Here is a 115,343-nt window from a genome sequence, read left to right on the forward strand (position 1 = left end):
AAAAGAAGGCACAGTCGCGGTCATCTCCGCAACTGTGCCTCCAGTTTTCTGGTTGGCAAAACTCAATAATTCACACTTGATTAGTCGGTATTGTGCGCAATCGTATCATCGGCTTCCAGCGGCTGTCAATAGGGTCAACAAAAAATTTGCTCCGCTATTCCGGCTATTCTTACTATATTGCATATTGGGATTGACTCTTCTCCCATTTGTTGCTATCATCCATTTCATACTTTGCAACTCGGAATTATCCTTTTACCGACCAGACCACTGGAGGTCTCCTTCCAACAGCGAACGATTGCTGTTTGGGACGAGGCCTTTTGTGCGTCCTGCACTCCCAATTTTTCTATGAGGTGATACACATGGGTAACCAAAAACGCACGCTCCACCTGAACTTGTTTTTGTCGAGCTTGGGTCATCATGAGGCGGCATGGCGCCATCCTTCCTCCCGCGTGGAGGATATCATCGACTTTTCCCACTTTCAGCGGCTGGCGCAAAAAGCGGAGCAAGCCAAGCTGGATTCCCTCTTTTTGGCCGACCGCTACGCCACCTCGCGCAAAGCTGTCAAGTACGGGGCGATCAGCGGACTGGAACCGCTCACCCTCCTGTCCGCTCTCGCCGTCGTGACCAGCCGGATCGGGTTGATCGCTACGGTCTCCACGAGCTTCAACGAACCGTTCAACCTCGCCCGCCGCTTTGCTTCCCTCGACCATCTCAGCAAAGGCCGGGCGGGCTGGAACATCATCACGTCCGGAACAGATGGCGAGGCGCAAAATTTCAACTGCGAGCGAATCCCCGAGCATCACCTTCGCTACGAACGGGCGGCAGAATTTCTCGATGTCACTCTCAAGCTGTGGGACAGCTGGGAGGCCGACGCGCTAATCCAGGACAAAGCCTCGGGCATTTACGCAGACAACAGCAAGGTGCACGAGTTCAACCACAAAGGCAAGCATTTTGCCGTGCGCGGCCCGCTGAACTTGCCGCGCTCTCCCCAGGGACGGCCACTGCTCGTCCAGGCCGGATCTTCCGAGGACGGAAAAGATTTCGCCGCCCGGTATGCCGAAGCCATTTTCACCGCACAGCAATCGCTGGCGGACGCCCAGGCGTTTTACGCGGACGTCAAATCGCGCGTCGCCCGCTACGGACGCTCCCCAGAACAAGTCGTCATCCTGCCTGGCATTTGCCCGATCATCGGCGAGAGCGAGGCAGAGGCAAAAGAAAAAGAGGCGCAGTTGCACGAGCTGACGCATCCCGCCTACAGCCTGCTGCAACTATCCAATCGCATCGGCTACGATCTGTCCTCCTACCCATTGGACGGCCCGCTGCCCGAGCTTCCCGCAACGGAACAAATCGCCGGGCATCAGAGCCGCGCCCAGCTGATCCGCGATTTGGCCGAGCGGGAAAGCTTGACGCTTCGCCAACTGCTGCTTCGTCTCGCCGGAGGTCGCGGCCATCGGACGATCGCAGGCACTGCCGAGCAAGTGGCGGACGAGTTGGAGGCGTGGTTTACCCAAGGCGCGGCAGACGGCTTCAACATCATGCCGCAGTTGACGAACGGAGGGCTGGAGGACTTCATCGACCAGGTCGTGCCGAAGCTGCAACAGAGGGGGCTGTTCCGCACAGAGTACACCGGGCACACCTTGCGCGAGCATTACGGGCTGGATGTTCCAGCCAATCAGTTTGCCAGTGCGCCACAAGTCCATTAGGACACCCATAGACCCACAGAAAAGAAAGGATGAACAAACATATGCAGTCTTCCCCGAAAACAATCGGCTGGCTCCGCCTGATCGTCGTCCTGTCCCTGCTGTTGCTGAGCGCTTGCGGCAAAACAGCAGCACCCGAGCAACAGCAGACCGTTGCCGCCAGTGCAGAGGCAAAAGAAAAAGTCGTCGTAAACATCGGCATTCAAGGCAGCACCGGGATTTTCTCCTACGCCAGGGACAAGGGCATTTTTGAAAAAGCTTTTGCCCAAGCCGGAGCCGAAGTAAAGTGGCATGAATTTGCCAGCGGTCCTCCCCATTTCGAAGCGATTGCCTCCGGGCGGCTCGACTTCGGCGCGACAGGCGGCACTCCGGTCGTCTCTGCACAAACCGGAGGTGTCGATTTCAAAGCGATCGCCGTAACGAGCGACGGCAAGCGCAACAACGCGATCGTCATTCCGAAAGGCAGCCCGATCGCCGACATTAAACAGCTCAAGGGCAAGAAGATCGCCGTCGCCAAAGGCAGCAGCGCCTACAACTTCCTGTACATGGTGCTGAATCGGGCCGGGCTGAACGACAAGGACGTGGAAATCATTCACCTTCAGCCGGATGAAGCGCGGCCCGCCCTTGACACCGGAGCTATCGATGCGTGGTCGACTTGGGAGCCTTACGTGACGACCGCTGTCGTGCAGACGCAGGCCAAGACGCTCGTGACAGGCGACGATCTGAACATTTTCGCTCCCGGATTTTTGATCGCGCGCACTGGCTTTACCGCAGACCACCCCGAGCTGACGGTCCTGTTTCTCAAAACGTACGAAGAAGTGCGCCGCTACTACGTCAGCCACCTCGACGAAGTAACGGACGAATTTGTCAAAACCAAGAAGCTGGAGCGGGAGATCATCAGCAAGGTTTTGCAAAATTCAAGTCCCATCCTCTCCCCGATCACGCCGGAATTTGCCAAAGCGCATCAGGAGCAGGCCGATTTTCTCTTCTCCGTGGGCGCGATCAAAAAGAAGCTCGACACTTCCCAAGTATTGGAGAGCAAATTCGTCGAGCAGGCGTTGAAGGAAGTCGGGAACTAACTCTGCTGCCGTGCAATGCTAGGCGAGATTGGAGTTCCAAACACGTTACGATGCAAAATGACTTTAGGGATTTTCAGCGGGAAGGGAGATGAGACGGAGGCACTTCGTCATCGAGCGTGGTGATGCGCATAAGATGAATCTCTCGCAATTTGTTCGTTCAAAAATGCGCAAAAAAGACAGGGAAGCTCCCTGTCTTTTTGCTCTAGTGTCAACCTCGTAAAAAAAAGGACGGGATGTCCCGTCCTTTTTCTGTTATCACAAGGCTTAGTAGCCACGTTTTGCGTTCTTTTTGTTGATAGTCGCAAGGTTCTCTTCGCTGTGCTTCAACCATTTTTTCAATTTGTCCTCGAAGGAAGCTGCGTTGTCGCGTTTTGCATTTCCTCCGCGATCGCCTCCACGATATCCACCACCACGGCGCTCTTCACGCTCCGGACGCTCAGGCGCTGGGAGTGCGGCGCGAACCGAAAGCGAGATTTTACCTGCATCATCAATGGAGAGAACTTTTACCTTTACTTGTGCCCCCACGGTAAAGTGATCATTGATATCTTTTACAAAACCGTTTGCTACTTGGGAAATGTGGACCAGCCCCTGCTCGGTTTCGCTGACTGCTACGAACATCCCAAACGGTTTAATCGCTGTCACTTTTCCTTCGATGATGCTTCCCACTTGTACTGCCATCCAGTTTGCACTCCTTTTATTATTTCAGAAAAATGGTGAGAACCTCAAACCAGAAGCCTCATTCTCCTAGTATAGCAGAGAAATTCCAATACTGAAAAGCCTATTCTTTCTAGATGACGCACTTCATGCTAGTGAAAAGACAGCTGGTACGCGTCTGTAGCCATTACAAGCTCTTCGTTGGTAGGAATTACCATGACTTTGACCGGAGAATATTCCGTACTGATAAATGCTTCACCTTTGCTGCTGCGATTGGCTTCGCGATCCAGATTGACCCCGGCAAATTCCAGTCCGGTGCAAACCATTTCGCGTACGGTAGAACTATTTTCTCCAACACCTGCTGTAAAAATAATCCCGTCTACGCCATTCAGTCGCGCCAAATACAGCCCAATATGTTTATGCAAAATCGTTGTGAACAATTCCAGGGCAAGCTGGCTGCGATAATGTCCCGCTTCTGCCTTTTCCATAACGTCGCGCAAATCGTTGGACACACCGGATACGCCCATCAGTCCGCTCTTGTTGTTCAAAATCGTAATCGCCCCGGCTGTATCCGTTTTTTCGATTTCTTCAATATACGGAATGATCCCCGGATCGATGTTGCCGCTGCGGGTTCCCATGGACAGTCCCGCCAAAGGCGTCATTCCCATCGACGTATCAAACGATTCTCCGTAGCGAATCGCGGTAATGCTGACCCCGCTGCCGATGTGGCAACTGATCAGCCGCAGCTGTTCTTTCGGACGGTTCAACATCTCTTCGGCGCGGCTCATGACATAGCGGTGAGACGTGCCGTGGAAGCCGTACTTGCGGATTCCGTAATGCTCGTAATACTCGTATGGCAGCGCGTATAGATAGGAGGATGGAGGCATGGTCTGGTGGAACGCTGTATCGAAAACAGCTACGTGTTTCACGTCGGGATAGATGCTTTGGGCGACTTCGATCCCGAGCAGGTTGATCGGATTGTGCAACGGTGCAAAGCGGGACAGGCTGCGAATCTCCGCTTTCACGCGATCGTCCACGACGACAGACTGTTTAAATGCTTCTCCGCCGTGCACGACCCGGTGGGAGATAATATCAATTTGATGTTGCTTTAATGTTTCAAACACGCTGCGAATCGCATCCTCGTATTCGTCGCGTTGGATTTGCTGCAAGTAATCCTGGGCAATCAGTTCTTTGCCCGGCATGGAGTAAAGCTTGTACTTAACCGAGGAGCTGCCGCAGTTCAGTACGAGCACGTTCTTTTTGTCTGACACGAATCTCATCCACTCCCTAATCGTTCAATAAGCAGCTGCCCCGGTCAGGATGGCTGCCGCTCACTTCATTTTATAATGATATGTTCTTCGTGAATACATGTAATTGAGAAGAATTATCAACAACATCGTGACAGATCCGGCTAAATCCAGCAAGACGTCATTCACCATACCTGTCCGATCCGGGGTAAAAGTCTGATGCCACTCGTCCAGAACAGCCACAAGCAGGCTGCAAAAGGCGCTCCATGGCAGGGCGACCGCAAACGAAAGACGGTGGGAAAAAACGCGATAGAAGCTGAAAGCCAACAGCGCGAACACGGTAAAATGCGTTCCCTTGCGAATAAAAAACTCGATAAAGCCCGCCGCTCCCTTGTTCTCGGCGCTGATTTCCTTGCCGGCATACGGAACGGATACCCCTTCCATCCGCTCATTCCAGCTTTGTTCATCGACTACCTTGGATATCGTACCCCGCAAATCTTGTTTGTAGTATGGCTGGGAGGACGACAGGAACAGTCCCACCAAAATCGCAGCCAACAGCAGATAATCCAAAAGCTTTTTCAATCGGCGCAAGCCAGGTTTCCCTCCTACACTCGGTTCTCTTCTCATCTTACCCGAGATTTCCCGAAAAGTCCTTGCCGAGCCTGTGAACAAAACCGTCGCGGCGGTTTTTCCTCTTTTCAGGAGCAAAAGCGTTGGGCGCAGTCGGTCGCGGCGGCTTTCCCTCTCTTCGGTAACAAAAGCGTTGACCGCAAGCAGACGCGGCGGCTTTCCCTCTCTTCGGTAGCAAAAGCGTTGACCGCAAGCAGACGCAGCTGCTTTACGAATGCCGCTGAGCTGTTTTCACAGCAAAAAAAAGACGCCAGCCGTTACGGCTTGACGTCGTCTGTTCCCGTTGGCAACGGCAAGAAGTCCTCTTTTGCCAACTCTCTTTTCTTGTTTGCGGAACCATCCTGCGCTTCCTTGCGCATTTCTTGCGCCAGTTGCTGCTGTCTCTTTTTCCTGGCTCGTGCGTCACTGCGGCGAATCCGCTCATTTTCCTGCCAGTCCCGAATGCGGCGCACCAGGACGGGAATCGACACATCCGACTGGGCGGCCTCTCGCCATTCAGCCGCATGCTGCATGCTAGGCACAAGCACAAGAGTGGCAAACAGCGCGAACACTGTCCCGAACAACAAGGCACTGGCGAACGATACGAATGTTTGCCCATCCGCGAGCGAGCCTGCGGCAATCGGCAAGCTTGCCAGCACGATGGCGATCGCTATCGCTGCGGATGTGGCCCACGAGCGCTGCATGCCGCTGCGCACTCCGTTCCAAATACTCGACTGCTCGCTGCTTGCTGCAAACATGTCATCGAGCTGAACCAAGGCCAGCGAGAGAAGCACAGCGCAAGCCGCAGCCACTCCGTAAAAGCCCATCAAATTCATCGGATGATCCAGCAAAAGCAGTCCCAGCGTGACGCCGCCCGACAACACAGGCAGCAAGAGGAGAGCAAACCAGCCATCCCGCGCCCGTCGTTGCACCAGAAGGCTGGTCAAGAGCACAAGCGCGACCATGGCGAGCATGACGATCAGACGTCCGCTCCAGTCTTTGTCATCGGACTGCTCTTCACGCAGTTTCTTCAGCTCATCCTCGTTCAGTATGGTGTAGCCTTTTGGAACCGTGATTTTTTCTTGCATGGCCAGCGGCAGATTGTACGCCATGCTGTCAATCCATCTTGCATCTGCGATGGCGCTGCTGACCTTGAACACGTACATGCCATCCTCCCGCTGATAAACCTGCGGCTGCTCCCCGCTCGACCAGTCGACCAGATCAGACAGACGAACCGCCCCTTGCTGCGTGCGAATCAAAATATGTCTGACTTGTTCGGAATGGTCCATCCACTTGTCGGGAAAGCGGGCAACGACTGAAATATTGCGGTCGTTGACGAAAATGCTGCCCGCCTGTTTTTCTCCGAGATAGCTTTGCAGCTGGCGTTTGATTTCTTCCTCACTCACACGATAGCGCGCCAGCATGTCCGATTTCGGGCGAATATCGATAAACGCGGTATTTTGCGCCGGACCGATCCGCTCATCTGTGACGATTTCCCGATTGTCTCTGTCCCGCCAGCTCATTTTTTGCAAGTAAACGAGAATTTCCTTGGCAATATGCTGCGTCGTCTCCATGGAAGGTCCCTTGACCGTGAACTCCAGGCGTGTCTTTTGCTCGCTGTTGACGACGAGCGCGAACGGGTCTGTCTGCGGAATGTCGCGGAGCTGCTTGTCCAGCTCCTTTTCCAGATCGTATACAGAGCGAGTCCACTTGGATTTGTCTGTCAGCTTGACATGCATGGTCAAGCGCTCGCGGGAGGCATCCGTATACAGATCAGCTACTTCCGGCAGTTGGCGCAGCCGTTCCTCCGCACTTTTCGCCGCTTTGATGGCATCGTCGATGTTGCTTTCCTGAACCATCGGCAGCGACAGTGTCTTCTCTTTTGGCGCTACTTGGGCAAAAGGATCGACTAGCACAAACGATTGCAAAAGCAAAACAAAAACAACCGATGCGACGAGTGTGAGTCCAAACGGCAAGTAGCCTTGCTGCACCATTTTCTCCCAACGGACCGTCAGAGCACGCGTCACTTTTCCCGGCGTTCGAGGGATGTTCTCTCCTGCGTCAGCTGGCTCCGGTTCCGCCAGCCATGTCGCTGTCAGTACCGGGATGATCCAGCCATACACCAGGGCAAAGCTCGCTGCGCCGAGAACGATGACGGGCCAGGCGTCAAACAGGACGGCTTTATCCTCCGCTTTGAGCATGTCTGTCATGACGATGGTGAACCAGGCCGCTGCCATCACCACGAGCGCGAGCAGCAGCGGCTTCACGACCGTCCAGGCTGTTTTCAGGCTTCCCGGGAGCGAATAGGCGCCAAGCCTGTCCAGGCGGGAAAAGAAAGTCGCGCCTGCGACGAGGTAAACAAGCACAAACACAAGCAGCGGCCCCAACGCGGAAAAGGTAAACTTCATTCCAAAGAGCCACAGCGCCCCCAAAACGGTTCCGCTTGCCATGAATACAGCCAAAAGCGACAAGGCGGCAGGGCCGATCCTTTTCAAGGAAGCGAGCAGATAAAGCGCGATGAGAACAGCCGCCACGCCAACAAGCAATGTCAGCTGAGCAATCGCCGCAGAGATCGGCTGCGCCCGATCGTCGAACAATGTCAGCTCGTATTTGCCGCCTGCATCGGTATTCAGCTCCGCCATCATCTTCGCAGTCTCTTGCCGGATGGCAGGAACTTGCCCCACTTCCGAAGCGTAAACCGATATGCCGACTGCCGGAGAACCTTGATAAACGCTTATCTCCTCGCCTTTGCTTCCTCTTGTGTCGCGAATATCAGCGAGCGTTTTCAGCGGCACATACCCTTTGCCTGTAGAAATCAGTTGCTTGCCCAGCCCCTGCGGCCCTTCTGTCTGACTCGTCCAGGTAAAAGCTGTGCGATCCGCCGTCTTGCCAACCGTCCCGATTTGTTCGCGAATCACATCCTGCGGAAGCTGGCCCAGCACATCCTCAGGAGTCAAACCGTACGCCAGCAGCATCGACGGGCGAAAAACGATCTCGATCTGCTCCCGGACGGCTTGACCGTCGATCTCGACGCGAGCAATGCCCTGCGCCTGGATCAACTTTTCATAGACGGTATACCGCGCCACATCGGAGAGCGTCTGAACATCGCTGCCGTGAAGCAAGTAAAACCCGACCAAATTGTCTCCGAGCTTCTCCTGGCTAATGCTGTATTCCTTGACAGGCAGTGTCTTCATGATCTCGGACACCTTCTGCTCCAGGCGGTCCTTGTAGTCAGAGCCGAGATTTTCTGTCGTTTTGACCGTAATCGTTCCCGATCCGGCACGAGAATCAGAGGAAATCTGCACAGCACTGCCCAGCGCGCGTACCGCCTCCTCTACCTTCCGCGTTACGGATGACTCTACCTGATCCGCTGTCAGTCCTGACGCAGTCAGGTGAATCGTATACTCCGGCAATCCCCTGTCGGGAAACGTCGCCACATCCAGCCTGAACAAGGCGCCAATCGCGAGCAGACAGAGAAGCACGGCCTTCCAGCGGGCCAGAGCAGGCGCAATGGCTAAAAACGTTTTGTTATTCATCCGCCACCTTCACCGCCTCGCCGTCCACCACATAGGAAAGACCCGCCCCTACAATTTGGTCGCCCGGCTCAAGTCCCTCCAGAACTTCATAAAACGTACCGTGCAGCGCCCCTACTTTTACAGGCGTCTTTTCCACTGTGTTTTCCTTGATTTTCATTACGTAATATTCTTCATCGGAGATGCCGATGCTTGCGACCGGAACGATCGGCGCATTTTTTCCGGCTACCGGGTAGTGGCAAGTCACGGTCATGCCGCCTTTCCAGTTCGCGGCGCTTCCGTCGACGGTCACTTCAACCGGATAAGCCCCCACATTTTGATCCATGACAGGTGAAACAAAAGTCACTTTCCCTTCCGCCTCGCTGCCATCTGCCGATTTGACCTGCACCGTTGCTCCGGTTTGCCACAAGCCGATCTGCTCGCTGTCTACCTGAAGCTTGACGATCCAACTGCTCGTATCGACGAGGCGAATAACCTCGCTGCCCGGTCCGGTTTGTTCGGACGAAAGCTGCGAGACGGCTGCGACGACACCGGAAAAAGGCGCTTTCAGTACAGCATCGGCAGCCTCTTGCTTCGCGCGGCTGAGCTGAACGTTGGCCTGGCTCACACCGACCTGTGCCTCTTCGACATCCAGTCGGTCTGCGCCCTTCATCAGTTTGTTGTACGCGATCTCCTCTTCCTCCAGGCTGAGCTTGGCTTGCTTCTGTGCCAGAGCCAGCCTGTCCAGCTCGTCTTTGGCGATCGCCCCGTTTGCAAACAGAACAGTCGCTTGCGCATACTCCCGCTCCGCCTTCGCCGCAAGCTCCTTCGCCTTTTCCACCTGGAGCTTTCTCGTCTGAATCTCGTGGCTCTCCGGGCCTGACAGTGCCTTGCTGCGCCGGATATTCGCACTGGCTACTTGCCCGGCTGCCGCCTGAATCCCCGCTTGCAAACTGGATTGATCCAAGGTCGCCAAAGTTTGGCCCGCTTTCACGCTCGCCCCTTTCTGGACGAGAATGCTCGCGATTTTCCCGGAGGTGCCAAACGAAAGCCCCAGCTCCTGCTTCGGCATGACCACGCCTGCTGTCTCCAGCATTCGCGCTTCCTGGTTCTCTACTACTGTGTAAGCACTTACCGTTTTCACCTTGATTACAGTCTCTTCTTCCATCCGTTTAAGTTCTCCGGTTCTTTGATCCAGCTTTTCGCAGCCTGTCAAAAGCAGGACAACGATCGAGAGGCTAATCCATTTTTTCATACTTTCACTCCTGCACCCTTGCGTAATGCGCCTCCTGGTGGCAGCGTAGCCCCTGCTGACCCTTCGGCAAAAATCAACGGTTCTGAGCAATCATTAAGAAAAATAATTGACAAAATATATTTTACAGAAAATAAAAACAGTTGTATCACTTTTCTGTCATTTTTTATATTTTTTTATTATCGGCCGAACTTTCGTCACTTGTTTGTAACTCGTATCCTGTATGATGAAAGGGCGGAAATATTCAAGCAACTGTCCACTTGCTTGTGAGCGCTTACAAACTCTTTTTCTCGCGTCAACGACATTTTTTCATGGTGGGAGTGATCGTCATGGCAAAAATTTATTCTTCTTATGCGGACATCGTGGCTGATATTCACGATGGAGCTACACTGCTGGTAGGCGGCTTCGGGCTGGTCGGCATTCCGGAAAATCTGATCATCGCGCTTCGCGACAAGGCCGTTAAAAATTTGACTGTCGTCTCCAACAACTGCGGCGTGGATGATTGGGGCCTCGGCCTGCTCCTGCGCGAAAAGCAAATCAAAAAAATGGTTTCCTCCTACGTCGGGGAAAACAAGGAATTTGAGCGTCAATTCCTCTCGGGAGAGCTTGAAGTAGAACTGACCCCGCAAGGTACGCTGGCAGAGCGCATCCGGGCTGGCGGCGCAGGCATCCCTGCTTTCTACACTCCGGCTGGCGTCGGCACCCCGATTGCCGAAGGACGGGAAACGCGTTCCTTCAACGGCAAGGAGTATTTGCTTGAGCATGGGATTACGGGCGATTTTGCGCTGATCAAAGCGTGGAAAGCTGACAAGATGGGGAATCTCGTCTTCCGCAAAACGGCGCAAAACTTCAATCCGATGATGGCTGCCGCCGGAAAAATCACGATTGTCGAAGTGGAAGAAATCGTGGAGACAGGCGAGCTGGACCCGGATCACATCCATACGCCAAGCGTGTACGTCCAGCGTCTGATTCTCGCTCCTTCGTTTGAAAAACGGATCGAGCGCCGCACGGTCCGCTCCTGACCTGACGATCGGATCACATACAAGCTCATTTTTAGGGAGGAAACCATTATGTCGCTTACTCGTGAGCAAATCGCCACTCGTGCTGCACAAGAAATCGAGGATGGCTTTTACGTAAACTTGGGAATCGGGATGCCTACACTGGTTGCCAACTACATCCCGGAAGGAAAAACTGTCGTCCTGCAATCGGAAAACGGGTTGCTCGGCATCGGGCCTTATCCGACCGAAGACGAACTTGATCCTGATCTGATCAATGCCGGAAAAGAAACCGTTACGGCGATACCGGGCGCTGCTTACTTTTCCAGCGCGGAATCTTTTGCGATGATCCGCGGCGGCCACATCGACCTCGCCATTTTGGGAGCGATGGAAGTTTCCGCCGAGGGTGACCTGGCAAACTGGATGATTCCGGGCAAAATGGTCAAGGGCATGGGCGGAGCCATGGATCTGGTGCATGGGGCGAAAAAAATCGTCGTCATCATGGACCATGTCAACAAGCATGGCGAGACGAAAATTTTGAACCAATGCGCGCTCCCGCTTACAGGCAAAAAAGTGATCAACCGCATCATCACGGACAGAGCCGTCCTCGATGTCACACCGGATGGACTCGTTCTGGTCGAAGTCGCGGAAGGCTACACCGCGGAAGACATCCAGGCATGCACCGAACCGAAGCTGATCATCTCGCCTGAGCTGAAAACGATCGGTCTGTAATCTTGTCTGCTCTCCTGCGCCGGAAAATGAAGCGCAGATGCATCATCGCCATACCCTCGGCCCCGGCTACCGCACAGGTGACGGGGTCTTTTCTTTGAGAGCTGCACCCGCGCAGTCGCTTCCTTCCCTCATTCGGTATATAATACGTACACAAAACCAAATTCCCAACATTTGAGAGGAAGAGATCAAGATGTCAGGAACAGTCGGTTGTCTTCTCATCCACGGATTCGCAGGAGACATCAACGACATTTTGCCGCTCGCCAAAGTGCTGCGCGAGGCTGGCTACCAGGTGGAATGCCCTACTCTGGAAGGACACGGGACGACTCGCCGCCAAATGGCACGGAGCACGCGCAACGACTGGCTTCGCTCTGCCGAAGAAGGCTACAAGCGCCTGTCCATGCGCGCCGAGACGATCGTCATCATCGGCTTTTCCATGGGCGGCCTGCTCGCTTTTCATCTGACGACCCGCTACCCTGTCGAGCTGTTAATCACCATCAACACACCATATAAATACTGGGATGTAAAAGAAGCCTTGCACTATTTGCGCGAAGACTTCCCCACCCATTCGCGCCGCTACATAAGAAGCATCGGCCGCATCCCGGTCAGCAGCATGCTCCAGTTTCGCCGACTGTTGTCCGAAACAAAGCCGCTTTTGCGCCAGGTGAAGACGCCGTATTACTTGTTGCAAGCGATGCGCGACGATACGGTCCACGCCGTCAGCGCGCAACTGCTCGCAACCAGCGTGGACCAATCCGCTTCGCCGCAAATCACCTGGTACGAGCATTCGAATCACATGCTTTTGCACGGCCCGGACAAGGAAGCGGCGATTCACGATGTGCTCGCGACGCTCAAGGAACGCTTCCCTGACTCCCCTGCCCTCGTCTGACGCTCCAAGACAGCGCGATCAGGAAGAGCGCAATCGAGAGTCCGAGGTACATGACGGGCAGGCCCGCGTGCTCATCCAGCCAAAACGCAATCAGCGGACCCAAAGCAGCTCCGAGATCGGTAATGACGGAGTAGCAGGTCATCACGGCCGTGCTGTTTGTCTGTCCGGCTGCTTCGTCGGCCGCCAGCGTATCCATTACGGTCGTGATGATCGTCGCCGTCAACTGGATGCCGAGCAAAACCGCGAGCCACGCCTCCAGAGGCAGACCGCCCTGAATGCAGGCAAACAGGAGCGAGCCTGTCAAAAGGGTCGCGACGAACATTTTTCTCCGGCCGTATCGGTCCGCCAGCCTGCCGACTACCGGGGCTGCCCACGGTTCCCAGCACCAGCGAACGCCTTGGGCCAGACTGGAAAGAACAGCGGCTCCCAGCACCAAGCCCCCAAGCACAAGCAGCGGTGTTCGCTGCTCGATGAGCCTGCTCAATGTCGAGGCAAACATCCCTTGATACACCATGGTGACCAAAAGCGCGGTCAGCATGGTCTTTTGTATGCTTGCCTGCCGCCACAAACTTCGTGACGGTGACGCCTCTGTCTCCTCCACATCTACCGCCGTCCGGTTGGTGAAGCTCGGGCGAATAAACAGGAAGACGAGCACAAGGGCAACAAGCGAACAGCAGGCGAGCACGAGCGCAGCAGGCAACAGGCCATACCAGGTGGCGAACAGCGCTCCGGCGAGCATCCCGCCAAGGCTGCCCAGACGATACAAGCCGTTGTACAACCCCATCAGTTGTCCGCGGTTATGTCTTTCCGCCACCGTCACAATCAACGAGTAAGCTCCCAGCCGCAAAAACGTCCAGGCGACACCCCACAAGGAACGCATCGCCAGCCACAGCCAAAAGCCTTGAAAGCCGTACGACAAAGTCGTCACAAAAGCCAAAATGACCGCCACCACCAGCCCGGCACGCCCGCCTGTCCGTTCGTACCATTTTCCGACCAGCGGGCCGAGCGGAACACGGATCAAGCGGTTGATCGACAACAGCACGCCTACTTCCCACAGCGAGTCCAGCCCGGCCTCCTTCCAATAGAGCGGCAAAACCACGTACAGCATGGAATCCCCCAGCATGCAAAGCGCTGTGATCAAAGCCACAGCGATGACTTGCGTTCTCCCGCTGATTTCTCTCATCTTTTGTTTGCTCCTTTACTCCTTGCCTTCTATCGCTTACCATACAAGGAATCATTCATCCGATCTAATACATATTCATACACGATTCATAAGTAATGATTATGAATGAAGGAGCGAGCAGCCAAATGAACCTGCATGCCTTGCGCATTTTTGTCGAAGTCGCCTCACGCCAAAGTGTCACTGCCGCGGCAGAAGCGCTCGCGATCAGCCAGCCTGCCGTAAGCGCCCAAATCCGCAAACTGGAGAACGAGTTGGGCTTATCGCTGCTCGCTCCCGACGGGCGGGGAATTTCGCTCACCGATGAAGGGCGGTTTCTGTTTGAAAAAGCGCGCCGCATCTACGACTGGGAACGGGAAATCGAATCCCAGCTGGCCGAGATCAGACAGGGCGAAAAAGGCAAGCTGCGCATCGCTTCCACCTACTTGCCCTCGAACTACCTCGTCCCGAAGTGGCTGGCTGAATTTAAACAGCACTACGAGCATGTCGACGTGGAAATCCGCACCCGCAATTCGCTGCAATCGATTGAGCTGCTGCTGAGCTGCCAGGTCGACCTCGCCATCGTCATCAAAGAAGCGTGGGAGGATGATCTGCCCATCGATCGCGTCCACATGACAGATGTGCTCTACTGGTTCATCCTCCCCGCAGCCCATCCGTTGGCAGGCAAAGAAATCAGCATCGAGCAGCTCGTCCAGGAACCTTTTTTGCTCCGCGAACAAGGCAGTTCCACGCGCGAATGGCTGTTCTCCCTCTGCCGCGAGTACGGCGTCAGACGCCCGCGGGTCGGGCTGCAATACCACGGACTGATCGAGTCGATCCAATCTGTACGTGCAGGGTACGGAACGATGCTGGCCCCGGCGCTTGCTGTCGAGGAAATGGTCGAGCGCAACGAAATCGGGCGCGTAACCGTGCCCGGCGTCGAGATCAAGCGCCCGGTCTACATCTGCACGCGTGCAGGGGAAAGCAGCCATCGTCCTGTGGTGGAGCGGTTTTTGGAGATGCTTGTTGGCAAAAACAATTCATTTGCAAAGCAAAAATAACCAGCAGAAAAGTGCCGTGGCAAGCAAAAAGCAGAAATTTTAAGAATGTGAATTGACTTTAATATTTTCAAATGTTAGTTTGAATAAACGGATTAAATTTACATTTTTTTGGAAGGGTGATATTATGCTTTCAAGAAAGCTTGCTGCTTTTTCAATTTTAGTTAGTAGTTTATTGGTTTCTGGTGGAGGCTCTGCTTTGGCAGAAGCGCCAACGATTACGTACGATAAAATCAGAAACCTGGAAATCAAAGAAATAACCTGGAATACTCCTGTTGAGTACGATTTTCAACCTCTTCCCCCAAAAGAAGACCGTATAAGCCCAAGGGCTATTCCTGATGAAACTGTATATGAAGTGGATCGAAACGAAACATACAGAGTGAAAGGAACGACGTTCGAGCTTATCAACAGAGGAACTTTGCCAGATAGCCTGAGTAGAAGTGTTTCAAGAAAAACTTTTCTGACCTTTAAGGGTAGCGCAACGTATGAAGCTAAAGTGAACTGGGGCTTGATAGAGGGAAAAGCCGGGGTCACTGCTGAGGTGTCATTTGGAACCGATACTACTGAAACAACCACTATGAATTGGAATATTGCGCCTAAATCGATCACTGTAATCGAATACGGTTCAAAGGCTGTTAGATCTGTCGGAAATCTTGTTACATATTCTGGAAAAAACGCGAAGAAAAAATCTTACGTAGATACCAAATATTCGTATATGGAGTACTCTGACAAGAGTCAAAGAGATCTCTAATGTTTGCACCCAAAATTACTTTTTCCATAATGGTATCCAGTTTATTTCTTGTAATTTCCCTTCTCATGAGTGGCTGTGAAATGTCCTCCTCTTCTGATTCTGCAGAAAAAATCAACGAAGCTTCGGTAGAGAAGAAACACTTCCGATCAGTCACGGATTACCATCAGGAAATAAATGGACAAAATCTAAAAAACTCTGTACTTGGCATTACTAAACAAGATGGAACGGCCACTTTAGAAATGACCATTCATATCTCTGATTATTTGATTGACAAAATGCTAAATACGGAAGAGCCTTACTATTTCACTTATGGAGATATGCCAGGAGAAAAAACAATCGCGAAATTGTTAGTGGAATCCCCTTCTGTATTAACTATAGAGTTAAATAGAACACAGAAGACATATACGATTTCACAACAAATCAAGTTAAAAGAATCCCTATCGGCGGAAGAGGAACAAGCACTTCTTTCTCCCCAAAACTACGTGTTACAAGTGTTAAATGAAGAAAAACTTGCTGTTTCCACTTTTATCGGTCTGGATATTGCAACTATTATCGAATAGCAGTGAAAGCAACCGCATCTATCCCCTTGTTTAATAGACTGCTCCCAAAGCAGGTCACTGCCTAGGAATCAGTCTTTTTCGTGATGAACTGGCATAAACCGCTGAGTGACGAACGATGATAGCCATCATGCTTTTCTCACCACCAATTGACTTCTCAACCGCCTTCCGCTAAAATGAATGATAATCAGTCATTTTCGATTGGAGAGTCGGACTCATGGATAAAAAGGAAAAGATCATTCAAGCGTCCATCGAAGCGTTCAAGGAAAAAGGCATCGAAAAAACCAAGATCGCCGACATTGCCCAAAAAGCGGGCATCGCGCATGGAACGTTTTATCTTTACTTCCCTTCCAAACTGTCTGTCATGCCTGCCATCGCCGAGCAGATGGTCGTGCAATTCATGAAAAAGATCGAGGCGGCGATTGCTCCCGAAGCTCCCTTGCAAGAGCAGCTGAGCCAACTCGTAGATGCCATTTTCCAGGTTACCGCTGAATACCGCGACGTTTCCGTCCTAATTTACGCGGGCCTGTCTACGACGGAACACATCAGCCAGTGGGAGACGATCTACACTCCCCTGTACGATCTGGTGGCTTCCATGCTGGAAGCGGACAAAAAGCGCAAGCTTGTCCGCGACACACTGAATCCGGCTCTTGCCGCGAAGCTGCTGATCGGACTGATCGAGTCTGCGGCCGAGCAAGTCTACCTGTACGCAGGATATGACGCTGATAACGAAGCCAAACAAAAAGCTGAATTGCTGACCCTCCTGGAACATGCTTTGCGTCCGTAAAGTATGTTTTCTTTTGAGGGGAAATGACTGAATATCATTCATTTTTCGAGGTGTATAAAAGATGAGAAAATACTGGATGTATGTGATGATGACGTGTTTGCTGGAAATGGTCTGGGTGTACGGCTTCAGTACCGCCCAGTTTTTGTGGCAGTGGGCACTGCTGGTGGCCGTGATTATTGTCGACTTCTACTTTTTGACCAAGTCGTGTGAAGGCTTGCCGACAGGTACCGTATACGCGATCTTTGCAGGCGCTGGCTCTGTCGGAACCGTGCTCATGGACTTCTTTTTGTTCGGCGGCAGCATGAACGTGCTGAAACTGCTCTTCATCGCGCTGCTCGTGCTGGGAGTCATCGGCTTGAAGCTGGCTGACAATCGAGGAGAAAAAGAGGTGCATCAATAATGGGTTGGCTGTTTGTCTTTCTCGCTGCTAGTTGTGAAATCGTCGGAGTGGTAGGCTTGAAGCTGTTCAGTCAAAAGAAGAACGCGCTCCATACCGCTTTGTTTGCAGGCGGGTTCGCCCTGTCCTTCGCTTTTCTGTACCAGGCGTTCAACTACCTGCAACTGAGCGTGGCCTATGCCGTCTGGATCGGGATCGGTACGGCGGGCGCTGTTTTGCTCAATATGATTTTCTTCGGCGAATCGCGAAGCGTGGCCCGTATCGCCAGTTTGCTCCTGATTATCGTCGGCGTGACTGGCTTGAAGCTTGTGTCCTGACCTAAGTCCTAAGCCTAAAAGAAACGGTCGTCGAAGCGAGACTTCTTCCCCCTTTGGACATCGCCTTTAACGCGCCAAACAAAAAAGCTTCCCTGCCTGGGGAAGCTTTTTCCTGTTGATCCTGCTGAACGCCTAATCGCTTCAACCTGTTACGGGAAAACGATCGTCTTGTTGCCGTAAACCAGTACGCGATCTTCCAGATGCCAGCGGACAGCCCGCGCCAATACGGTGCGCTCTACCTGGCGTCCGAGCTGCTTCAACGCTTCCACATCCTCCTGGTGCGATACGCGTTGCACGTCCTGCTCGATAATCGGCCCCGCATCCAGCTCCTCGGTGACGTAATGCGCCGTCGCCCCGATCAGCTTCACGCCGCGGCGGTACGCCTGCTCGTACGGCTTCGCTCCCACGAAGGCCGGGAGGAACGAATGATGGATGTTGATGATCCGCATCGCGTAGTCTGTGAGAAAACGCGGGGACAAGATCTGCATATAGCGGGCCAGAACGATCAGATCGACGCCCTCTGCCGCCTCCAGCTGTTCTTGCTCAGCCTGCGGCTTGTTGTCCTTCGTCACCGGGATGCAGCGGTACGGGATGCCAAAAGACTCCACCGTCTCCTGCATGTCCGGGTGATTGCTGACAACCACCGAAATGTCTGCGTGCAGCTCGCCGGACTTCCAGCGCCAGAGCAGTTCCAGCAAACAGTGATCTTCCTTGGAAACAAACAGGGCGACTTTTTTGCGCTTGTTCGCTTCCACCAGCGACCAGTCCATGCTGAAGCTTTCCGCTACCTGACTGAACTCGGCCTTGATCGCTTCAAAGCGCTCCTCCAGGTTGATCAGATCAAATTCGATCCGCATGAAAAAGCGGCCTGTTTCCGGGTCTGTCGTGTACTGGTCAGACTGAACGATATTCGCGCCTTGCTGAAACAAAAAGTTCGATACAGCCGCCACGATTCCCGCGCGGTCCGGGCAGGAAATGAGCATGCGCGCACGGTCTTTGTTTTTTTCCCGATACGCGAGCCAGTCTCTCTCTGATAACAAATGCATGGTTTCTCTCTCCTCCAAAAGCAAACAGCAAAAAGTTGTTTGCAATTATACCACTTTGCGGCCTTTCTGTTACAGCCAATTAGAGAGAAAACGTTCCCTTATCGATAAAATCTCATTTGCCAATTCCGTTCAACAAAATATCTACGGTCAAAGCGATCTGTTCTTCATCGCTATAATGGGCGTAATCTTCCTTGTCCAGCACCTGGCGGAACAGCACCATTCCGATCAAGGAAGACAGCACGACCCGAAACACAGCCTGGCTCGGCAGTGGACGCAGCTCGCCCGCGTCGATTTTGGCTTCGATCAGCTTTTGCACCATTGCTTTTGCGTCTTCAAATACGGTTGCGATCAGCGCTTCCCGAATCTCCGGATGGAAAAACGCCTCCTGCAGCAAGATGCGGATGTGCTTCTCGTTGGCACCGACCAGATTCAAGCGATTGCGGTACAGCTCCGCCACGATTTCTCCGAACGGCTTTTGCGCCTGCTCCCGGAAAATCTCGCGCAAGTCCTTCAAGATGAACGGTGCCGCGAACTTCACCAGAACAGGGGCGACAACCGCAAGCAAGATGTCTTTTTTCGATTTGTAATGACGGAAAATCGTTCCTTCGGCCACTCCTGCCTCTTTGGCGATCTCCGCGGTTGAGCTGGCGTGAAATCCTTTTTCCGCAAACAGCTTGACAGAGGCTCGCAAAATATTGCGCTGCTTCTCCGTCATCTCGCTCTCGTCCTTCAGCTCCTCCACATATTGCAACAGGCCCTCTTCAAACGATGGCGGCTTGTTCATACGTCACGTACGCTCCTCTATTCAATCTTCTTGCGGAACCTTCCGATGGCGACAGCCAAAATCAGCAGACTGAATGCTCCCATCCCGACGATGTCTTTCCAGAGCGCCTCGGCGCCCACGCCTTTCAAAAAGATTCCGCGCAGAATTTCCAGAAAATAAGTCAACGGGACCAGCCCGCCCAACCATTGTATCACGACAGGCATCGAATCGCGCGGGAACATGAAGCCGGACAAAAGCACGCTGGGCAGAATGAGTGCGAAAGCCATCTGCATCGCTTGCAGCTGTGTCTTCGCTACCGTAGAGATAAAAATCCCGAGGAGCAGCGTCGTCACGAGAAACAGGACTGACAAGGCGACCAACAGGCCGATGCTGCCTTTGACAGGCACTCCGAACCAGGCTGTTCCGACCAGGAGCACGAGGCAAAAGGAAAACAGGCCGACACCGACGTACGGCGTAATTTTGCCCAGCATCAGCTCCAACGGACGAATCGGCGTCACCACGAGCTGCTCCATCGTTCCCCGTTCTTTTTCGCGCACGAGTGAAAAGGCGGTCAAGATCATCGTGACATTTTGCATAATCAGCCCGATCAAGCCCGGGATGTTGAAGACGATGCTTTCCATATTCGGGTTGAACAGCACCCGTGTATCCAGCTCAAGCGGCAGTTGCAGCTCGCCCAGCCCTTGTTTTTGCAGATTTTTTTCCTGGAGCGCGATCGCCTGATGCTGCACGATCAGTTGGGCGTTGGACATGGCGGTGCGCGCGATATTCGGATCAGAGCCGTTAATGAGCAGCTGGATGTGGGCTGGCTCGCCCCGATCTTTTTTGCGCGTGTAGTCCGGCCCGATCACCAAGCCTACGTCCACCGTGCCTTCGTCGAGCATCGCTTCCAGCTCGCGGTACCCGCTGACACTGGCTGTTGCCTGAAAAATTTCCGTGTGGACAAACTGCTCGACCAACTCCCGGCTTGCCGCAGAAGGACTTTGGTTCCAAACTGCCATCTTGATGTCGCTCACGTCTGTATTGACGGCGTAGCCGAACAAAAACAGCAGCATTAGCGGCATGACCAGGGCAATCGCCAGACTGGGCCGATCGCGCTTGATCTGGATCACTTCTTTTTTGACGACGGACCAGTAGCGCTCCCAGACGAACCGCTTCATCGCGCTCCCCCCTCTGCTGCCTGCCTCGCTTCCTCCCGCCGTACCAGCTCGATAAACACGTCCTCCAGATTGTTCGCTTCCATGCGCTCAATCAATTCCCCGGGAGTTCCTTCGGCAAGCAAATTGCCAAAGAAAATGAAGCCGATCCAGTCGCACGTCTGGGCCTCATCCATGTAGTGCGTGGTCACGAGCACAGTAATTCCTTGCTTCGCCAGCTCGTGAATGACGTCCCAAAAAATGCGCCGGGACACCGGATCGACTCCCGCGGTCGGCTCATCCAAAATCAACAGCTCCGGCTTGTGCAGCAAAGCGCAGGACAAGGCAAGACGCTGCTTCCAGCCGCCGGACAACGAGCCTGCCAGCTGCTTCTCGCGTCCTGTCAAACCAGCCATCTCGATCAGCTCGGCTTTTCGCTGCTTGCGCTCTGCTGCGCCAAGCTGATACACGCCCGCGTAAAAATCGAGATTTTCTTCCACTGTCAAATCTTCATACAGGCTGAACTTTTGCGACATGTAGCCGATTCGCTGCTTGATCTCCTCGCTCTGTGTCATCACGTCGTAGCCAAGCACCGTGCCGCTGCCAGTCGTGGGCGTCATCAGCCCGCACAGCATGCGAATCGTCGTCGACTTGCCCGAGCCGTTCGGGCCGAGGAAGCCGTAGATCGAACCTTTTGGCACTGTCAAAGTCAGCTGGTTGACGGCGATGCGCTCTCCGAAACGCTTTGTCAGTTGCTGGCACTCAATGGCGACGTTCATTGGGCGTTCTCTCCTTCTGGCAACAGCACATCTGCTGGCATCCCCGGCTTGATTTTCTCCTGCCCTTTTGCCACGTCAATCGTCACCGCAAAAACGAGCTTCGTCCGCTCATCTTGCGTCTGCACATTTTTCGGGGTAAATTCCGCCTTTTCCGAAATCCGGCTGATCGTCCCTTTAAACGTTTCGTTCGGATACGCGTCCACCTGTATGCCGACTTCCTGCCCTTTTTGCACGCGATTCAACTGCGCTTCCGGGATGTAGACGACGAGTTTGAGCTGATCGGCCTTCATCATCGTAAACAGCGTAGCTCCGGTTTTCGCCACTTCGCCCTGCTCGACGGAGGACCGCAACAACACGCCGTCCTCTGCTGCGACTACCCGGGTCTTGTCCAGTTGCAGCATCGCCTGGTCGAGCCTGGCCTGAGCCTGCTCCTGCGCGGCAAGCAAAGCGCGGATCGTATAGACCGTGCTGCCTTCCCGGGCCAAATCAAGCTCTGCCTGCGCCCCTTGCTCCTGCGCCTTGGCTGTGCCGATCTGGGCTGCCGCCGCAGCTGCCTCCTCCTCTGCCGAGCTGTACGCCGCTTTGACTTGCGCCACCTGGGCCGTCCACTGGTTCAGCTGCGTCGTCGCCTGGTTCACCGCTTCTTTTTGCATGTCCAGGTCTTTTTGCGAGATCGCGCCTTTTTCGTACAGAGCCGTCACTTCCTGAAGCCGTTTTTGCTGAAAATGCAGTGTCTCCTCCGCTCCCTCGCGCTGCGCCTCGACCTGCGCCAACTGCTGTCTCGCTCTGGCAATCCCCGCTTCGGCCTGACTGCTTCTGGCCTGTGCCAAGCGGATGTTGGCGTTCGCTTGCTGGACGGCTGCCACTCCCTTCTGAATCGTCTGGTCGCGGGAGCCTGCCTTCGCTTCCTCCAGTTTGGCTTTCGCCTGTTCCAATGCTGCTTTCGCTTCTGCGACGCTGATCTGGTAGCTGCGCTGATCGATTTCCGCCAGCACTTCGCCTTTTTTCACCGTGCTTCCTTCCTCGGCGATCACCCTCGTCACCGTCCCGCCTACTTCTGCCACGACAGGCCATTCGTCTGCTTCAATCGTTCCGGACAAAGACGGCTGCTTTTCGCCGAACAGCCCGCAACCAGACAAGGCAAGAGCCAGACTGCCGATCCAAACCGTGCGCAAAATACGCTTCATGCAACATCTCCTCGTTTCGTATAATAGTGAGCGCTCACTTTTGCTGATGTGTAAAAAAAGAGCGCGTTTTCGCTTGCTTTTGCATGTTCATGGGGGATTCGTTTATCCATGATGGCTGGTTATCATTTTGCAAAACACAAAAGCGAGTGATTACTCACTTTTATACTCTGAGTATATGCCCCTTCCGCCCGACATGCAATCGCTTTTTTTCGCTACTCAAAGAAAAAACGCCCCGGTCCATGAATGCGACCTGGGCGTTTGCGAGTTGTGCTGCGATTACTCGAACTTGAATTTGGACAAAGCGTCTTTCAGCGCAGAGTTGATGCCATCGTCGTCGGTATGCTCCTGCTTTTTCAAGTAGTTGGCCACTTCCTTTTTGGACAGCTTGCTGCCCTTTTCCTTGTCCCGGCGATCCTTGAAAGTAGACAGCTTCTCTTTGTGCCCGCACGCGCATACAAACATTTGCCCTTCTCCCTCGCCGCGCATCTCCAGCCGCTTGTGGCATTTCGGGCATCTCGCGTTTGTCTGCTTGGAAATGTTTTTGCGATAGCCGCACTCCCTGTCCTGGCAGACGAGCATTTTGCCGCGCTTTCCGTTGACTTCCAGCAAAAGCTTGCTGCACTCCGGGCATTTGCTTCTCGTCAGGTTGTCGTGGCGGAAGGCTTTGTCGCTGTTTTTGATTTCCTGCACCACTTCTTTGGCGTACGTTCGCATTTCCTCGATAAACGCTCGCTTGTTCAAGCTGCCTTTGGCGATTGCGGCAAGCTTTTGCTCCCACTGGGCGGTCAAAGTAGGCGATTGCATCTCGTCGGGAACAAGCTCCAGTAGCTGCTTGGCTTTCGCCGTCACAAACACATGCTTGCCCCGCTTTTCCAACAGGAAGCTGTTAAACAGCTTTTCGATAATATCTGCGCGCGTGGCGACCGTACCAAGCCCGCCCGTTTCTCCGATCGTCTTGATCAGCTCTTTGCTCTCGTTTGCCATGTATTTGGCCGGATTTTCCATCGCGGACAGCAGGCTTGCCTCTGTGAACGGCTCCGGCGGCTTCGTCTCGCCTTTTGTTTGCGCCACATTTTGAATCTGAAAGCGATCGCCTTTTTCTATCTTGGGCAGCCATTGCTCTTTCAGTTCATCCTGACCTTCTTCGTCTGCCACATCGTGGTCGTACGCTTCTTTCCAGCCTTGGGCCAGCACCGTTTTGCCTTTGGCGACAAACCACTCTCCGCCGATTTTTGCCTGGATCGTGGTTTGTTCGTATTCAAACGGCGGCAAAAGCACGGCAAGGAAGCGCTTGACGACCAGGTCGAAAATTTTGCGCTCCTTGTCGCTCAAATCCCCGAGAAACACCGCTTGCTCTGTCGGGATGATCGCATGGTGGTCAGATACTTTGCTGTCATCGACAAACGACTTCGCCGCTTTGATCGGCGACCGCAAAATTCTGGCTGCGAGTGGCGCGTACGGCTTCATCTGCACCGCCTTGACTCTGTCTGGCAGCGTCTCTACGATATCTGCCGAGAGATAGCGGGAGTCGGTGCGCGGATAAGTGACGGCTTTATGATGCTCATAAAGGCTCTGCATGATGGACAGCGTCTCTTTTGGCGAATAGCCGAACATCCGGTTGGCGTCCCTTTGCAGTTCAGTCAAATCGTACAACTGTGGAGCGTACGTCTTTTTGTGTGCGCGGGTGACTTCGCTTACTTCCGCGCTTTTTTCCTGCTTCAAGGAGGCGAGCAGCTGGTCTGCCTTCTCTTTGGAAAACGTTTTGATGTCTTTCGTCTTCTGATCTTGCCATTGGAGCGAGATCGCCTGGTCTGTTACAGCTCTCAGGCCGTAAAAAGGCTTGGGCGTAAAGCGGCGAATTTCTTCCTCTCGGGAAGCCACGATCGCAAGCGTAGGCGTCTGAACGCGGCCGCACGACAGCTGGGCATTGTGCTTGGTTGTCAAGGCGCGGGTCGCATTGATGCCGACGAGCCAGTCCGCTTCTGCGCGAGCGGCTGCGGAGGCGTACAGATTTTCATACTGCTTGCCGTCCTTCAGATTGCGAAACCCATCGCGAATCGCCTTGTCGGTCACGGAAGAAATCCACAGACGCTTGATCGGCTTTTGCACATGGGCCATCTCGATGATCCAGCGGGCGACAAGCTCGCCTTCGCGCCCGGCATCGGTTGCAATGACGATTTGCGAGACGTCGCTGCGCCGCATTTGCTGCTTCACAGTCTGGAACTGCTTGTTGCTCTCTCTGATGACGACAAGCTTCAAAGGCGACGGCATGATCGGCAAATCCTCGATGCGCCAGGAGCTGAACTGCTGCCCGTAAACCTCCGGATCGGCCAGCGTCACCAGATGCCCCAACGCCCACGTCACAATATATTTATCACCTTCCAGAAAACCGTTCCCTTTTTTCTGGCATTGCAATACTTTCGCGATATCTCGCCCGACGGACGGCTTTTCCGCCAGCACAAGTGTTTTGCTCATCTGTGACACCCTTTCAATCAGTCGCTATCTTTCCATTCTAAACAAAAAACCGGCGCGGGAGGACTTTATCTGCTGGTTATTTTTCCTAAGGGGGTCATTTCCGGTGCTTTCTTCTTCATCTGATAGTTCGCTAAGCTCAATTTTCAGTGGTAAAAAGTGCTTTTCTCCACGTCATCACCTTCCATGCTTCCTGTTCATTCGCAAAACAAAAGAAACTGCCTCACTAAAAAAAGCCGCCCTTTTTTAAAAAGGAGCGGCCTTACTTCGTTTTGCCCTATATTGCCTATCACTTGTAAACGGCTCTGCCGTCTTTGCTGATAAACGTTCCGACCTGCTCTCCGCGACAGATTTGCGCCATCGCTCCAGGCTCGTTGAAATTGAAGACGTGCAGCGGCAAGCCGTAATCTCTCGCCAAAATCATCGCGGACTGGTCCATGACGCGCAGGTCTTCCCGGACTACCTCGTCAAACGATACTTCCACATATTGGCGTGCGGTCGCATCTTTGCGCGGATCGGCCGTGTACACGCCATCTACTCCATGCTTTGCCACCAGCAACGCATCTGCTTCCACCTCCAGGGCGCGTTGCACCGCTGGATAGTCTGTCGTTACGTACGGCTGACCGTTTCCGCCAGCAAAAATGATTACGTAGCCCTTTTCCAGATGATGCACGGCGCGCAGGCGGATATACGGTTCCGCGACCGCATTGATCGGCACAGCTGTCATGACCCGGACTTCCGTATTGACGCGAGCCTTTAACACCCCGCGAAGCATCAGGCTGTTGATCACGGTTGCCAACGTTCCGATGTTGTCTGCCTCGACCCGCTCGATCCCCCACTGGTCCGCCATGTTTCCCCGGAAAATGTTGCCGCCGCCAATGACGATTGCGACCTCGACGCCCATGTCCAGCAAAGAATAAATTTCCCCCGCGATATGCTCCAACTGAACCGGATCAAAACCAAACCCGTTCTCCTGCGCAACCGCTCCACCGCTCAATTTGACCAACACCCGCTTATACCTCATGGCGTCTCCTCCTCAATCCGCTTTTTCTTTTGCTTCCAAACAAGCGATAGCGATAGATGCCCTGCTCGCCTCCATCCCCTTTTACGGCTCAAAAAAAGAACGAAAGCAATGACAGCCTTCGTTCTTCACAAAATACAGGGGAATTGGACTTGCTTGCTTTGCATTGGCATTGTCATTCGGATTCCCCCTCCTTCATCTTCATCGTAAAATGGTCTGGAACTCATCCTCATTTTATGCACGTCTTGCCCATTATGCAAAGAAATTCGGAAAATCAAAAGCATCTCGCTTACCAGCCAAAATATCCCGCAGGAGCTGATCGGCAACCTCGGTAGCGAAGCTGTGCTCGTCGCTGTCAATCACACCTTTTTGCAGCGCTTCATCCAGTTCATCCTGGTCGAGCAAATACACTTCGCCCTGCGGCAGCACCACAATGTCGAGGTAAAGATCGTCATACCAGATATGACCGCTCTCATCCTTGCCATGCGCCTTGCAGATGTCGATGTACCACTGGACGGTATTTCCCAGCTCGTCCATCATCTTCGTGACGGCATAAGGCTTTTCATGTGGAAAGTATTGCAGGTACACATACCCTCTGTCGCCTACGCACAGCAGCTTTTCCCCAACAGGCATGTAGGCAGGCTCCGTTACTTCGTCCAGAGTCAAACGAACAGCATACCCGGAAAAAGACAAAGCCTCTACCCACTTTTCCTGATAGCCCATTCGCTTGACGCGTCTCCATCCAGGTCGGTCTGCTCGTTTTCGCTTCATGGCCAGTGCTCCTCGTCATTTTGGTTCCTTTTACTCTACCACGAATTGGATGGTTTTGTCAGATGCAAACAAAGACATGTTCCCGCAAGAACATGCCTCATCTGTCGCTATTTGCCATCCCGCAAATGGCTGTGCCTGCGTCCGTACAAAAAATAGACGATCGCGCCAGCAATCAGCCAGGCGATGAAGCCGATTTTGGTAATAGACGGCAAGCTATACACCAAATAGCCGCAGAACAGCACTGCCAAAATCGGAACGAGCGGAACAAGCGGCGTGCGAAACGAGCGCCGCAATTCCGGATTCGTCCTCCGCAGCACAACCACACCGATGGAAACGAGAATAAACGCGAACAGCGTTCCGATGTTCGTCAGTTCAGCCAGCTTGTTAAGCGGCAACAATCCGCTGAAAATGGCGACGAGAATGCCGACGATGATTGTGCTTTTTTGCGGCACTTGCGTCTCTGGGTTCACCCGTGAAAACACAGCGGGCAACAAGCCGTCACGGCTCATGGCAAAAAACAGCCGGGTCTGTCCGTACATCATCACCAGCAGTACCGTCGTAATGCCGACAATCGCCCCGAGTGAAATGAAGCCAGCCACCCAGTCCTGCTTGACGTAATTCAAAGCAAAAGCTACCGGATTTTTCACGTTCAGCATGTCATAAGGCACGATGCCTGTCAGCGTCAGGGAGACGGCGATATAGAGCAAGGTGCACACCAGAAGCGAAGTAATGATTCCGATCGGCATGTCGCGCTGCGGGTTGCGCACTTCCTCGGCAGCCGTAGAAACTGCGTCGAATCCGATAAAAGCAAAGAAGACAGTAGCAGCGCCCGTCGCTACCCCGGCAAAGCCAAACGGCATGAACGGACTCCAGTTTTCCGGCTTGACGTAGCCGATCCCGACAATGAGAAACAGGAGAATGACCGCCACCTTGATCAGCACCATGACCGTGTTGAACTTGGCCGACTCTCGCGTCCCCTTCATAAGCAAAAGCGTAATGACAAAAATAATGATGACCGCTGGCAAATCAATGATCGTGCCTTTGGAAGTGTCGAATGCATTGGTCAAGGCTACAGGCAAATGAATGCCAAAACCGGCAAGCAGTCCTTGCGCATATCCCGACCAGCCGCTCGCCACCGCAGCCGAAGCTACCCCGTACTCCAAGATCAGGTCCCAGCCGATCATCCAGGCTACCAGTTCGCCAAAAGCCGTATAGCTGTAAGTATAGGCGCTCCCCGATACAGGAACCGTCGAGGCGAACTCGGCGTAGCACAAAGCGGCAAACACGCAGGCAAGCCCGGACAAGACAAAGGACAAAACCAGTGCAGGGCCAGCGTGCTCAGCCGCCGCCACTCCTGTAAGCACAAAAATGCCTGTACCGACAATCGCCCCGATGCCAAGCATGGTCAAATCAAACGCGCCCAGCGATTTTTTCAGCGCTCCATGCTTGCTCTCTACCTGCGCGAGCAAGCTTTCAATCGACTTTTTCCTCAATAACTGTTCTTTTAACGCCATATTGTGCGTACCTCCCGCCCGGACATTCCAGCTGCAATCGAAACAGTTGGAGTATGAGCAGGCAGGAGGAAAATTATGCATGCTTTCCCAAGCGGGATTGCGCTCAGCGCTTAGCCGTTGCTCCGCATAAGCCCTCTGCCGATGAAATTGGCAGAGACGGGAGGACGTCCAAGCTCTCTTGCCCAAACAGACAGCTGCCCCATATGGTGAATTTCGTGAGCGATCACATGGCGCAAGATTTCACCTTTGACGTATTCCTCCGTGCTCCATTCCACACGCACAGGCTCCGTCTCGCTGGCTTGTGTCCAACTGTCCAGAAACTCGCGCAGCTCTTCTCGCCACTCGTCTGACAGCGCTTTGATTTGCCCAAGCGATTGATGCTCCTCGTAGGACAACTGGACATCGGGCTTCCCCTGTACACCGCGCAGCCAGCTATACTCCACATCAGCTACATGAAACAGCGTGTACAGGATGCTCCCCGCTCCGCCGACTCTTTTTTGCAGCAATTCTTCGTCCGGCAGCTTGGCACACCATGCAAACCATTCATCCCGCACCAGCCAGTTATAGGCAAACAGCTCTTTCATCCCCGATACCTCCCGCAAGAAAAGTTTCCCATTCCTTTTATATTAGCACATATGTTCGCATTCGTGCTATCGGTAACGGATAAGCCTGCAAAAAAGCACCGCTTTCGACTGAAAACGGTGCTTTTCCTTTGAACCTCTGAGCCTTTGAGCCTCTGGTCCTTCATCCTGCGGCTAAGTAAAACGGATCGAGTAGCCTCCTGACAGCAAATACAGATGGCTTTCCACTTCCCGGGAAGGGTTGATAATTTGTTTGATCGCCCGAATGTAGAGACTGATTTGCCCATTGTATCTTCGTTTCATTTCTTCCATCGCGTTCGCTGAAGCTTCCTTCGCCATCCAGTCTGTCTTGAAGTCGATCAAAACAAGACCGCCGTCCTCTTCCTCCAAAAGACAGTCTATCACCCCTTGGACGATGATTCTCTCGGCAGCAGCTTCGGCAAGCTGTGGCTCTACCTCATGGGCTGGAAGCGCCAAGGTAAATGGCAGCTCGCGGTGGACAGCCTTGGCCGCTTTCATGCGCTGTCCAAGCGGATCGGCAAAAAATCGGGCAATCTGGGCAACGTCTACCGCCTGTACCTGCTCCTCCGTCAAAAAGCGGCGCGCCGCCAGCTCCGCGACTTGCTCGCGAATATCCGCCTCATCCAGCGCTCGCTGCAAGTCAAGATGCTGGAAGACCAGGTGCGTGATCGTCCCTTTTTCAGCCGCCGTCAAACGATTCGACTTTTGTTCAGCCAAAAACTTCGGCTTTTCCGTAATGGAAGGCAAGGCGAACGGCTGACCATTTTTCGTGACCTTGGCCATTCGCGTAAGCTCGCTGACGCTCCACTTGGCTGCTACTCCGGGAGTGATCGGGTGCGGGTCAGACCAGCCGAGCCTGGACTCTACCAACTCTCGCAACGCTTCGTCGCGAGGCCGCTCCGCGATTGCTTCCCGTCTCGTCACTCGCTCCCACAAATTCATGTCGTCGCTGGCGGCTTCCTGTTGTGCCTTTAGCTCGTCTGCCTGGTAAAAATGAAAAGACCAGTCGGAGTCGTCGATAATCGTTCTGACCCGCACTGCTTCTCCTGCTCCTTGCGTCTGCGGATAAGCGCGCAAGTCTCCCGCTGACGGATGCCGCAGCAAGGCACGGCCGACCCAGTCAAAATATCCTTTGGCCTGGATCAAATCTTCATCGCTGAGCCGCTCCCCGTCGCCTTGCCTGCCCCAATCCGTCACGCTTTTGGCCAAGTCTTTCGCCGAGCCGACGAGAATCAGCTTTTCGCGGGCGCGCGTCAAAGCGACGTACAGCACGCGCATTTCTTCCGCGAGCATATCCCGGCGCAGTTGCTGGCGAATACCCAATGCCGCGATGCTCGGGTAGCGAAGCTGCATGGACGGCTCTACGGCCATCGGGCCAAAGCCCAAGTCCTTGTGCAGCAAAAAGGCGCTTTTCAAATCCATCGTGTTGAACTGCTTGCCCATGCCTGCCACGAACACGACAGGGAACTCCAGCCCTTTGCTCTTATGGATCGTCATGATCCGCACGACATCCTCGTTTTCTCCGATCGTGCGCGCCTCGCCCATGTCATTGCCTGCTTCCTGAAGCCTGTCCACGAAGCGCAAAAAGCGGAACAAGCCGCGATAAGAACCCGCTTCGTACTGGCGTGCCCGATCGTAAAGCGCACGCAAATTGGCCTGCCGCTGCTGCCCGTTTTCCAGCGCTGCCACATAGTCGAGGTAGCCTGTCTCGCGATACAAGACGGACAACAGCTCGGACAGCGCCCCTCTGCGGGCATGCGTCCGCCAGCCTTCCAGCTTGTAGAAAAAGTGGCGCAGCCGTTTTTCCCACGCTTCTTGCGCCGCCCGCTCCTCTGCATACTGAATGACAGCCAAGTGAAACGGCCCCGTTGGATACTCGATGCGGATGTGCGCAAGCTGTTCCTCGCGCAGACCGACAATCGGCGAACGCAAAACGGCCGCGAGCGGAATGTCCTGCAAAGGATTGTCAATCACGCGCAGAAGCGACAGCATCGTCTCTACTTCTGTCGCAGCGAAATACCCTGCCGTCTGTTCGGCGTAGACAGGAATCCCCGCAGCGTGCAGCTCGTCCTGCATCGTCTGCCCCCAGCCAGAGGTCGCACGCAGCAGGATGACGATATCCCGGTACGCAAGCGGACGCATCCCGCCTGCTTTTTTATCAAAGACAAGCAGGGGAGACTCTCCCTCTCCCGGTTCCATCCAGCGGCGAATGCGGCTGGCGATCAGCCGCGCCTCCAGTTGGGCGACGCTCGCTTCTTCCACCGTCTCACCCGCCGTGTCGGGAACGCCTGCCGTCTCGCCCTCATCGCTCGCCTCTGCCGACCACGTCTGTCCCTGCTCTGGCTCGGCCGCGCTGCGATTGATCAGATGCACTTCCGCCTGCAGCCTGCCTGGCTCCGCTTCGGGATACGATGCGCGGTTGATCAGCTCGGCTGACTGATCGTAGTCAATCTCCCCGACGCCCGGAGACATGATTTGCCGAAACAAAAAGTTGACCGCATCGACAACCTCGCGTCTGCTCCGGAAGTTGGCTGCCAGATCGATTCGTCGTCCCGGATCGGCTTCGCCTGCTTGACGGTAAGTCAAATACTTTTCCAGAAACAGCTTCGGCTCAGCCAAGCGAAAGCGGTAAATGCTCTGCTTGACATCACCTACCATAAAGCGATTTGCCACAGACTCGTTTGTTCCGTCGCGCGAAACCATGCGCAAGATCGTTTCCTGCACGAGATTGATATCCTGATATTCGTCGACGAGCACTTCCGCGAACTGATCGCGCAGCTGCTCGGATATGGAAGAAGCAACAAGCTCGCCAGCGTCATCGGTCGTCATTAAAATGCTCAAGGCAAGATGCTCCAGATCGCCGAAGTCCACCAAGCCGCGCGAGCGCTTTTCCATTTGGAAAGCGTCGGAAAACTCGGTAACGAGTCGCGCCAGCGTCTTCATGTGCGGAGCAATCCGCTGCAAATCGGCAGCATACTGCTCGGCTGTCATCGAAAAATACTGCTCGATCAGCTCGGACAGCTCCTTTTTCACGCCGTTGCGCAGCCCTTGAACCTGCTCCTTCGTATCCGGGTCCGTTCCCTTCACGGGTGGCAGCTTGGCAAACGTCACCCCGCAAACAGCCTGGCTCGCTGCTTCCCAGCCTTGCTTGCACGAAGCCGCAGCTTCTTTTAGCGCCTGAGCCTCCGCCTGCAAAAGCGGCAAGTACGCCACCGGACCTTCTGGAGACGCCGCCAGTTCCTGCGCCCTGCTCATTTTCCCCGCCATGCCGATGAGTTGCAGCTGCACAGATTGCAGCACGCTGTTGGCCCAGACTAGCCCGTCCAGCCCTTTTCCTGGCGGGATGTCAAACATAGCGGCTGCCTCGGCAAGCCATTGCTCCGGTGAGGGATGGCTGCGGGAAAACTCGTACAATCGCAACAGCAGCACAGCCAGTGACTGATCGTCCTGCCCGTCCAGTATGATATCTGCCAGCGCGTGAAAATCCGGGTCGGTTTCATACCAGCTCTCCAGCTGTTCCTCCAGAACGTCTTGCCGGAGCAGCTCGCCCTCCATCTGGTCGGCGATGCGAAAATCCGGGTCAAGCTCAAGCAAATAGTAATACTGCCGCAGAATGCCAAGGCAAAAGGAGTGCAGCGTCGTAATCGTGGCCCGCTGCAAGAGCGCCAGCTGTCTGCGCAAATGCGCGGAATGCGGCTGCTCCTTGAGCGCCTTTTGCAGCGCATCGCCAATCCGGTGACGCATCTCGGCCGCCGCGGCATTGGTAAAAGTCACAACCAAAAGCTGGTCGACGCCGACAGGGTCGTGCTCATCCATGATGCGCCGGATAATCCGCTCGACCAGCACGGACGTCTTCCCCGAGCCTGCCGCCGCCGCGACGAGCAGATTGCTCCCGCGCTGAATGATCGCTTGCCATTGTTCGTCCGTCCACTGCTCAGGCTTGGCCTGCATCGCTTGCTCCGCCATCCGTGGCATCCCCCTCTCCCGTCAGTTGCTGTTCGGCCAGCATGCTCCAGATTTGTTTGTTGTTCCATTTGGACAGCTGCCTGTGCTCATTGCCGCCCGTCTCCCCGTCAAACTGGCACACAGGCTTGTACGAACAGTAATCGCACGCCGTCATCGTCCCGTTGGAATAAGGCTGGATTTGTATTTCCCCGTCCGTCATCCGCGTGCTGATTTGCTTCACCGTATCGCGCACGTATGTCGTCAATGCCTGGAATTGCTCGGCTGTAGCCACAGAAGAACGCGAAGAAAGCGTCCCGTCTTTTTTCAGTTCAAAAGGAACCAACTCGGACGGGCCTTGCTCGACATATCCGTCCATCATCCTGGCCAGCTCCGGATCAGCCAGCATCAGCCCTTTCATGCGCAAACGCTTGGCCCGCTCCTTGGCTGCTTCGTCGGCTGTCAGCAACCGCTTGGCTGTCACAAACGGGTCCGCCACCTGGTAGTAGAAGACGCCGCCCATCTCCGCCTTTTTGCCCAGCCATGCCTCTGCATTTTCCACGACGACATCCAGGTAGACGAGCAGTTGCAAGTTCAGCCCGTTCCACACGTCTGAAAGCGATAGCTGCTTGGGACTTGATTTGTAGTCGATGACGCGCAAATACGGAACCTCACTGTCCAGCGACTGGTCCACACGGTCGATGCGTCCGATCAACTGCAACTCCACGCCGTTATCAAGCGTCAGCACCAAGCCTGGCAAATCCGAACCCGGCCCGAAGGAAACTTCCAGCCCTATCGGAGCAAAACGGCTGCGCTTCGCATGCTCCCCGAGCACGTAAATGGCGCGGCCGACCGCTCGCATCAGCTTGCCGGACAAATAGCGATAGCGAGCTGTCCGGGTGAGGATGCTGCTTCTCGTCTGCGGCACCAACTCAGACACGACTTCGCTGGCCAGCTGCATGCTGTGATCTTCCGTCAGCCTGCTCCACTCCAGATTTTCCTGATTCATTTTTTCCACGGCGCGTTTGAGCGAGGCGTGGAACAATTCCCCCACATCGAACCGCTCCAGCTTGTACATCGTCCGTTCGGACAGCCGCAAGCCGTGCGAGGAAAAGTGGGAAAACGGACACGCCTGAAAGCGTTCCAGACGCGACACGCTCATTTTCAACTGCTTTCCGTACAAAGTCGCGCTCGTCTGCCTGTCCAGCTCTTCCGGGAGATTGCGGTAGCGCAAGCCGCCCAGCAGCCATTTTTCCCGCAGCTCCTCTGTCGAGGAACGAAGGTACCAGTCGTACACTTCCCACCAGAAGACAGGCAGCTCGCCCGTCTTTTTCATCGAGCGCAAAAGGGTAAGCAGGTGGCGAAACACCCTTCTCGGCTGCCCAAGCAAAAAGGCGTCTGTATCCGCTTCGCCAGTCGGCTCATTGTAAAACACTTCGTGCGACAAACCCGGCAGCACTTCCCTGATGCGCGAGAACACCGCGGACGGCAATAGTGCCTTGCCCTCTTCATCGGCCAGGGCACAGCTCATCGTCAGCCGCTCGGACGGCCGCGTCATCGCCTGGTACAAAAGATACGGCTCTGCCATCAGCTTTTGCTTGGCACTTGGCGCAAGCGATTGTCCCATTTCTGCCAGCCGCTCGCGCTCAGCTTCATCCAAAATGCCTTCTTCTTTCGGGCGCAAAGGAATAATCCCTTCATTTACTCCGAGAATAAACAGCGCCTTGACGTCAGGCTGGCGGGAACGCTCCATGGCCCCGACCAGCACTTGATCCAGCGCGGGCGGTACAAGTCCAAGCTCAATCGACTCCAGTCCGCTGTCGAGGACACGCGCATAAGTAGCCAAATCCATGCTTTCGTCGCCCATGACCTCTACGACTTGATCCATCAGCTCGACAAGCCCGGTCCACACCTGACCATGCACCTGCGCCGCATCGAGATCGCCCTCTTTTTCAGCTTTTCGCTGCCAATATTCCAGCTTGTTTGGCACATCGAGAGCGATCAGCAAGTTGTACAGGGCGAGCGTCATGTCCCGAACGCTTTTGCCCGTGGCCTGCTTCAGCTCCCGTTCAAAGGCAAGCAGCGGAGCAGCGTACTTTCGCCTCAGCTCATCAGCCTGCGCATCTTCCGCAGCCCCGGCTTGTCCGCGAAAACGCCACGCAGACTCCTCCGCCCATTGGTAGCCGAATACGCCGTGTGCCAGCACATAATTTTCCAATCGGTCGATTTCCTTGCGAGCCGTGCGTTCGTCCGTAATGTCCATTACGAGCAAGTCTGTTTTCAAACAGCGAAAAACCGCGTCATACCGCCATTTCGTTGTGACGACCTCCAAAGCCGACCGCACAAGCTCCACCAACGGATGATTCATCACTGTACGCTTCTTGTCCAAAAAGTGCGGGATGCCGTAATCGGTAAATACAGCCGAGATTTCATCGGCATACGTGCCGATTTCCCGCAGCAAGATCGCCATGTCTCTCCAGCGGTATCCTTCTTCCCTGGCAAGCGCGACAATTTTCAGCGCGACGGCTTCCACTTCGGCCCGCCTGTTCACGGCAGAGAGCAGAGCTACCTCATCCGTGCGCCCAGCCTCACCGACAGGCGGCGGCGCTCCCCATTGGAAATAAGCCTGCTCAAGCTGGCGCAGCCACGGACTGGTCACAAAGCGCCTTGTCTCGTTCAAAAGCAGCGGTTTGGCGATGGAAACGCCCGCTTCTCGCGCCATAAGCGACAGCGCCTGATACGTGCGCAACGTCGGATGGAACAATCCAAGCTCATCGACAGAAGCATCCCGTTCGTCCGGGTCCAACGTCAGGGCAATCGTCACCTGTCTGGCATGCAGCATCAGCTGCTCGATGACTCTCAGCTCCTGGTTGGTAAAGCCGGTGAAGCCGTCGATAAAAATTTCTGCTTGTCGGATGTACGCGGAGTCAGGCACCATGACCGCTACCCGGTTCAAAATATCGTCCGCATCGCAGTAGCCCTCTGCCATGTATCCTTCATAGGCGTTCATGATCAGCCGCAAGTCGCTTATTTTTTGATTGAGGTTCGCTCCCCCCCAATCCACATTTTCCGATTGGGTAAAAGAAACGCCATACGACTTGCACTCGCTGATCAGACGGCCGAGCTGGGAGGCGAAGCCCGGCTGCATCGCAGACCGCCCGAATACTTGCAGCTCCTCTTTATGCCGCTCCAAAAGCATGCGCAGCACCATGTGCTTTCCGAGATCGTCAACCGCTACCGTCGTTAAATCCCCTAGTTCTTGTAGCAGCCGATGAGCCAGCCGTCCGAAGCTCAATACTTGCGAGCCAATCACGCCACTCAGCCCGGGCAAGGTGGCGAGGGCGTATTCTTCCTGAAAGCTGGCCTGTTCCGGCACAAGCAAAATCATCGGCGTACCCAGCGGCTGTTCACGCAGTCGCTGTTGCATCTGCTGACGAATCGCTTCTGTCTTGCCCGTTCCTGCCCGTCCCAGTATGAATTGGACTGCCATGTTGTTTCCCCTTCCCTACTCCATTTCCAGCATCAGCTTGCTGCCTTTGCCCATCGGCTCTGCCGGAGTCACTACCAGACGGCGCGGCATGCGCACACGTATTTCCGGAACGTGACTGATGACGCCAATCGTAAAATCGTCCATGCGCAGCCGCTCAAGCGCATCCATGACGACCTCCAGCAGCTCGGGATCGAGCGTTCCAAAGCCTTCGTCCAAAAAGAAAAATTCCAGTCTGCCGCCGCGCATCTGAATCTCCATCGACAAGGCTAACGCCAGCGACAGCGAGGTCAGGAACGTTTCTCCGCCGGACAAGGTGCTGACTGGACGGCGCATACCGCCTGCGCCCTCGTCGCGCAGGACAAACTCTCCCTCGTCGCCGATTTCCAATCCGTAGCGATTGGCCGTCATCCGCTTCAGATGGTAGGAAGCATCTCTCGCAATCGTCACCAGCTTTTCCTCGGCAATGAACTGGACAAACGCCTTGGCTTCAAACAGCTTTTTCAGTTCTTCCAGACGGCTTTGCTCATCTTGCTGCTCGACAATTTGCTGGTGCAGCTCCTGCCACTTGCTATGGTTTTTTTCCATGCGATCGACATGCTCTTTCGCTACGGCGACTTGCTTTTGCGCCTCGGCAAAAGACTGCTCCCATGTGCCCCACGCCTCTTTGGCAGCGAGCAGTTCTTCCGTGCTGACCGTGCGCCCTGCGATGGCTTGCAGCAGCCTGTCTTCCTCGTAACGCAGCTGTGTCAAAGCACGCGTATACGCTTCGACCTGCTCCCTTGCTTGGGGCAATTGCCCGCGCTCTGCGTACCTTTCTTGTACCCGTTCCACGTTGGCGAAGCCCGTCTCCTGCAACCCTTGATACAAAGCCTCGTGCGCCTCTGACCGCTGTCTCGTCAAGACAGCCAGCGCCTCGGAATGCTTGACCAAATCGTTTTGAACCAATTGTCTTGCCTCGGCAGCCGTTTTTCGTTTGTCTTCTGCCTGTGCCAACGCTTGACGCAAAAGCGACAGCGCCTGCTCCGTCCGAGCCAGCCCTTCGCTCGCGGGAGTGCCGCCTGTCCGCTCCAGCCACTGGGCGTGCTTTTGCTCCCACATGCGCTTCCTGTCTGCCAGGCGTTCTCCGAGAGCAGCTTCACGGTTTTTCCAGTCGGCTCTGCGCGTCTTGGCTGTCTCCACCTGTGTCAAAAGCTGGCTCTTCAGCGCTTCCTGCTCGGCACGCGTGCGCTGCAGCTGTGCCAGCAGCCGATCCAGACGGCCGATTTCCTCATACTGCTGGTCAATGTCCTCAACAGGAACGTCTTGGCGCACCTCATTCAGCGCTTGCCATGCCTGGTTGGCAGCTTGCTGCACCACAGCAAGGCGGGCTTGCATTTCCGCTGCTGACTGCTGCGCCTGTTCGAGCAACAGCGCGCTTTTTTCCATTTGCCGCTTCTTGTCGGCCTCTGCCTCGCGGAGCACTTCCAGCTGCTTTTGCTGCTGCTCCCGCTCGGCTTTTGCCTGTTCCCGTTCGGCATGCTTGGCTGCCAACGCTTTTTCCTCGCGCTGGTACACACTGATCAGCTCTTCAAAAGTGTCGACTGCCCAAGGCTGTCCATGCCCGTGACACTCCGCCTTGATGGCAGTTAGCCGCGCCGCCAGCTCTTTGTGCTCTGCCTGTATCGCGGCAAGCCGCTCCTCGACGGCTGCCAACGCCCCTTTGGCAACGACCCACGCTTCTTTGTCTCCGGCTGCTTTCTGTTCGGCAGCCTTCCCTGCTTCCTCTGCGGCTTTGATGCGTGTACGCAGCTCATCGCCAGCGACTTTGGCTTCCCCGTCCGCCAATTGGTCCTGATGATCCAGCGAATGGTGCACAGAGCCACACACTGGACATTCTTTGCCCTGTTCCAGACGCTCTCGCAAATAGCGCGCCATGTTTTCCTGCTGCCACTGCTCCCACGCCTGCCTAAGCTCCTCCCGCTCGGTCTGGCGCGCAAGAACAATCGCCTCGCTCGATTGAGCGGCCAGCGCCAACTCCTGGCAGCGCTTTTGCACCTGTATGTGCTCCTGCTCGATCTTTTGCCGCTTTTCCTGCCAGCCTTCCACAGCCTGCAAACCTTCCCGCCATTGGCGGCCGATCTGCTTCATTTCGCCCAGCACATTGCGGGACTGCTCCCACTCTGCATCGCTCATGACCGGCTTGTCCGCTGCTTTCGCCATCTGCTCCTTGTGCGCTGCCAGGTGGCTCTCTGCCTGCTCCCAGTCGCGCTTATCCGCAGCGGCCTTTTCGGTCAACACCTGCAAACGCTGCACAAGCGTCTTCTGCTCTGTTTCTTGCTCACGCAGCTTCGCTTGCTCCCGTTCCCACTGCTGTTTCGCTTCTCTCGCCTGCGTGATCCGATCTCGCCACTCCGGAGCAACCATGGCCTTTTGGCTCGCTTCCTCCAGCCTGTTCCACTCCTGCTGCCAGTTCTCCAAGGCTGCTTCGTCTTGCTGTAGCTGCTGTTCTGTTTGCAAAAGGCCACGCGAGACTTCCTGCCACTCCCGCTCCAAAGCGGTCTGTTCCTCGCGAATCGCTTTTAGCTCGGCTTCCCATTCCTGAGCTTGCACCAGTCTGCCTTTTTGCTCGATCAACTGCGGTTCCTGAGCAGCCAGCTCCGCCTGAGCCTGCGCATATTGAGCTTCTGCCTCTTCCAGAGCAAGCCGCGCCGCTTCCTGTTGTCCGCGGCTTTGTTCCAATGCCTGCCCGGTCCTGACCCACTCCTGGTCGAGCCGCTCGTATTGCTGCACCAGCGGCCACAAGCGGATGCTCGCCTCCCACTCGCCCATTCGCGAAGTCAAAGCAGCCATTTCCGCTTCCTTTGCCGTCTGCTGTTGCAACTGCTGCTGCACGCCCGCAAGCTCTGCCTGCCACTGGTGAAGCTGTTCCAGCTCCTTGAGCTTGCCCGTCAGCTCCTGCTTTTGCTCCGTAAATTCCCGCTCGATGCTGGCTGCCTCTGCGAAAGTTTGTCTCGCCTGCTCCAAAGCCTCTGGCCCCGCATCACCCAAAGCCGCTGTCGCAAGCTGTAACTGATGCATTTGCTCTTTTACCTGATCAAGGGCGTGCCGTACCCGTTCGCTCAGCTTTTCCCCGTAAATATGCAGCCGGAACATCCGTTGCAGCATTTCATTGCGCTCGCTGCCTTTCAATGTCAGGAATCGCGAAAATTGCCCCTGCGGCAACACAACGGCACGGGTAAAGTCTTGCAGCGTCAAGCCAATCAAGTCCTCCACCGCCGCAGTGGCAGCCGTCGCCTTCGACTCCAGCACAACGTCCGGCTCTCCGGTCAAAGCGCCTGACTGAATCAGCCGCACTTCCGGCTGTCGCTTGTTTCCCTTTTTATCCAGGCCAAATTCCCGCTCGATCGTATATCGCTTGCGCTCATCGCCTGTGCCCAGCTCGAAAGTAAAAGAAACGAAGACGCGCTGCTCCAACTGGTTCAGCACTTCTTTCGGATGATTGCCTCCGCCCAGACGAACGACCTGACCGTAAAGCGCCAGTGTAATCGCATCGAGGATTGTCGATTTTCCGCTTCCCGTCGGCCCGAAAATCCCAAACAATCCCGCCTGGCACAAAATTTCGAAGTCAACCTCCTGCATCTCTCGATAGCTGTGCATTCCCGCCAGCTTCAATCGTATCGGTCTCACGCTTCTTCCTCCTCTCCTCCGGTTTCTTGGAGCAAACGCTGAAACAAGGCAACAAGCCGATCGTCCGGGGCCGCTCCCCGCTTGCGCTCATAAAATCGCCGGAACAGCTGATCCGCTGTCAGCTCGGTCAACTCCACCCGTTGCGCCTCTTCTTCCTCGCGCTGCTCGCGTACGACGACCCGCTGGATTTTCAAAAAGTCATCCGATAGCTTGCGCACACGCTGGAACTCAGCAGGGTCGATGACATCCGAAACATGCAGCTCCAGATCAATCCAAGAGCCTGCATCCCGCCCTTCTGCCAGCCAGCGCTCGACCTGGGCGATTCCTTCCGTCGCCTTCCAGCGAGCCAACGGTCGACCGCTCGTCAAGTAAATGATCTCTTCTTGCACCGACTGCCCCGGCTGCACCTCGACCAGTACGACCGCCTTGCTCTGTCCCGCTTCGGAAAAGCTGTAGGAAAGCGGCGAGCCACTGTAGCGAACGAGCGGCTTGTCACTGAGCTTTTGCAGCCGATGCAGGTGACCGAGCGCCACGTAATCGGCGTTTTTCGGGAACGCCTGCGGCGACACCGTCAAGGCGCCGCCTATTTGAATCGGCCGTTCCGAATCTGTCTCCATGCCGCCCATGACAAACAAGTGACTGGTGACGAGATTCACCGTATCTTCGCGAAAATGCACGGACAAATCCGCAAACAGCTGGGCAATCCGCTCGGAAAAGGCGAGCTGCATCTGCTCCTGGGTAAAGCTCTCGCTGAGCAGCTCCTTCAAGCGCGACTCCGATGGATAAGGCAGCGCAAGCACTACGGCATGGTGCTCGCAGCCGGGCACCTTCAACTCCAGCCAGGAAGGCCCGCCCTGAACGATCTGCACGCGATCCGCCGACACTTCCTGGGCGATCAACGGCGCTTCCTTCGGCAAGCCGAGCAAGACAATCCCTTGCTTCGTAGCGAGCGGTGCTGCTGCCCTGACCCGTTCCGGCTGATCGTGATTGCCCGCAATCACAACGACACCTCTCCGCCCTTCCGCGGACAACCGTTCCAGCGCTTCGTAAAACAGCTCCTCTGCCCATGCCGGAGGGTTAACCGAATCGTACACATCGCCTGCCACCAGTACCAAATCGACTTCGCGTTCCTCCGCAATCCGGCAAAGCTCGTCCACAAACGCCGTCTGCTCCACGCGTCGGTCCCGGCCTTCGAGCTGGCGGCCGAAATGCCAGTCTGCCGTATGTAAAATGCGCATGACTTCCATCCTTTCCTCACGATCATGTGTTTGCTTTTCATTGTAACAAAAGACAGCGCTGTTCGTGATTGAAATTTACGGTACTTCCCGGTTACTTTTGCGCGTTCTCGACGTCTTTTTACTAGAATCACCTATTCCCTGGTACATGAAAGAAAGGAGCACGCTTATTTTGTGGACGCGCCGCCTGTTGTTTTTCGCCCTCGCCGGACTGGCCTTGCCCAGCTTTGTACACGCTGCCGCTCCCCAATCTGCCAAACCCGCCACTCCCAACCCGGAGCAGGTCATCGGCTGGATCAATGCGAGCGCAAAAAATCTTGTCGCCTTGCCAAATTTTGATTTTCAACTGTCGAATCTGGACGATGACGCGGATTGGGAGATCGTCGCCAAACAAAATTCTACGGTACACCTCGGAACGTTTTACATCCTTGATCAAAAAGCGGATCGCACCTATTCGCTCGTCGCGGAAAAACCGTGGAACGTCCCGCACCTGCAATTGGAACGATGGGACTTTTCCAGCGAACGCAACCACCCGCAGCTTGATCCGCATGCTTCAGACGACTCTGCGGAAGTGGCGGGAAAACGCTTGTTTGAAACGGTTGACCATACAGGCGGAACCGGAATATCTGCCTATGAAGCCCATCTCTGGTACATGGAAAAAGGCAAGCTGGTCGAGGCCTGGAGCGGTATTTTGAAGCAAACCTCATTCGTGCCAGGCGGTCAACTTTTCCAGACGCTTGGCAACTACCAGCTTCTTACTGACGACGAGCAGCACCCTGCACTCTACTATTGGACGACGGAACAGGAGCTTGACCCGGATACAGGCAGCCCGCTCTCTGGCAAATCGTCAACCAAGCTGCAAGTATACCGCTTTGAAAACGAGGCATTCACTCTCGCGCCCTGACGCTTTTCGCCACAGATGCACAAAGCCGCACTCCCGGTCGATCAAAGGGAATGCGGCTCTTTTTTTCATCTTACTGCTTATCGTTTCAGCTTGTCCGGCCGCGGTGATTTGAGCGACTGCAAGCACATGTAACAAATGACGCCAAACAAAATTGTGATGATCATCGAGTGAAGCAACGTCGCGTAGAGGTGGAGCTGGAACAAAACGACGAAGCCGCCGCTGAACACTTGAGCGATGACCAGCACAAAAGCGAGGATGCTCGCCCCGTACAGATCGCGACGCGTTTGTTTGAAATGACGGATAGCGTAGATCATCGTTGCCAACAGCACAATCGCCAGCACTAGCGCCCCCAGCCTGTGTGCGAATTGAATGCCGATCTGCCCGGACAGCTCGGGAATGATTTGCCCCTCGCACAGTGGCCAGTCACTACAAGCCATGCTGGAGCCGGTATGTCTGACGTACGCTCCCAGGTAGACCACTCCGTACGTGTAGGCTGCCACAGCCCAAATCCAGTTGCGGAATCCTCTCGGGGCTTTTGCCTGCACCATGCTCGCCATTTTGTCGCGCTGCAACACGAACCCGGTCAAAAGGAACACGCCCGTGAAGGCCAGAAGCGAAAATCCGAAGTGCAGAGCCAGGACGGACGACGACTGCGGCCAGATCACCGCGGAAGCGCCGAGAATGGACTCCAGCACGATAAAAAACAAACCGAACAGGGCGAGATTGCGCACTTCCTGATTGCCCCGGTAATGACGCCAGCAAAGTACGGAGAAAACGATTACCACAATGCCTGCCACGCCTGTAATCAGCCGATGCATGTATTCAATGATTGAAGCCAAGGTATACTCCGGAACCCATTTCCCATTACAGAGCGGCCAGTCGTTTCCACAGCCCAGGCCCGAATCCGTTTTGGTCACAAGCGACCCGGCGATCATGACGATAAACATGACGAGAGTAGCAAGAACGGCTAGAGGTTTCAGCCATTTTTCCATAGTGAATACACCCTATTTCTTGTGATGTTTGAGACTCTCGGTGAAGCAGCCTCTTAACTGTTGCCCTCTCTAACATTAATGAAACATCCCCTGCTAAGCAAGGGATGTTCCGTGAACATTTGGTGAGTGTTTCGTGTCAATAATGGTACACCATTGTGCTGATGACAATGACGGCGCAAAAGACTGTCAAATACAGAATCGAGTAGCCAAAAAGCTTGCGCGCCCACGCCAGATCATCCTTGGCTTTGAAGCCTTGGAACAGCAGCACCATGTACACGATTCCCATCAAGCCCATGACAGCCAGGTAAACATAACCAACGCTTCCATGGATAAAGAGCAGCAACGAAGCCGGGAACAGGACAGATCCCCACAAAACCATTTGCCGCTTCGTTTCTGCGAAGCCTTTGACAACTGGCAGCATAGGCAGATTGCCTGCGCGGTATTCCTCGGTTTTCAGCATCGCCAGCGCAAGGAAGTGCGGCGGCTGCCACAGGAACAAAATCAGGAAAAGCAGCCACGCTGCCGGGTCCATGCTGTTCGTTACAGCAACCCAGCCGATTACAGGCGGAGCCGCACCGGAAATCCCGCCAATGACCGTGTTCAATGTGGTCACGCGTTTGAGCGGAGTGTAAATCAACACGTAGAAAATATGACCGATCAATCCCCAAACAGCAGCCAGCGGATTGGCGAATACGGCGAGCACCGCAAGACCTGCGAGCAGCAAGCCGATCCCCAAGAGGATGGCCGTGCGTGGCGCGATGCGCCCTGCTGCAAGCGCACGCCCTTTGGTACGCTTCATTTTTTTGTCCAAATCACGGTCGTAGTAGTTGTTTAACGTCGCACCCGACATGATCACCAAAGCTGTACCAATCATGGTGAAAATCGCTAGTTTCCAGTCTGGAAAACCGTAAGATGCCATCCATAGGGCAGCAAAGGTAGTCATCAGGTTGGACATGGTAATCCCAGGCTTTGTCAGTTCTACGTAGTCCCGAAAAGTCGCCGGCTCTCCCGGTTGTGCGTGCAGGGGTGTCTCGCTGTTAAGCGATTCCTGCATTGTCACTTGCTGGTCCACGTTTTGTACCTCCTGTCTGAATCTATCTGAACATGCGAATATCCGAATGAAGAACTAACTTCCATTGTATCGAAAGCAAAAGAAGCTAGTCAACTTGAAAAGCGCCCAAGCTACTTTCCAAAAATAACATCCAGAACGCCAGCCGTTTCCCCGCCCGGATAGATGATATACAGCAGCGTGTACACCGTAGCTCCGGTAATGGCGGTCACAAACCAGACGATCGACGTCCACGGCCCGATTTTGCGGTGGGCGGCAATGTTGTTCTTGTAGGCGTGTCTGAGCGTGATCAGCCCCATGACTCCCCCTACGGTTGCCAGCACGATGTGAAAGACGAGAAACGTCTGATAGATTGGCTTCAAGCTGTCCGGCCCGCCGAAATGAGTATTCCCGACAAAAGCCGTTCTGGATACATACGTGATGAAGAAGATCGTCGCACAGATGGCGGCCCACTTCATGATCTTCATGTGCTTATCAATTTGTTTCTTCGCGACCGCATACCAGCCACAAGCGACAAGAATACCGCTGATGACGATAAACGACGTGCTTATCGTAGGCAGCAAGATGGACATTTCTACACCTCATTCAAATAATCTATCTATATTTTTATACCCGGCCTTCATCCATCGTCGGCGTTTTTCTCAGCAGGGCAACCGCGGGCTGCTCATCCATCGGCAGGTCTTCCTGCTTCTCCTGCTTATACCAGTGGTAGAAAACGTAGGCGAGCACGGAACCATACACAAGCTCCTGCACCAGTTTCATGATGATTCCACCAAGTCGCTGGTCACTGAACGTGTCGAGGCTCGGGAACAGTTGCGGAGCCGAGATGTACGTCGCATACAAAGGATCGGACGCGAAAATAATCAACGCACAGGCAGGGGTAATCAGCACCCCGTTGGCAAAAATGTACGTCAATTTTTTTAATCCCGCCAACTGTCTCTTGCTGTCGGACAATGGACTGACAATCGGCCACCACATAGCGAAAGCAGCGAAAATCAAGACGACATGGTAGACTGTCATCCACTCGTGATTAAGAGCCGCTGCATCAAATATAAACGGTATATGGTAGAACGAAAACAGCGTGTTGAACAATAATGCCGCTACCAGCGGGTGAGTAACCGCGCGAAGAATCGCTTTGAGCGGCCGCGGCTGAAAGATTTTTTCCAAAAGCCACTCCGGCATCGCCAAGAGCACAATCGGAGGCAGGGCAAAATACAAAATGGACTGCTGCAGCATGTGCAGGCTGAACAAGTAATGATGGCCATAATAGCTGATCGGGCTTCCTTGTGCCGCGTAAAACAGCAGCAAGCCAAAGACAAACAGCAGCTTTTGCTTTGCTGTCGCCGTGGTGGCATGTTCAAAACGCTTGTGCATGGGACCCGTTACCAGGAAATATACCGTGGCAATTAAAAGAGTGAAGAGCATCACGTCGGGACTCCACAAATCTGAAAAGGATGCCCCCGTGTTCATCGCTGACAGCTCGTGTTGATGCTGACCCATTCATATCCTCCCTTCGAGCTGAGCTTTATCTCGATTTGAATTTTTTTACATTCTAATCTACCTAATAAGGGTGCCCTCTATACAATCTCCATTATACCGTTGATTGCCTGCTTCTTTGATAAGAAAAATGAACAAAGTGTTGACAAATGCTTTGGCAAAAAAAAAGAAGACCAGATCTCCTCTGGTCCCCTTGTAAAACGCGGTCTGGACTACACTCCGAAAGAAACGAATTTCGTCTCCAAATACTCATCCATTCCGTAACGTCCACCTTCGCGTCCGATGCCGCTTTCCTTGAATCCGCCAAACGGAGCTTGCGTCTGGGTCGGCGATCCGTCGTTGATGCCGACGATGCCGTACTCCAGCTGCTCTGCCATCCGGAAGCAGCGCTGGTTGTCACGCGTGTACACGTAAGCAGCCAGACCGTAGCGCGTATCGTTTGCCTGGCGCACGACGTCTGCTTCGTCTGAGAAACGAACGAGCGGAACAACTGGTCCAAACGTTTCTTCGTTTGCGATTTTCATCTCTTCGGTCACACCGGAGATAACGGTAGGCTCGCAATAGAAGCCATTTGCGTAGTCGCCTTCTGTCAGACGGTTGCCGCCGTATACGACTTGGCCGCCTTTTCCTTTCGCGTCCTCAATGTGCTCCAGCACTTTGGAAAGCGCGCGCTCGTTCACCAATGGTCCGATTTCGGTTTCCTTCAGTCGTCCGTCTCCCACTTTGGCCCGCTTCAGACGCTCGACCAATTTCTCGGTAAAGGCGTCGGCTACATCTTCGTGAACATACAGGCGATTCGTGCAAATGCACATTTGGCCGGAGTTGCGGAACTTGCTCTCAAACAATCCTTTTACTGCCGCATCCAGATCGGCGTCAGGGAAGACGATGAATGGCGCGTGGCCGCCCAGCTCCATGCTGACGCGCTTCACTTGCTTCGCCGCTCCTTCCATCAGCAGCTTGCCGACGCGAGTGGAACCTGTGAAGCCGATTTTGCTCAGTTTGGGATTCTCGATAAACTCTTGGCCGATCGATTCCGGCTTGCCGATGACGAGGTTGACGACCCCTTTTGGAAAACCAGCCTTCTCGATCAGTTCAAACAAGCGGATGGCAGACAGCGGTGTCGCTTCCGCCGGCTTCAAGACTACTGTGCAACCAGCTGCCAGTGCAGGAGCGATTTTGCGCGCAACCATGTTCACGGGGAAGTTCCATGGTGTAATCGCGCCGACCACGCCTACAGGCTGACGGAGCACCATGATTCGCTTGTTCGGCACGGACGAAGGGATCGTCTCTCCGTATACGCGCTTCGCTTCTTCCGCATACCAGACGAAGTTGTCCGCTGCACCCAGCACTTCGCCTTTTGCCTCGCCAAGCGGTTTGCCCATCTCCGCAGAGATGATGCCTGCCAGCTCGTCACGGCTCTGCTTGACCAGTTCGGACAAGTTGTACAAATACTTGGAGCGCTCGCGAGCAGTCAAACGGGACCAGCTTCCAAAAGCCTCATGTGCAGCGTCAATCGCTTTTTGGGCATCGCGGGAATCTCCAAAAGCAGCGCTTCCCACGACTTCGCCCGTCGCCGGATTCACGATTTGAATCGATTCGCCGCTCTCGGCAGAAACCCACTCTCCATTGATATACATTTGCTTGTACTCTCCCATGACTATCGCTCCTCTCACTCTCTTCAATAAATTGGCTTTAGCGCCTCAAACGGATTTTTGCAATGCCGGCAATACAAAATGCTGCGGCATGCGGCAGGGCCAAACAAGTTGTCAATTTGCGTATAAGGGGAGTCACAGTAAGGACAGGACACTTCCCATGTATCTCCCGGTTTGAAATCGATTGGCGGAGGAGCAATGCCGAAGCTCTTTAGCTTCCCTCTCGCCTCTGGCACGATGCGATCGGACGTCCAGGCGGGATCGTAGACAAACTGAACTTCCACCTTGCTGATTCCGTCCGCCTCTACCAGCTTCGCTGCGATATTTTTTTTCATGATTTCCAGCGCAGGACATCCGACAAAAGTAGGGAGCACGTCGACATGCGCGACATCGTCCTCTACCCGCACCTTGTGGATCATCCCCATCTCTACCATGCTTATGACCGGAATCTCCGGATCAGTCACTTGCTGTAGCAGTTCCCAGCATGTCGCTTCCAGCCCGTCATGTACATGCATTCCTTCTTGCGCCATGCAGATCACCCTTTCTACCAGCCCGCGGCCGGATCGATGCGATATACTTCCGACAAGGTAGCCAAAGCTTGTGCAAGCTCCGGCGTATGCTGACCGTGACGACCGCGCTGCTCAGGCACTCCCGGCTCACCCGCCCACACGAGGCCCGCTTTTTCAAAAATGCCCTGGGTCAATGTGAGCCACTTCTGTTTCAACTCGCCTTCGCCGGCAATCAGCCCACAGCGGACGATCGCGTCGGCGTTCGCACCGAGCTGATAAAGCTCGCCTGCATCCTTCCATACTTTCTCAATCGCGGCTTCCAGTCTTTTCCGCGCTTCGTCTGTACTGTTGGCCAACTGCGTGAGCCAAACTTGCCAGTGCATCAGATGGTAGCGATGCTCCGTCATCATTTTGCGGCTGACCAGTGCCAGCGGTGTGTACGATGATTGGAGCAAAGACTCCAGGCGAACCTGTTTGTACAGTCCGTACACATAGCTGCGGACAATCGCATACGCCCAGTCATAGTGAGGGTCGGTGTTGTAGTCGCCTTCCCCGTTTTTTCGCTCGACCAAAATCGCATTGCGGAACGCATCTGCTTCCCGAAGCTGTGCGAGATCGTCCGCCTTGCCTACTCCGAGCTGTTCCAGCATCTCGTAAAACATCACGGCATGACCCATCATGTCCTGCGACATCGAAGAAAACGCGACGTCCTCCTCGATGTGCGGAGCCAGCCCGAGCCATTCCGAACCGCGATAGGCGAGAATGAAGTCGTCGTCAGCAAGCTGGAACAGCAAATCAGTCAAGGCTTGCGCGTATTCCGGGTTTTGTTTTGCCGCTTCTGTTGTTTCTACTTGTGAAAAGTCGCCCATGATTGTATCCCCTCCTGCTTAGCTGCCGCTTTCCGCATGCTTTTGTTTTTCTTCGTACTGTTCTCTGTGATGGCGCCATCTCGCCTGCAAGTCGCCATAGCCTCGCGTCTCCCGGTAGCTCTTGTTGTCGAGCCGCTCCAAAAACGGACGCTCTTCCGGCGACAAGCCGTAAATATCGTCGCGCTTCACCACCCAGATGTTAAAACAAGTCTCGCGGCGCAGGAAGTTTTCTCTCGCCATCGCGAGCGCAACTTCCTTGTTTGGAGCCAAGAGGCTGAACTGATGGACAAAAGATGAGCTGACACTTCTTTGACTGAATACTTCGTAAATGAAAAAGTCGTCTCTGACTTCTGTTTCCTTGTTCATATCCATTCACCTACCCTACGTGGCGGCCGTACGACATGATTGCGTCGCGCACCCATTTTGTTTCTTCGTACGATGTTTCCCTAAGATTCAGACGATGAGCAGAGCGCGGGCCGTTCCCCTTGACGATCTGCTTGAACTGTTCCCAATCCGGTTGCTGATACACCCATTGGTCTTTTTCTTCATCGAAGTGAATCGTCTCATCCGGCACAGTGAAGCCGAGGTGGAAAATGCGTGGCAAATACTTTTTCAAAAACACTTGCCGCAGTTCCTCATTCGTCTGCGTGCGAATCTTGTAACGCATGTTGGCGGATTGGTTGCTCGTAATCGTACCGTTCTCAGGCGGTCCGAAGAACATCAAAAGCGATGGCCACCAGCGCGTAATCGCTTCTTGCAGCATCTGGCGCTGTTCCTCCGTGCCCTCTGCCAGCTCCAGGACGATGCTCTCGCCGTGCTGCGCATGGAATTTCTCCTCGGCGCAAATCCGGTGCAGCGCCCGCGCATACGGCGCATAAGATGTATCGAGCGACATGGACTGGGTAATGATAGCCGCTCCGTCCACCAGCCAGCCGATTACCCCTGCATCTGCCCAGGTTGGCGCTTCCATGTGGAACACATTGTGAAATTTCAGTCTTTTCGCAAACAAGTCATTCATCAAGTCTTCGCGCGTCTTGCCAAGCGGCGCCAGCAAATCTTCCGCTACCCGCAGCAAAAGCTGCCCGTGTCCCATCTCATCCTGCACCTTCGCCATGATCGCCAGCTTGCGGCGCAACGTCGGTGCCTTGGGTACCCATTCCTTTTCCGGCAAAGCCCCCATGATTTCGCTGATGCCGTGCATCGAAATCAGCTTGATCAGCTGGTTGCGGTAGTCGTCTGGCATCCAGTCGTCCGCTTCGATTTTTCCTCCGCGGTCGATTTTCGCTAAAAACGCTTCCATTTTTTCGTTTTCGGTCAGATCAGAACGTTCCATCTGTGTTTGCATGGAGAATACCTCCTTATTAGCCGTTGTCCATTATGTTAAAATCATACTACGTTTTTATAACGTTATAATAACATAACGTCATACGTTTTAGCAATATCCTTCCGCCTGGAACCTTTGCTTATTCCATCCGCCCGGACAGGACGGCCGCCTTTTTCAGCTGTTCTGCCATATGCCGCAGCTCTTGCATGACAGCGTCCAGCTCCTGAATGCGCGTAGATTGTTGCAGGCTGTGATTCAGCGTCTTTTCCATCTCGCCTGACACGGTGCCGACAAGGGCGTTCATCTCGTCGAGAATGCGAAAAATGTCCTTTGCCGACGTCGAGGTCGTCTGCGACAACTGGCGAATCTCTTCGGCGACGACAGAAAAGCCCCGGCCTGCCGCTCCGGCTCGCGCTGCCTCCAGGACGGCATTCAACCCAAGCACATTGGAACGGGTGGAAATGTTGCGAATCAGCTCATTGATCTGCGTCGTCTCCGCGATTTTCACTTCCATTTGTCCTGCCGCATCGCTCAGCGTATGGCTGGCCTGCGCGAGATGATCGGCGTCTTTTGCCAGGCTTTCCGTATGTACCGCAATGTTTTCCAAGGCGTTCGTCAAATTTTCCGCCAAGCCGCGCAGCCTGTCCTCCTGATCGGTCGTGACCCCTGTAGCCAGACAGCCCACTACTTGCCCCTTTTCCACGATTGGATAACCGACGGCAATATACGGAATGCCGTAAAGCTCCTTGGAGATCTTCTTCACCACCCGCTTGTTTTCCGCAATCGCCGTGGCATTGATGCTCCCCTGGCGCAGCTGGTCCCCGACTTTGATGCCCAGATTGAGTCCATGCGCCGGATAGTAAGCGAGAAACTTCTCCCGGTCGGTCACCCCGACCATGCAATCGAACAAAAAAGCCTTTTGCAAAATGGGGGCAACCATCAGCACGCTGTTTAACAGTTGAGACATGTATTTACCTCCTGACCAAGGGACGAAAACGGCTATTCTCTTCGCATCCGTCACGTTTGCGAAAAGAACAGCCATCGTCTCCACCTGCATCATCGATTGAATTACTTCACAATCTGGAATTTGCCGCCCTTCACTTCGACCATGATCATGCTGTCTTCCGTCAGTCCGTTGTGATCGTCATTCGAGAAGGTAAATTCCCCGGTAACTCCCACGTACTTCACTTTTTCCAAAACTTCGCCCAGCTTGGAAGCGTCGCCGCCTGCTTGCTTCAACCCTTCCACGAGCAAGTTCAGACCGTCGTAGCCGTATCCGGCAAAACCGTCCGGCTGCGAGCTGTACGCTGCTTGATAGCCTTCTGCGAACTTTTTGATGACCGCTGCTTGCGGGTCGTTTGCATCTACCTGATCCGGCACCAGCAGTTTGCCTGCTACCATCAGGACGCCTTCACCCGCATCGCCCACCAGCTCCAAAAACTTGCTGTTGGCTGAACCGTGGCTGCTGATGATCGGAATCGTCATATTGAGCTGTTTCGCTTCCTTCACAATCGTAGCCGGGCCAGGGTTCGTTCCTGCGACGATCAGCGCCTGTGCATCCGTTCCTTTGATCTTGGTCAGCTGGGAGCTCATCGACGGGTCCTTCGTGCCGTACTTCTCTTCCGCTACGATCGTAATGCCGTATTCAGGCGCGTACTTTTGCAATTGCGTTGTCCAGCCGCTTCCGTACGGATTGCTGTCGTTGAGCGTCGCGATTTTGGTAATGCCTTTTTCTTTCAAGTATTTGAAAATGCGCTTCGTGCCGTGTACGTCGGTATGCGGTGTTTTGAAAATGCCTGCGCGCACCGGATTGGTAATCTGATCCGCTGCTGCCATCGAAATCAGCGGCAGCTTCTCTGTTGCGGCAAATTCGGCCATGCCGAGAGATGGTCCGCTGCCGGAGGAGCCGAGGACAGCGACTACTTTTTCTTTGGAAACCAGCTTCTTGATCGCTTTCACAGCTTCCGTGTTATCCGACTTGTCGTCCTCAAACACGACTTCGACCGGGCGGCCATTCACTCCGCCTGCTCCGTTGATTTCTTTGACGAGCAGCTCAACGGCTTGCTTCTCCGGTACCCCAAGCGGGCTGTTCGGGCCAGTCAGAGAGAAAATCGCCCCGACTTTGATCGGTTCCCCGCTGGCGCCACCTGTTGCCGCCGTCTGTCCGCCCCCTGCTTCTGCCGCTGGCTTCGCGCCGCCGCCACAGGCGCTGAGCAAGACGAGCGAAGCAATCGCTACCGGATACAGCCACTTGCGAAACGTTCCTTTTTTCATGGTTAAGCCCCCTTGAGTATCTATCTTTTTATCAATGTCAAACCGCTTCGTGGGAGTGTCCCAGATAAGCAGATTGCACACGCGGATCGTTGCTGATTTCCTCAGCACTGCCTTCCAGCATCACTTCGCCTGTACTCAACACATAAGCCCTGTCGGAAATCGCCAGCGCAGCGCGAGCGTTTTGCTCAACCAACAACACGGTTGTACCCCACTCGGAGCGAATCTCCTGAACGATCGTCAATATTTCCTTGGCAATCAGCGGTGCCAAGCCGAGCGAAGGCTCGTCCAGGAGCAACAGCTGCGGCCTGGATAAAAGCGCCCGTCCGATCGCCAGCATTTGCTGCTGTCCGCCAGATAGCGTTCCCCCCAGTTGCCATTTCCGCTCTGCCAAAATCGGAAAGCGCTCGTAAACGGTCTGCATTTCTTTGGCGATCTCTTTTTTGCTCGTTTTGGGCATGCGGTGGGAAGCGCCCAGCCACAAATTGTCCTCGACGGTGAGCGTGGAGAAAATTTGTCGGCGCTCCGGCACATGCGCCATCCCGCGCGGCACGACAAGCTCGGCCGGGATTCCGGTGATGTCGGCATCGCGAAACCAAATCTTCCCTTCTTTCGCTCCGTGCAGACCGCAGATGCAATTCAACAGCGTCGTTTTGCCAGCGCCGTTCGCCCCGAGCAGCGAGACGATCTCTCCTTCGTTCACTTGCATCGTAATTCCGTGCAGCACTTCTACAGGACCGTAGCGAGCCGTGACGCCGTCCACTTTCAAGATCGTTTTTCCCATCGTTTTCCCCCCTACTCCTCTTCCGTTCCCAGATAAGCCGCGATGACGCGAGGATTTTCCTGGATTTCACGCGGGGTTCCTTCCGCAATTTTCGTTCCCTGATCGAGAACCACGATGCGGTCGGCGATGGTCATAATCATGTCCATGTCGTGCTCCACCAGCAAAATCGCCGTTCCGCTGTCGCGAATCTCGCAAAACATCCGGCTCATTTCCGCTGTCTCCGTATGGTTCAAGCCAGCCGCAGGCTCATCGAGGAGCAACAGCCTTGGCCCTGCGACCATCGCCCGGGCAATTTCCATCAGCCTCAGCTTGCCGTAGGGCAAACTTCCCGCCAGCCGCTGGGATTCCGTCGCCAGCCCCACTTGTCCGAGCCAGGCATGTGCCTTTTGCTCCATCAGCTTCTCTTCTTTTTTGGCCTTGCCCAAATTCATGCCGCAGGAGAACAGGCTGGAGCTTGTCTTCGTATGCATCCCGACCATGACGTTCTCCAATACTGTCATGTCGTCAAACGTCTGGAGATTTTGAAAAGTTCGGGTAATGCCCAGCCCGGCGTATTCATAGCCCGGCACCTTCGTCATCGGCTTGCTCGCAAAGCGAATTTCGCCAGCGGACGGAGGAATGACGCCGGACACCATGTTGAGCACCGTGCTTTTGCCTGCTCCGTTCGGGCCGATCAGCGCCAAAATTTCGCCTTCGCGCACTTGAAAATCAACCTGATTGACTGCACGCACCCCGCCGAAATCGCGGGACAGCTCTTGTACTTCCAAAAGGGTCGTCATGTTGCCGCCTTCCTTTCCACTCGCTCACCAGACTGTGCTTTGACAGCAGCTTCCTTTGCCTTTTTGGCTTGCGCTTTTTCATAGACGGAACGAATACGCGGCACCAGACCTTCCGGCATAAACATGACAATCAAGACGAGTATGCCGCCGAAAACAATCGTATCGACATCGCCCTGCAAGCCCGGGATGACTTCGCTGAGCAAAATCAGTCCCTCGCTGATAAAGCCGATCAGTACCGTGCCAATCAACGCTCCCCATATGCTCGTCATCCCGCCGATGACGACCATCGTGAGAAATTTGATCGACTCGTGCAGTCCAAAAGGCTGCGGATCGAGTATCCCCATGTAGTGAGCGTACAGACCACCGGAAATTCCGGCGAACATGCCGCTGACGACGAAAGCGTTCAGCTTGAACTTGCTCACGTCAATTCCCATTGAGGTTGCGGCAATCTCACTCTTGTGAATCGCCCGAAACGCTCTGCCTACCCGCGAATGCAGCAGGTTGAGCGAGAACAGGAGCACACAAGTAACGACCGCCCAGATCAGATAGTACATGGACAGCTCGCTGCCTCCGAAGAACGGAACCTGCGGGATGCTGATCATCCCGCTCGCGCCCCCGGTGACTGGCTCCCATTCGGTAATCCCGATCTGGACGATATAGCCGAATGCCAGCGTCGCCATCGCGAGATAGTAGCCTTGCAACCCCGCTATCGCTCGTCCGAGAATGAAGGCAAACAAGCCAGGAACAATTGCCGAGGCGATGAGGCCGACGAATGGCGACAGCCCGTATTTGGTCGTCAACACCGCGGAAGTGTAAGCGCCGATCCCCCAAAAGGCTGCTTGTCCGAGCGAAATTTGTCCAGCCAGCCCCATCACCAGGCACAGCCCGATCGTCACGATGGCATGCAGCCCGATAATAATGCCGACGGAACGGTAATACTCATCTGGCATCACAAACGGGAAAACGATCATCAAAGCGATGTAAATTCCGAAGCCTTTTCCCCATTTTTGCAACAACTGCTTCATCTATAGCCCTCCTTTCCCCACGCTGCGCTCTCCGAAGAGTCCGGATGGCTTCACCAGGAGCATGCCGATCAAGACCAGAAACGCGATGGCGTCCTTCATCCCGGAGCTGACGTATCCGGCTCCGAGCGACTCGACAATCCCGAGCAAAAAGGCAGCCACAGCCGCGCCAAGCGGATTGCCCAACCCGCCGAGAATCGCGGCGGAAAAGCCTTTGATTCCAAGCAGCACACCGATGTCGTAGGAGGTCACGCTCAGCGGTGCGATGACGATTCCGGCAACAGCTCCGGTGGCTCCGCTGATGGCGAAGGCGAGCATGCTCATCTTCGTTGGAGAAATCCCCATCAGGCGGGCTGCCATCGGATTGACCGAACAGGCGTTGATTTTTTTCCCGAGAATCGTCTTTTCCATCAAATACCAGAGGAGAAACAAAATGATAAGGACAGCAGCCAAAATCCAAACGCTTTGCGTCGCGATCGTCACGCCCCCGAACGAGAGGGGTTCGTTGCTTGTAATCGGCTCCAGCGCAAAAGCATCCTTGCCCCAAATAAAGCTGGCGATCCCGCGGATTAAGGTGGAAATTCCTATTGTCAAAATTATCAAACTAATAGGACTAGCTTTTTTCACATAATCAATGACATATTTCTGCATGATGATTCCGATTGCCGTTACTGCCAGAATGGCAAGCAATGCTGCGAGTCCGTAAGGCAAATTCATCCCGATCAAAGCTACCGTAACCATTCCGCCGAGCATCAAAAACTCACCCTGTGCGAGATTGATGACCTTGCTCACGTTGTAAATCGTGATGAAGCCTACGGCAACAATCGCATAAATGCCGCCACTGACGAGGCCGTTTGCGACATACTGCAACAGTTCCGTCATATTCGTGCTGTACCCCCTCTTGTTTCGCGCCTTAACCGCTACCATCTAAAACGCTTACATTTTAATTAATGGAAATATTATTGAAGAAGAAATGCCCTAGCTTGTCACTAGGGCGCTTTCTTCGTAGCAACCGCTTAATGCACAGGTGCAACTTCATACACCGTCTCGAAGAATCGAACTGCCCCTGGATTTAATCGTTGATAATAGTTTTGGAACAATTGATCCGCCTCTTTGCCTAGCCACAGTTCCGGAAGCAGCTCCTGCGGCAAGTCCGGGTCGATAAACAAAAACTTGCGATATTCATGGACGAGCTTCGTCTTTTCCACAAAGCAGTGGCTGTCTGGCACTTCCTCGCCACTGTCTATTTTCGCGGATAGCTGCTCGAATTGTTCGCGGTAGTTGTCAATGAACTCTTTGTACTTCTCGTTGATTTCAGCGATGTTCCAGCACTTTTGCACCAATTGCTTCGGATCGCTCCAGCCCAGATGCTGCGCGCTGAAAATTTCTACATGGTCGGTGATTTCATGCGCCTCGGTCAACTCTTTCACCCGGTCTGCGAGATTGTTCGGGCTGATCCACGTGCTCGTCGTCAGCATCCCGAAGCCCATCCACCCCAGTTCCTTGCGCAGCTGATCCCGCAACGCGCGGCGTTCCTCCGGTATGTTGTAGCTGGCGATGCACCATTTTCCGTCCCAGACATCTGTCTCGACTTTATAAATGCGGGCTGCCGCTTCCTCCAGCCGTTTTTTCCCACGTTCGGATACCGAGTAGTAGCTCTTGTTTCCTACTTTCCTGGATTCCAGCCAGCCTTGGCGGAGCATCCTGGAAATGGCGGCGCGAACAGCCGGTTCGGACAGACCAAATTCTCCCATGAGCCGTGTCAGGCTGCCGATCCAGATCTCGCTCCCGTAATGGCGAACATATTCTCCATAAATCGTAAAAAGCATGGATTGTGGCTTCACGTTCTTCAACCCCCAAATCGATTCATACCTTTATGCTGTGAAATTGTACCATATTCTCTAGAAGGTGCGTGAATCGTTTGAGAGTATGACGATAAAATCGTATAACGTAATTTTAACGTTATTATATTAAAACATTTTAAAAGAGTCAATTTATTCTGTACAATTATTTTCCGCAGCGATTTCTGCCTGGAGCGCTTCAAAGCGCCGCCTGATTTCGTGCTTGTTGAAAATCGCCTGGGTAAACGAACCGACCCCGACGCGATTCCGGGCGGTGTCGGCTGTCACCTCGCACACCACCCGATTTTTCGTGACTTCCTGGCACACGGCTTTGAAGGTCACCACTTGACCCGCTACCGCCGGACCGACATGGCGGATATCCACAGCGAAGCCGGAGCCTTCCTCATCCGCTTCCAAATAAGGCAAAATCACCTGACGCCCTGCCCATTCCATGTAGTAGATCATGCTGACCGTCGACATGACCGGATGCACAACCTCCCCTGCAAACTTGGGCAGCATGTCCTCTGTGACGACCACCGTAAATTCGGCAGTCGTCCCTGGCTTCAGTCCTTCCTTCACGCACATGCACCTCTCGTCACGCGTGATTGCTTTCTACACGCGCTCAATAATCGTCGCGATTCCCTGGCCCACGCCGATACACATGGCAGCCAGACCATAGCGAGCTTCCCTGCGCTCCATCTCGTACAAAAGCGTGGTCAGGATACGTGCGCCACTAGCTCCGAGCGGATGCCCCAAAGCAATCGCGCCGCCATTGACATTGACCAGATCAGGATTGACTCCCAGCTCTTGCACGCAAGCTACCGCTTGTGCGGCAAAAGCTTCGTTAAATTCAAACAGGTCGATATCGGCAAGCGACAGTCCCGCCTGCTTCAACGCCTTGTGCGTAGCCGGAATCGGCCCAATCCCCATGACAGAAGGATCAACGCCTGCCACTGCGGAAGCGACGATGCGGGCGCGCGGTTTAAGCCCAGCAGCCAAAGCCGCCTTTTGCTCCATGATAAGCAGGGCGCTTGCCCCATCGTTCAAACCGCTGGAATTGCCCGCCGTAACGGTGCCGTTTGCCTGAAAAGCTGGCTTGAGCTTTTGCAGTTGCTCTATCGTCGTCTCCGGGCGAGCGTGTTCGTCGCGGTCAAACAGCGTGACATCCCCTTTGCGCCCTCTCAGCTCGACAGGCACAATCTCTGCTGCCCATTTTCCTTCCGCCAGTGCTCTCGCGTAGTTTTGCTGACTTCGCAGCGCAAACTCGTCCTGCGCTTCGCGGCTGATCCCGTATTGCTCGGCAACCTTTTCGGCTGTTTCGCCCAAGCTGATCGGCGGATACAGTTCGTTCATTTTATCGTTCACCAGCCGCCAGCCGAGCGTCGTGTCCACAAGCTGCTGATTTCCGCGCTGAAAAGCCGCTCCAGGCTTCATCATGACCAAAGGTGCGCGCGTCATGCTCTCCAGTCCGCCGGCAATGTACACTTCGCCAGCGCCTGCCTTGATCGCGTTCGCGCTTTGGTTCACGGCTTCCAGCCCAGAGCCGCACAAACGGTTGACAGTCACGCCAGGCACTTCGACAGGCAAGCCAGCCACAAGCAGCGACATCCGCGCCACGTTGCGGTTATCCTCGCCCGCCTGATTGGCGCACCCCATCATGACATCGTCAATCGTTCCTACATCAAGCGGATTTCGTTCCAGCAATTTTTGGATAACCAAAGCGCCCAGATCATCCGGGCGCACCTCTTTCAATGCTCCGCCAATCCGTCCGATCGGTGTGCGTATCGCATCGATAATGACAGGTGTATTCATCTTCCACTCCTCCAGTACAGTAGGACATCCCGATTCATCTACAACGCTTCGACCAGCGTAGCCAGTCCCTGTCCGCCCCCGATGCACAGCGAAACGATTCCGTATTTCTTTTTGCGGCGGCGCAGCTCGTACAGGAGCGTGCCTGCCAGACGAGCGCCGCTCATGCCGAGCGGGTGGCCCAAGGCGATGGCACCGCCGTTCACATTGGTCTTCTCTGGGTCAAGCCCCAGCTCGCGCATGCAGGCGAGCGACTGGGAGGCAAAAGCTTCATTCAGTTCAAACAGATCAATGTCTTCGACAGACAGCTTGACCTCGGCGAGCAGCTTGCGGATGGCTGCGACTGGTCCTATGCCCATAATGCGCGGGTCGACGCCAGCGCAAGCAAAATGCACGATGCGTCCCAAAGGCGCGGTACCCGAACGCTTCAACATTTCCTCATTCATGAGCAAAAGAGCCGCCGCGCCATCGTTGATCCCGGAGGAGTTGCCTGCGGTCACGCTGCCGTTTTTGCGAAAAGCAGGGCGCAGCTTGGCAAGCGACTCCACACTGGAATCGCGGCGCGGGAACTCATCTGTATCAAACAGCGTTTCTTCGCCTTTTTTTCCTCGCAAAACTACCGGGATGATCTCTTCCTTGAACAAGCCGGCATCGATCGCCGCGATAGCACGTCTCTGGCTTTCGGCAGCAAACAAATCTTGATCCTCGCGGCTGATGCCGAACTTTTCGGCAACGTTTTCCGCCGTATCGCCCATGGTCAAATCTCCGTAGAGCGACACAGGCGCAGAGCGCGGGCCGCCGAACGATTCCATCAGCGTCTGTGCCCCGCGCTGGTACGGCTGCTCGAATTTCTCCATGATGTACGGCGAGCGCGTCAAATTTTCTACTCCGCCCGCAAGCATCGCCTGGCTGTGTCCGGTCTGGATGGACTGTGCAGCCAGATTGAGCGCTTCCAATCCGGAGGCGCAGACCCGGTTCACTGTCAGTCCCGGCACGCTCTCCGGCAACCCTGCTTTCAACAGACCTACGCGCGCGATATTGATGAACGGCCCCGCGGAAATGACGTTCCCCATAATGACTCCGTCGATAGCATCGCCTGTTTGCCCTGCCTGCGCCAAGGCGCCATTCAGCACGAGCGCAGTCAAATCATCCATAGGCGTATGCTTCAGACTGCCCCCGAGCTTGCCGATCGGCGTGCGAACGGCGGCAGCTACGTATACGTCGTTTCTGTTCATCGTCATGCCTTCGCCTCCGCCTTGCTTTCGTATGCGTAAAAACCTTGCCCGCTGCGTACGCCGACTCGCCCCGCCAGCACGAGCTTGCGCAGCAGCGGAGCTGTACGGTAGCGCTCTTCCGCGAGATCGCGCTGCAAGCCTCTGGAAATCGCATAAATCTCGTCCAATCCGATGCGATCCGCCCATTCCAGCGGTCCATACGGATAGTTGGTGCCTTTTTTCATGGCAATATCAATATCGCGGGCAGTCGCCGCCTTTTCCATCAGCGTAAAAGCCGCTTCATTAATAATCAGGGAAAGAATGCGCGGGAAAACCAGCCCGACCTCGTCGTTGACGGCTTCCGTTTCTTTGCCAAGCGACTGGAAAAAAGCTTCCGCTGCTTGCAGCGTCTTCGCTTCTGTTTGCAGCGCCGGAGCAAGCTCAATCAGCTCCCGCTCCACCAGCGGAACCAGCGTGCCGAACCCGCACACCCGCTCGGGATGCGCTGTCCAGGCAGCGACCTCTGTCGCCGTGATCGCAAGCGAAGTCGTGAGAATCGGCACATCAGGGGCAAGCAAGCTGTCCAACTGGCGAATCTCCTCAGCCTTTTGCTCTAAATCGAGATTGCTGACCTCCACCGCGAGTGCCACCGCCGCAGAATTTGTGGCGGCTTGCGCCAGGGACAGCACTTGATATCCTTTTTCTGCAAAAAGTTGGTGCAGCTCTGCAAAAAGCGGGCTTGTGCCCGTCAGCACGACCGCCTTATTTGTCATAGTCATAGAAGCCTTCCCCCGTCTTTCTGCCCAAGCTGCCGGCCTGAACCATCCGCTGCTGAATCCGGCTGGGCTTAAATCGTCCTTCATGGAAGAAGTCGGTGTACACCGATTCCGTTGTGGCAAAATTGATGTCGATGCCGATCATGTCCTGCAACTCAAACGGACCCATTTTGAAGCCGCCTGCGCGTTTCATGATTCGGTCGATCTGCTCTACCTCTGCCACATGGTCGCCCAAAATGCGCAACGCCTCGTTATAGTACGGACGCGCGATGCGATTGACGATAAATCCGGGCGTGTCTGTCACCAGCACGGGCACCTTGCCCAGTTCTGTTGCGAAGCGATACGCCGCCTGCACGTTGTCTTCGCTCGATTTTTTGCCGCGGATTACTTCGACGAGCGGCATGACTGGCGCAGGATTGAAAAAATGAAACCCGAGAATGCGCTCGGGATGAGGAAGCCCTCCAGCAATTTGCGTAATGGAAATGGAGGAAGTATTGGTCAGCAAAAGCGCGTCCGGTCTGCAAATGCGGCTTAGCTCGCTGAAAATGCCCTTTTTCAAATCGAGCCGCTCCGGCACGGCTTCGATGACAATATCGCACGCCGCCAGTTGTTCCATCTCTGATACGAGCTTTGCCCTGTCCAGCATGTCCGCTTTTTCCTGCTCGCTGATTTTGCCTTTTTCCACATCTTTTCCCGTGATCGATTGCAAGTAGGTCAGCGCTTTGTCCAAAACCGCCTGATTGGCATCCAAAAGCACGACCTGATGTCCTTTGCGAATGCAGACGAGAGCGATCCCCGCTCCCATCGTGCCCGCACCGATAACGCCTACTGTTTTTGTATTCACTAGACTTGTGCCTCCCTTCGCCTAACGACCCGTAAAACGGGGAGCGCGTTTTTCCATGAAGGCCGCTACCCCTTCCTTGTGATCGGCTGTGCTGCCCGCAGCCTCTTGTGCGTAGGCTTCGTAGGCCAACGTCTCTTCCAGTCCCATTTCCAGCCCTTTGTACATCGCGCGCTTGATCAGCCCGATGGCTCTCGTCGGCAAGGCAGCCAGCTTGCGCGCATAGGCGAGGGCATCTTCCATAAAGCTCTCTGCCGGATACACCTGATTGACGAGTCCGATGCCGAGAGCCTCTTGTGCCGATACTTTTTCTCCGGTCATCGCCAGTTCCAGCGCCTTGCCGATTCCGACGATGCGCGGCAGGAAGTAGCAACCGCCCGAGTCTGGAACAAGTCCGATGCCCACGAACGCATTGACAAAAGATGCTTTTTCCGAAGCCAAGCGAATATCGCAAGCGAGCGCCACACTCATGCCCGCTCCTGCTGCCACGCCGTTAACTGCCGCAACAATCGGCTTCTCCGTTTTGTGCATCTGCAAAATCATCGGATTGTAACGCTCGCGTAAAAATCCGCCGAAATCCACGTCTCCGCCAGAAACTTCGCTCAGGTCCTGTCCGGCATTGAAAGCCCGGCCTGCGCCTGTGAGCAAAATGCAGCGAACAGCGTCATCCTTTTGCGCCTGTTTAAGCGCCGCAATGATTTCCTTGTGCATGACTTCTGTAAAAGCGTTGAATTTATCCGGTCGATTCAAGGTGACAATCGCTACGCCTTCTGACACTTCATACAGAATCGTTTCGTACATGGCCGCCTCCTAATTACCCGTAAACCGGGGTTTGCGCTTGTTCAGGAAAGCTTGCATTCCTTCCTTGCGATCCTCGCTGGCGAGCAGCAAATAAAAGCCGTTGCGTTCATAGTCCATGCCCTCGGCAAGCGGCAAATCCTCGGCTTTGTGCACTGCCTTTTTGATCACCTGTACAGCGAGCGGAGGCTGAACGGCAATTTGCTTTGCCAGCTTGAGCGCTTCCTGAAAATACGCCTCCACTGGCACGACGCGATTGACCAGCCCGTAGCGCAACGCTTCTTTGGCCGATATCGGTTCTCCCGTCAGCAGCATTTCCATTGCCTTGCGCATTCCCACCGCACGGGTCAGCCGCTGCGTTCCGCCCGCTCCCGGCATGACGCCAAGCTTGATTTCCGGCTGGCCGATGACGGCTGTCTCCGAAGCGATGACGATATCGCAGTTCATCATCAGTTCACAGCCGCCGCCCAGCACGAAGCCGCTAACAGCGCCGATGATCGGCTTGGAAATAAGCGACATGCGATCCCAGACGGCAAACTGGTCGCGCTTCATGATCTCGATTGCCGATGCCTCTGCCATTTCGTTGATGTCCGCTCCCGCTGCGAACGCTTTGTCATTGCCAGTGAGCACGATCACGCGAATGTCCGGGTCCCGATCCAGCCGTTCCAGCTCGGCGACCAGCTCATCAATCAACTGCAAATTCAGTGCGTTAAGAATCTTCGGTCGATTCAAGGTAATAATACCGATACCGTCTTCGCTGGCCGTTTTGATATATTCGTAAGCCATGCGCTGTTCACACCCTTTTTCGCAGGTAGTCGAGTCGTTAGGAAACTCGCCAGCTAGATCGCTGCCTGGGCTTTGCCCCGATTGTCCACAATGCGAATCGCCTTTCCTTCGCTGCGCGTCAAGGAATTTGGTTGTTGAATCCGCAGCACGACAGACACACCCAATGTATTTTTGATCATATGCCCGATCTCTTTTACAAGATGCGACAACGCAGCGCTTTCATTTCCGTTGATTTCACTGGCGTACTTCTCGGTCAGCTCGCAGTGCACCTCAAAGCGATCCAATGCACCATCGCGCTCGATCACTACCTGATAGTGCGGAGCCAACTGGTTGAAGGTCAGCAAAACAGACTCGATCTCGGTCGGGAACACATTGACGCCGCGAATGATGAGCATATCGTCTACACGGCCTTTGATGCGGGACATGCGCATGGTGGTGCGGCCACACTTACAGGGTTCCGGGTTGAGCGATGCGATATCTCCTGTGCGATAACGAATGACAGGGAATGCTTCTTTCGTCAGGGAAGTGAAGACAAGCTCACCTTCTTGTCCATGCGGCAGCACTTCACCTGTATTCGGGTCGATGATTTCTGCGTAGAAATGATCTTCCGCAATGTGCAAGCCATCCTGGGCCTCGTGGCATTCGATCGATACGCCCGGTCCCATGACCTCGCTCAATCCGTAAATGTCCACCGCCTTGATGTCGAGCGCTTCTTCGAGCTGAACGCGCATTTCCTCCGACCATGGCTCGGCCCCGAAAATGCCGTACTTCACGCTTGTCTCCCGCGGGTTTATGCCTTGCTTTTTCATTTCTTCGACGATGTTGAGCACGTAAGACGGAGTGGCTGCAATCCCGCGTGGCTGGAAGTCCTCAATTAGTGTAATTTGCCGGGAAGTATTGCCCCCGGATACAGGAACCGCTACCGCGCCCATGTGCTCGATTCCGTTATGCAGGCCAAGACCGCCCGTAAACAGACCATAGCCGTAAGCGTTGTGGAAAATATCCCCTGGCTGGCCGCCCGCACAGCAAATGGCGCGAGCGACGATTTCCGCCCAGTTTTCCAGGTCTTTCTTCGTGTAGCCTACAACAGTCGGCTTGCCCTTTGTGCCGGACGAACCGTGAATGCGCGCTACTTCCTTCATGTCCACAGCGAACAGCTTGAACGGATAATTTTCTCGCAGATCGGTTTTTTTCATGAACGGCAGCTTCTGAATGTCTTCGATGGACTGGATATCTTCCGGTTTTACGCCTGCTTCGTCAAAAGCTTTTTGATGAAAAGGCACTCGTTCGTAGACGCGCGCCACCGTTTCTTTCAAACGCTCCGCTTGAAGCTTTGTCAGCTCTTCTCTTGACAACGTTTCCATTTCTGTATTAAAGATCATGCCGTTTCCCTCATTCCGTCACGTTATGTCTTTGTAGCTATCGCCTATTCTCCCTTGAACACAGGCTTTCTTTTTTCGCGGAAAGCTTCCAGCGCTTCCAGGCGGTCTTTCGTTGGGATAATGACTTCATAGCACATCGTTTCCACGTCCAGCCCTGTTTGCAAATCGACGCTGCTTCCGCGGTCGATGGCCGCCTTTGCCTGATAGACGGCGAGCGGTGCGTTGCCGAGAATCTCTTGGGCCAGCCCCATTGCCAGCTCCAGCAATTGTTCCCCGTCTTGCGCAACTCCATTCAATATCCCCAAGCGGCAAGCTTCATTCGCCTGAATGCGCCGGGCTGTCAAAATCAGTTCCTTCGCCTTCGCCGGACTGATCAAACGCGACAGACGCTGCGTTCCGCCCGCTCCGGGAATGATGCCCAGACTGACCTCGGTCAGCCCCATTTTCGCTTCCTCCACGGCATAGCGGAAATCACAAGCGAGCGCTAGTTCAAATCCGCCACCGAAAGCGAAGCCGTTGATCAACGCGATCGTCGGCTGCGGCAATCGTTCCAGCGCAGTGAACACATCGCGAATTTTGCGGACGTTTCTGCGGACTTGCTGTTCGTTCAGCGTGCGCCGCTCTTTCAAATCAGCTCCTGCGCAAAACGCCCGGCCTTCGCCTTTTATCAGCAGCACCCGAATGTCTTTTGAATCAAGCCGCACTTGTTCAATCAGATCACCCAGCCGCTCCAATGTAGCGTAGTTCAGTGCATTCAGCTCATCCGGACGGTTGAGCGTGATGATCGCCACATGGCCGTCTCGTTCAAAGCGAACCGTTTCTTCCACTTCTATCCCCTCCTCGTGCAACCATACTCTTTAGCTTCGATTGGGATTGACCCGCGCATACGTTCCCGTGGCAAAAGCAACGAGCTTGCCGTCACAGGTGACGCGCGCCTCCATAATGATCAGGCTCTTGCCCTGCTTCAAAACGCGAGACTCAGCTTCCAGCCTCTCCCCACGGGCAGGGTACAAATATTGAATTTTGCTCTCTACCGTAACGCATTGCTGCACGCCGTCTACATGTGGCGCAGCTCCATGTCCCATCGCTACGTCAGCCAACGTCGCCGTCACGCCACCATGTACGACCCCATCTATGCTGTTGAACAGTTCAGGGCGAATTTTCAGTGCTACCTTGCAGCCCTGCTCATCTCGGTGTACGACTTCTATGCCCAGGTAGTGATTGAATCGATTGCGGATTTCCACTGTCATCCTCTCGCCCCCGTGTCTGGTATCCTCGTGAAACAGGGAAAGGAGCCTGTGCACGCGGCATTCGGCTTCCTTTCTCCGTTTTGTGTGTGCATTTGGTTATTCCTTGTCGTCCAGCGAAATGAAGTATTCATTTTTCCGATAAGCCAGTGCGTCCAATGTCGCTACCAGGCCGTGCTCGGATTCGACGCGGATGCGGTACCAGGCTGTCCGGTTGTTCTTCTTCTCTTCCGTAGCCGTTGCCACAAGCCGGTTTCCTTTCATTGCTGCGGCCAAAAATCCGATGTTCATCGAGAGCGCAACAGATGTTTTTCCGTAGGAGTTACAGGCTGCGGCAAAAACAAAATCAGCCAGGGAGAAAATGATGGCGCCGTGCGCTGTACCGTGCGCATTCAACATATGATCGGCCACCGTCACCTCTGCTGTCGCAGTCCCCTCGCCAAGCTCGATCAGCTTGACTCCCAAAAACTGGGCGAACTGGTCTTGTTTCAGCTTTTCGCAAATCTCGTCGTAATGTTTATGATGCAGCTCGCGCTCGTCAACAAACGATTTTGTTCCCATACGTTAAACCACTTCGGCAAAATGCATGGACACTACTTGGCCTGCAAATCCGCGCAAGTCTTTGCCTGCTGCACGCCCCTCTGGAGATGACAACGCTTCCAACAAGGCTTCCTTCGTTTCAAAGTACATTTCTGCGAGCAGATGCAGATCGGATTCGCCCATCGGCGTGCCGTATACTTTGCTTACCTCCATCTTGATCAAGCCAGGCATTTTCTCAGCGAGTGCAGCGTGCACTTCAAAATAGTGCTTGTCAAAAGCCTCGATATCTTCCGGCTTGCGATAAATTGCCACCAATTTCACCATTGCGATCCCTGCTTTCATTCATTTATTTTCACAAAATATGTGACGGCTTAATAATATAACGTTATTTTAACGCATGTTGATATTTTTATTATATAAAGCCTTGTAGATAGGTGCAAGTATTTTTCAAAAAGCGGGAAAACTCTGTCTGCTCCCTCCCTTCCCGAAAAGCCGCTCCTATCCCATGCTTATCTCAATTCCCGCTCGATAGTACAAAAAAATGGCTGCCAGAAATGACTTCTGACAGCCCGAAAAAAAGAGGACAGACTTTTGGTCTGCCCTCTTGCCCTTGCCAAGCGTTCTAGATCCACACCCAGTAAACGAAGACGATTACTGCAAGCAGGATCACGAACAGCCCGGCGAAAATGCTGATCCGTGCGAACTCGTGGCCTTTTTGATCCATGTGCATCCAAACAAACAGTTGGAAGAACGCCTGGATGAAAGCCAAGACGACGATGAACGGTACGGTAAAACCTACCGGAATCACTTCATACGCAACAGCAATAAATGCAAGTGCGGTCAATACGAGAGATCCGATGAAAGCTACAACGTGTCTTTTTGGACCGTCGTGTTTTACTTTCGGCTTGCGTACCTCTTCATTATGAGCGTGTGCTCCCATAGATTATCCCACCTTTCCACCGATCATACCCATGAGATATACCACGGTAAAGATGAATACCCATACTACGTCGATAAAGTGCCAGTACAAGCAGGCCAGGTAGAACTTAGGAGCCGTTACTACCGTCAAGCCTTTCTTCACTGCCGACAACTGCAACAAAGTGATCCAGAGAATCCCGAACGCTACGTGACCCCCGTGGAAGCCAACCAATGTGTAGAACGCAGAGCCGAATGCACTTGTCGAGATTTTATGTCCTTCATGCACATAATGCACAAACTCATAAATCTCCAGGGCAAGGAATCCGAGACCGAGCAATACAGTGATGGTCAGCCAAACTTGAATCATTTTCAAGTTTTTCTTGTGCAGAGCGAGTGTAGCCATAACACTTGTCATCGAACTGGTAAGCAAAAGAAGTGTTGCAGCTGCAACCAGCGGCATGTCAAACAGTTGCTGGGACGTCGGTCCGCCGTTTGCTTGATCACGCAGCGCGATAAAAGTTGCGAACAACGAACCGAAAAGAACAGTCTCTCCACCAAGGAAGAGCCAGAAGCCAAGAATCTTGTTCTTGCCTTCAAGGGTGGCTTTTTCCGGTTCATCAGGTAAAACTGCATTTGCGTGATGTGTAGCCATTAAGCCTTAACCCCTTTCTCTTCGATTTCATCCTCATGAATATGATAACCAGGATCGTCTTTTACAGAACGTGCGAACATACATCCGAAAGTCAAAATCAAGCCGACCGCTACTACAACGTAGTTGTGGTACATGAAGCCATAGCCTGCAATGAACAGACCGACGGACATCAGGAACGGCAGGAACGATGGCGATGGCATGTGGATGTCACCGAGCGGTTCAGCAGGTGTCATGCCTTTGTTGCCAGCCATTTTCTCGATCCAGAATGCATCCAGACCACGAACCAGAGGTGTTTGGGCAAAGTTGTACTCAGGCGGCGGCGACGGAATTGTCCACTCCAGCGAGCGTCCATCCCACGGGTCCGCAGGTGCGCGTTTGCCTTTTGCTGCAACGACAACGTTGATGAGGAACAGGATTGTACCGATCGTCATACCGAATACACCGATGGTACTGATAAAGTTCCCTACATCCAGGTCCTGACCTTTCAGGTATGTGAAGACGCGGCGCGGCATCCCCATCAGACCAAGGAAGTGTTGCGGGAAGAAGGTAAGATGGAAACCGATGAAGAACGTCCAGAAGTTCCATTTACCGATTGTTTCATTCAGCATTTTACCGAACATTTTCGGCCACCAGTAGTAAAGACCGGCGAACAGACCGAAGACGAGACCCCCTACGATAACGTAGTGGAAGTGAGCTACTACGAAGTAGCTGTCATGGTATTGGTAGTCAGCTGGCGGAACCGCGAGCATAACCCCTGTCATACCACCGATCGTAAATGTCGGAATGAAGCCTACTGCAAACAAGTTTGCGGTAGGGAAGCGAATTTGTCCGCCCCACATGGTCAATAGCCAGTTAAAGATTTTAATACCCGTAGGTACCGCAATCAGCATCGTAGCCAGACCGAACAGCGTGTTGGCAATGGCGCCCAAACCAGTTGTGAACATGTGGTGAGCCCACACCATGAAACCGAGGAAGCCGATCAGCGCAGTTGCGAATACCATGGAGCTGTAACCGAACAGGCGCTTTCTTGCAAAGGTGGAGATAATTTCAGAAATAACACCGAATGCCGGGAGAATCAGGATGTATACTTCGGGGTGACCGAAGATCCAGAACAAGTGCTCCCAAATGACAACGTTACCACCCGCATCCGGGTTGAAGAAGTTACCGCCAAACAAACGGTCGAACATCAAGAGAACCAGACCTACTGTAATCGCCGGGAAAGCGAACAGAATCAGACCGGATGTAATAAAAGACGCCCAGGTGAACATTGGCATGCGCATGAATGTCATCCCTGGAGCACGCATGTTGATGATGGTAACAAGGAAGTTGATACCACCGATCAGCGTACCGAGACCGGCAATTTGCAAACCGAGAACGTAGAAGTCTACTCCGCGGCCGCTATATTGGTTCAAAGCCAAAGTGGTATAAGATGTCCATCCGGCATCTGGTGCTCCGCCAAGGAACCAGCTGGTGTTCAGGAGCACTCCTCCGAAGAAGAACAACCAGAAGCCGAGAGCGTTAACAAAAGGGAATGCTACGTCGCGCGCTCCGATTTGAAGCGGAACGACTGCGTTCATCAGCGCGAAAATGACTGGCATGACCGCCAAGAAAATCATCGTCGTGCCGTGCATGGTAATCAATTCGTTAAACGTCTTGGCACCAACTACAGAAGCTTCTGGATACATCAACTGCAAACGGATCAACAGGGCCTCATAACCACCGGCGAGAAAGAAAATACCACCGGCAATCAAGTACAGGATCGCGATCTTCTTGTGATCCACTGTCGTGAGCCAGTCCCACAGCCCTGAACGTTTTGGTGCGGGTGCGTGAGAAGCATGTGCAGACACAGGTTTACCTCCTTTTTAAGCGTCACTGCCTATGACGAAATGTCATTTCATTACGGTAGTTACTTCACGCTGAGTGTAGACATGTACTCTACAAGCGCTTTCACTTGTGCATCGTCGAGGTTGAGGTTAGGCATGTTGTTGCCCGGTTTTACCTTTTGCGGATCTTTGAGCCACTCTGCCAGATTTTCAGGCGTGTGGGCAAGAATACCTGCTACGCGTTCGCGATCTGCGAAGTTGGTCAGGTTTGGACCCAGTTTTCCGCCTTTTCCAGCGATGGCGTGACAGCCGAGACAGCTTTTGTTGAAGATTTCTTGACCTTGTGCAGCACTTGGAGCTGTAGCGGCTACCGGCTCTTTGGACTGAACGCCCTTCATGCCGTTTGCCCAGCTGTCAAATGCAGTCTGGTCCATTACTTCTACCTTGAAGTCCATCAAGGCATGGGACGCTCCACAGAGCTCCGCGCATTTTCCGTAGAAAATACCTGTTTTGTCTGCTTGCAGCCAAATCTTGTTTTCTTGTCCCGGGTTGGTATCGATTTTACCGCCCAGAGCAGGAATCCAGAATGCGTGCATAACGTCAGCAGAGGTCACTTGGAACTGAACCTTTTTGCCAACTGGCAGAACCAGGTCTTGTGCGGTTGCTACTCCCAGATCCGGATACTCGAACTCCCACCAGAACTGGTGAGCGGTTACCTTCACTTGAAGCGCTTCCTCTTTTGGAAATTCCTTGTGCAGGGCGAAACCGGTTGTAACGGTTGGAATCGCCATCACAATCAGGAGCAGGAAAGGAATTACTGTCCAAAGAATCTCAAGTGCATGATTGCCTTCGACCTGCTTTGGAACGCCTTGCTGCCCTGGACGCTTACGGTATCGGATAAGGACGTACGTAAAGATCAGCATAACGACAATGAAGACGCCGATCATGATAGCGGAGGACAGCTTCATCAGGTCATACTGCATCGAAGCAACCGGGCCGGAAGGCTTGAGCGCTGAGAGCTCATCTTTGCCACACCCGGTTAACACCAGCGCCAGCAGACCAAACAGAGAAAGCTGACGCCAAAACTGTTGCCAACCCTTCATACCAATGAACCCCTCTTTCTTCGTGTTGGTAACGTTCTAGCCACGCATACAAACTAGAAGCTTTTTGCTCTTTCAATTTTGCACAAGGATGGCTATCTATTCCTTCCCCAACTATCATACCCAATCAGGAAAAGTATTAGCAGTCATCCCAAAAACAAACAGAAGGAGCAAAAGGGCCGAGATTGCAGACTCCTGCCAATGCGTGGTAACCATTTAAGTATACATAAATTTTCCTTAATCTAAAGGCTATTTGTTATCATTTTGTTAACAAATTTATGAACAAATTTGTGAACTTTTAAGATAAATGTAACCAGTTTAGGCAACTTAAAGGAGAAATATATGAAAAAAAGACCAATTGCACTAATCACTGGCTCCTCCAGCGGCTTCGGCATGCACGCTTCTGTGGCATTAGTCAAGGCTGGATTTTACGTAATTGCTTCCATGCGCGACCCGCAAAAAAGGGGCCCACTTGACAAACTCGCAAACTTGCATATAGCAACCGAACATATGGAAGTGATTTCCTTGGATGTCACCAGCCCTCCCCAGATCGAACAGGCGATCGCCGACATCGCGGATTGACACGGGCGAATCGACCTGTTGCTCAACAATGCCGGATGCGCATACGGAGGCTTCAGCGAATCGTTGCGCCTGGAGCTGGATCGAACGGATCGCACCCAAAAAGCTGGCTCCTTCGAAAAACAATTGACGCGCGCGCAGCAAAAAGGACAGCCCCGTCTTTTCGCAGATGGACGGGGCTGTCCCGGCAACAATGGCACCTCTATGTGTTTTCCGAGCGGATCGCACGAAGCAGCCATGTATGCTGCAAGTATTCGGCCACACCGTAAAAGATGGCGACAAATCCCGCTCCCATTGCCGAGATTTGGGCATCAGGCAAAAAGACGATGCTGCCGTATACAATCAGAAAACCGATGATAAAATCAATGGCGGTTGTAAGCCACAGACTGCCTGGAGCCAGAATGGCCCTGTCCAGAAAAAATCCGGCAAGAGCAAGGACAAAGCCGACACCGACAGACTGGTACAGGTTCGCAAAATTCACCTCGGGAAAGAGGGCATCAGCCAAAACAACCAAGATCGGGCTTACCAGAAGCTTCATCAAAAGACCGTCCACGTGTGTTTCCACTCCTTTGCTGAGGTCTTCTCAGTATGCCCCGCTTTCCAGCGGCAATCCTCGCGGCAACAAGCCTCCGTCCTCAATGCAGCCACTGCTTGATCCAGTCATCCATCGGCTTGTAGATGATTTCCATCGCATAGACAGGGTTGGGCACAAGACCAAATTGCGTAGCGGCATACATCCCGACACTGATCACGAGCATGACGATAAACACAATCGTTTCTTTTCGCTGTTTCTTGCGGATCAGCCTGGGCAGCTCGTACAGACTGACGACGATGGAGATGAAGACTACCGTCAATACCGACATGACTCCCCCTCCTGATCACTCATTTTTCCTTGAAAGCGTTGTTGATCGTTCCCAGTCGCCTGATTTTCACTTCTGCCTTGATGTGAACCGGGAGCTTGGCAAATTCCTTGTTCCAGTTTTTTTCGAGTTGTTTCCACACCTTCGGATACTGGCGGTGGATGACATCTCCGAATCCGAAAATGTCCACTTCATGCTGCTTCGCATAAGTGACCGCCCGCATTCCTGTAGCAACCATGCCTTTTTCGGCTTCTTTTTGGATTTCTTCGATCGTCTCCATTTTGGTCAGATCGATTTTGCACTGCACTTCGCCGATGTCATTTTCCAGGTGAATATCGACCATGATTTCCGGCTTGCCATTTTTCAGGATGGCTTTCACCTTGGAGTTCGACTTCATAATTTCCATCGTCAGGCGCCCTCCCCCTTTGCACGGAAGGCTGCCAGCCGTACTTTTGACATTTCCGGTTATGTAGTTGTACGCCTTGCTGTCCTTCTCGTTGAGCCAGCCAATCAGCTTGTCTCCCCGAAAGGCAGCGAGTGTCGTGTACTGCAAAAGCACGTTGGATTCAATCTGCTCCACATTTTCGCGCTGATCCCCTTCCTCCGGCGAGCCTGTCAGCTTTATGCCCGTCAGTACCGCCTGTTTGCCCTTATTCGTCAAGTCCGCAATCAGTTGATCAAGGGTAATCGCGGCGGTTGGCGCCCACGCTTTGGACGACGTCTCCAGGGAAGCGAACAGCTCATTGGCGGGAATCTGCTCCAACGGCGTAATGACCTTCAAGATGTTGTGCGCTGTCGTACCGCGAGCCACAGCAATGTAAAAATCCGTCCGAAACTCGTGATCGCGCGAAACAAAATCAAGCACAGGCGCAATTCCTTCCCGTGCCAGTTCCTCCCCCAAAATCAGCATCCTCGTGTGCGACATATAAATTTTCCGCGGCGATATCGTCGTCATTTTGCGGAGAGCTTCAAATACAGTGGCACCGCTCATCGTAAACAGCGTAACAGGAGCCCTCCCCGGTTTGCCTTTGTTGGCTGCCACTTCAGCCGGGTCCACGACCTGGACAGACACGCTATACCCGGTCTTTACCTTGTCAATTCCGATGCCGACGCAAATCGCCAGATCGTTCAGCTCCTTGCGATTCCAGCAACCGCCCAGCAGGAAGACAAGTGTCAAGCAGAGAAGCACTTTGATGACTTTCATAGAAGTTCACTCCTTGCCTTTTTACCTTAATGCTCTGGCGGCTTCGGCTTCAAATTCGGAGATTGACGGCGCATGTTTCGTTTGGTGATCGACTCTGGGCGTTTGTCCATCATCCAGCGCGGCGCGCGCAAGATCGCATCACGCTGTTCTTTGAAGGAAAACGGGGCGAATGTACTCATGTAGGGTACGCCAAACGAACGCAGGCTGCACAAATGCAGAACCAGCCCAAGCACTCCGACGATAATCCCGTAAATCCCAAAGGAAGCTGCCAAAATCATCAACGGAAACCGGAGAATCCGCACGGGAATCGACATGTTGATCGCGGGAAAAATAAAGCTGGAGATCGCCGTAATCGACACGACGATGACCATCGCTGCCGAGACGATTCCCGCCTCTACCGCCGCCTGTCCGATGACCAGCGTTCCGACAACGGAGATCGCTTGACCGACCGCACGCGGCATGCGGATGCCCGCCTCTCGCAAAATTTCGAACGCGATCTCCATCAACAGCGCCTCTACCAGCGCGGGAAAAGGCACGCCCTCACGCTGCGCGGCCAAGCTGATCAAAAGCTGTGTCGGCAACATCTCCTGATGGAAGGTCGTGATCGCAATATAGAGCGACGGCGCGAGCAAGGCGATAAAAAAACTGACAAAGCGCAACATCCGAATCAACGTACTGAAATCAGCCCGCTGGTAGTAGTCTTCAGCCGAATGAAAAAACTCGACAAACAAAGAAGGGACAGTCAAAACGAACGGAGTCCCATCGACTATGATGGCAACTCTCCCCTCCAGCAAATTCGCCGCGACCACATCGGGACGCTCGGAATTGGAAATCGTGGGAAAAGGAGTGTACGCCGCATCCTGTATCAGTTCCTCGATCATCCCGCTCTCCATCAGGCCGTCCACATCAATCCGATCCAGCCTGTTGCGAACCTCCTCGATTACGCCTTCCTCAACCAGACCTTTGATGTACACGACGGCGATCTCGGTCTTCGTCACTTCCCCGATTCGCCTAGTTTCCACCCACATCTTTTCGCTGGCGATCCTTCTGCGCAAAAGGGTGATGTTCGTCCGCAAACTTTCCGTAAAGCCTTCCCTCGGCCCGCGAATGACCGTTTGCGCTGTAGGCTCGGTCACTCCCCTGTCTTTCCACTCCTGCAAGCCGATGGCCATTGCTTTTTCATAGCCGTCTATGAGGATGATGACACAGCCGGAAAGCATGGCTGTAAACAGCTCGGGAAAATTGTTGACGTCTCCGATATCTCCAACGGTCAGAACCGCATCCTTTAAAAAAGGGACGAGATCTTCCTCTCGTTCCAGCTCTATTTCTTTGAACCGGGTCTTGTAGAGCATACTGTTAATCAAAACGCCCTGTACCATGTGCGAGTCGACCATCCCATCCGTGTAGAGGATCGCAGCACGTACAGGCTCCCGGCTATCCAGCACCAGTTCGCGAATTACAATATCATTGCTGTACCCAAGCGACTCTTTCACAAAATGAACATTCTCATCCAGGCGAGGGCCAATCTGAGCCATCTCATTGCTCCTTACATTGGCAATTATTTATCCAGTTTTTCCACCCGAGTCTGTTACTAAACGAAAACATCAAAAAGAAAAGGCGCCCTCCCCCGTTCAATCGGGAAGAGACGCCTTTTCAGTTGGTTTATCCGGCAGCGGGCTTGTTCGGCTCGTCAAAAGACGGATCGTACCATTCTACCTTGTGGTTTTTCTGGATGTCATTCAGCCAGTTGTTGTAGTTCTCGCTGCGGTTTTTATCGGCCAAAACAGATTTGATCTGATCCCGCACCTTTTCAAATTCCGGCGCTGGCGATCCCATCTGCTGTTTGTTTTCATCGTAATATTGTTTCACTTGCTCATCTGTGACCGGGAATGCCTTGTCGAGCAGCTTGTCGCGGGTCATCAGGACAGACATCTTTTCACGAAGCTTCTTTTCGTCTAGCCCCATTCCCTGAAGATAGCTTTGAAAAGCTTCCTCGGAGCCGACTTGCTGTTTCATCGAGGCGATTTCCTTGTCCATTTCCTCTTTGGTGACCTGGATCTTCTGTGCCTTGGCTTCCTGCGAAATCAAAGATTGAGCGACCATCTCATGTATCATTTGCTTGCCGTACGTGCTTTTCATTTCATCGTACAGCTGGTATTGCGTAATCGAGGTATCACCGGCCTTTACCAGAACCGGATCTTTCTTCGCTTCTCCTGCCTGATAGACACCGAGTACAGCCAGTCCGGTCAGTAAAATGGCAACTGAGAGTATGGAAACATCAAACTTCTTCACGTGGATATCCTCTCTTTCAATGTTCTGCCCATCAAGTATAGCCAGGAGATGCGGTAGAAAAATGGAAAAGCCTTTACACAACTTTTCCACATTTTATATCATCATGTGCCGATTTGGCGATCGTCATTCACGGAAAGTGTCACCTTACATGAAAAACCGTGCAAAAAGAGAGGTGAGAACGGAGGCAAGGACGGGACCTAAAACCGCCCATATTTGTAAAAAGCGCTCTTGCTTTCTGCTTCTGTCTCCTTCGATCATCTGTGCCAAATTTTCTTTGTCCCGATTGTCGTTGTTCAGTAGCTGCATGATGATATCTTTCTCTTTGTTTGCTTTTTCTTCTCTCAATTTCAGCTCCGTCTGTAGCTTCGCGATCGCTTGCAACAAATCTATGCGTACGTCTTCCATGCGTTCTAATCTGTGTTCTATGCGTTCCAACCACTTTGTTGCGACTGTCATTTGTCCCTCAAGCTGGTCGATCCTCTCTTCGAATTTGTCCAGTTTCTGGTAGATGCGCTGCATTTGCAAGTCCATGTCTCTTTGGTTGTCCTGTTGCCCCGGCGTCATAGGTTCCACCTCCTCCGTCCTTTGTAATAATGGTTTATGTTGCGCAGTCAGCCATTGCTTGTACGGTTATCCCTTTCCTCTTCACCCGCAAGCAAAAAAGGCTGTGCACAGCGTTTTTCCAAAAAGCTGGGTTTTCGGCTACAATAGGGGGATGACCGATTGCCATTTGCTTTGGCGAGAAGGAGGAACTTATGAAAGCCTTGCTGGAAGTCAACAACGTAACGGGCGGCTACTCCCCGAGCCGTGCCGTCATCCAAAATATTTCCTTTGATATTCATGCTCACGAAATCGTCGCCTTGATCGGACTGAACGGAGCAGGGAAAAGCACGACGATTAAGCATATTCTGGGTCTTTTGCAGCCGCTGGAAGGCTCTATCCACATTGCAGGCCAAACCTTTCAATCCGATCCCGACCACTATCGGCTCTCTTACGGCTACATCCCGGAATCTCCCATCTATTACGAGGAACTGACACTTTGGGAGCATATCGAGCTGATGGCGATGAGCCACGGTTTGACAAAAGAGCAGCTTGACCAGCGAGCTTCCGTCCTGCTCAAAGAATTTCGCATGGAGGAAATGAAAAACCGTTTTCCGCAGCAGTTCTCCAAAGGGATGCGGCAAAAATTGATGATCATGATGGCGCTTCTCGTCCAGCCGCCTCTGTATATCGTCGACGAACCGATCCTTGGTCTTGATCCGCTCGGGATACGCTCTTTGCTCACCTGGCTGGAGCGCTGCAAGGAGCAAGGGGCAGGCATCCTCATGTCTACACACATCTTGGCGACCGCAGAGAAGTATTGCGATCGTTTTATCCTGCTCCACAAAGGACAAATCAAGGCCCAGGGCACGCTTGCAGAGCTTCGCCAGTTCACAGGTCTGACCAACCATTCGTTGGATGACATCTACTTACATATCGTAGAGGATGAAAAACAGTGAAGATGGATATGGAGCAGCTGTTTCAAAAAAGATTGCACGCCTTTTCCACAGAGTTCATCAAATATGCGCAATACATGGCCAATGGCGGTGTCTTGTTTGTCGCCGTTTTCCTTGCCGGATTGATCTCCATGTACTACCGCAGCATAATCGAACTGATTCCGGCCTGGTTTCCACTCGTCCACGCGCTGGCACTGGTTATGGCCATCGTGGTGACGCGCAGTCCGCACCGCACCTTTTTGCTGGAAGCAGACCTGATTTTCCTCACTCCGCACGAGACGCGGCTCGCTGGCTATTTTCGCCGGGCGCAGGTCTATAACTTTTTCGTCCAAAGCGTGGGACTGTTTGTGCTGGTTCTCTTGCTCTTCCCTATGTACACAAATGCTGCGGGAGCGGACAAAATACAGCTCTGGCTGTACTGGCTGATTCCGTTTTTGCTGAAGGGCTGGAATGTTCACAGCAGCTGGATTTTTTTGCGCCTGCCTGCCGTCCAAGCACAGCGCCTGTTCTTTGCCGCCCGCTTTTTGCTGTCCTATCTGATTCTTGCCTGGATTTTCAGCGCGGGGCAATTTCTCACTTTTGGATATGTGCCTTGCGGAGCCGTCCTTAGCGCCCTTTTGCTTGTCTGGCTCCATCGGCAAATGCGCAAAGTGCAGGCCCAGCATCCGCTCAAATGGTATCGGCTGCTGGCGATGGAAAACGGGTTGCGTCAGCGGTTTTATCAGATCATGAACAACTTCCGGGACGTTCCTGCCTTGCAGCATCAGGTGAAGCCGCGCTTTTGGCTGACCCGCCTGGCGCAGCTTCTGCCTTACAGTCCGGCTCATACGACGCGTCATTTGTACGCCCGGACGTTCATTCGCTCCGGGGATTACGCCGGGATTTACGCCCGCCTCGTCTGCCTGGGCATCATCGTCATTCTCGTCCTGCCGAACCTGTACGCCAAAGCGATTGCTGCCGCTCTCTTGCTGCTGATGACAGCAAGTCAGCTGGGCGGCATCTGGCGACAACAAGGCAAGCGAGCCAGCCACCAGCTTTTCCCTGTTCCGCCTTCCGAGCAAAAGCGCGCATTTGTCTGGCTGCGCTCGACCTTGCTGCTGTTTCAGGGCGTCGTGCACATCGCCGTACTTTTGTGGTAACCAGCACCTTTTCGCTGCCAACAAAAACAGCCCTTCGCTTGGCAAGAAAGCCAGTGCGAAGGGCTGTTTTGTTTCGGGCAAAGCTTACAAGCGGAACGTATCCACTTTTCTGCGCAACTCCTGGATGCTTTCGGTAACGTCCTGAATTTCGACGACAAACTGGTCCACGTTGCCGCTGACGTCATGAATTGTAGCCGACACCTCTTCGGTCGCAGCGGCTGTCTGTTCGGAAATCGCCGTTACGGTCAATACGGATTCGTTCACCTTGTTTTGACCGTGCTTCATGGTTTCAACGCTTGCAATCACATTGGCCAGCGAAGTTTTGAGCGTGTTCGTCATCGTAGACAACTCGGTGATTCCTTTTGCCACCGAATCGAGGCGCTGCGTTCCGGCATTGTAACGGTTCAAAGTTCCGTTCGTTTTTTCGGCTGCCTGCTTCACCTGATCCTGGATGTCCTTGATGCTCTCCTGAATGACCAGCGTTGCCGCTCCTGTCTGCTCAGCCAGTTTGCGCACCTCGTCTGCAACCACGGCAAAGCCGCGACCTGCTTCCCCGGCCCGGGCGCTCTCGATGGCAGCGTTCAGCGCGAGCAAGTTCGTCTGTCCTGCAATTTGCTGGATCGTTTCAATCACGTCATTGATTCGGCGCGATTTTTCCTCCAAAATCATCATCGTGTTTTGGACATCGTGGAACTGGTTGTTCGTTTCCGTTCCGTCAGCCAAAAACTCCTGCAATACTGTGTAGCTGCTCTGTCCGATGTCAGCTACCTGGTTAGAGACAGCATCCATCGCTTCGATCGCGCTGTTCAGCTCGGACAGCTCGCTCAAAAATTCTTGAACCGTTTGCACGGTAGTTTCCATCGCCGTTGCCGTTTGTTCATTGCCAGATGCGATCTCCTGGCTCGTAACCACGATATTTTTATTTTGCTCGCGAACAGAGGAAGCGCCTTCCCGAATGGAAACAGCCATATTGTCGATGCGCTCTGTCGTCTCCTTGACGCCGCCGATAATTTGGCGAAGCTGTGTTGTCATCTCGCTGAAAGCGACAACGATCCGGCCGATTTCATCATTTCGCTTCGTGACGGCGATCTTCGCGTCTGTCAAATCGCCTCCAGCGATCCTCGCCGAAGCTTCCTGTACGATTCCCAGCGGACGCAGCATTCTTTTCACCACGAAGTAGACCGCAATCAAGGCGACTATCGTCACCGCCGCCATGGAAATAATGATGCGCGGCATCGTTTCACTCAGTACAAGCTCGTTGATCAGCTCGACCTTTTCCGCAGCGGTATCGACACCGAGAATAGCCATAACTTGCCCGGACTTGTCCTGGATCGGTGCAAACGCACTCAGATACGAACCGTAAACCGGATCATTGACGATGGGCGTATTGCTCGTTCCGCCTTGAAGCACGGGCGCGATGTCTGCAAAGGTGGTCGAAGTCGTAGGCTGTCCGATCGTGAAGCTATCCTCGACCATGCCGTCCGCCATGATTTTGACCTTCTCTCCATCTGCCTGGAGAATGTATACGTATAGCGCTCCCGTCTTGTCCATGTACTCTTTCAGCGTCTTTTGGATGGACATGTACTCGTCATTTTTCTCGGGCTTTGCCAAGAAACTGGCGAGCTTCTCTGTATCAATGCCTGCCGCTACATGCATCGCGGTTCCAATACTTGAGCGTGAAAGCGTCCGTTCGATCGTGGTTGCGCTGTTTTGATTGATCATGAAGACGTTGACTGCCATCGTCAAAACGACAATCACAGCCACGAGCGCGACCACTCGACTAGCCAAGCTCTTGTTCATCCTTTCTCACTTCCCCTTTTCTCTGTACGATAGATTAATAGATCGATAATTCCCCCACAGAAGTTTCTTCAAACAAAAAACGCCCCAAAGGGCGCTTTTGTACTGAACTCCCTATTTGTCTTATCGACAAAAAGGAGCCTATTTATTAACTGAATATGACCCTAATTTTGCCAAAATCATGAAACGATGGTTAGGAATATCCACATAGCCGATCGGCTCCATTTTCTTTTGCAAAGCAAGCAGCGCTTCCGCGTATTGCTCTACCGCGAAGTCGCGAATCTGCCATTCGATCGCCTTCAAATAGTAGACGATTGCCCCGACGTCGTAGAAACGGGTGAAGCTCATTTCCTCTTTTTGCTGCAAAATGACAAAGCCTGCGTCCTGTAGCTCGGCGGCTGCAAAAGCCAGATTCCAGTGCAAATAATCGGGAGGAATCGGCGCTCCGAGCAAACGGTTCAACTCCAGGTTGTCCTGCCCGCCGACCTGCTGGGTTACGAACGTCCCGGTCGGTTTCAGCAAGCGCGACAGCTCACTCGGCAAATACGATTCATGACGATTGATGATCAGATCAAAAGTGCGATCCGCGAATGGCAGCACATCTTCTCCGTCCGCCTCGACCACCTCGATGCCCAGTGGCGCAAGATTGGCCCGGGCTACTCCTACGTTGGGCTGGTATCCTTCTGTCGCAAACGTTCTCGCCGGATGCGGCTGCAAGGAAGCGAGCAGTTCTCCCCCGCCTGTTCCCATATCGAGCATCGAGTCAATCCCGTTCATCAGCGCTTTGACGATACTCGCATAATTCCAGGTCAGCGGAGCTTCCTGCATTCTCCCTGTCTGGGTGAGCCGCTGAAAATTCCATCCGGCAAATGGCGCTTCTGCCTCTCGCTTGAAAATCTCCCATGCTGTTCTTTGTTCCATGATTGATGTCTCCTCCTGTTTCTGTCGTTTGCCTCGAATTGGCTGGATGACGATGATCCAGGTGGAGAACGACAGCATTCCGAGCGTTGTTATGTCTCGAAAAAGTCAAAAGACATGCCTTCTGCACTCCTTTCACTCACATGTATCCGTCCCGAGACGGAGGGAAAATACTGCCCCAGTACGTTTGGCTGATCAGCGATGCTCTCTATCATGTAAGAATGGAACTGTTCACGGGAGGAATTATTTATGGCAGATTTTGCGGTGCTCGCCGGAACCCACCAAGGCTTGTTTCTCGTTCTGGTCCTCACGACACTCATCCCGGCCCTTATCGCCCATACGCTCGTCTATCAGCCAACCAAACGAGCGCTTGCAAGAAAGACCCGCTTGACTCTGCTGTTTGTCTGGATATCGCTGTCTGTATTCGCCGGACAACTGCTTTTGACCTGGGCGTATTTTCAATCATTCGGTTGGCTTTACATAAAGGACAAAACAATCGGCTTTCTCCCGCTGATCACTGTCCCTGTTATTTGCGTGCTTTTTTTCTCGCTTCCCCGCTTGCTGGACCTGGCTGCAAAGCTGAGCAGATGCAGCAACAAGCCATCTTATATTGTCGATAATCCCGACATGTCTCTGATTGCGCAAGAGGTTGCTTCAGCAGACATGAGTCTTTTGCGGCAAGCAGACCCTTTTTACACTACAGATCATGAGCGGGTGGATGAACATCTCCGAAAAATGATTTCGGCGCCTGAGCTGATCGTTCCCTTGCAGCTTGCCGTTCTGGGCAGTGTCACAGCCTGCTGCCTGCAGCTTACCTTCCCTGCTGTCACGCTGGAGCCATCCACGCTGCTCGTCGCCTGGGTGGTAATGGTGGCTGCCACCTCAGCGCTCTGGATCGTTCAATCATGGCAGCAGCAGCGTTGCTCCCACCCCGGAGAATGGAAGCGCCCTGCGCCGCTTTTTCGTTTTTTGCGGGCAACGGGTGTATTCATGGTCCTGTCCACCGGACTTGTCGCGTTTGGCAGTCAGGCCCTTCAAGCCAGCCTGCTTCCGGAACAGTTCAACATGACCAGTCATACGAACGTCGATACTGGACTAAGCACAAAGCAACTTGCCCACCATTCGCACGCTAGTCATGCGCCGGACAGCGGCACTGCGCCCTCGTCGAATGCCAAAACGGTCAGCGTAGCGGACTTGACCGGGCCGCGTGCGGGCACGGCAGATCGTAAATTCGCATTGACGGCGCAAAAAGCGACGATTCGGCTGCCTTCCGGAAATACGCTGGAAGCTTGGACCTTTAACGGGCAATACCCCGGGCCAGAGCTGCGGCTCAAGCAAGGCGAGCTGGTTGAGATCGTCCTGGAAAACAAAGATATCGCTGATGGCGTCACCATTCACTGGCACGGTCTGAACGTTCCCAACGCCGAAGATGGCGTAGCCGGAGCGACACAGGACGCTGTACTTCCTGGCGAAAAGCACGTCTACCGCTTTCGCGCCGAGCAAGCCGGAACCTTTTGGTACCACTCGCATCAGCAAGCCTCTGTCCAGGTGCGAAAAGGGCTTTTTGGCGCTATGGTGATTGAGCCTGCTGCCAATGCAAATGCATCTCGGTCAGAGCCCGCCATCCGCGATCTTGCCCTCATTCATCACAAACCAAAAGGAGAGGGACCGACGCTGAATGGCGCAGACATGCTTGCCAAGCAAACGGTTGCCCCTGGTACTCCTGTAAGACTTCGTTTCATCAACGCGGAAAACCTGCCCGTCACTTATCAGCTCCTCGGCACTTCTTTTCAAGTGAGCGCCATTGACGGAAACGAAGTCAACGAGCCGAATTTGCTTGCCAACCAAGCGCTGAAGCTTGCTGCCGGAGGGAGATATGACGTCTCCTTTACCATGCCGAATCGCCCCGTCTTGTTCACACAAGCGACCCAAGGCAAAAACCGCGGCAAAGGATTGCTGCTCAGCCCGGACGGAGGCGATGCCTTGCCGAACCTGCAAGCAGACTTGCCGCTGTTCGATCCTGCTCGCTACGGCGCTCCGCTGCCTTTGCCTTTTGATCTCGCCACATCGTACGATCGCGAATACGTTCTGCTGTTTGATGTCGCCTTCGGGATGTACGATGGCCGCATCGACGGTTTGTGGACGATAAACGGCGAGGTGTTTCCCGACACGCCGATGATGCTCGTCCAGGAGGGCGGCCTGGTGAAAATGACTTTCGTCAACCGCAGCTTCATGGATCACCCGATGCATCTTCACGGTCATCACATGCTCGTCCTCACACGCAACGGCAGACCGACTACAGGAAGTCCCTGGTGGACGGACACGCTGAATGTAGCGCCGGGCGAGACGTACGAAGTCGCCTTTCGCGCTGACAATCCCGGCCTTTGGATGGACCATTGCCACAATCAGGATCACGCCGCGCTTGGCATGAGCATGCATCTTTTGTACGAAGGAGTAACCACTCCCTACGAAGCAGGTCGCGCTACCCGCAATCATCCCGAATAATAGAAGAAAAAGCAGCCTGGTCATGTACCGGGCTGCTTTTTCGCTGCTCACGGTTTGCTTCGACGTTTCTTCGCCGCGAGCAGCCTGTTGAGCGTATCATCCGAATCTTGCTGTTCCTCGCGGGACGACGGCTGTTGTCCCGATACCGCTGCTGGTCTGTTTTTCAACGGTTCCTGCACGGTCTTGGCCGTGCCTTTTGCTTGGAAAGCAGTCAAATCACTGTCTTTGCGAATGTGCGCCGGGGCGTCTGAACGCGAACGCTGGGTCGCGGAACGTCTGTCTGACAGCTGCGTCCATACCGTTTGCTGCGGCTGCGACCCGGCTGTTGCAGCCGATGCTGATCGGCGCCACAGGCCCGCGAGTCTTGTCCACCATTGATCGGGCAGTTGCAAGCGGCGCGCCGCAATATCTACTGGCAAAAGCAATGCCGCAAGCATCAACAGCCACTCCCCGATGGATTGCGTGTCCCACTTGGCGGGAAACGGACCGCCGTAGACTTCCTGCGGTTCGCTGATCTGTTTGCCGCCACCTGCGAGCAGCCAGGTGCGCAGCTCTGTTTCTCCATCCCGCGACATTCCGTATTCGGGAGAGTAAGATACGGTCAGTCCTGTCGTTTGACTCGCGAGTACGCGTCCCTGACTCTTTTCGGATATCTGGATCATGTACGTACCGGGGTCTGCCGTCTCGAACTTGCCTTCCATAACCCCTGGGGCAATCGGTTTGAGCTTGATGATCTCCCGCTGCATTTTCTCGTTGAGGACAACCGCCTCCAGCTCTTGCGGCAAGCTTGCCCCGGCAGGCATCGTCACTTTTACACTGCCCGCAGCTCCGTCCAGGCTTGTCCGCGCTTTCCACTTTCCTTCCGCGATTTGCGGGAATGTCCAGGCGACTACCTCATTCCACAGACGGCCAGTGCCACCCCAACTCACCCAGTCAGGCGCCCATTTGCCTTCGAGATCGCTCGTCCAGACAACGGCGCGTCCCAGCCCGTACTGCCAGCGGGTCAAAATCGGGTCGTCATCCATGCTCATCAGTGACGTCTCCGCTGTCTGTTTGGCTGTTGTCGCCACATACGCCCTTAGCGGCGGCAATGCCTGCTGCAAGGTCGGCCACATGCCGGCTCCTGTCACTTCGGGAATTTGCGGCTTTTCGACGATGAATGTCCGGCTGGCCAGTGCCGTCTCCTTGCTGAAAATTTTCGGAATCGATTCGGCGTCATTGGCAAAGTAATAGCGGCCATTGCCCGTTTTCGCGATCATTTCCAAAAGCGTATGATCCGCATCATCTCCCACCGCGACTGTCGACACCGTAATATTTTCGGAGGTCATTTGCTGCAATAGCCCCTGGTAGTCATCCTGCATGCCTGACTGTCCATCCGTCAGCAAGATCACGTGCTTGCGCTGCGTATTCATCTGTTTCACCCGATCGTACGCCAGCTGCAGCGCGGGGTAAATATCTGTTCCGCCATCGGCGCGAATGCGGCCGATTTGCTGGTGAATCTCTTCTTTGTTGGCGACGGTCTGCGGGGCAACCACTTCCCACGGATCACCGTCAAACGCGATGACTCCGATGGAATCTTGCTGATTCATCATGGTCGTAGCCCGAATCGCGGCTTCCTTCGCCAGCTCCATTTTATCGACACCTCTGGCATCTGAGCTCATGCTGCCGGATTTGTCGATCACCAGTTCCAGCCCGAGAGAAGGAAGCTGTTGTTTTCCGCGCAAATCCATATGCACCGGAAGCGCTTCTTCGATCGGCGTCTGGAACCAGCCGCCCATTCCGAAGCTCTCGCTTCCTCCGGTCATAATCAGCCCCAGCCCCAGGTCGCGCACCGCTGTCCTCATGCGCTCCATGTCAGCGTCACTCATTTGGGTAGCGGACACATCGGACAACACGATCGTCGCGTATTGCTTGTAGCCCGCAAGCTCCTTGGGCAAAAGCGCAAGCTCGCGCTGTTCGACCTGCATCCCGCCTGCCCGGAGCGCCTGCACGAGATTTTTCGCCGCGCCCGGATGTCCTTCCAGCACGAGGACGACAGGCGCTCCGGCTACTTGGGTATAAGCCGTTGCCTGATTGTTCGCCTGAACGGTATCCTGGCGAGGCTCGATTTCCACCCGATAGCGGTGAAAGCCTTGCTCCATCGCTTTTTGCGAAAAGACAAAGCGGTTTTTTCCTTTATCGATTTGCACCGTTTGCTGACCAGCTGCTCGGTTGCCTTCGTACAACCGCAGCGTCGCTTCTGTGGCAAGCGAACTCTCCACATCGACTGTGATCGCATACTCTTCTCCGGCGTACAACCTTTGCGGAACTTGCACAGACGAGAGAACGACTTCGTCTCCTTGCGGCTGCTGCAAGGACACAGCCTCTACACTGATGCCGCGTTCTTGCGCCAGCTTCGTTTGCCGGGAAGCATCGCCGTTCGTCGCGATCCCATCGGTGAGCAGCACGACTTTGCCTCTCGTGTTGCTCCCAATCATCGCCGCCGCAAGCCGTATTCCTTCTTCCAGATTCGTCGCGTTGCGGTTCACTTCGACTCCCAGCGGCGCAAGCTCTTCGCGCGATGTCAACGGCTGGTCGACAGCGGCGTCAGCTCCGACGGCAACGACTGCATACTTGTCTTCCGCACGCTTTTGCCCGATAGCGTCTCGCAAAAACGAGAGCACCCGCGGATCGTCCTTCATCGAGGCTGAACGGTCCACGACAAAAACAACCGTCTTGGCTTGAACAGGCGTGAGCAGCTGCGTCCCTGCCAACGCGAAAATGAGCAGCGCGAACAAAACGAAACGAAGGGTGGCAATAACGGTTTTTCTGCTTGCGGGCATCTGCTTTTGCTTTTGCCACCACTGGATCACGAGGTAGGCAGCAGGCAACAAAAGCAGCAAAAGCCACGGCTGTGTAAAGTTAATACCCACGTTGGTACACCCTCCATTCCACAAGCAAAACCAAGAGCACAAGCGCTGCCAGCCAGTACGTCAACTCCCGCGTGCCTGTGCCCGCCCTTTGCTGCTCTGCTTCGCCTTGTCCAGCCTGCGAACTGGCAACACTGAGCGTTTTCGGCGTAATATCCGACTCACTCTCACTCAGGCGCACGGAAAAATACTTGCTCACAGCTCCCGCGTCCAATGTCTCGTCCAGTTTGTACAAGCCGATCTGCTCCGGCACCTGTATCGTCAAGACCGTTCCGTTTGCCTTGATCGCTTGCTGCTGACCATCGGGATACGTCAAGCTTCTCTCCGCTGCCCCCGGCGTGAGCGGAATGCTCAGGCTCTCTCCCGGATGACTGGTGGCGATGGGTGCCGTTTGCGCTGGCGACAGCCAGTTCACAACATTTTGCATGAAAATGGGAAAAGCCGGGCGCAACGGAAAATCAGAATCGTGCAAGTCAAAAGCGAACACGACGATGCGCCTGCCGTCGATCACGCCAGCCTTGACCAAATCCGCGTCACCGGCTCGCACGAGTGTCTTCATCCCGGGCATTTCGCCTAAAACCGCCGCTTTGGCAATATGCACCTCGCGCCAATCCACGTATTTGAGCATCGGATCATCTGCGGAGACGGCTTGCGGTCCCTGCTCCAGCTCCTGCTCGCCTGCAAGCGGCAGCCAATCCGTTTTCCTGTCTGGCGCGATCAGCAAAATATTGCCCTGCGGCAGCTTGTCCGGCACTTCGCCGTCGAACACCCACAAATCGCGCGCCTCGGCATTCGGCCCGGGAGCGTTCTGGACGGTTTCCACCTCCAGGCTGCCAACGGTCTGCATGACCTGATGCAAAAAGCGATTGCCCGCCGGAGTGTACAGCACGGCTTTTCCTTTGCTCGCCGCAAATGGCACGCTCCAGATTTCATTGTCTTGCGGCAAGCCGTCCTGCTCCGGCGCAATGACAGCGCGATAGGCAGTCGAGACAGGCAGCTCTGTGAACGAAAACGTCCCGGAACGTGCTGTCTCGATGGCAAACTGGTTCGTGTCCAGCAGCTTGCCTTTGTCATCAAAAATCGTGACGGTTCCTCGCGACTGGGCGCTGCCATGGTTATCGATGCGCAAAAGGGCTTCGACACCGTTTGGCCCGGCCTGTGTCACAAAGGCGGCAATCGCCGCATTTTCACGCGTTCTCCCCATCTGCATGAAGCGAAAGCTTGCGGACGAGGCGGACAATGACTGGGTCGCCAGCTTTCGCTCCACATTGCCATCCCCGATCCAGATGACGCCGCTTCCCGGTTCATTCGCCGCGATCGCTCCCGCCAGCGACAGCGCAGACAGCGGGTCAGACGTTCCCATGTTGGCTGTCAGCTTTTGCAGCGCCGCTGTCAGCTCGGTTTTGTCGGCGCTTTTGGACACCAGCACATTCGGCTCGCTCCCGGCGGCAATCACGGTCATCGTCTGAGCGCTGCCGAGCTTCTCGACCAGCGCCTTCGCTTCGGAGACGGCCCGTGACAGCCTCGTCTCTTCTCCCTCTTTTGCCAGCATGCTGCCTGATGTATCGACGACAAGCACGGTGTGGTCAGCCGTGATCCCTTCCGTTGGCATGGCTGGTCTGGTCAGTGCCAGAACGAGCAAGCATGCCGCCAGCAGTTGCAGGAACAATAGCAAGTTGCGCCGCAGCTTTTCCCATGGCCGCACCGCTTCCCAGTTTTGCAACGTTCGCTGCCAAAGCAGCGTGCTCGGCACGACGCGATCCTCTACTTTTCTTTTGAGCAGGTAGAGGACGATGATGGCCGGGATGATCAGTGCAAACCAGATGCTGGAAAGTCCCATCCACTGCATGAAGTCTCTCTCCTCTCTAGCGAATCATGCCCGCCTGCCGAAATACGTGAAAGACGACCGATTCCAGCGATTGCTCCGCTTCGATCTCTGTGTAAGCGATGCCTCTTCCGTAGGCAAAAGCAGCCAGCTCCTGGCGAAAATCGCGCAAGCTTTTCGCGTACTCGGCCAGCAACAAGGCAGTCATCGATGCTTCTTTTGCCTGTCCGGTCTCGGCGTCGATCAACCGCAGCTCGCCTGCGTAATCCGGCTGCCGTTCCTCCTGGGAAAGTACCTGCACAAGCGTCACCTCTTGCCGCGCCGCCTGCAAGTAGGCCAGCCCTTCCGCGTAGCCGTCCGGGAACAAAAAATCGGAAAGCACGATCGAAATACCTGCTTTGCCGCGAACTGCTCCAGGCTGGCGGAGTGCGCCATGCAAATCCCCCGGGCCGCCTTCCCCGATCGCCGATAAAAAGGAAAGCAGCCGATGCGCCTGACCTTTGCCCTGCAACCCTTGCAAGGACGCTACGATGCGGTGATCGAATGCGTAGACGGATACGTGATCGAGGTGGCACAGCGACAAGTACCCCAAAGCCGCGGCAATCTGCACCGAGCGCGACAGCTTGCTCGGCTGCCCGTAGCCCATGGAGCGGCTGCAATCGATATACAAGCTCACGTGAAGCTCGGTTTCATCCAAATACTTTTTCAAAAACAGCTTGCCGGAGCGCGCATACGCATTCCAGTCCAACTGGCGCAAGTCGTCTCCCGGCACGTACGCCCGGAAGTCGGCAAACTCCATCGAGCTGCCCAGCTGTCTGGCCCGTCTCTTTCCCGCATGGCTGCCGCTGACGGCTTTCCTGGTGGCAAGCTGCATCCGTTCCAGTCTGGCAAGCCATGCCGGGTCAAGCAGGTGCTGACTCATGCTTTCTGCCCCGACAGCGCGTCCAAAATATCGCGGATGATCTGATCGGCCCGCACTCCGCTCGCCTCGCCTTCAAAATTGAGGAAAATGCGATGGCGAAGGGCTGGCAAAGCTACCGCTTCCACGTCCTCGTAGGCGAGATTGTAGCGCCCGGAAAGCAGCGCCCGCACTTTTGCCAGGGAGACGATTGCCTGCACCCCGCGCGGCCCTGCCCCGTTTCGCACGTACTGATTGACAGAAGCGACAGCCCGCTCGCCAGGGTGAGTCGCAAGCAGCAAGTTGACAGCATAGTCCAGCACCGCATCTGCCACCAAAATGTCGCGGGCGGCCTGCTGAATTTGCCCGATTTGCTCGCCGGATGCCACCTTTTCTACCGGAATCGCTTGCCCGGTCGTCGTGCGCTGTACGATTGCCTTCAGTTCGTCAGCTGTCGGGTACGGCACGTCGATTTTCAGCAAAAAGCGGTCCATCTGGGCCTCGGGCAGCGGATAAGTCCCTTCTTGCTCCAGCGGGTTTTGTGTCGCCAAAACGAAGAACGGCGCAGGCAGCGGTCGAGTGACGCCCCCTGCGGAAACCGTGCGCTCCTGCATGGCCTCAAGCAGCGCGCTCTGCGTCTTCGGTGTTGCCCGGTTGATTTCATCGGCGAGTACGACATGGGCAAAAATCGGTCCGTGCTGGAACTGGAACGACTGCTGCCCCGTCTCGTCCACGAGAAGAATGTTTGTCCCTGTAATATCAGTCGGCATCAAATCAGGAGTGAACTGGATGCGTTGAAAAGACAGTTCAAAAGCTTGCGACAAAGTTTTCACGAGCAGCGTCTTCCCCAGACCGGGTACGCCCTCCAAAAGAGCATGGCCTCCCGCGAACACCGCCCACAAAAGTTGCTCGACGACGTCTTTTTGTCCCACCAATACTTTTCCGATCTCTTGTCTGACTAGCTCTACTCTCTGCAAGCAATCTTCTAGCGTTTGCTGTGCCATAGCCGCGCCCTCCTTTTCTAAGGCTCAATTTTGCTGAAATAGTCTTTGACGATATCTTGATAGTCGCCGGGAATCGTGCCTTTTTCCATGCTCTCGCGGGCGAACTGCTCGTACTGGCCGTACACTTCCTCATACGGCAGCGTTCCGCCGGAGGTCACCTGTGTCTGGCTGCTTTGCTGCGACTGGGAAGGACCTGCTCCCAAAGGGCCGCCTACCGTTTCGGAAGGGCCATTTTCCCCGCCGATGCGGCTGGTCGGAATCGTGACCAGCTCGTGCTTTCCTGCGCCCAGTCCGGCTCCCGGCCCTTGACCGTTTCCGTTTCCGCTTCCGCCGCCTGCTCCGGCGCCATTTCCCGAACCATTGCCCGCACCGTTCCCGGCCCCTTTTCCTGAGCCGTTGCCTTGACCTGCTCCTGTGTTGCCGTTTGCAGGCGGATTCGCCTGATTCGTCTGATTGGCCGCAGCGTTCGCATTGGCTGACGCTCCGCTGCCCGTTGCTGCCTGGTTGTTTCCCGGGGTAGTCGACGCAGGGACTGCCTGGCCTGCTCCGGTTCCACTCGCCCCGTTATTGCTTCCGGCAGCTGCGGCGCTTGCCAGCGTCATCTGCGACTGAGTGAGCGAAGCTGCCGCCTGGGAGGCCGCGAGCATCGCCTGCTGGGACTGCTGGGTTGCTCCCATCGCTTGCAGCAGGCTGTTTTCCAGCGCCTTCATCGCTTCCGGGTCTTGCCCGGCTGCGATTTCCTTGGCGGCCTGTGCCAGTTGGTTGGCCGTATCCGCCAGCTCTTGCGCATTGGCGGATTCCGCGTCCTTTTTCAACTGTTCTGCGGCTTTTTCCAGTTCCCGGGCCAGCTCAGCCCGCTCCTGTTCTTTCATCTTTTCCAGCTCTTTTGCCATCTCGGCAAGCGCCGTTTTCAATGCTTCGCGATCGCTTTTGGCCAACGCGTCGGCCACTGATTTTGTCGACTTCTGGCTGCCGAGACTGCGTTGCAAGCTTTGCAGCGATGCTGTCTTGTTCTGCTCCGCTGCCCGCAGTTTTTCCAGCTGCTTTTCTGCCGCCCGCAGCGCGTTGAGCCGTCCGGCGGGATCGCCTGCTTTGGCGATGCTCTTCTTCGCTTGCTCCAGCATCTCTTCCAGCTGTTTCTTCTGAGCCTCGCTCAACCCTTCATTTGCTTTCGTTTTCGCCTTGATTTCCTCGATTTCTTTTTCCACCTTGGCGATTGCCTGTTTTGCCTGCTCCATCTGAAGAAGCCGCACATCTTGCGGATTGGACCAAACCAGGAGCAGCAAGCACAGCAAAAGCAAACCGCCTGTGACGAACAACCTGTTTTTCAGCCCGGCCCAAACGCGAATGCTCTCGATGATGTCCGGCAAGTTTTTGCGCAAATGCCGCAGCGCATCTTCCCGCTGCATGACCGCGACGGAGGAGGTGCTTTCGCGATGCTCCCACGCCGTCTCCACGCGCTGGGCAAGCCCGTTGCCGTCTGCCGCCTGCGCACTCTTTTGCCAAGTCGTTTGTCGCCACTTCGTGCTCATCCAGCCAATCGCCAGCCCTAGAGGAAACATGGCTACCGACAGCCACGCGTAATACGGGATCGGCCAAAAACGGGCAACGAGGAGAAGCAGTCCGCTTCCCCCCGCCCCCCACAAGCCGTACAACGTGATTTGTTGGATCAGTACCTGGTTTTGCAGCTTTCTGCGCACTGGCTTCAGCAGCGACTTCAGCTCATTGTCCGGTTTCGCGGTAAACATGGCTTACTGCTCCCCGGCTGACGCCTTGCGCTTCCGTCCGCGCACAGGCTGGATGAAGTAAATCGCAAGCAACAGGCAAACAACAGTCAATCCCCCATAAAACAGGCAGTAATTCCAAAATGGATCGACATTCGCCCAAAAGCTCTGGGCGTTGGTGAAGCTGCTCAAATCCTGGACAGGCCCTTCTTCAAAAATGTTCAGCATGGCAAACACCGGGTTGATGCTGTGCAACAGATCGGGCCAGATGGAGTTCGGCGGAGAAGTCACCTGATTCATCCGATTTTGATAACGGATGAACTGGCGAATAATTTCCGCCAGCACGCTTGTGCCGATCGCCACACCGAATACGACTGCATAACTGACGACCGTGGCGATTCCCGTCCGTTTGATCAAGGTCGATATAAGTACGCCGATGCTGCCGACTACCAGCATGGTAACGACGTAGAAGCCGAACACTTTGATCAGTTGCAGCGGAGACACCCCGCCATACAAAAAGACAATCGCATACAGCGGGATGGTGGCGAACACGAGAAACATCATGAAGCTGAGCGAAGCCAGCCATTTTCCCAAAATCAGCCTCGTGGCGCTTATGTTTGTCGTCAGCAGGATGCTCAGCGTCTGCCGTTCGCGCTCTCCCGAGATTACCCCTGCGGTCAGACCCGGAACGAGAAAGCCGATCATGCCGAGTTGAAAGATCGACAGCATCATGAACAGCTCCCGCGTCTCGCCAGGCTTGTAGTAGCTGCCGCCATTCGTCATGAAAAAGATGGCGAGCAACGTCATAGTTCCCAACACCAGCAAGTAAAACAAAATGATCCACGGGGCGCGGTTCGTCCGCATCCGCAATTTCCATTCGTTGAATAACACAGGGTTGCGCAATCTTCTCAGGACGTTCATGAGCCCACCCCTTTCGTAATTTCCAAAAAGATGTCTTCCAGATCGCCCACCGCTTCGTTGAAGGCTGCCACCGGATAACCAGCTGTCGTCAGTTCCCGCAACAGTTCCACCTGCTGCTCGTCGTTTCCGGCAAACCCGGCGACAACCCAGCTTCCTTCGCGCGTTACGCTCGTGATCACAGGCATTTCACGCAACCGCGTCATCGCTTCCTCAAGCTGGCCAGTCAAGCGAATGCGCAGCACGCGTTGCTCCTGCATTTTCGCGTAAATCTCATCGACTCGTCCAAATGCGACGAGATTCCCTTCTTCAATCACCCCGATGACATCGCACATCTCTGCCAGCTCAGGCAAAATGTGCGAGCTGATGATGATCGTCTTGCCCATATCGCGCAGTTCCTTCAAAATCTCGCGCAGCTCGATCCGCGCCCGCGGGTCCAAACCGGAGGCGGGCTCGTCGAGAATCAGCACTTCCGGGTTGTGCACCAGGGAGCGGGCCAGCCCAAGCCGCTGCTTCATCCCCCGCGACAACGAATCAACGTACGCGTCGCGCTTGTGGCTGAGATTGACCAGATCGAGCAGTTGCGGAATGATCTGTTTTCTTTCCGCAGCCGGAATATCGTAGTTCGCACCGTAAAAGTCCAGGTACTCCTCTGCCGTCAAGTTGTCGTAGACGCCGAAAAAGTCCGGCATGTAGCCGATCAGTTTGCGGACTTCCTTCGGGTGACTCGTCACCTCGTAGCCGCCCACGTACGCTTTGCCGCTCGTAGGAGCAAGCAAGGTAGCCAAAATGGACATGGTCGTAGATTTTCCTGCCCCATTCGGGCCGACGAAACCGAAAACCGTGCCCTTTTCAATGTCCATTGTCAGGCCCTTCAACGCCTGCATTTTCCCGTAGCTCTTTTGCAAATTGCGAATTTGGATCACTGCTGGCTCACCTTCCCTTCCACGCTCACATTCGGAATGCCGATATGGCGTTCATCAGGCAGCTGATGGGCAAACTTGATGCGCATCATGCCTTCTGCCGACACATACAGGGCAGCCTTGTCGCCTGACATGACGGTGTTGTTGAACGCTTTTTCAAACGGCTCGTAAGCTTTTGCCTTCCAGTTGTACACTTCCTTGGAAAATGACGTGTTGTCATCCGACCAGGTGTACAAATACACGTTTGTGATCTTCAGCTTCTTGTTTTCCTGACTCAGATTGAAGTCAAAGGTAATGTCTCCTGCCGGCAAGCGGTAGCCGTCCCCTTCATCGCCAACCGGAACGGAGCTGCCCGACATCGTGACATCGAATGTACCTGTCGGATAGTAGACATGTCCGTCTTTGGAAGGCTGCACCTTCAGTTCGGAAGTAATTAGTGTAAGGCTCTCCAGCTTGGTGTTTTCGTTTTGCACGACAGCATCGACAACCGACTGATTGGTCCAGCCTGCGATTCTCACGATTTCGTTCTGATTGTTTCTGCGATCAGTCATTTCCAGCATTTCGATCATGACTTGCTCACGCGTCTGCTCTGTTTGAATGGAGCGCAGATGCGCAGGCAGCGCCGTCGTAGCGTACGATTGACGATTGCTCCATCTCGCCTGGGCTGCTGGCTGGAACGGCAGATTGACTTCAATGCTTGCTCCAGGTGCCAGCTCGCTAATTTCCTGCACTTGGTTACCGGAAAAAATCGTCAAATCGCGCAGGGCAAACTTGGTCTTGTTCGTAACCGTTCCTGTTAAGGCTCCTTCTTTGTAAGACAAGTTCGACTCAAAGCTGCCTGCATCGGAAATCGTATGCTCTGTCGCCACTTTGCGCGTCGACCAAAATTCTACGTCGCGGAACTGAATATCCGTTTGATCCGCCTGGGTGGAAGTCCAGATTTTAGGAATCACATCTGTCCGCTCCCGATCTGCAAGCGGTTGGGCTTGTCCTTGCCCTTTTACAGTCAGGCGATACTCACCGTTTCTTGGCACAAAAAAGGAGGTAAGCCCGTTTACTTTTGCCTGTCCATCGTTTTGCAGCTGGACGAAGCTCACTTGATGGACGAGGACGCCCGTACCACGCTGCAAAGCGCCAAACGAGAAAATCCCGATCCCCGTGAGAATCGCCAAAGCTGGCACGATGCCCCACATGTAGCTTTGTTTGCGCCATGCCCGCAAAATGAAAAACAAAATAGGTCCGGCAATCAGGGCATATATCCCGAACAACAGGGCAAACCAGCTTACTTCCGGAATTTTCAGGTCCGGATTCATATCTGATGCTTCGCGCAGCGGCCAAATGCCGTCAAGCGAAGACGACTTGAAGTCGCCGAGCGAGGAACCAAACGCTTTGATTAAAAGGTCAGACCAGAAGCGGCTGTTCCCGGCCCAACTGGCGACAGGCTCCTCCGCCAGATCGTAGGCTGCGTACAGCACTTTGCCCTCCCCTACGTTATGTACGACAAACAGCGGGATTGTTCCCTCGCTGTACAGCACTTTCCCGGCTTTTACTGTACCGTTGCTGACCGTAAACGGAGCCGTCAGCTCAACGGGCTTCGTTTTATCCGTCTTCAAGTTGGCCAGCGAAGTCACGCTCGTAGTCCCGGTCACTTCCACAGGAGAAAGGTCAGCGAGCGCTCCTGCGGTTTTCTTGTACTGGGCACCACCTGCCAGAACGAGCTTGCCCCCGGCTTTTGTCCAGTCGCGTATCGCCTGAATTTGCTGCTCATTCAACGAATCCAGGGCAAAATTGTTCAGGATCAGCATGTTGAGCATTTGCAGCTGCACGCCAGAAGTCGGAACATTCTCCGGCTTCATCGGCACTGCTTTCGCCGGATTCGGAAACGTGTCCCGCGGCAGCGCCGAGAGGAAATTCGCGGTATCTGCGTTTTGCCCCAGCACCCCGATCATTACCATATCGTTACTGTAGCTTTGACCATTCAAGGGCGCTTGCGCTACGATCTTGTCGTTTACCATCATGGCTACATACGTACTGTTGTACAGCTCTGAACCAGGCACCATGATCGTTACTTGCTTGGTCACGCCTTTGGCAATCGACACTGGCTGGTAATAGGCGGCGGAATACTGATTGTTCCCTCTGTTCCCCGTCGCTACCATCAGGTTGCCTTCCGTATCAGCGCCTCCATTTGTTACAGTCACCACAATCGGCACTTGCCCTGCTTCCTTGTACGCGCCATCGATCCCTGCGCTCACCCTTAGCTGGATCGTGCCCTCTGCCAGAGCGACCGCCCCTTGGTGCGCAGGTCCCAACACCAGCAGCAACAGGAGCGCGAACATGGAAAGCAGCCATCGCTTGCCCTTCACCATTTTCATTCCCTCAATACCTCCATGGTCAATTCGTTTGCAGTCTATTCGTCTTTTTCATACAAATTAAGACGCGATTGACGGGAAAAAAGCTACAGTTAATTTTGCACAGGGGAACGATTGGCCTTCATCGCAGGTGGAGTGTATGCAAAAAGCTGCCCCGCACGGAAAGGAGGCAGCTTTTCGTCTCATGCTTCGACTCTGGTTGTGTCGTACTCGGAATCGCGAATCCGGGTCGGATCGAACATGTCCGCGATTGCCTGATGCACATGCGCCGGATGCTCGGCAAGCCTGTGGCACAAGTACAAGTACCACTCGGTTCCATACGTCAAATACACCCGCACGGGCAGCCCCTTTTTGCGCAGCTCGCGGGCCAATTCGGGCCGCACGCCGTAGAGCAGTTCCAGCTCCACATTCGGCCGCTGCAAGTAACCTCGCTCACAGAGGGCAGCCACAATCGCCTGGTCATGCGTTGCCAATGCGCAGTCGTGACCAGCCTCCACGCACCGCTCAGCCAGTTGCAAATACCGCTCGTTCAGCTCCGGCGACCTCGGCAGCGCCAGTTGTTGCGGCTCCTGGAACGCTCCTTTGACGAGGCGAATTTTTCCTGGCAGATGCAGCAGTCGCTTGAGATCGTCCACGGAGCGGTGCAGATGGGCCTGAAGCGTGATGCCTACGTTAGCGTGGCGCTCTGTCAGGCGCTCGTATATTTGCAAAATCGCCTCGGTTTTCTCCGACTCCTCCATGCTGATCATCAAATACTGCCCGTGCGCTTTGGCGCATTCCGCCATTTCCTTTACGTGTTCCAGCGCGGTCTTCGGCTGAATCAACAGCCCCAGATGCGAGAGATCAAACGAAATGTTGGCAGCGGTGTCCAGCCGGGAACAGTCTTTCGCTACCTGCAAAAATTCCCGCTTGGCAAGCTGTGCCGTTGCTTCGTCCAGCGTATTTTCCCCGATGTACTCGATGGATGTCTGATAGCCCCACTGCTTTAGTTTGGCGGCAACATGCATCGCTTCTTCACGAGTCTCGCCCGTTACATAGCGCTTCGCGGCGGATAAAAGCAGCTTGTACAACTGGGGGGTGCTTTGGACAAATTGCTTGATGCTCTCATCCCGGGCGATGGTTTTCAATACGTGGGCAGTCTGCTTTTCCTGGTTGTTCACATGCACTCTCTCCTTTGACTGGGCAATCTTCTCTTCCCTCACCCTAACATGATAAGCTGGAGACGATCAGATCCAGTTTGGGCCTGTTTGGACAGGACCAGTTGGAAAGGAGGCGCATTCGCCATGCTATGGGTGCCCATCGATCGGGACAAGCCGATTCCTTTGACCCGGCAAATTTATACAGAATTTCGCGACAAAATATTGCGCGGCGACTGGGCAGCCGGCTTCAAGCTGCCTTCCACCCGAAAAATGGCGCAAGAGCTGCGCATTTCCCGAAATGTCGCGATCGAAGCCTACGACCAGCTTTTCGCTGAAGGATATATCGAAAGCAGACAAGGCTCGGGCTATTTTGTCGCCGCAGGCATTTATTTGGAGCAGTTCGCTCGCGGACAGGAACGACCGCTCCCCTCGGCAGGCGATCAGCCGGAGCACCTCATTGATTTTCGTTCAGGCGTGCCTGCGCTCGAACAATTTCCCCGCAGCTTGTGGGGCAAAACCGTACAACAGGTGTGCCACGATGCCCCCTTGTCGGCTTTCGGCTACAATCGGCCCGAGGGACGCGCTGAGCTACGCGATGTACTGAGCCGCTATCTGTACCGGACGCGCGGCGTGCAATGCACTCCTGAGCAAATCGTCATGACCTCCGGCGCGACTCAGGCGCTTACTTTGATTGCCAAAGTTTTGCTGAACCGCGAAAGCTGCGTGCTCATCGAAGACCCGATCACCCAGGATATCCAGTCGATCTTCACCTCGACAGGAGCCAGACTTTGTCCGGTTCCCGTTGACGAGTACGGCATGAACATGCACAGTCTGCCTTCGCCACTCGCTGGCAGCAGACCCCGTTTTGCCTTTGTGACGCCATCCCACCAGTTTCCGCTCGGCACTACGCTGACGATCCAGCGGCGAATCCAGCTGATCCAATACGCGCGCTCAGTCGATTGCTACATCGTCGAGGACGATTACGACAGCGAATTTCGCTATGAGAGCCCGCCCATCAGCTCGATCCAGGGGTTGGCCCCCGAGCGGGTAATCTACATCGGCTCCTTCAGCAAAATATTGTCGCCTGGCCTGCGCCTCGGCTACCTTGTCCTGCCGGAAACATTGGTCGAGCGGTATCACAAAGCCAAATGGCTGTCCGACCTGCACACGCCTTCGCTCGAACAGCTCGCTCTCGGTCGCTTCATCGAGGAAGGCCATCTGGAAAAGTACATCAGCAAAATGAAAAAGCTGTACAAAAAACGGCGCCAATGCCTGATAGAGGCGCTGCGCCGCACGTTTGCCGATCGCGCCACCATCTGGGGAGAAGCTGCCGGGCTGCACATCGTCGCTGCTTTTGACGGCATCTCCTTTACACCGGATGTCTTGACTGCACTGGAAGCTGCTGGCGTGCGCGTCTACCCTGTGGAGGAACATGCGATTGGGAAAGGCAGACATGAAGACAAGATTGTGATTGGGTACGGCAATGTTTCCGAGGACGGCATAGAAGAAGGTGTCCGCAGAATGGGAATCGTTCTCAGCCGTTGACCTGCAACGGACCAAGCCATGCAGCCCCGCATTGAAAAAAGCCAATCTCCCGCTAATGTGGAAGATTGGCTCTTTTTAAGAGAGAAATTACCAATGACGACGGCCGCAGCATTGGGGCGGACAGTTGCGGCAACGGTCAGGACATCTGCGTCTGCGGTTCCAGCCTTGCGAGCTTCCTCCGCCGCGATGATCCCAGCCAGGAGGGCGTTGACCATCCCGCTGCCATGGATAATAGGAAGATTGCCCAGTCGAAGAAGAATACGAGGACTGCCATTGCGAACTTTGATAATTCATGCTGTCGCCTTCTTTCCTCTTGTTTTTGGATGACTATATGTATATATGCCAGAGGAGGTAAAGCCGCATAGACAACTATCTTTCCCAGAGGAAAAATCAGGTATCTACCTATGTTTTCTACTACCTTTCCCAGCTGCATGCCTAAGACGCCTGACGCGCCAAAAGGCAAAAAACCGGAACATTCCCCGCTTGGAATGTCCGGCTTTTTGCTGGATTCGCCCTTGTTATCCTATGATTTTGCCCACAGTTCTCTGCGGGAGGTAGTGACAGAGGTCGCACCTGCCTGCAAAGCCCGATCCACGTCTTCCTTCGTACGGATGAAGCCTCCTGCGATGATCGGGATACGGGTCCGCTCCATGATCTCCTCGATCAAATGCGGGATAATCCCCGGCAGCACTTCCACGTAATCCGGTTTCGTCCGCTCCAACTGCGTAAGGCTGCTGTCCAATGCCATCGTATCGATCAGGAAAAGACGCTGGATGGAAATCAGCCCTTTTTTCTTCGCGGCCAAAACCACACTGTTTCTCGTCGTGATGATTCCGTCAGGCTGCACTTCCTGCGCAAGAAATTCCATCGCATACTCATCCGACTTCAATCCGTCGATGAGGTCGGCGTGAATGAGCAGTTTTTTTCCAAACGCTCTCGCCCGCTTGCCCAAAGGCTTTACTTGCGCCACATGGGCGTTCAGCAAAATAATGCGTTCGTAGCACGTCTCCATCAGCTCGTCAAATTCTTTCAGTGTTCGGGCAGCCGGAAGAATAGGCTGATTAATCTGGTTGGCCAATCAGGAGTCACCCCTATTGAAATGTTTTGGCTAGATGGTATTCCTCGGCAAAAGCTTTCAAGTCCCGGTCTTTTTGCTCTGCGTCCGCATGCAGCTTGTTGGCCAGCTCGTCGGCCACCATCGGGTATATGCTTTCCAATGAATCGCGTTCAAAAAACAGTCGGCCTGTGCGACGGATCAAAAAGTCGCTGACAGTCATGACCATTTCTTCTTCCAGTGCGTAGTGCAGCTCAGCCAAAAGCAGCGCTTCCGCCGCCGACTGTGTCTCGTTGTTGGCAATGTATTCAAGACACGCCGTTACTATTTTTTCGCTATTGCTGCCGAACTTTCCTACAAGAACGCGAATTTGCTCTTCCGAGATGCCAAAATCGCGCACTCGCTCTGCTTGCTTTTTCACATAGGCAGGGATCATTTTCCCGGAGGCGAACTCGCCGCCCGACAGCACGATTGTGTCCGTTTGGCACGGCTTGAACGATCTTCCTTCTTCTGTCGTCAACTGTTTGGCGACTACGTCCACGATGCGCTCTGCCATCTTGCGGAAGCCAGTCAGCTTGCCGCCCGCAATCGTGATCAGGCCGCTTTTGGAATAAAAAATCTCGTCCTTGCGCGACAGCTCGGAAGGCGATTTGCCATCCTCGTGAATCAGCGGTCGCAGCCCCGCCCAGCTGGAGCTGACATCCTGCTCGGTCAGTTTGGCAGTCGGGAACATTTCGTTGGCGGCGCGAAGCACGTACTCCATATCTTCACGCGTCACCGTCGGGCGCTCCAGCACTCCCTGGTAGTTCGTGTCTGTCGTGCCGATATACGTGCTGTTATTCCTTGGAATCGCAAACAGCATGCGTCCGTCGGAGACATCGAAGTAAACGGATTGTTTGAGCGGCAGTCGGTTGTACGGAACAACGAGGTGGACGCCTTTGGTCAGGTGCAGTCTTTTGCCGTACAAGGAACGGTCTTTTTCCCTGAGTTGATCGACCCATGGACCTGCGGCGTTGACGATTTTTTTCGCGTACAGCTCGTATTCGCTGCCGGACAGCAAATCTTTCGCACGAATGCCTGTCACTTTGCCGTTCTCGTAAATAAACTCGGTTGCCTCCGTGTAGTTTGTGCACAAAGCCCCGTGCGCGCGCGCTGTCTTCATGACTTCGACCGTCAGACGGGCATCGTCGGTGCGGTATTCGAAGTACAGTCCGCCGCCTTTTAAAATATCCGTGCGCAAAAGCGGCTCTGCTTCCATCGTCCGCTGTTTGTTCAGCATGATGCGGCGCTCTTTGCGCTCGACGCCCGCCAACACATCGTAAATGTACAAGCCGACGGACGTAGCCAGCTTGCCGTACGTCCCTTTTTCCACGATCGGCAAGATCATTTTTTCCGGAATGACGATGTGCGGAGCATTGCGATACAAAATGGCGCGCTCTCTGCCCACCTCGCGCACGAGCTGCACATCGCCCTGCTTCAAGTAACGCAATCCTCCGTGGACGAGCTTGGTCGAACGGCTGCTCGTACCTGCGGCAAAGTCTTGCTTTTCTACCAGTCCTACGGTAAGTCCGCGCGAAGCGGCGTCAAGGGCAATCCCCGCTCCGGTGACGCCTCCTCCGATGATTAAAAGATCGAGGCGCTTGCTCGCCATTTCTTCCAGACATGCCTGACGCGTAAATGATGACAATTTTCGTTGAGCGTTCATCGTTGATCTCATCCTTTCTGACGAAAAAACAAAAAACAGCCAATATCCAAAAGAAGCAACGACATTGTCCATTGCCCTTTTGATACTGGCTGTCTCCACGGTCTCCACAGCAAATGATTAACTTATCTTTACTCTATTCCTCTTTGGCGCAAAAATCAATGCCTAATCTTGTAACCCATCGTCGCCTTGACAGCCTGCTTCCAGCCCTCGTACAACTCCTGGCGTTTTTCCTCGGCCAGATCAGGCACAAACGAACGCTCGACGACTTTGTTGTGCACGATGTCTTCCTTGCTGTTCCAGTAGCCGACAGCAAGCCCTGCCAAGTAAGCAGCACCGAGTGCAGTCGTCTCGTTGACGCGCGGGCGCTCTACTTCTGTCGCCAAAATATCGGACTGGAACTGCATCAGGAAGTTGTTGGCTACCGCTCCGCCATCAACAGCCAGCTTTTGCAGCTTGATCCCGGAATCGGCTTCCATCGCTTCCAGCACGTCACGCGTTTGATACGCCAACGATTCCAGGGCAGCGCGAATCAGATGATCCTCGGTCGTACCGCGAGTCAAACCGAAGATCGCTCCTCTTGCCTCCATGTCCCAGTATGGCGCTCCCAAACCGACGAAGGCCGGAACCATGTATACTCCATCCGTGCTGTCTACTGCCATTGCATGCTTTTCCGAGTCGGATGACTTTTCGATCAGCTTCAGTCCGTCGCGCAGCCATTGAATCGCCGCGCCCGCCACGAAAATGCTGCCTTCCAGCGCATACTCGACTTTGCCGTCTACTCCCCAGGCAATCGTCGTCAACAGCCCGTTTTTCGAAGCAACCGCCTTTTCACCTGTGTTCATCAGCATGAAGCAACCTGTGCCGTACGTATTTTTCGCAGCGCCCTCGGAGAAGCACGCCTGCCCGAACAAGGCAGCCTGCTGATCGCCCGCGATTCCGGCAATCGGGATCTGCACCTGGAACACTTTTTCATCGGTGTAGCCGTACAACTCGCTGGATGGGCAGACGCGCGGCAGCATCGCTTTCGGAACGTGCAGCATGGCGAGCAGCTCGTCGTCCCACTCCAGCGTGTGAATGTTGAACATCAATGTGCGCGAAGCATTGGAATAGTCGGTCACGTGCACGTTGCCGTTTGTCAGCTTCCAGATCAGCCACGTATCGATCGTGCCGAACAGCAGGTCGCCGCGCTCTGCTTTTTCTCTCGCACCTTCCACGTGTTCGAGCATCCACGCTACTTTTGTTCCAGAAAAATACGCGTCGATCAACAGTCCGGTTTTTTCCCGCACGGTTTGCTCGTAACCTTGCTCCTTGAGCTGGTTGCAAATATCGATGGTCTGTCTGCTCTGCCAAACAATCGCATTGTAGATCGGCTTTCCGGTGTGACGATCCCAGACAACGGTCGTTTCCCGCTGGTTCGTGATCCCGATGCCCGCGATTTGCTCCGGCTTCACGTGATTTTCCAACAATACCGCTTTCAATACTTCCAATTGCGACTCCCAAATTTCCTCCGCGTTGTGCTCCACCCAACCCGGCTTCGGATAAATTTGCGTGAACTCTTTCTGGGCAACCCCGATGATTGCACCGGATTTATCGAATAAAATAGCGCGAGAGCTTGTCGTTCCTTGGTCGAGCGAAAGCATATATTTGTTGTCCATAGCGGCTATTCCTCCTTATAATAGAAGCATCGGATCTTTTCTATTTAGCTACAGGCAGGGTATTTTCCCTGCTTCTTTTTTTATGGGTGAAAACTTCTATATCGTCAATGCGATTGGGAACGCGCCCGGTCTGTCACCAGACGTTCTTTGCCAGTCGCACTTGCTGCATTCGATTTTTTGCTGGCAGCGCCTACGGCTATGGCGATGACCATAAATACAGCCAAGCCTACAACCCCTGTCAAGCTGTGATCAGTGAACGTCCATTTGTAAAAGAACGCGCCGCCCACTGCTCCGATGATCGGACCGACAACCGGAATCCACGCATATCCCCAGTTGGAATGACCTTTGCCATGAATCGGCAGCAGGGCGTGCGCGATGCGCGGCCCCAGGTCGCGGGCAGGGTTGATCGCGTAACCAGTCGTTCCGCCGAGAGACAAGCCGATTGCCACGATGAGGAAACCGACGACAAACGGATTCAATCCTTCTGCAAATTTATTCGCTCCAATCGCCAGAAGACCAAGCACGAGGAAGAAAGTACCTAAAATTTCGCTAAACAAGTTGGCTACTGTGTTTGGAATCGCTGGACCTGTGGCAAAAATCCCCAATTTGGCTGCTGCGTCATCTGTTTCGCGCCAATGCGGGTAGTAAAAAATCCAGACGAAAGTCGCTCCCATAAATGCCCCGATCAGTTGCGCGATGACGTAGCCCGGCACCTGCTCCCACGGAAATTGACCGATGCTGGCCAGTGCGATCGTAAGCGCCGGATTGAGATGCGCGCCGCTAATGCTGCCTACGGCGTAAGCACCGCATGCGACTGCAAGACCCCAGCCGAGCGTGATGACAATCCAGCCTCCATTTTGCGAGTATGCCTTTTTCAAGCTTTGGCCGGCGCATACACCTGCCCCCAAAATGATCAGGATCATCGTCCCGATCAACTCTCCTACGTAAACAGACATGTCCCTTACCCCCTTATTTGGAAAACACCTTGTTCCAAGAGACTGCACATCGCGTCGCGGGCAACCCAATTTCGAAGCGCTTACATTTCGCCCAACTCCTTTGCGTCGTTTATGGAGAAAACAAAAAAGCCAATACTCGCAAAAATGCAGGGCGCTGCCCTCTTTTTGCAAATATTAGCTGATCTCCCAATCTCCACAGCACTATTAACTTATGTCCTACTATATAGTGGACATATAAAATCTGTCAAGAATCCGTTTTCTTTTCAATCGCAGCTTTTTTGGTTCATGGCTGGCTTTGCGCTTCGCACTGCGGCTTGCAGCCTTTTCGCCCCACGCTTTCCGCCCTTAGAAAGCCCGGCAGAAAAAACAGGGGATAGATCAGCAAAAACAAGTTCGGCAACCACCACGACCAGTCGAAGTCAGCCTTGAACGCCCAAAAGGCGATCGCCTGCAAGCCGGAGCACGATGTGAGCACGAGCGAAACGATGGCGAGCGGCTTCCAGCTGTCGCTCCCCCTCCGGTAGCTGTAGAGGCTCGCGAACCCCGTGAGCGAAACCAGCATATCCAGAGGAAAAAAGGACAAGTTCCACGCCACTAGGTTCGGATCGCGATAATCCTGGTACATGTACTCCGCAGGCAACAGCCCGAAAAACACAATCGCCCAGTAGACGATGAAAGCCACATCCGTCAGCCAGAAAAACCAGAACAGCTTGGGCTTCGCTCTGCTCATTTAGCCGTCAATCCTCCGTCCTGCTGCGCTTTTGCAGGCTCTTGGGCATGTGCGCCGTCACCGAGATTCAGCAGGACGCAGCCCGCAATAATCAACCCGACCGCCACCATCTTTTTCACGGTAAAGGCATCCTTGAAGATGATGACACCGATCAGGGCAATAATCGCCGTGCCCAGCCCGGACCAGATCGCATAGGCAGTGCCCACCTCCATCTCTTTGAGCGCGAGGCTCAACGAGGAAAAGCACAGCACGTAAAAAACAAACATCAACACAGTAGGGATCGGCTTGCTCAGCCCTTCCGACAGCTTCATGGAAGTCGTTCCCGCTACCTCCAGCAAAATCGCCAGCAGCAAATACACCCAACTCATTCTCCCTGATCCCCTTTCTCCGCTGACGAAGCCAGCACACCGCCGAGCAAAATATCGATAATCGCGTCCAACGCTTCCGCGATTGTCATCTGGTAGCTGGCTGACAATTGTTGGTCAATCAACTGTTCGAGCGCACCTGTGTACATCAAAATCAGGATGGGCAGCTGAACGCGGCGGAACACGCCTGCCTCGATGCCTTGCTCCAAAAGCACGCGGACATGCTCCCACTCTTCTTGGTAAACCTCTTCAATCATTTGCCACTGCGCAGGATAATAGCGCTTCAACTCGTACCAGACGCGCAAGTCCGTCCTGGAAAATCCGCCCGGCACCAAAGCCAGCAGCTCGCGCATTTTTTCCTGCAAACCGAGGTTTGGATCGTACAAAATCCGGTCTTCTTCGGCCTTCAATTCCTCGATGCTATCCGCAATGATCCTCTCGATGAGCGCTTCCTTGGAGGGAAAACTTGCGTACAGCGTCTTTGTGCTGATTCCCGCCCGGCGAGCCAAATCGGCCATCGTAAAACGGATGCCTCTCGTTTCGATTTCCTGCTGGGCGCATTGTAAAATTCGCTCTTGCATGTTCAGGAAAGCTCCTCTCGAAAACTCAGGAAAATATTTTGTTTTCTATATTTTCCTGTGACTACAACAAGTAGCATACTTGCCTGCTTCCTTGTTGTCAACTTGTCAACTGTCGCCAAACCACGCCTGGCACAAAGCTGCAATTCCCGGTTCGATCTGGTCGAGGGCAATGCCTGAGAAGCCGAGGAAAAATTCTTTGGGCATGTCCGCAGGCGGCTTGAGCCATGTAAAAGCCGCAGAAGACGCCCGCACTCCCGCCTGAATCGCCAGCCGTTTCAGCTCTTCTTCCGACCGCTCGCTGTAGACGCGCAGCAATACGTGGAATCCGGCATCTGCTCCGATCACAGCAGCCCGCTCGCCAAAATGCTTTTGAACGGCTGCCAGCAGGGCATCGTGCTTTTTCCGGTACAGGCTGCGCATTTTGCGGACGTGCTTTTCCAGATGGCCGTTTTGCATGAATGCTTCCATCGCGCGTTGATGCAGCCGCGACGCTGACTGCTCCAGCAAAGTGTCGCGCAGCAAGGTGTAGTAGACATCCAGCAAGGAGCTTGGCAAAACGATGTACCAGATGCCGAGCGCAGGCGCCATGACTTGCGCGAAGCCGCCCATGTAGATGACATTATTTTGCGGCAACAGCCCTTGCAGCGCAGGAATCGGCCTGCCGTGGTAGCGAAACTCGCCGTCGTAGTCGTCTTCGATGATGTACCCGTTGACGTTTTGCGCCCACTCCAACAGCTGCAACCGCTTGGAGACAGGCATGATCATCCCGCGCGGATATTGGTGCGAGGGAGAAACGACGGCGAGCCGCACCTGCGACTCGTACAGCTCGGAAACATCGATCCCGTCCTCCGTGAGTGAAATCGGCACCGTCTCATATCCATGCTGGCGGAATGTATTGGCATAGAGCAGGTAGCCCGGATTTTCCACGCCGATGCGCTCCAACTGCGGCTTGAGCATCAGACAGATGAGCGAAAGCAGCCCGAACTGATCGGCTCCAACGACGATTTGATCCGGCGAACAGGTTACTCCGCGATACCTGTGCAAATAATCGGCGATTTGCCGACGCAGCCCCGGCTCGCCCTGCGGATCTCCATAGAACAAATCTTCTTCCCGCGCCGGGCACAGTAGTTGATTGTACAATCGGCGCCAGAGCGTGTACGGAAAAAGAGAAAAATCGTTTTGCGACATATGAAAATCGTATTGGTAGTTTCGTGCATCACGCACAGTCGGTCGGTTCCATCCTAAGTGTTCATGCTGCCTTTTTTCTTTTGGCGAAAATTCGGGATCGGGCAGCTTTTCCACGAAGTAGCCGCTGCGCGGTCTGCTCTGAATGAATCCTTCGGCGAGCAACTGCTGGTAGGCCATTTCTACAGGTGTCGTGCTCAGGCCAAGCGAATCTGCCAGCTTGCGGACGGAAGGAAGGCGAACTTTTTCCGCCAGTCTGCCCGCAATGATTTCGTTTTTGATATACGTGTACAGCTGCACATATTGCGGCTCGTTTGTCGCTTCGTTCCATTTGGGTGTCAACAGCAGCATCGTGTATGCTCCCTCATCTGTCCTTTTGTTTTTTAGCAAACTGTGCATTTTCAAGTATACACTTGTCCACTATGCTGTTAAAAAGCGAATCTGGCAAGGAGGACAGCAAACATGTCTACTCATAACGAATACAGCGCCCCCGTCCGTTTTCTGGTGGGAAAACGCGTCTATCTCCGCCCTCTTGGACAGGACGATGTGGACTTTTACTATCATTCGCTCTACAGCAGCGATACACGCAAATTGACAGGCACGCAAAAGCACTTTACCCGCGAGCAAATCGAGCAATATTTTGAGAGCAAAAGGCACGATTCTACCAGCGTGCTGCTTGCGATCGCCTTGTGCGAAAACGATGAGGTGATTGGCGACGTTCAGCTCGGCGATATCGATCCTTTCAACCGCAACGCCTACATTCGCATTGCCATCCATCAACCCGCCTACCAGAGCAAAGGCTACGGCAGTGAAGCGCTGCTGTTGATGCTCGACTACGGGTTTGGCATTCTCAATCTGCACCGGATCGAGCTGAACGTTTTCGCCTACAATGAGCGGGCGATCCACACTTATGAAAAGCTCGGCTTCCAGCACGAAGGCGTGCAGCGTCAAGCGCTCTATTACAACCACGCTTATCACGATTCGATCCTGATGTCCATGCTGGCTGAGGAGTATCGGGGGAGATATGTTAAATAAAACGGCAAGACCCTCCAATCAGAGGGTCTGTTTTTCATTAAACGGTCATGAGCGTTTTTTAGCGGCTGTTTTGTTTTGTGCAGGATTCATCTACTTGCTGTTGAAACGTGAAAAGATCGTAAATATTATAAAATCAAGCGTATCTGGCAGAAAAGGAGCTTTTATGAAAAGGAACTTCCTTGTCTCTATCTTTTTGACGCTGCTTCTTCTGACTCAACTGAGCGGATGCAGTAACGAAGCAGCCTCTTTTCAACAAACCGACAGTGCTGTGACGGAAGTGGGGGAAGCACTAACCTTTGTCTTTGACTCAAAAGAATATGATTTACCCATCAATCAAATTCAAGTCCTGCAAGATTATTTGAACGAGTACACCCCCGAAGAGCAACGGATTGAAATTGATCGGATTGTCGTCAAGCCACTCTGGTCGGGAACAAACGGGTTGTTTGCCGATGTGGCCTACGCCTGCGGCACTAAATTATGCAGTCATATTCTGGTCCACCTACAAGGCGACAATGTCAAAAGTCTTCCGTTAGAACCTTCCAGCATCTTTCAGCAAGCGATTTTATCGCCTGACGAAAAGTACGCAGCGATCCTCCTTGGCAGAAACGAGGGGAATGAAGTGATTCGGCATCATCTGTCGATCATCGATTTGAGGAAGCTGGAGCTGCTTCCGATCCACAAAGCCGAGGAAAAACTGCAACCGCTGCTATCACCGGAGTCTTTTGAGCTGCCCATCACGGATTTGGCATGGGTCGACGGGCACACGCTGGAAATATCGGTACCGATGCTGACTGATTTTTCGTACGAAGCGGTCGCCAAATGGTTCAAGGAAGACGGGCCAGTAACGAAGCTTCGTTTTGACATAGAAAACTGAGAAAAGGCCTCCCCCGGTTTGGGAAGGAGGCTGGTTTTTTTATCGGAAAGCTACACTTTTTAGCTAATGCTTCTGCTGATCCCGTAGTCGCTGTTTACCTGATAGCTGCTGTTTTACCCAGTAGCTACTGCTTACCGATAGCTGCTGCTTTCCCGACAGAGCCTACCATTATTGCGCTATTTACATTTCTTCCTGCTCATCCGACCAATCCAAAAACCCGGACAAAAGGCTCTCCTGCTCCACCGCATTTCCCTGCATTTTCGCTTGCAGGCGGTGGATCCGTTTTTGGTAGGCGGCTGCTTCTGCTTGGGTACGGTTTCGCAGCAAGGTGCCCCGCTTTTTCCACTGCTCGTAAGCTTGCCGCGTATAGCGCAATGCTTTTTCCGCATCGCCCAGTTGATGCTCGCACAGCTTCGCCGCCTCGATGTACACCTCTTCCGGGACGTAGCCGGACGACGCTATGCACGCTTCCCAGACCGTCAACGCTTGCTGCCAGTTCTTTTGCTTTTTGTACAAATGGCCGATGGCGAGCTTGGCCCGGTTGCTCCAGACATGGTCGCTATCCGCAACCAGGCGGTAGCCCGCCATGGCCGCTTCCTGGTCCCCCAGTGCATCGTACCATCTGGCAATTTCAAATCGTTCCGCAACAGAAATGTCGTTGCCCGGCTGATCTGTCAACAGCCGGGTCATGTGAATGTACAGCGTGATCAGCGAAAGAACGTCTGTCTCGTTGTGCCGCAGCACCCCTTCGATCACGTCAGGGTCTTGCGAATGCAAAAAGTCAAAGTACCGTACAGGAGCCAAAAAGCCTGGCAAATCATCTTCGCGAAAAACGTCCAGCTTTTCCTGCTCGATGATTCCCAAGCGACACGATTCCAGCTCAGCCTTCCACAGCCTTCTGGCTCCGTGCAGCAAGTCGAGATGACCGAACGTCGGCAAGGCGGGAACCTGATCGCGCACCAGCGTATGCCTCGTCCGCACCTGCGGCCAGTCAAACGATTTCCCGTTGAACGTCACCAGATGCGAAGACTTTTGCGCCTGTTCGAGAAACGACTGGTACAGAGTCGCTTCCGCATACGGAGCCGGAAGGAAATGCTGGCGGACAATAACTTCTTCCCCTTCCAGACGACTGTAACCAAGCAAAAAGACGGCATTCCCGGCGCCGCCGGACAGCCCGGTTGTCTCCGTATCAAAAAACAGCAACTCGTCCGCTTTTTTGCCCGCTGCGGACAATGGATGCTCTCTGCCGGAAGCTTCCCAGATAGCGATTGCCTCGTTCAACTGGGAAAAAGTGTACGCCCCGTGGCGTTGCCCGATCGGATAGCGAACCTCGCGAATCATGACATGCTCGTCTTCCCAAAAGTAGGGGAACGCCTGCATTCTGCTCCATTTGTCTGCAAAAGGAATCGGCAGTTTCCCTGCTTGTGCGGGAATGGCAGAAAGTGATTCTGAGTCAGCGGGACTTGATGCGGTAACTTCTTCCTCTGCGGACATCTTAGTCGTTTTTGGTGCTCTGGCTGATTCTTCGGTCGTTTCGAACGCTCCAGCTACTTCAGCCGATGCCTTAGCCGCAACGGACACTCTGGTTGCCTCTGCTGACACCTCGGCTGTTTCGAGCACTCCGTCTGCTTTGGCCGACACCTCGGCTGTTTCGAGCACTCCGTCTGCTTTGGCCGCCAATCCCGCAGCCGACTGCCCCTGCGCTTCCTCAGCTGCCCTCGCTGCGGCGGACGACGCCCTTTTTTCCGAATCCAGCGCCATATGTCCCTTCATCCGTTGCAGCTTGGATTTAAGAGACATATGTGCTTCCTCCCTGAGCGATGCGCAGCAAGGTCATCGCCAGCTCCTTGCTGCCGTCATCAGTCGCCCCTACGCAGGAAGGACAGCCGGATGTACACGGACAAAAGCTGATCAGCTGCTGCGCCTGCGTGAGAATCGTCTCCATTTCCTTGTACACTTGCTCGGATAGCCCGATGCCGCCCGGATAGCGGTCGTACAGGAAAATCGTCGGCTCTTGAGAATGCACAGCCTTGCGCTGGGGAATCACATGCAAGTCCATCGGGTCACACATGACAAAAAGTGGCGCTACGTGCTGCAATACGTGGGCCAGTCCAACCAGCCCCCGCTCCACGTCCTCCGTCCCGATCTCTGCAAGCAGCGAGTCGGAAAAACCGATCCACGCTGCGTTCGTGTGCAGCTCCTCCTCAGGCAAATGAATCGGCCCCGAACCGATATTTTCATGCGTCTCAAACTTGATTTTCTTGAAAATCGTCGCCATGGCGTGCACCGAGACTTCGCCGTAGGCAACGACACTCTGCCCGTGGTGGCGCGTCTGGTCCTGCTCCAGCACTTTCAGCTGCACCGCCAGATTGGCGTCTGTATAATAGTCGACCTGCACTTCCCGGACGTACGCTTTCTTTTCCTCGTAGTCCAGCTTTTCCACCTGGTACTGCGTTCCCTGGTGCAAATAAATCGCTTCGTCATGCAAAAGCGTCATCGAGCTGAACCGGTCCATTTCCCCGATGACCCGCTCGTTGCCGCGTTCGCTAATATCGATGATGACCACGTTTTCCTGGGATGCCGAGCGCAGACTGATGTTGTGTGCTGGGAATGAATCGTTCATCCAGAACCATTTGCCGCGAGAGTAGTGCAGCACTTGCTCCTCAGTCAAAAATTCCAGCACTTCCGTGATTTCCGCGCGACCGAACGTATCCCCTTTGCTAAAAGGCAGCTCGTACGCCGCGCATTTCAGATGATCGACCAAAATAATCAGGTTGTCAGGGTTGATCCGTGCCGTCTCCGGACTCCGATCGAAAAAATACTCGGGGTGGGCGATCACGTATTGATCCAGCGGAGTCGAGCTGCCGACCATAATGACCGCCGACTCTCCTTGCCGTCTGCCTGCCCGTCCCGCCTGCTGCCACGTACTCGCCACCGAGCCTGGATACCCGGTAATGACGCACGCCTGGAGCTGCCCGATGTCCACCCCAAGCTCCAGCGCATTCGTGCTAACAACTCCCATGATGTCGCCATTGCGCAGGCCGCGCTCAATCTCCCTGCGCTGACTAGGCAAATAGCCGCCGCGATATCCTTGAATCGTTTTCGGGCCGAGCTTGCGCTTGATCAGCTCCTGCAAATACGTCAGCAAAATTTCCACCCGGACACGGCTGCGCGCAAACAAAATCGTCTGGATGCCATTGGTCAAAAACTGCTCGGTAATATCCCGCGCCTCCAATGTGGCGCTTCGCCGGATGTTCAGCTGACGGTTGACCACTGGCGGATTGTAGAACACAAAATGCTTGATTCCCGACGGCGCGCCGTTGTTATCGACCAGCTCTACCTGCTCCTCTGTCAACGCTTCCGCCAGCTCTCGCGGATTGGCGATCGTAGCCGACGTGCAGATGAATTGCGGCGTGCTGCCGTAAAAGGCGCAAATCCGTTTCAGGCGGCGAATCACGTTGGCGACGTGGCTTCCAAAGACGCCGCGGTATGTATGCAGTTCGTCGATGACGATGTATTTCAAATGCTCGAAAAAAGAAACCCATTTGGTGTGATGGGGCAAAATGGCTGAATGCAGCATGTCCGGGTTGGTGATGACGATGTTGCCCGCTTTGCGCACCATTTGCCGGATGTTGGCAGGAGTGTCGCCATCGTACGTCTCCGACTTGATGGCCAGCCCCATTTCGCCAATCAGCTCGTGCAGCTCCGCTTTCTGGTCCTGGGCGAGCGCTTTGGTCGGAAACAGGTAAAGCGCGCGGGCTTGTGTGTCTTCGGCCAGCGTCTGCAAAATCGGCAGATGGTAGCACATGCTTTTCCCCGATGCAGTCGGCGTGACAGCCACGATATGCTTGCCTCCGCGCACATGGCGAAACGACGTCTCCTGGTGCGTGTACAAAGAACTGATCCCTCTTCGCGTCAGCGCATCCTGAATACGCGCATCCATCTCCTGCGGAAACGGAACCGCTTTGGCCTCGCGTGCCGGAATCACCCGCCAGTGGGCGATATTGTCCCGAAAACGCTCGTCTGTTTTCAACTGCTCCAAAATACTTGCCATATCTTTTTTCATCTTCACCAGGCTCACCTTCTTGCCCTTATTCTACGAATGGACGTTCGGGATGTAAACCCCTATAGCTGTTTTGGCCGAAGCGACTTTCGCGAGAAACATGCAGGCAGGACGGGATGCTCTCCCCCTTGGCCCGCGCAAAAGAAAAAGCTGCCAGATAAGCCTGGCAGCTTCTGTTCTTGCATCCTTATTTCTTCGCCTTGCCGAGAATCTCGAAAATGACTTCGGCGTTGTGCGTATTGTCGATCAGTCCGGCAAATTGCTCTTTGCCTGGGCCGTAAGCGTATACGTTGACATCTTCTCCCGTATGTCCGCCTGTTGTCCAGCCAGTGAAGGTGCGCTTGTCAAAAATCGCTTCGATGGCGTTGTCGATATCCACCTGCTTTTTGGTGGCAGCCGCTTTGTTCACGGAAGCAATTTCTTCCGGAGTCAGTTGCAAATCAATGTACTTTTTCAGCGTTTCTTCTACGTTTGCGCCTTTGGCGATTTCGGCAGAAATGAAATCTGGGGTGCGCTTCGCCGCTTTGATCGGTCCTACCAGGAAGTTGTACTCCTCTTTCGCCCCTACAGACAAGCCGCCTGTGGAGTGGTCTGCCGTTGCGACAACCAGTGTGTTGCCGTCTTTTTTCGCGAAATCGATCGCTGCTTTGAACGCTTTTTCAAAGTCTTCCATCTCGCTCATCGCGGCAACGATGTCGTTGTCGTGACCAGCCCAGTCAATCTGGCTTCCTTCTACCATCAGGAAGAAGCCGTCCTTGTTTTTGTTCAGTCGCTCGATTGCCGCTTTCGTCATGTCCTCCAGCGAAGGAGACTTCTCCGTGCGGTCGATCATTTTGTCCATTCCGCCTGTTGCGAACAAGCCGAGAATTTTGTCATTTTTGTCGCTCAAAAGCTCTTGTTTGGTCGTGACGTAGCTGTAGCCGTCTTTCTTAAACTCTTCCGTCAAGTTGCGATCTTTGCGTACAAAGTTGTTCAGACCGCCGCCGAGCAACACGTCGACGGAATGCTTGCCGTCGATTCGCAGATCGTAGTAGTCGTTTGCGATCGCGTCCATGTTTTTGCGGCTCTCATCGTGCGCACCAAAAGCCGCAGGGGTCGCATGCGTAATCTCCGAGGTAGCTACCAGTCCAGTAGATTTCCCTACTTTTTTGGCCCGTTCCAGCACCGTCTCTACTTCCGATTTGTCGTTGTCGACCGCAATCGCGTTGTTGTACGTCTTCACGCCGGAAGACATGGCAGTCGCCGCAGAAGCCGAGTCGGTGATGTTTTGCTTTTCGTCCTCGGCATAAGTCATTTGCGCCCCGACCAAATATTTGTCAAACTCGGTCGGCTCCATCACAGTAGTCTTCGGGTCGTCTTTCATGTAGCGGTAAGCAGTTGTATAGGACGTACCCATGCCGTCACCGATCAGGAAGATAATGTTTTTAACTTGGGCGTTGCCCGCTTTATTTTCTGCCGCCTTGACCAGACCGGAAGTGCCGCCAAACAGCGCCGTCGTCAGGGCCAGAGAAGAGATGACAGCTACTGGGACAAGCTTTTTCGGGAATGTACGAAACATTTTGTACCTCCTGCAAATAGGAATGTTCATAAGCATGTCACCAATCATAGTCTTCTTCTGTTGAGATAGGACGGGCTTTGTGTAAAGAAATGTAAGGGATTGGTAAAGGCTGCGTTAACAAATGGGTAGTGCCTGGTCTTGGCGAAAACGCCGCTGTTGTCCCGGCTGTCGGCAGACCCACGGCTTCCCGCGCCCCTTTTTATGCGTGGTCTACGGCAGCGAAAAAGCCTCCTCGAATGCCCGCTCGACCTGCCCGGCCTCCCGCGAGACGGCGAACAGCGCGAATCTGTCTTTTGTTTTCCACACATGCTCTTCCACGAGAGTCGCCTCGTCCGGACGATAGTCGCTGAATTTGACCAGTTGCGCCTCGATGCGTTTTTGCACGTTTTCCTTGATCGCCCCGAGATCAGCCGCGTCCTTCACCTGCAAGACGAGAATTTCGTCTGCCCGCACATTCGACTGTGACGTTAGCAGCATAAAGCCCTCGACCTCCTCTGGCGCGATGTGGTAAAGCTTTTGCAGCTTGGCCGCATCGCCTTGCTTCAACTCGGATACGTTCACGGCTTGGCTGATATGTTCGGCGATTTCCTCTATCGTCGGGGCAGCTTCCTCGCGCTCCGCATCGGAGCATCCGGCAGTTGCCATCACCAGCGCGGCGCAGGCAAACAGTGCCGCCAGCCACTTCCGGGCGCCTTTGCCCCAGATCAAACTTGTCATTGCTTTTCCCTCCCGTTTATTGCCCTTGTCCTGCCAAAGCGAGGATGGACGGATCTTCCGCAAACGTCTGCACATTGTAGAGCAGCAG

General features: G+C 54.2%; 101 protein-coding genes (1 of these 101 only partly in view). 19 read left to right on the plus strand and 82 right to left on the minus strand.

The window, feature by feature from the left end:
- The first annotated feature begins 359 nt into the window (after positions 1-359).
- Both M2298_RS12880 and M2298_RS12885 read left to right on the plus strand, forming a co-directional pair.
- Positions 360-1,703, plus strand: coding sequence for an LLM class flavin-dependent oxidoreductase (locus M2298_RS12880; RefSeq protein ID WP_280648593.1), 1,344 nt, complete (start codon positions 360-362; stop codon positions 1,701-1,703).
- 41 nt (positions 1,704-1,744) lie between these two features.
- Positions 1,745-2,779 (plus strand): aliphatic sulfonate ABC transporter substrate-binding protein, encoded by a 1,035-nt coding sequence (locus M2298_RS12885; RefSeq protein WP_233454090.1) that lies wholly within the window; start codon positions 1,745-1,747, stop codon positions 2,777-2,779.
- 264 nt (positions 2,780-3,043) lie between these two features.
- On the opposite strand, the gene M2298_RS12890 is transcribed toward M2298_RS12885, so the two are convergent.
- From M2298_RS12890 to M2298_RS12910, 5 genes are all read right to left on the minus strand, one after another.
- The gene (locus M2298_RS12890) at positions 3,044-3,457 is read right to left on the minus strand and encodes a S1 RNA-binding domain-containing protein (protein ID WP_063230894.1); all 414 of its coding nucleotides are present in this window, start codon (positions 3,455-3,457) and stop codon (positions 3,044-3,046) included.
- 128 nt (positions 3,458-3,585) lie between these two features.
- Complete coding sequence (locus M2298_RS12895; protein WP_122964361.1) at positions 3,586-4,704, minus strand: acetate/propionate family kinase; 1,119 nt, start codon at positions 4,702-4,704, stop codon at positions 3,586-3,588.
- Positions 4,705-4,764: 60 nt separating this feature from the next.
- Complete coding sequence (locus tag M2298_RS12900; protein WP_173598535.1) at positions 4,765-5,271, minus strand: VanZ family protein; 507 nt, start codon at positions 5,269-5,271, stop codon at positions 4,765-4,767.
- 296 nt (positions 5,272-5,567) lie between these two features.
- Entirely contained in the window at positions 5,568-8,825 is a 3,258-nt protein-coding gene (locus M2298_RS12905) for an efflux RND transporter permease subunit (protein ID WP_280648594.1), read from the minus strand.
- Complete coding sequence (locus M2298_RS12910; protein ID WP_280648595.1) at positions 8,818-10,056, minus strand: efflux RND transporter periplasmic adaptor subunit; 1,239 nt, start codon at positions 10,054-10,056, stop codon at positions 8,818-8,820. The genes M2298_RS12905 and M2298_RS12910 overlap by 8 nt, the downstream gene beginning before the upstream one ends.
- Positions 10,057-10,382: 326 nt before the next feature.
- On the opposite strand from M2298_RS12910, the gene M2298_RS12915 reads away from it, so the two are divergent.
- The 3 genes from M2298_RS12915 to M2298_RS12925 all read left to right on the plus strand — a co-directional run bounded on the left by M2298_RS12915 (position 10,383) and on the right by M2298_RS12925 (position 12,666).
- Positions 10,383-11,075 carry a CoA transferase subunit A gene (locus M2298_RS12915; RefSeq protein WP_122964357.1) on the plus strand — a complete coding sequence of 231 codons (693 nt, stop codon included), beginning with the start codon at positions 10,383-10,385 and terminating at the stop codon, positions 11,073-11,075.
- Between the two features lie 48 nt (positions 11,076-11,123).
- Complete coding sequence (locus tag M2298_RS12920; RefSeq protein WP_063230888.1) at positions 11,124-11,780, plus strand: CoA transferase subunit B; 657 nt, start codon at positions 11,124-11,126, stop codon at positions 11,778-11,780.
- Positions 11,781-11,970: 190 nt separating this feature from the next.
- Positions 11,971-12,666 carry an alpha/beta hydrolase gene (locus tag M2298_RS12925; RefSeq protein ID WP_122964356.1) on the plus strand — a complete coding sequence of 232 codons (696 nt, stop codon included), beginning with the start codon at positions 11,971-11,973 and terminating at the stop codon, positions 12,664-12,666.
- Here the strand turns inward: M2298_RS12925 and M2298_RS12930 are convergent.
- A complete protein-coding gene (locus M2298_RS12930) occupies positions 12,629-13,849 on the minus strand; it encodes an MFS transporter (RefSeq protein ID WP_217022198.1) in 1,221 nt (406 codons plus the stop codon). The genes M2298_RS12925 and M2298_RS12930 overlap by 38 nt on opposite strands.
- Before the next feature lie 125 nt (positions 13,850-13,974).
- Here M2298_RS12930 and M2298_RS12935 point away from each other — a divergent pair, with 125 nt between their 5' ends.
- The 6 genes from M2298_RS12935 (at position 13,975) to M2298_RS12960 (ending at position 17,692) form a co-directional block, all read left to right on the plus strand.
- A complete protein-coding gene (locus M2298_RS12935) occupies positions 13,975-14,886 on the plus strand; it encodes a LysR family transcriptional regulator (protein WP_280648596.1) in 912 nt (303 codons plus the stop codon).
- 124 nt (positions 14,887-15,010) lie between these two features.
- On the plus strand, positions 15,011-15,634 hold the full coding sequence (locus M2298_RS12940; RefSeq protein ID WP_173596668.1) for a hypothetical protein: 624 nt from the start codon (positions 15,011-15,013) through the stop codon (positions 15,632-15,634).
- On the plus strand, positions 15,634-16,194 hold the full coding sequence (locus M2298_RS12945) for a hypothetical protein (RefSeq protein ID WP_254456824.1): 561 nt from the start codon (positions 15,634-15,636) through the stop codon (positions 16,192-16,194). Before M2298_RS12940 ends, M2298_RS12945 begins: the two co-directional genes overlap by 1 nt.
- Positions 16,195-16,408: 214 nt before the next feature.
- Positions 16,409-16,978, plus strand: coding sequence for a TetR/AcrR family transcriptional regulator (locus tag M2298_RS12950; RefSeq protein WP_122964351.1), 570 nt, complete (start codon positions 16,409-16,411; stop codon positions 16,976-16,978).
- Positions 16,979-17,039: 61 nt separating this feature from the next.
- Positions 17,040-17,378, plus strand: a complete 339-nt coding sequence (locus tag M2298_RS12955) for a DMT family transporter (protein ID WP_063230881.1) — start codon at positions 17,040-17,042, stop codon at positions 17,376-17,378.
- On the plus strand, positions 17,378-17,692 hold the full coding sequence (locus M2298_RS12960) for a DMT family transporter (RefSeq protein WP_122964350.1): 315 nt from the start codon (positions 17,378-17,380) through the stop codon (positions 17,690-17,692). The genes M2298_RS12955 and M2298_RS12960 overlap by 1 nt, the downstream gene beginning before the upstream one ends.
- A gap of 149 nt (positions 17,693-17,841) precedes the next feature.
- Here M2298_RS12960 and purU read toward each other — a convergent pair whose 3' ends face one another.
- The 14 genes from purU to M2298_RS13030 form a co-directional block, all read right to left on the minus strand.
- The gene (gene purU / locus M2298_RS12965; RefSeq protein WP_122964349.1) at positions 17,842-18,738 is read right to left on the minus strand and encodes a formyltetrahydrofolate deformylase; all 897 of its coding nucleotides are present in this window, start codon (positions 18,736-18,738) and stop codon (positions 17,842-17,844) included.
- A gap of 112 nt (positions 18,739-18,850) precedes the next feature.
- On the minus strand, positions 18,851-19,522 hold the full coding sequence (locus tag M2298_RS12970) for a TetR/AcrR family transcriptional regulator (protein ID WP_173596666.1): 672 nt from the start codon (positions 19,520-19,522) through the stop codon (positions 18,851-18,853).
- Between the two features lie 17 nt (positions 19,523-19,539).
- Positions 19,540-20,679: an ABC transporter permease gene (locus tag M2298_RS12975; protein WP_122964347.1), complete on the minus strand. Its 1,140-nt coding sequence runs from the start codon at positions 20,677-20,679 to the stop codon at positions 19,540-19,542.
- Complete coding sequence (locus tag M2298_RS12980) at positions 20,676-21,434, minus strand: ABC transporter ATP-binding protein (protein ID WP_173596665.1); 759 nt, start codon at positions 21,432-21,434, stop codon at positions 20,676-20,678. The genes M2298_RS12975 and M2298_RS12980 overlap by 4 nt, the downstream gene beginning before the upstream one ends.
- Positions 21,431-22,621, minus strand: a complete 1,191-nt coding sequence (locus tag M2298_RS12985) for an HlyD family secretion protein (RefSeq protein WP_122964345.1) — start codon at positions 22,619-22,621, stop codon at positions 21,431-21,433. Before M2298_RS12985 ends, M2298_RS12980 begins: the two co-directional genes overlap by 4 nt.
- A 276-nt stretch (positions 22,622-22,897) precedes the next feature.
- Positions 22,898-25,096 carry a DNA topoisomerase III gene (locus M2298_RS12990; RefSeq protein WP_122964344.1) on the minus strand — a complete coding sequence of 733 codons (2,199 nt, stop codon included), beginning with the start codon at positions 25,094-25,096 and terminating at the stop codon, positions 22,898-22,900.
- A 286-nt stretch (positions 25,097-25,382) separates the two neighbouring features.
- A complete protein-coding gene (pyrH, locus tag M2298_RS12995) occupies positions 25,383-26,117 on the minus strand; it encodes a UMP kinase (RefSeq protein WP_122964343.1) in 735 nt (244 codons plus the stop codon).
- 249 nt (positions 26,118-26,366) lie between these two features.
- Positions 26,367-26,885 (minus strand): ribonuclease FAU-1 family protein, encoded by a 519-nt coding sequence (locus tag M2298_RS13000; RefSeq protein WP_122964342.1) that lies wholly within the window; start codon positions 26,883-26,885, stop codon positions 26,367-26,369.
- A 107-nt stretch (positions 26,886-26,992) separates the two neighbouring features.
- Positions 26,993-28,399, minus strand: a complete 1,407-nt coding sequence (bcaP, locus tag M2298_RS13005; protein WP_173596664.1) for a branched-chain amino acid transporter BcaP — start codon at positions 28,397-28,399, stop codon at positions 26,993-26,995.
- A gap of 110 nt (positions 28,400-28,509) precedes the next feature.
- Positions 28,510-28,983 carry a DinB family protein gene (locus M2298_RS13010; protein WP_217022196.1) on the minus strand — a complete coding sequence of 158 codons (474 nt, stop codon included), beginning with the start codon at positions 28,981-28,983 and terminating at the stop codon, positions 28,510-28,512.
- Between the two features lie 171 nt (positions 28,984-29,154).
- A complete protein-coding gene (addA, locus tag M2298_RS13015; protein ID WP_280648598.1) occupies positions 29,155-32,967 on the minus strand; it encodes a helicase-exonuclease AddAB subunit AddA in 3,813 nt (1,270 codons plus the stop codon).
- The gene (gene addB, locus M2298_RS13020) at positions 32,936-36,433 is read right to left on the minus strand and encodes a helicase-exonuclease AddAB subunit AddB (protein WP_217022194.1); all 3,498 of its coding nucleotides are present in this window, start codon (positions 36,431-36,433) and stop codon (positions 32,936-32,938) included. Before addB ends, addA begins: the two co-directional genes overlap by 32 nt.
- 15 nt (positions 36,434-36,448) lie before the next feature.
- On the minus strand, positions 36,449-40,099 hold the full coding sequence (locus M2298_RS13025) for an SMC family ATPase (protein WP_280648599.1): 3,651 nt from the start codon (positions 40,097-40,099) through the stop codon (positions 36,449-36,451).
- Complete coding sequence (locus M2298_RS13030) at positions 40,096-41,337, minus strand: exonuclease SbcCD subunit D (RefSeq protein WP_122964336.1); 1,242 nt, start codon at positions 41,335-41,337, stop codon at positions 40,096-40,098. The genes M2298_RS13025 and M2298_RS13030 overlap by 4 nt, the downstream gene beginning before the upstream one ends.
- 169 nt (positions 41,338-41,506) lie before the next feature.
- Between M2298_RS13030 and M2298_RS13035 the strand changes: the two genes are divergently transcribed.
- Positions 41,507-42,238 carry a hypothetical protein gene (locus M2298_RS13035; RefSeq protein WP_280648600.1) on the plus strand — a complete coding sequence of 244 codons (732 nt, stop codon included), beginning with the start codon at positions 41,507-41,509 and terminating at the stop codon, positions 42,236-42,238.
- 77 nt (positions 42,239-42,315) lie between these two features.
- On the opposite strand, the gene M2298_RS13040 is transcribed toward M2298_RS13035, so the two are convergent.
- The 32 genes from M2298_RS13040 to coxB form a co-directional block, all read right to left on the minus strand.
- Complete coding sequence (locus M2298_RS13040; RefSeq protein WP_122964334.1) at positions 42,316-43,230, minus strand: COX15/CtaA family protein; 915 nt, start codon at positions 43,228-43,230, stop codon at positions 42,316-42,318.
- A 136-nt stretch (positions 43,231-43,366) separates the two neighbouring features.
- Positions 43,367-44,302 carry a heme o synthase gene (cyoE, locus tag M2298_RS13045; protein WP_122964333.1) on the minus strand — a complete coding sequence of 312 codons (936 nt, stop codon included), beginning with the start codon at positions 44,300-44,302 and terminating at the stop codon, positions 43,367-43,369.
- 110 nt (positions 44,303-44,412) lie between these two features.
- Positions 44,413-44,871, minus strand: coding sequence for a DUF420 domain-containing protein (locus M2298_RS13050; RefSeq protein WP_122964332.1), 459 nt, complete (start codon positions 44,869-44,871; stop codon positions 44,413-44,415).
- Positions 44,872-44,905: 34 nt separating this feature from the next.
- On the minus strand, positions 44,906-45,799 hold the full coding sequence (locus tag M2298_RS13055) for a cytochrome c oxidase assembly protein (protein WP_122964331.1): 894 nt from the start codon (positions 45,797-45,799) through the stop codon (positions 44,906-44,908).
- A 209-nt stretch (positions 45,800-46,008) separates the two neighbouring features.
- Positions 46,009-47,451, minus strand: a complete 1,443-nt coding sequence (locus tag M2298_RS13060) for an NAD-dependent succinate-semialdehyde dehydrogenase (RefSeq protein WP_122964330.1) — start codon at positions 47,449-47,451, stop codon at positions 46,009-46,011.
- 23 nt (positions 47,452-47,474) lie between these two features.
- Positions 47,475-47,978: a 1,2-phenylacetyl-CoA epoxidase subunit PaaD gene (gene paaD / locus M2298_RS13065; RefSeq protein WP_063230860.1), complete on the minus strand. Its 504-nt coding sequence runs from the start codon at positions 47,976-47,978 to the stop codon at positions 47,475-47,477.
- Positions 47,979-47,992: 14 nt separating this feature from the next.
- Positions 47,993-48,826, minus strand: coding sequence for a 1,2-phenylacetyl-CoA epoxidase subunit PaaC (gene paaC / locus M2298_RS13070; protein WP_173596658.1), 834 nt, complete (start codon positions 48,824-48,826; stop codon positions 47,993-47,995).
- 18 nt (positions 48,827-48,844) lie between these two features.
- A complete protein-coding gene (gene paaB, locus M2298_RS13075) occupies positions 48,845-49,192 on the minus strand; it encodes a 1,2-phenylacetyl-CoA epoxidase subunit PaaB (RefSeq protein WP_063230858.1) in 348 nt (115 codons plus the stop codon).
- A 10-nt stretch (positions 49,193-49,202) separates the two neighbouring features.
- Positions 49,203-50,171 carry a 1,2-phenylacetyl-CoA epoxidase subunit PaaA gene (paaA, locus tag M2298_RS13080; RefSeq protein ID WP_122964328.1) on the minus strand — a complete coding sequence of 323 codons (969 nt, stop codon included), beginning with the start codon at positions 50,169-50,171 and terminating at the stop codon, positions 49,203-49,205.
- A gap of 118 nt (positions 50,172-50,289) precedes the next feature.
- Positions 50,290-51,117, minus strand: coding sequence for a methyl-accepting chemotaxis protein (locus M2298_RS13085; protein ID WP_280648601.1), 828 nt, complete (start codon positions 51,115-51,117; stop codon positions 50,290-50,292).
- Between the two features lie 101 nt (positions 51,118-51,218).
- Complete coding sequence (locus M2298_RS13090) at positions 51,219-52,424, minus strand: ABC transporter substrate-binding protein (RefSeq protein WP_122964326.1); 1,206 nt, start codon at positions 52,422-52,424, stop codon at positions 51,219-51,221.
- A gap of 37 nt (positions 52,425-52,461) precedes the next feature.
- Positions 52,462-53,205 carry an ABC transporter ATP-binding protein gene (locus M2298_RS13095; protein ID WP_122964325.1) on the minus strand — a complete coding sequence of 248 codons (744 nt, stop codon included), beginning with the start codon at positions 53,203-53,205 and terminating at the stop codon, positions 52,462-52,464.
- An 11-nt stretch (positions 53,206-53,216) separates the two neighbouring features.
- The gene (locus tag M2298_RS13100) at positions 53,217-53,984 is read right to left on the minus strand and encodes an ABC transporter ATP-binding protein (protein ID WP_122964324.1); all 768 of its coding nucleotides are present in this window, start codon (positions 53,982-53,984) and stop codon (positions 53,217-53,219) included.
- On the minus strand, positions 53,981-55,009 hold the full coding sequence (locus tag M2298_RS13105; protein WP_173596656.1) for a branched-chain amino acid ABC transporter permease: 1,029 nt from the start codon (positions 55,007-55,009) through the stop codon (positions 53,981-53,983). The genes M2298_RS13100 and M2298_RS13105 overlap by 4 nt, the downstream gene beginning before the upstream one ends.
- Positions 55,010-55,888: a branched-chain amino acid ABC transporter permease gene (locus M2298_RS13110; protein ID WP_063230851.1), complete on the minus strand. Its 879-nt coding sequence runs from the start codon at positions 55,886-55,888 to the stop codon at positions 55,010-55,012.
- Positions 55,889-56,022: 134 nt separating this feature from the next.
- The gene (gene paaX, locus M2298_RS13115) at positions 56,023-56,850 is read right to left on the minus strand and encodes a phenylacetic acid degradation operon negative regulatory protein PaaX (RefSeq protein WP_122964322.1); all 828 of its coding nucleotides are present in this window, start codon (positions 56,848-56,850) and stop codon (positions 56,023-56,025) included.
- A gap of 150 nt (positions 56,851-57,000) precedes the next feature.
- Positions 57,001-57,426, minus strand: coding sequence for a thioesterase family protein (locus M2298_RS13120; RefSeq protein ID WP_122964321.1), 426 nt, complete (start codon positions 57,424-57,426; stop codon positions 57,001-57,003).
- A gap of 33 nt (positions 57,427-57,459) precedes the next feature.
- On the minus strand, positions 57,460-58,659 hold the full coding sequence (locus tag M2298_RS13125) for a thiolase family protein (RefSeq protein ID WP_280648602.1): 1,200 nt from the start codon (positions 58,657-58,659) through the stop codon (positions 57,460-57,462).
- Between the two features lie 38 nt (positions 58,660-58,697).
- On the minus strand, positions 58,698-59,897 hold the full coding sequence (locus M2298_RS13130) for a thiolase family protein (protein WP_122964319.1): 1,200 nt from the start codon (positions 59,895-59,897) through the stop codon (positions 58,698-58,700).
- Positions 59,894-60,649, minus strand: coding sequence for a 3-hydroxyacyl-CoA dehydrogenase family protein (locus M2298_RS13135; protein WP_280648603.1), 756 nt, complete (start codon positions 60,647-60,649; stop codon positions 59,894-59,896). The genes M2298_RS13130 and M2298_RS13135 overlap by 4 nt, the downstream gene beginning before the upstream one ends.
- Positions 60,633-61,490, minus strand: a complete 858-nt coding sequence (locus tag M2298_RS13140; protein ID WP_122964317.1) for a 3-hydroxyacyl-CoA dehydrogenase family protein — start codon at positions 61,488-61,490, stop codon at positions 60,633-60,635. The genes M2298_RS13135 and M2298_RS13140 overlap by 17 nt, the downstream gene beginning before the upstream one ends.
- A 21-nt stretch (positions 61,491-61,511) precedes the next feature.
- On the minus strand, positions 61,512-62,288 hold the full coding sequence (locus M2298_RS13145) for an enoyl-CoA hydratase-related protein (RefSeq protein WP_122964316.1): 777 nt from the start codon (positions 62,286-62,288) through the stop codon (positions 61,512-61,514).
- Between the two features lie 9 nt (positions 62,289-62,297).
- On the minus strand, positions 62,298-63,071 hold the full coding sequence (locus M2298_RS13150; protein ID WP_122964315.1) for an enoyl-CoA hydratase-related protein: 774 nt from the start codon (positions 63,069-63,071) through the stop codon (positions 62,298-62,300).
- A 53-nt stretch (positions 63,072-63,124) separates the two neighbouring features.
- Positions 63,125-64,453 (minus strand): phenylacetate--CoA ligase PaaK, encoded by a 1,329-nt coding sequence (gene paaK / locus M2298_RS13155; protein ID WP_280648604.1) that lies wholly within the window; start codon positions 64,451-64,453, stop codon positions 63,125-63,127.
- A 44-nt stretch (positions 64,454-64,497) separates the two neighbouring features.
- Complete coding sequence (locus M2298_RS13160; protein ID WP_063230841.1) at positions 64,498-65,280, minus strand: enoyl-CoA hydratase-related protein; 783 nt, start codon at positions 65,278-65,280, stop codon at positions 64,498-64,500.
- Between the two features lie 30 nt (positions 65,281-65,310).
- Positions 65,311-65,703, minus strand: coding sequence for a PaaI family thioesterase (locus M2298_RS13165; protein ID WP_063230840.1), 393 nt, complete (start codon positions 65,701-65,703; stop codon positions 65,311-65,313).
- A 96-nt stretch (positions 65,704-65,799) separates the two neighbouring features.
- Positions 65,800-66,261 carry a hotdog fold thioesterase gene (locus M2298_RS13170; protein ID WP_063230839.1) on the minus strand — a complete coding sequence of 154 codons (462 nt, stop codon included), beginning with the start codon at positions 66,259-66,261 and terminating at the stop codon, positions 65,800-65,802.
- A gap of 3 nt (positions 66,262-66,264) precedes the next feature.
- Positions 66,265-66,564 carry an EthD family reductase gene (locus M2298_RS13175; RefSeq protein ID WP_122964313.1) on the minus strand — a complete coding sequence of 100 codons (300 nt, stop codon included), beginning with the start codon at positions 66,562-66,564 and terminating at the stop codon, positions 66,265-66,267.
- A 298-nt stretch (positions 66,565-66,862) separates the two neighbouring features.
- Positions 66,863-67,180 (minus strand): cytochrome C oxidase subunit IV family protein, encoded by a 318-nt coding sequence (locus M2298_RS13180; RefSeq protein WP_122964312.1) that lies wholly within the window; start codon positions 67,178-67,180, stop codon positions 66,863-66,865.
- Positions 67,181-67,183: 3 nt separating this feature from the next.
- Positions 67,184-67,810: a cytochrome (ubi)quinol oxidase subunit III gene (locus M2298_RS13185; RefSeq protein WP_122964311.1), complete on the minus strand. Its 627-nt coding sequence runs from the start codon at positions 67,808-67,810 to the stop codon at positions 67,184-67,186.
- Positions 67,810-69,657: a cytochrome c oxidase subunit I gene (ctaD, locus tag M2298_RS13190; protein WP_280648605.1), complete on the minus strand. Its 1,848-nt coding sequence runs from the start codon at positions 69,655-69,657 to the stop codon at positions 67,810-67,812. Before ctaD ends, M2298_RS13185 begins: the two co-directional genes overlap by 1 nt.
- 59 nt (positions 69,658-69,716) lie before the next feature.
- Positions 69,717-70,736, minus strand: a complete 1,020-nt coding sequence (gene coxB / locus M2298_RS13195) for a cytochrome c oxidase subunit II (protein WP_122964309.1) — start codon at positions 70,734-70,736, stop codon at positions 69,717-69,719.
- Positions 70,737-71,075: 339 nt separating this feature from the next.
- Here coxB and M2298_RS13200 point away from each other — a divergent pair, with 339 nt between their 5' ends.
- Positions 71,076-71,315 (plus strand): SDR family NAD(P)-dependent oxidoreductase, encoded by a 240-nt coding sequence (locus M2298_RS13200; RefSeq protein ID WP_254223302.1) that lies wholly within the window; start codon positions 71,076-71,078, stop codon positions 71,313-71,315.
- A 199-nt stretch (positions 71,316-71,514) separates the two neighbouring features.
- Here the strand turns inward: M2298_RS13200 and M2298_RS13205 are convergent, their stop codons facing one another.
- The 6 genes from M2298_RS13205 to M2298_RS13230 all read right to left on the minus strand — a co-directional run bounded on the left by M2298_RS13205 (position 71,515) and on the right by M2298_RS13230 (position 76,199).
- The gene (locus M2298_RS13205; RefSeq protein WP_063230832.1) at positions 71,515-71,865 is read right to left on the minus strand and encodes a DUF2512 family protein; all 351 of its coding nucleotides are present in this window, start codon (positions 71,863-71,865) and stop codon (positions 71,515-71,517) included.
- 82 nt (positions 71,866-71,947) lie between these two features.
- Positions 71,948-72,175 (minus strand): hypothetical protein, encoded by a 228-nt coding sequence (locus M2298_RS13210; protein WP_122964308.1) that lies wholly within the window; start codon positions 72,173-72,175, stop codon positions 71,948-71,950.
- Positions 72,176-72,194: 19 nt separating this feature from the next.
- Positions 72,195-73,376 carry a Ger(x)C family spore germination protein gene (locus tag M2298_RS13215; RefSeq protein WP_280648606.1) on the minus strand — a complete coding sequence of 394 codons (1,182 nt, stop codon included), beginning with the start codon at positions 73,374-73,376 and terminating at the stop codon, positions 72,195-72,197.
- Between the two features lie 26 nt (positions 73,377-73,402).
- The gene (locus tag M2298_RS13220; protein ID WP_173596654.1) at positions 73,403-74,911 is read right to left on the minus strand and encodes a spore germination protein; all 1,509 of its coding nucleotides are present in this window, start codon (positions 74,909-74,911) and stop codon (positions 73,403-73,405) included.
- 127 nt (positions 74,912-75,038) lie between these two features.
- Positions 75,039-75,668: a SurA N-terminal domain-containing protein gene (locus M2298_RS13225; RefSeq protein ID WP_122964305.1), complete on the minus strand. Its 630-nt coding sequence runs from the start codon at positions 75,666-75,668 to the stop codon at positions 75,039-75,041.
- Positions 75,669-75,812: 144 nt separating this feature from the next.
- Complete coding sequence (locus M2298_RS13230; RefSeq protein WP_229049749.1) at positions 75,813-76,199, minus strand: hypothetical protein; 387 nt, start codon at positions 76,197-76,199, stop codon at positions 75,813-75,815.
- Between the two features lie 224 nt (positions 76,200-76,423).
- On the opposite strand from M2298_RS13230, the gene M2298_RS13235 reads away from it, so the two are divergent.
- Positions 76,424-77,167 carry an ABC transporter ATP-binding protein gene (locus M2298_RS13235; RefSeq protein WP_063230827.1) on the plus strand — a complete coding sequence of 248 codons (744 nt, stop codon included), beginning with the start codon at positions 76,424-76,426 and terminating at the stop codon, positions 77,165-77,167.
- A 2-nt stretch (positions 77,168-77,169) separates the two neighbouring features.
- A complete protein-coding gene (locus M2298_RS13240) occupies positions 77,170-78,303 on the plus strand; it encodes an ABC transporter permease (RefSeq protein WP_254223320.1) in 1,134 nt (377 codons plus the stop codon).
- Between the two features lie 84 nt (positions 78,304-78,387).
- Here M2298_RS13240 and M2298_RS13245 read toward each other — a convergent pair whose 3' ends face one another.
- Both M2298_RS13245 and M2298_RS13250 read right to left on the minus strand, forming a co-directional pair.
- Positions 78,388-80,103 carry a methyl-accepting chemotaxis protein gene (locus M2298_RS13245; RefSeq protein WP_122966375.1) on the minus strand — a complete coding sequence of 572 codons (1,716 nt, stop codon included), beginning with the start codon at positions 80,101-80,103 and terminating at the stop codon, positions 78,388-78,390.
- Positions 80,104-80,241: 138 nt separating this feature from the next.
- Positions 80,242-81,021 (minus strand): class I SAM-dependent methyltransferase, encoded by a 780-nt coding sequence (locus tag M2298_RS13250; RefSeq protein WP_280648607.1) that lies wholly within the window; start codon positions 81,019-81,021, stop codon positions 80,242-80,244.
- Positions 81,022-81,267: 246 nt separating this feature from the next.
- Between M2298_RS13250 and M2298_RS13255 the strand changes: the two genes are divergently transcribed.
- Positions 81,268-83,523: a multicopper oxidase family protein gene (locus M2298_RS13255; RefSeq protein ID WP_280648608.1), complete on the plus strand. Its 2,256-nt coding sequence runs from the start codon at positions 81,268-81,270 to the stop codon at positions 83,521-83,523.
- A 47-nt stretch (positions 83,524-83,570) separates the two neighbouring features.
- Here the strand turns inward: M2298_RS13255 and M2298_RS13260 are convergent, their stop codons facing one another.
- The 9 genes from M2298_RS13260 to M2298_RS13300 form a co-directional block, all read right to left on the minus strand.
- Positions 83,571-86,435, minus strand: a complete 2,865-nt coding sequence (locus M2298_RS13260) for a VWA domain-containing protein (protein WP_280648609.1) — start codon at positions 86,433-86,435, stop codon at positions 83,571-83,573.
- Positions 86,425-88,281 carry a vWA domain-containing protein gene (locus tag M2298_RS13265; RefSeq protein ID WP_274874382.1) on the minus strand — a complete coding sequence of 619 codons (1,857 nt, stop codon included), beginning with the start codon at positions 88,279-88,281 and terminating at the stop codon, positions 86,425-86,427. Before M2298_RS13265 ends, M2298_RS13260 begins: the two co-directional genes overlap by 11 nt.
- Before the next feature lie 16 nt (positions 88,282-88,297).
- Positions 88,298-89,179 (minus strand): DUF58 domain-containing protein, encoded by an 882-nt coding sequence (locus M2298_RS13270; RefSeq protein WP_242774300.1) that lies wholly within the window; start codon positions 89,177-89,179, stop codon positions 88,298-88,300.
- The gene (locus M2298_RS13275) at positions 89,176-90,159 is read right to left on the minus strand and encodes an AAA family ATPase (RefSeq protein WP_122966381.1); all 984 of its coding nucleotides are present in this window, start codon (positions 90,157-90,159) and stop codon (positions 89,176-89,178) included. The genes M2298_RS13270 and M2298_RS13275 overlap by 4 nt, the downstream gene beginning before the upstream one ends.
- Positions 90,160-90,176: 17 nt before the next feature.
- Positions 90,177-91,907, minus strand: a complete 1,731-nt coding sequence (locus M2298_RS13280) for a coiled-coil domain-containing protein (protein WP_280648610.1) — start codon at positions 91,905-91,907, stop codon at positions 90,177-90,179.
- A gap of 3 nt (positions 91,908-91,910) precedes the next feature.
- Positions 91,911-92,804, minus strand: a complete 894-nt coding sequence (locus M2298_RS13285; RefSeq protein ID WP_122966383.1) for an ABC transporter permease — start codon at positions 92,802-92,804, stop codon at positions 91,911-91,913.
- Positions 92,801-93,727, minus strand: coding sequence for an ABC transporter ATP-binding protein (locus M2298_RS13290; protein WP_122966384.1), 927 nt, complete (start codon positions 93,725-93,727; stop codon positions 92,801-92,803). Before M2298_RS13290 ends, M2298_RS13285 begins: the two co-directional genes overlap by 4 nt.
- Complete coding sequence (locus M2298_RS13295; protein WP_280648611.1) at positions 93,724-96,096, minus strand: DUF7408 domain-containing protein; 2,373 nt, start codon at positions 96,094-96,096, stop codon at positions 93,724-93,726. The genes M2298_RS13290 and M2298_RS13295 overlap by 4 nt, the downstream gene beginning before the upstream one ends.
- A 179-nt stretch (positions 96,097-96,275) precedes the next feature.
- Complete coding sequence (locus tag M2298_RS13300; protein ID WP_122966386.1) at positions 96,276-97,253, minus strand: proline dehydrogenase family protein; 978 nt, start codon at positions 97,251-97,253, stop codon at positions 96,276-96,278.
- A gap of 123 nt (positions 97,254-97,376) precedes the next feature.
- Here M2298_RS13300 and pdxR (M2298_RS13305) point away from each other — a divergent pair, with 123 nt between their 5' ends.
- Positions 97,377-98,777, plus strand: a complete 1,401-nt coding sequence (gene pdxR, locus M2298_RS13305; RefSeq protein WP_122966387.1) for a MocR-like pyridoxine biosynthesis transcription factor PdxR — start codon at positions 97,377-97,379, stop codon at positions 98,775-98,777.
- Between the two features lie 523 nt (positions 98,778-99,300).
- Here the strand turns inward: pdxR (M2298_RS13305) and M2298_RS13310 are convergent.
- The 8 genes from M2298_RS13310 to pdxR (M2298_RS13345) all read right to left on the minus strand — a co-directional run bounded on the left by M2298_RS13310 (position 99,301) and on the right by pdxR (M2298_RS13345) (position 107,356).
- Positions 99,301-99,855 carry a glycerol-3-phosphate responsive antiterminator gene (locus M2298_RS13310; protein WP_274874387.1) on the minus strand — a complete coding sequence of 185 codons (555 nt, stop codon included), beginning with the start codon at positions 99,853-99,855 and terminating at the stop codon, positions 99,301-99,303.
- A 13-nt stretch (positions 99,856-99,868) separates the two neighbouring features.
- Entirely contained in the window at positions 99,869-101,536 is a 1,668-nt protein-coding gene (locus M2298_RS13315; RefSeq protein ID WP_122966390.1) for a glycerol-3-phosphate dehydrogenase/oxidase, read from the minus strand.
- 155 nt (positions 101,537-101,691) lie between these two features.
- Complete coding sequence (gene glpK, locus M2298_RS13320) at positions 101,692-103,191, minus strand: glycerol kinase GlpK (RefSeq protein ID WP_122966391.1); 1,500 nt, start codon at positions 103,189-103,191, stop codon at positions 101,692-101,694.
- Positions 103,192-103,295: 104 nt separating this feature from the next.
- The gene (locus tag M2298_RS13325) at positions 103,296-104,147 is read right to left on the minus strand and encodes an MIP/aquaporin family protein (RefSeq protein WP_122966392.1); all 852 of its coding nucleotides are present in this window, start codon (positions 104,145-104,147) and stop codon (positions 103,296-103,298) included.
- 283 nt (positions 104,148-104,430) lie between these two features.
- Entirely contained in the window at positions 104,431-104,877 is a 447-nt protein-coding gene (locus M2298_RS13330; protein ID WP_173596641.1) for a YvaD family protein, read from the minus strand.
- The gene (locus tag M2298_RS13335; protein WP_173596640.1) at positions 104,874-105,245 is read right to left on the minus strand and encodes a DMT family transporter; all 372 of its coding nucleotides are present in this window, start codon (positions 105,243-105,245) and stop codon (positions 104,874-104,876) included. The genes M2298_RS13330 and M2298_RS13335 overlap by 4 nt, the downstream gene beginning before the upstream one ends.
- Positions 105,242-105,823, minus strand: coding sequence for a TetR/AcrR family transcriptional regulator (locus M2298_RS13340; RefSeq protein WP_173596639.1), 582 nt, complete (start codon positions 105,821-105,823; stop codon positions 105,242-105,244). Before M2298_RS13340 ends, M2298_RS13335 begins: the two co-directional genes overlap by 4 nt.
- A gap of 105 nt (positions 105,824-105,928) precedes the next feature.
- Positions 105,929-107,356: a MocR-like pyridoxine biosynthesis transcription factor PdxR gene (pdxR, locus tag M2298_RS13345; protein ID WP_063231729.1), complete on the minus strand. Its 1,428-nt coding sequence runs from the start codon at positions 107,354-107,356 to the stop codon at positions 105,929-105,931.
- A gap of 114 nt (positions 107,357-107,470) precedes the next feature.
- On the opposite strand from pdxR (M2298_RS13345), the gene M2298_RS13350 reads away from it, so the two are divergent.
- Positions 107,471-108,043 (plus strand): GNAT family N-acetyltransferase, encoded by a 573-nt coding sequence (locus M2298_RS13350; protein ID WP_274874388.1) that lies wholly within the window; start codon positions 107,471-107,473, stop codon positions 108,041-108,043.
- Positions 108,033-108,917, plus strand: coding sequence for a hypothetical protein (locus M2298_RS13355; RefSeq protein WP_274874389.1), 885 nt, complete (start codon positions 108,033-108,035; stop codon positions 108,915-108,917). Before M2298_RS13350 ends, M2298_RS13355 begins: the two co-directional genes overlap by 11 nt.
- Positions 108,918-109,097: 180 nt before the next feature.
- Here the strand turns inward: M2298_RS13355 and M2298_RS13360 are convergent, their stop codons facing one another.
- The 5 genes from M2298_RS13360 to M2298_RS13380 form a co-directional block, all read right to left on the minus strand.
- Entirely contained in the window at positions 109,098-110,717 is a 1,620-nt protein-coding gene (locus M2298_RS13360; RefSeq protein WP_415858090.1) for a ribonuclease H-like domain-containing protein, read from the minus strand.
- A complete protein-coding gene (locus M2298_RS13365) occupies positions 110,707-112,989 on the minus strand; it encodes a DEAD/DEAH box helicase (protein WP_217022177.1) in 2,283 nt (760 codons plus the stop codon). The genes M2298_RS13360 and M2298_RS13365 overlap by 11 nt, the downstream gene beginning before the upstream one ends.
- 178 nt (positions 112,990-113,167) lie before the next feature.
- Positions 113,168-114,538 (minus strand): alkaline phosphatase, encoded by a 1,371-nt coding sequence (locus M2298_RS13370; protein ID WP_280648612.1) that lies wholly within the window; start codon positions 114,536-114,538, stop codon positions 113,168-113,170.
- A gap of 210 nt (positions 114,539-114,748) precedes the next feature.
- Positions 114,749-115,255 (minus strand): DUF4358 domain-containing protein, encoded by a 507-nt coding sequence (locus M2298_RS13375; RefSeq protein ID WP_122966782.1) that lies wholly within the window; start codon positions 115,253-115,255, stop codon positions 114,749-114,751.
- A gap of 16 nt (positions 115,256-115,271) precedes the next feature.
- Positions 115,272-115,343 carry the final stretch of a DHHW family protein gene (locus M2298_RS13380; protein ID WP_233454208.1) on the minus strand. 1,077 nt of this gene lie beyond the right edge of the window, so the window shows 72 of its 1,149 coding nt (coding positions 1,078-1,149); its start codon lies beyond the right edge, outside the window; its stop codon occupies positions 115,272-115,274.

The organism is Brevibacillus sp. 1238, assembly GCF_029892995.1.
Lineage (GTDB): Bacteria > Bacillota > Bacilli > Brevibacillales > Brevibacillaceae > Brevibacillus > Brevibacillus parabrevis.

Excerpts from the sequence above, each read along its gene's own strand:
- M2298_RS12880 (WP_280648593.1), top strand. The coding sequence starts at position 360 with ATGGGTAACCAAAAACGCACGCTCCACCTGAACTTGTTTTTGTCGAGC.
- M2298_RS12885 (WP_233454090.1), top strand. The coding sequence starts at position 1,745 with ATGCAGTCTTCCCCGAAAACAATCGGCTGGCTCCGCCTGATCGTCGTC.
- M2298_RS12890 (WP_063230894.1), bottom strand. The coding sequence starts at position 3,457 with ATGGCAGTACAAGTGGGAAGCATCATCGAAGGAAAAGTGACAGCGATT.
- M2298_RS12905 (WP_280648594.1), bottom strand. The coding sequence starts at position 8,825 with ATGAATAACAAAACGTTTTTAGCCATTGCGCCTGCTCTGGCCCGCTGG.
- M2298_RS12910 (WP_280648595.1), bottom strand. The coding sequence starts at position 10,056 with ATGAAAAAATGGATTAGCCTCTCGATCGTTGTCCTGCTTTTGACAGGC.
- M2298_RS12915 (WP_122964357.1), top strand. The coding sequence starts at position 10,383 with ATGGCAAAAATTTATTCTTCTTATGCGGACATCGTGGCTGATATTCAC.
- M2298_RS12920 (WP_063230888.1), top strand. The coding sequence starts at position 11,124 with ATGTCGCTTACTCGTGAGCAAATCGCCACTCGTGCTGCACAAGAAATC.
- M2298_RS12925 (WP_122964356.1), top strand. The coding sequence starts at position 11,971 with ATGTCAGGAACAGTCGGTTGTCTTCTCATCCACGGATTCGCAGGAGAC.
- M2298_RS12930 (WP_217022198.1), bottom strand. The coding sequence starts at position 13,849 with ATGAGAGAAATCAGCGGGAGAACGCAAGTCATCGCTGTGGCTTTGATC.
- M2298_RS12935 (WP_280648596.1), top strand. The coding sequence starts at position 13,975 with ATGAACCTGCATGCCTTGCGCATTTTTGTCGAAGTCGCCTCACGCCAA.
- M2298_RS12940 (WP_173596668.1), top strand. The coding sequence starts at position 15,011 with ATGCTTTCAAGAAAGCTTGCTGCTTTTTCAATTTTAGTTAGTAGTTTA.
- M2298_RS12945 (WP_254456824.1), top strand. The coding sequence starts at position 15,634 with ATGTTTGCACCCAAAATTACTTTTTCCATAATGGTATCCAGTTTATTT.
- M2298_RS12950 (WP_122964351.1), top strand. The coding sequence starts at position 16,409 with ATGGATAAAAAGGAAAAGATCATTCAAGCGTCCATCGAAGCGTTCAAG.
- M2298_RS12955 (WP_063230881.1), top strand. The coding sequence starts at position 17,040 with ATGAGAAAATACTGGATGTATGTGATGATGACGTGTTTGCTGGAAATG.
- M2298_RS12960 (WP_122964350.1), top strand. The coding sequence starts at position 17,378 with ATGGGTTGGCTGTTTGTCTTTCTCGCTGCTAGTTGTGAAATCGTCGGA.
- purU (WP_122964349.1), bottom strand. The coding sequence starts at position 18,738 with ATGCATTTGTTATCAGAGAGAGACTGGCTCGCGTATCGGGAAAAAAAC.
- M2298_RS12970 (WP_173596666.1), bottom strand. The coding sequence starts at position 19,522 with ATGAACAAGCCGCCATCGTTTGAAGAGGGCCTGTTGCAATATGTGGAG.
- M2298_RS12975 (WP_122964347.1), bottom strand. The coding sequence starts at position 20,679 with ATGAAGCGGTTCGTCTGGGAGCGCTACTGGTCCGTCGTCAAAAAAGAA.
- M2298_RS12980 (WP_173596665.1), bottom strand. The coding sequence starts at position 21,434 with ATGAACGTCGCCATTGAGTGCCAGCAACTGACAAAGCGTTTCGGAGAG.
- M2298_RS12985 (WP_122964345.1), bottom strand. The coding sequence starts at position 22,621 with ATGAAGCGTATTTTGCGCACGGTTTGGATCGGCAGTCTGGCTCTTGCC.
- M2298_RS12990 (WP_122964344.1), bottom strand. The coding sequence starts at position 25,096 with ATGAGCAAAACACTTGTGCTGGCGGAAAAGCCGTCCGTCGGGCGAGAT.
- pyrH (WP_122964343.1), bottom strand. The coding sequence starts at position 26,117 with ATGAGGTATAAGCGGGTGTTGGTCAAATTGAGCGGTGGAGCGGTTGCG.
- M2298_RS13000 (WP_122964342.1), bottom strand. The coding sequence starts at position 26,885 with ATGAAGCGAAAACGAGCAGACCGACCTGGATGGAGACGCGTCAAGCGA.
- bcaP (WP_173596664.1), bottom strand. The coding sequence starts at position 28,399 with ATGGCGTTAAAAGAACAGTTATTGAGGAAAAAGTCGATTGAAAGCTTG.
- M2298_RS13010 (WP_217022196.1), bottom strand. The coding sequence starts at position 28,983 with ATGAAAGAGCTGTTTGCCTATAACTGGCTGGTGCGGGATGAATGGTTT.
- addA (WP_280648598.1), bottom strand. The coding sequence starts at position 32,967 with ATGGCGGAGCAAGCGATGCAGGCCAAGCCTGAGCAGTGGACGGACGAA.
- addB (WP_217022194.1), bottom strand. The coding sequence starts at position 36,433 with ATGGCAGTCCAATTCATACTGGGACGGGCAGGAACGGGCAAGACAGAA.
- M2298_RS13030 (WP_122964336.1), bottom strand. The coding sequence starts at position 41,337 with ATGCGCATTTTACATACGGCAGACTGGCATTTCGGCCGCCAGCTCGAA.
- M2298_RS13040 (WP_122964334.1), bottom strand. The coding sequence starts at position 43,230 with ATGGAAAAATGGCTGAAACCTCTAGCCGTTCTTGCTACTCTCGTCATG.
- M2298_RS13050 (WP_122964332.1), bottom strand. The coding sequence starts at position 44,871 with ATGTCCATCTTGCTGCCTACGATAAGCACGTCGTTTATCGTCATCAGC.
- M2298_RS13055 (WP_122964331.1), bottom strand. The coding sequence starts at position 45,799 with ATGGGTCAGCATCAACACGAGCTGTCAGCGATGAACACGGGGGCATCC.
- M2298_RS13060 (WP_122964330.1), bottom strand. The coding sequence starts at position 47,451 with ATGGGAGAGTACAAGCAAATGTATATCAATGGAGAGTGGGTTTCTGCC.
- paaD (WP_063230860.1), bottom strand. The coding sequence starts at position 47,978 with ATGGCGCAAGAAGGAATGCATGTACATGACGGGCTGGAAGCGACATGC.
- paaC (WP_173596658.1), bottom strand. The coding sequence starts at position 48,826 with ATGGGCGACTTTTCACAAGTAGAAACAACAGAAGCGGCAAAACAAAAC.
- paaB (WP_063230858.1), bottom strand. The coding sequence starts at position 49,192 with ATGAACAAGGAAACAGAAGTCAGAGACGACTTTTTCATTTACGAAGTA.
- paaA (WP_122964328.1), bottom strand. The coding sequence starts at position 50,171 with ATGCAAACACAGATGGAACGTTCTGATCTGACCGAAAACGAAAAAATG.
- M2298_RS13085 (WP_280648601.1), bottom strand. The coding sequence starts at position 51,117 with ATGTCTCAACTGTTAAACAGCGTGCTGATGGTTGCCCCCATTTTGCAA.
- M2298_RS13090 (WP_122964326.1), bottom strand. The coding sequence starts at position 52,424 with ATGAAAAAAGGAACGTTTCGCAAGTGGCTGTATCCGGTAGCGATTGCT.
- M2298_RS13095 (WP_122964325.1), bottom strand. The coding sequence starts at position 53,205 with ATGGGAAAAACGATCTTGAAAGTGGACGGCGTCACGGCTCGCTACGGT.
- M2298_RS13100 (WP_122964324.1), bottom strand. The coding sequence starts at position 53,984 with ATGACGACCCTTTTGGAAGTACAAGAGCTGTCCCGCGATTTCGGCGGG.
- M2298_RS13105 (WP_173596656.1), bottom strand. The coding sequence starts at position 55,009 with ATGAAGCAGTTGTTGCAAAAATGGGGAAAAGGCTTCGGAATTTACATC.
- M2298_RS13110 (WP_063230851.1), bottom strand. The coding sequence starts at position 55,888 with ATGACGGAACTGTTGCAGTATGTCGCAAACGGCCTCGTCAGTGGCGGC.
- M2298_RS13125 (WP_280648602.1), bottom strand. The coding sequence starts at position 58,659 with ATGAATACACCTGTCATTATCGATGCGATACGCACACCGATCGGACGG.
- M2298_RS13130 (WP_122964319.1), bottom strand. The coding sequence starts at position 59,897 with ATGACGATGAACAGAAACGACGTATACGTAGCTGCCGCCGTTCGCACG.
- M2298_RS13135 (WP_280648603.1), bottom strand. The coding sequence starts at position 60,649 with ATGACTATGACAAATAAGGCGGTCGTGCTGACGGGCACAAGCCCGCTT.
- M2298_RS13145 (WP_122964316.1), bottom strand. The coding sequence starts at position 62,288 with ATGTACGAAACGATTCTGTATGAAGTGTCAGAAGGCGTAGCGATTGTC.
- M2298_RS13150 (WP_122964315.1), bottom strand. The coding sequence starts at position 63,071 with ATGGCTTACGAATATATCAAAACGGCCAGCGAAGACGGTATCGGTATT.
- paaK (WP_280648604.1), bottom strand. The coding sequence starts at position 64,453 with ATGATCTTTAATACAGAAATGGAAACGTTGTCAAGAGAAGAGCTGACA.
- M2298_RS13165 (WP_063230840.1), bottom strand. The coding sequence starts at position 65,703 with ATGACAGTGGAAATCCGCAATCGATTCAATCACTACCTGGGCATAGAA.
- M2298_RS13170 (WP_063230839.1), bottom strand. The coding sequence starts at position 66,261 with ATGGGAACAAAATCGTTTGTTGACGAGCGCGAGCTGCATCATAAACAT.
- M2298_RS13175 (WP_122964313.1), bottom strand. The coding sequence starts at position 66,564 with ATGGTGAAATTGGTGGCAATTTATCGCAAGCCGGAAGATATCGAGGCT.
- M2298_RS13180 (WP_122964312.1), bottom strand. The coding sequence starts at position 67,180 with ATGGGAGCACACGCTCATAATGAAGAGGTACGCAAGCCGAAAGTAAAA.
- M2298_RS13185 (WP_122964311.1), bottom strand. The coding sequence starts at position 67,810 with ATGGCTACACATCACGCAAATGCAGTTTTACCTGATGAACCGGAAAAA.
- coxB (WP_122964309.1), bottom strand. The coding sequence starts at position 70,736 with ATGAAGGGTTGGCAACAGTTTTGGCGTCAGCTTTCTCTGTTTGGTCTG.
- M2298_RS13200 (WP_254223302.1), top strand. The coding sequence starts at position 71,076 with ATGAAAAAAAGACCAATTGCACTAATCACTGGCTCCTCCAGCGGCTTC.
- M2298_RS13210 (WP_122964308.1), bottom strand. The coding sequence starts at position 72,175 with ATGTCGGTATTGACGGTAGTCTTCATCTCCATCGTCGTCAGTCTGTAC.
- M2298_RS13215 (WP_280648606.1), bottom strand. The coding sequence starts at position 73,376 with ATGAAAGTCATCAAAGTGCTTCTCTGCTTGACACTTGTCTTCCTGCTG.
- M2298_RS13220 (WP_173596654.1), bottom strand. The coding sequence starts at position 74,911 with ATGGCTCAGATTGGCCCTCGCCTGGATGAGAATGTTCATTTTGTGAAA.
- M2298_RS13230 (WP_229049749.1), bottom strand. The coding sequence starts at position 76,199 with ATGGACTTGCAAATGCAGCGCATCTACCAGAAACTGGACAAATTCGAA.
- M2298_RS13235 (WP_063230827.1), top strand. The coding sequence starts at position 76,424 with ATGAAAGCCTTGCTGGAAGTCAACAACGTAACGGGCGGCTACTCCCCG.
- M2298_RS13240 (WP_254223320.1), top strand. The coding sequence starts at position 77,170 with ATGGATATGGAGCAGCTGTTTCAAAAAAGATTGCACGCCTTTTCCACA.
- M2298_RS13245 (WP_122966375.1), bottom strand. The coding sequence starts at position 80,103 with ATGAACAAGAGCTTGGCTAGTCGAGTGGTCGCGCTCGTGGCTGTGATT.
- M2298_RS13250 (WP_280648607.1), bottom strand. The coding sequence starts at position 81,021 with ATGGAACAAAGAACAGCATGGGAGATTTTCAAGCGAGAGGCAGAAGCG.
- M2298_RS13255 (WP_280648608.1), top strand. The coding sequence starts at position 81,268 with ATGGCAGATTTTGCGGTGCTCGCCGGAACCCACCAAGGCTTGTTTCTC.
- M2298_RS13265 (WP_274874382.1), bottom strand. The coding sequence starts at position 88,281 with ATGCAGTGGATGGGACTTTCCAGCATCTGGTTTGCACTGATCATCCCG.
- M2298_RS13270 (WP_242774300.1), bottom strand. The coding sequence starts at position 89,179 with ATGAGTCAGCACCTGCTTGACCCGGCATGGCTTGCCAGACTGGAACGG.
- M2298_RS13275 (WP_122966381.1), bottom strand. The coding sequence starts at position 90,159 with ATGGCACAGCAAACGCTAGAAGATTGCTTGCAGAGAGTAGAGCTAGTC.
- M2298_RS13280 (WP_280648610.1), bottom strand. The coding sequence starts at position 91,907 with ATGTTTACCGCGAAACCGGACAATGAGCTGAAGTCGCTGCTGAAGCCA.
- M2298_RS13285 (WP_122966383.1), bottom strand. The coding sequence starts at position 92,804 with ATGAACGTCCTGAGAAGATTGCGCAACCCTGTGTTATTCAACGAATGG.
- M2298_RS13295 (WP_280648611.1), bottom strand. The coding sequence starts at position 96,096 with ATGAAAATGGTGAAGGGCAAGCGATGGCTGCTTTCCATGTTCGCGCTC.
- pdxR (WP_122966387.1), top strand. The coding sequence starts at position 97,377 with ATGCTATGGGTGCCCATCGATCGGGACAAGCCGATTCCTTTGACCCGG.
- M2298_RS13315 (WP_122966390.1), bottom strand. The coding sequence starts at position 101,536 with ATGAACGCTCAACGAAAATTGTCATCATTTACGCGTCAGGCATGTCTG.
- glpK (WP_122966391.1), bottom strand. The coding sequence starts at position 103,191 with ATGGACAACAAATATATGCTTTCGCTCGACCAAGGAACGACAAGCTCT.
- M2298_RS13325 (WP_122966392.1), bottom strand. The coding sequence starts at position 104,147 with ATGTCTGTTTACGTAGGAGAGTTGATCGGGACGATGATCCTGATCATT.
- M2298_RS13330 (WP_173596641.1), bottom strand. The coding sequence starts at position 104,877 with ATGAGCAGAGCGAAGCCCAAGCTGTTCTGGTTTTTCTGGCTGACGGAT.
- M2298_RS13335 (WP_173596640.1), bottom strand. The coding sequence starts at position 105,245 with ATGAGTTGGGTGTATTTGCTGCTGGCGATTTTGCTGGAGGTAGCGGGA.
- M2298_RS13340 (WP_173596639.1), bottom strand. The coding sequence starts at position 105,823 with ATGCAAGAGCGAATTTTACAATGCGCCCAGCAGGAAATCGAAACGAGA.
- M2298_RS13350 (WP_274874388.1), top strand. The coding sequence starts at position 107,471 with ATGTCTACTCATAACGAATACAGCGCCCCCGTCCGTTTTCTGGTGGGA.
- M2298_RS13355 (WP_274874389.1), top strand. The coding sequence starts at position 108,033 with ATGTTAAATAAAACGGCAAGACCCTCCAATCAGAGGGTCTGTTTTTCA.
- M2298_RS13360 (WP_415858090.1), bottom strand. The coding sequence starts at position 110,717 with ATGTCTCTTAAATCCAAGCTGCAACGGATGAAGGGACATATGGCGCTG.
- M2298_RS13370 (WP_280648612.1), bottom strand. The coding sequence starts at position 114,538 with ATGTTTCGTACATTCCCGAAAAAGCTTGTCCCAGTAGCTGTCATCTCT.
- M2298_RS13375 (WP_122966782.1), bottom strand. The coding sequence starts at position 115,255 with ATGACAAGTTTGATCTGGGGCAAAGGCGCCCGGAAGTGGCTGGCGGCA.